General features: G+C 45.1%; 114 protein-coding genes, 1 tRNA gene and 2 pseudogenes (2 of these 117 running past the window's edge). 79 read left to right on the top strand and 38 right to left on the bottom strand.

The features are described 5' to 3' along the window. From rpsA to cysM, 12 genes and pseudogenes are all read left to right on the top strand, one after another. Window positions 1-1,046: the 3' portion of a 30S ribosomal protein S1 gene (rpsA, locus tag AOC21_RS07475; RefSeq protein ID WP_068324328.1), read on the top strand. The gene continues 628 nt to the left of window position 1, outside the view; the window shows 1,046 of its 1,674 coding nt (coding positions 629-1,674); its start codon lies off the left edge, out of view; the stop codon is at window positions 1,044-1,046. A gap of 52 nt (window positions 1,047-1,098) precedes the next feature. Continuing rightward, window positions 1,099-1,437 (top strand): annotated as a pseudogene (locus AOC21_RS07470) (integration host factor subunit beta); the annotation flags it as partial. Between the two features lie 66 nt (window positions 1,438-1,503). Next, window positions 1,504-2,715: a lipopolysaccharide assembly protein LapB gene (lapB, locus tag AOC21_RS07465; RefSeq protein WP_215391379.1), complete on the top strand. Its 1,212-nt coding sequence runs from the start codon at window positions 1,504-1,506 to the stop codon at window positions 2,713-2,715. Between the two features lie 15 nt (window positions 2,716-2,730). Then, window positions 2,731-4,095 carry a UDP-glucose/GDP-mannose dehydrogenase family protein gene (locus tag AOC21_RS07460; protein ID WP_215391378.1) on the top strand — a complete coding sequence of 455 codons (1,365 nt, stop codon included), beginning with the start codon at window positions 2,731-2,733 and terminating at the stop codon, window positions 4,093-4,095. Between the two features lie 11 nt (window positions 4,096-4,106). Continuing rightward, on the top strand, window positions 4,107-5,036 hold the full coding sequence (gene rfaE1, locus AOC21_RS07455) for a D-glycero-beta-D-manno-heptose-7-phosphate kinase (protein WP_215391377.1): 930 nt from the start codon (window positions 4,107-4,109) through the stop codon (window positions 5,034-5,036). Beyond that, window positions 5,033-6,052 (top strand): ADP-glyceromanno-heptose 6-epimerase, encoded by a 1,020-nt coding sequence (rfaD, locus tag AOC21_RS07450; RefSeq protein WP_215391376.1) that lies wholly within the window; start codon window positions 5,033-5,035, stop codon window positions 6,050-6,052. Before rfaE1 ends, rfaD begins: the two co-directional genes overlap by 4 nt. A 111-nt stretch (window positions 6,053-6,163) precedes the next feature. Further along, the gene (locus AOC21_RS07445) at window positions 6,164-9,331 is read left to right on the top strand and encodes a CHAT domain-containing tetratricopeptide repeat protein (RefSeq protein WP_215391375.1); all 3,168 of its coding nucleotides are present in this window, start codon (window positions 6,164-6,166) and stop codon (window positions 9,329-9,331) included. A gap of 44 nt (window positions 9,332-9,375) precedes the next feature. Continuing rightward, window positions 9,376-9,813 (top strand): hypothetical protein, encoded by a 438-nt coding sequence (locus AOC21_RS07440; protein ID WP_215391374.1) that lies wholly within the window; start codon window positions 9,376-9,378, stop codon window positions 9,811-9,813. Window positions 9,814-9,899: 86 nt separating this feature from the next. Continuing rightward, complete coding sequence (locus tag AOC21_RS07435) at window positions 9,900-10,601, top strand: hypothetical protein (protein WP_215391373.1); 702 nt, start codon at window positions 9,900-9,902, stop codon at window positions 10,599-10,601. Window positions 10,602-10,755: 154 nt separating this feature from the next. Then, window positions 10,756-11,334 (top strand): hypothetical protein, encoded by a 579-nt coding sequence (locus tag AOC21_RS07430; protein ID WP_215391372.1) that lies wholly within the window; start codon window positions 10,756-10,758, stop codon window positions 11,332-11,334. A 134-nt stretch (window positions 11,335-11,468) separates the two neighbouring features. Continuing rightward, window positions 11,469-11,897, top strand: coding sequence for a helix-hairpin-helix domain-containing protein (locus AOC21_RS07425; protein ID WP_251371479.1), 429 nt, complete (start codon window positions 11,469-11,471; stop codon window positions 11,895-11,897). A gap of 41 nt (window positions 11,898-11,938) precedes the next feature. Further along, complete coding sequence (gene cysM, locus AOC21_RS07420) at window positions 11,939-12,850, top strand: cysteine synthase CysM (RefSeq protein ID WP_215391371.1); 912 nt, start codon at window positions 11,939-11,941, stop codon at window positions 12,848-12,850. Here cysM and AOC21_RS07415 read toward each other — a convergent pair. Further along, window positions 12,847-14,100: a lytic transglycosylase domain-containing protein gene (locus tag AOC21_RS07415; RefSeq protein ID WP_215391370.1), complete on the bottom strand. Its 1,254-nt coding sequence runs from the start codon at window positions 14,098-14,100 to the stop codon at window positions 12,847-12,849. The two genes, cysM and AOC21_RS07415, sit on opposite strands and share 4 nt — an antisense overlap. 83 nt (window positions 14,101-14,183) lie before the next feature. Here AOC21_RS07415 and AOC21_RS07410 point away from each other — a divergent pair, with 83 nt between their 5' ends. Genes AOC21_RS07410 through AOC21_RS07390 form a run of 5 tightly spaced genes read left to right on the top strand, consistent with a single transcriptional unit; the run spans window position 14,184 to window position 20,388 of the window. Beyond that, on the top strand, window positions 14,184-15,104 hold the full coding sequence (locus tag AOC21_RS07410; protein ID WP_215391369.1) for a histone deacetylase family protein: 921 nt from the start codon (window positions 14,184-14,186) through the stop codon (window positions 15,102-15,104). Between the two features lie 43 nt (window positions 15,105-15,147). Then, window positions 15,148-16,800 carry an acyl-CoA synthetase gene (locus AOC21_RS07405; RefSeq protein ID WP_215391368.1) on the top strand — a complete coding sequence of 551 codons (1,653 nt, stop codon included), beginning with the start codon at window positions 15,148-15,150 and terminating at the stop codon, window positions 16,798-16,800. A gap of 55 nt (window positions 16,801-16,855) precedes the next feature. Then, a complete protein-coding gene (locus AOC21_RS07400; protein WP_215391367.1) occupies window positions 16,856-17,605 on the top strand; it encodes an electron transfer flavoprotein subunit beta/FixA family protein in 750 nt (249 codons plus the stop codon). After that, window positions 17,606-18,541: an electron transfer flavoprotein subunit alpha/FixB family protein gene (locus AOC21_RS07395; RefSeq protein WP_215391366.1), complete on the top strand. Its 936-nt coding sequence runs from the start codon at window positions 17,606-17,608 to the stop codon at window positions 18,539-18,541. A gap of 59 nt (window positions 18,542-18,600) precedes the next feature. After that, window positions 18,601-20,388 carry an acyl-CoA dehydrogenase gene (locus AOC21_RS07390; protein WP_215391365.1) on the top strand — a complete coding sequence of 596 codons (1,788 nt, stop codon included), beginning with the start codon at window positions 18,601-18,603 and terminating at the stop codon, window positions 20,386-20,388. Window positions 20,389-20,454: 66 nt separating this feature from the next. Here the strand turns inward: AOC21_RS07390 and AOC21_RS07385 are convergent, their stop codons facing one another. Together AOC21_RS07385 and AOC21_RS07380 are read right to left on the bottom strand one after the other, a co-directional pair. Further along, complete coding sequence (locus AOC21_RS07385) at window positions 20,455-20,901, bottom strand: hypothetical protein (RefSeq protein WP_215391364.1); 447 nt, start codon at window positions 20,899-20,901, stop codon at window positions 20,455-20,457. Window positions 20,902-20,947: 46 nt separating this feature from the next. Further along, complete coding sequence (locus AOC21_RS07380; protein WP_215391363.1) at window positions 20,948-21,412, bottom strand: META domain-containing protein; 465 nt, start codon at window positions 21,410-21,412, stop codon at window positions 20,948-20,950. A gap of 284 nt (window positions 21,413-21,696) precedes the next feature. Here AOC21_RS07380 and rpsP point away from each other — a divergent pair, with 284 nt between their 5' ends. From rpsP to AOC21_RS07350, 6 genes are all read left to right on the top strand, one after another. Beyond that, complete coding sequence (gene rpsP / locus AOC21_RS07375; protein ID WP_072583652.1) at window positions 21,697-21,942, top strand: 30S ribosomal protein S16; 246 nt, start codon at window positions 21,697-21,699, stop codon at window positions 21,940-21,942. A gap of 92 nt (window positions 21,943-22,034) precedes the next feature. Beyond that, on the top strand, window positions 22,035-22,601 hold the full coding sequence (gene rimM, locus AOC21_RS07370) for a ribosome maturation factor RimM (RefSeq protein WP_215391362.1): 567 nt from the start codon (window positions 22,035-22,037) through the stop codon (window positions 22,599-22,601). A gap of 35 nt (window positions 22,602-22,636) precedes the next feature. After that, the gene (trmD, locus tag AOC21_RS07365) at window positions 22,637-23,383 is read left to right on the top strand and encodes a tRNA (guanosine(37)-N1)-methyltransferase TrmD (RefSeq protein WP_215391361.1); all 747 of its coding nucleotides are present in this window, start codon (window positions 22,637-22,639) and stop codon (window positions 23,381-23,383) included. Window positions 23,384-23,516: 133 nt separating this feature from the next. Next, on the top strand, window positions 23,517-23,912 hold the full coding sequence (rplS, locus tag AOC21_RS07360; RefSeq protein WP_215391360.1) for a 50S ribosomal protein L19: 396 nt from the start codon (window positions 23,517-23,519) through the stop codon (window positions 23,910-23,912). A 62-nt stretch (window positions 23,913-23,974) separates the two neighbouring features. Further along, entirely contained in the window at window positions 23,975-24,712 is a 738-nt protein-coding gene (locus tag AOC21_RS07355; RefSeq protein ID WP_215391359.1) for a CoA pyrophosphatase, read from the top strand. After that, window positions 24,709-25,668 carry a CobD/CbiB family protein gene (locus tag AOC21_RS07350; RefSeq protein WP_215391358.1) on the top strand — a complete coding sequence of 320 codons (960 nt, stop codon included), beginning with the start codon at window positions 24,709-24,711 and terminating at the stop codon, window positions 25,666-25,668. The genes AOC21_RS07355 and AOC21_RS07350 overlap by 4 nt, the downstream gene beginning before the upstream one ends. Here the strand turns inward: AOC21_RS07350 and rsgA are convergent. Together rsgA and AOC21_RS07340 are read right to left on the bottom strand one after the other, a co-directional pair. Beyond that, complete coding sequence (gene rsgA / locus AOC21_RS07345) at window positions 25,613-26,626, bottom strand: ribosome small subunit-dependent GTPase A (protein WP_215391357.1); 1,014 nt, start codon at window positions 26,624-26,626, stop codon at window positions 25,613-25,615. The two genes, AOC21_RS07350 and rsgA, sit on opposite strands and share 56 nt — an antisense overlap. A gap of 2 nt (window positions 26,627-26,628) precedes the next feature. After that, entirely contained in the window at window positions 26,629-27,882 is a 1,254-nt protein-coding gene (locus tag AOC21_RS07340) for a M48 family metallopeptidase (RefSeq protein WP_215391356.1), read from the bottom strand. Between the two features lie 337 nt (window positions 27,883-28,219). Here AOC21_RS07340 and AOC21_RS07335 point away from each other — a divergent pair, with 337 nt between their 5' ends. From AOC21_RS07335 to orn, 4 genes are all read left to right on the top strand, one after another. Beyond that, window positions 28,220-29,671, top strand: coding sequence for an LVIVD repeat-containing protein (locus AOC21_RS07335; protein WP_215391355.1), 1,452 nt, complete (start codon window positions 28,220-28,222; stop codon window positions 29,669-29,671). 164 nt (window positions 29,672-29,835) lie between these two features. Then, window positions 29,836-30,072, top strand: a complete 237-nt coding sequence (locus tag AOC21_RS07330; protein ID WP_215391354.1) for a hypothetical protein — start codon at window positions 29,836-29,838, stop codon at window positions 30,070-30,072. Between the two features lie 5 nt (window positions 30,073-30,077). Further along, the gene (locus tag AOC21_RS07325) at window positions 30,078-31,547 is read left to right on the top strand and encodes a hypothetical protein (RefSeq protein WP_215391353.1); all 1,470 of its coding nucleotides are present in this window, start codon (window positions 30,078-30,080) and stop codon (window positions 31,545-31,547) included. A 78-nt stretch (window positions 31,548-31,625) separates the two neighbouring features. Then, window positions 31,626-32,213 carry an oligoribonuclease gene (gene orn / locus AOC21_RS07320; RefSeq protein ID WP_215391352.1) on the top strand — a complete coding sequence of 196 codons (588 nt, stop codon included), beginning with the start codon at window positions 31,626-31,628 and terminating at the stop codon, window positions 32,211-32,213. A 110-nt stretch (window positions 32,214-32,323) separates the two neighbouring features. Here the strand turns inward: orn and mog are convergent, their stop codons facing one another. Then, window positions 32,324-32,947: a molybdopterin adenylyltransferase gene (gene mog, locus AOC21_RS07315; RefSeq protein WP_215391351.1), complete on the bottom strand. Its 624-nt coding sequence runs from the start codon at window positions 32,945-32,947 to the stop codon at window positions 32,324-32,326. Between the two features lie 26 nt (window positions 32,948-32,973). On the opposite strand from mog, the gene pmbA reads away from it, so the two are divergent. Together pmbA and AOC21_RS07305 are read left to right on the top strand one after the other, a co-directional pair. Continuing rightward, window positions 32,974-34,320 (top strand): metalloprotease PmbA, encoded by a 1,347-nt coding sequence (gene pmbA, locus AOC21_RS07310; protein WP_215391350.1) that lies wholly within the window; start codon window positions 32,974-32,976, stop codon window positions 34,318-34,320. Between the two features lie 56 nt (window positions 34,321-34,376). After that, window positions 34,377-35,459 carry a TRAP transporter substrate-binding protein gene (locus tag AOC21_RS07305; RefSeq protein ID WP_215391349.1) on the top strand — a complete coding sequence of 361 codons (1,083 nt, stop codon included), beginning with the start codon at window positions 34,377-34,379 and terminating at the stop codon, window positions 35,457-35,459. A 46-nt stretch (window positions 35,460-35,505) separates the two neighbouring features. Here AOC21_RS07305 and AOC21_RS07300 read toward each other — a convergent pair whose 3' ends face one another. Beyond that, complete coding sequence (locus tag AOC21_RS07300; RefSeq protein WP_215391348.1) at window positions 35,506-36,171, bottom strand: alpha/beta hydrolase; 666 nt, start codon at window positions 36,169-36,171, stop codon at window positions 35,506-35,508. A 129-nt stretch (window positions 36,172-36,300) separates the two neighbouring features. On the opposite strand from AOC21_RS07300, the gene AOC21_RS07295 reads away from it, so the two are divergent. The 3 genes from AOC21_RS07295 (at window position 36,301) to AOC21_RS07285 (ending at window position 38,213) form a co-directional block, all read left to right on the top strand. Next, on the top strand, window positions 36,301-37,530 hold the full coding sequence (locus AOC21_RS07295) for a dicarboxylate/amino acid:cation symporter (protein ID WP_215391347.1): 1,230 nt from the start codon (window positions 36,301-36,303) through the stop codon (window positions 37,528-37,530). A gap of 78 nt (window positions 37,531-37,608) precedes the next feature. Next, the gene (locus AOC21_RS07290) at window positions 37,609-37,836 is read left to right on the top strand and encodes a hypothetical protein (RefSeq protein WP_215391346.1); all 228 of its coding nucleotides are present in this window, start codon (window positions 37,609-37,611) and stop codon (window positions 37,834-37,836) included. After that, window positions 37,836-38,213 (top strand): hypothetical protein, encoded by a 378-nt coding sequence (locus AOC21_RS07285; RefSeq protein ID WP_215391345.1) that lies wholly within the window; start codon window positions 37,836-37,838, stop codon window positions 38,211-38,213. Before AOC21_RS07290 ends, AOC21_RS07285 begins: the two co-directional genes overlap by 1 nt. A gap of 28 nt (window positions 38,214-38,241) precedes the next feature. Here AOC21_RS07285 and AOC21_RS07280 read toward each other — a convergent pair whose 3' ends face one another. Both AOC21_RS07280 and AOC21_RS07275 read right to left on the bottom strand, forming a co-directional pair. After that, complete coding sequence (locus tag AOC21_RS07280) at window positions 38,242-38,460, bottom strand: hypothetical protein (protein ID WP_215391344.1); 219 nt, start codon at window positions 38,458-38,460, stop codon at window positions 38,242-38,244. Between the two features lie 94 nt (window positions 38,461-38,554). Beyond that, window positions 38,555-38,896, bottom strand: coding sequence for an HNH endonuclease (locus AOC21_RS07275; protein ID WP_215391343.1), 342 nt, complete (start codon window positions 38,894-38,896; stop codon window positions 38,555-38,557). A gap of 41 nt (window positions 38,897-38,937) precedes the next feature. Between AOC21_RS07275 and AOC21_RS07270 the strand changes: the two genes are divergently transcribed. From AOC21_RS07270 to AOC21_RS07250, 5 genes are all read left to right on the top strand, one after another. Then, window positions 38,938-39,207 carry a TIGR03643 family protein gene (locus AOC21_RS07270; RefSeq protein ID WP_215391342.1) on the top strand — a complete coding sequence of 90 codons (270 nt, stop codon included), beginning with the start codon at window positions 38,938-38,940 and terminating at the stop codon, window positions 39,205-39,207. Continuing rightward, window positions 39,204-40,739 (top strand): cryptochrome/photolyase family protein, encoded by a 1,536-nt coding sequence (locus AOC21_RS07265; RefSeq protein WP_215391341.1) that lies wholly within the window; start codon window positions 39,204-39,206, stop codon window positions 40,737-40,739. The genes AOC21_RS07270 and AOC21_RS07265 overlap by 4 nt, the downstream gene beginning before the upstream one ends. 6 nt (window positions 40,740-40,745) lie before the next feature. Then, window positions 40,746-40,901, top strand: a complete 156-nt coding sequence (locus tag AOC21_RS07260) for a DUF2256 domain-containing protein (RefSeq protein WP_215391340.1) — start codon at window positions 40,746-40,748, stop codon at window positions 40,899-40,901. 99 nt (window positions 40,902-41,000) lie between these two features. Further along, window positions 41,001-41,318 carry a hypothetical protein gene (locus AOC21_RS07255; RefSeq protein ID WP_215391339.1) on the top strand — a complete coding sequence of 106 codons (318 nt, stop codon included), beginning with the start codon at window positions 41,001-41,003 and terminating at the stop codon, window positions 41,316-41,318. Window positions 41,319-41,342: 24 nt separating this feature from the next. Beyond that, the gene (locus AOC21_RS07250; RefSeq protein ID WP_215391338.1) at window positions 41,343-41,951 is read left to right on the top strand and encodes a glutathione S-transferase; all 609 of its coding nucleotides are present in this window, start codon (window positions 41,343-41,345) and stop codon (window positions 41,949-41,951) included. 25 nt (window positions 41,952-41,976) lie between these two features. Here the strand turns inward: AOC21_RS07250 and AOC21_RS07245 are convergent, their stop codons facing one another. The 3 genes from AOC21_RS07245 to AOC21_RS07235 all read right to left on the bottom strand — a co-directional run bounded on the left by AOC21_RS07245 (window position 41,977) and on the right by AOC21_RS07235 (window position 44,761). Then, window positions 41,977-42,795, bottom strand: coding sequence for a DUF6671 family protein (locus AOC21_RS07245; RefSeq protein WP_215391337.1), 819 nt, complete (start codon window positions 42,793-42,795; stop codon window positions 41,977-41,979). 53 nt (window positions 42,796-42,848) lie between these two features. Next, window positions 42,849-43,817: a sodium-dependent bicarbonate transport family permease gene (locus AOC21_RS07240; protein WP_215391336.1), complete on the bottom strand. Its 969-nt coding sequence runs from the start codon at window positions 43,815-43,817 to the stop codon at window positions 42,849-42,851. A gap of 65 nt (window positions 43,818-43,882) precedes the next feature. Beyond that, the gene (locus AOC21_RS07235) at window positions 43,883-44,761 is read right to left on the bottom strand and encodes a LysR family transcriptional regulator (protein WP_215391335.1); all 879 of its coding nucleotides are present in this window, start codon (window positions 44,759-44,761) and stop codon (window positions 43,883-43,885) included. Window positions 44,762-44,895: 134 nt separating this feature from the next. Between AOC21_RS07235 and AOC21_RS10150 the strand changes: the two are divergent. From AOC21_RS10150 to AOC21_RS07205, 7 genes and pseudogenes are all read left to right on the top strand, one after another. After that, a pseudogene (locus tag AOC21_RS10150) lies at window positions 44,896-45,558 on the top strand (TerC family protein); the annotation flags it as partial. 6 nt (window positions 45,559-45,564) lie between these two features. Next, complete coding sequence (locus AOC21_RS10145) at window positions 45,565-46,164, top strand: universal stress protein (protein ID WP_371817816.1); 600 nt, start codon at window positions 45,565-45,567, stop codon at window positions 46,162-46,164. 161 nt (window positions 46,165-46,325) lie between these two features. Then, window positions 46,326-46,661 (top strand): hypothetical protein, encoded by a 336-nt coding sequence (locus AOC21_RS07225; protein ID WP_215391333.1) that lies wholly within the window; start codon window positions 46,326-46,328, stop codon window positions 46,659-46,661. Between the two features lie 295 nt (window positions 46,662-46,956). Next, window positions 46,957-48,222 carry a TolC family protein gene (locus AOC21_RS07220; protein ID WP_215391332.1) on the top strand — a complete coding sequence of 422 codons (1,266 nt, stop codon included), beginning with the start codon at window positions 46,957-46,959 and terminating at the stop codon, window positions 48,220-48,222. After that, window positions 48,219-49,565 carry an efflux RND transporter periplasmic adaptor subunit gene (locus AOC21_RS07215; protein WP_215391331.1) on the top strand — a complete coding sequence of 449 codons (1,347 nt, stop codon included), beginning with the start codon at window positions 48,219-48,221 and terminating at the stop codon, window positions 49,563-49,565. Before AOC21_RS07220 ends, AOC21_RS07215 begins: the two co-directional genes overlap by 4 nt. Window positions 49,566-49,581: 16 nt before the next feature. Next, complete coding sequence (locus tag AOC21_RS07210; RefSeq protein WP_215391330.1) at window positions 49,582-52,677, top strand: efflux RND transporter permease subunit; 3,096 nt, start codon at window positions 49,582-49,584, stop codon at window positions 52,675-52,677. Then, the gene (locus AOC21_RS07205; protein WP_215391329.1) at window positions 52,674-52,997 is read left to right on the top strand and encodes a P-II family nitrogen regulator; all 324 of its coding nucleotides are present in this window, start codon (window positions 52,674-52,676) and stop codon (window positions 52,995-52,997) included. The genes AOC21_RS07210 and AOC21_RS07205 overlap by 4 nt, the downstream gene beginning before the upstream one ends. On the opposite strand, the gene AOC21_RS07200 is transcribed toward AOC21_RS07205, so the two are convergent. After that, on the bottom strand, window positions 52,986-53,891 hold the full coding sequence (locus tag AOC21_RS07200) for a LysR family transcriptional regulator (protein ID WP_215391328.1): 906 nt from the start codon (window positions 53,889-53,891) through the stop codon (window positions 52,986-52,988). The two genes, AOC21_RS07205 and AOC21_RS07200, sit on opposite strands and share 12 nt — an antisense overlap. 112 nt (window positions 53,892-54,003) lie before the next feature. Between AOC21_RS07200 and AOC21_RS07195 the strand changes: the two genes are divergently transcribed. The 5 genes from AOC21_RS07195 to AOC21_RS07175 all read left to right on the top strand — a co-directional run bounded on the left by AOC21_RS07195 (window position 54,004) and on the right by AOC21_RS07175 (window position 58,603). Further along, window positions 54,004-55,197: a CaiB/BaiF CoA-transferase family protein gene (locus AOC21_RS07195; protein ID WP_215391327.1), complete on the top strand. Its 1,194-nt coding sequence runs from the start codon at window positions 54,004-54,006 to the stop codon at window positions 55,195-55,197. A 32-nt stretch (window positions 55,198-55,229) separates the two neighbouring features. Then, entirely contained in the window at window positions 55,230-56,165 is a 936-nt protein-coding gene (locus AOC21_RS07190; RefSeq protein ID WP_215391326.1) for a hydroxymethylglutaryl-CoA lyase, read from the top strand. Between the two features lie 12 nt (window positions 56,166-56,177). After that, complete coding sequence (locus tag AOC21_RS07185; protein WP_215391325.1) at window positions 56,178-56,570, top strand: VOC family protein; 393 nt, start codon at window positions 56,178-56,180, stop codon at window positions 56,568-56,570. 28 nt (window positions 56,571-56,598) lie between these two features. Next, complete coding sequence (locus AOC21_RS07180) at window positions 56,599-56,781, top strand: hypothetical protein (protein ID WP_215391324.1); 183 nt, start codon at window positions 56,599-56,601, stop codon at window positions 56,779-56,781. Window positions 56,782-56,914: 133 nt separating this feature from the next. Continuing rightward, window positions 56,915-58,603, top strand: coding sequence for an amidohydrolase (locus AOC21_RS07175; protein WP_215391323.1), 1,689 nt, complete (start codon window positions 56,915-56,917; stop codon window positions 58,601-58,603). Between the two features lie 88 nt (window positions 58,604-58,691). On the opposite strand, the gene AOC21_RS07170 is transcribed toward AOC21_RS07175, so the two are convergent. Then, the gene (locus tag AOC21_RS07170) at window positions 58,692-59,024 is read right to left on the bottom strand and encodes a hypothetical protein (RefSeq protein ID WP_215391322.1); all 333 of its coding nucleotides are present in this window, start codon (window positions 59,022-59,024) and stop codon (window positions 58,692-58,694) included. 157 nt (window positions 59,025-59,181) lie between these two features. Here AOC21_RS07170 and AOC21_RS07165 point away from each other — a divergent pair, with 157 nt between their 5' ends. Both AOC21_RS07165 and AOC21_RS07160 read left to right on the top strand, forming a co-directional pair. Continuing rightward, window positions 59,182-59,433: a hypothetical protein gene (locus AOC21_RS07165; protein ID WP_215391321.1), complete on the top strand. Its 252-nt coding sequence runs from the start codon at window positions 59,182-59,184 to the stop codon at window positions 59,431-59,433. 7 nt (window positions 59,434-59,440) lie between these two features. Continuing rightward, window positions 59,441-61,516, top strand: coding sequence for an autotransporter domain-containing protein (locus tag AOC21_RS07160; protein ID WP_215391320.1), 2,076 nt, complete (start codon window positions 59,441-59,443; stop codon window positions 61,514-61,516). An 87-nt stretch (window positions 61,517-61,603) separates the two neighbouring features. On the opposite strand, the gene maiA is transcribed toward AOC21_RS07160, so the two are convergent. The 4 genes from maiA to AOC21_RS07140 are packed head-to-tail and all read right to left on the bottom strand — an operon-like array spanning window position 61,604 to window position 65,345. Continuing rightward, window positions 61,604-62,257: a maleylacetoacetate isomerase gene (maiA, locus tag AOC21_RS07155; protein WP_215391319.1), complete on the bottom strand. Its 654-nt coding sequence runs from the start codon at window positions 62,255-62,257 to the stop codon at window positions 61,604-61,606. A 35-nt stretch (window positions 62,258-62,292) separates the two neighbouring features. Further along, entirely contained in the window at window positions 62,293-63,078 is a 786-nt protein-coding gene (locus AOC21_RS07150) for an alpha/beta fold hydrolase (protein ID WP_215391318.1), read from the bottom strand. 38 nt (window positions 63,079-63,116) lie between these two features. Further along, window positions 63,117-64,637 carry an aldehyde dehydrogenase gene (locus tag AOC21_RS07145; protein WP_215391317.1) on the bottom strand — a complete coding sequence of 507 codons (1,521 nt, stop codon included), beginning with the start codon at window positions 64,635-64,637 and terminating at the stop codon, window positions 63,117-63,119. Window positions 64,638-64,664: 27 nt separating this feature from the next. Then, on the bottom strand, window positions 64,665-65,345 hold the full coding sequence (locus tag AOC21_RS07140; RefSeq protein WP_215391316.1) for a GntR family transcriptional regulator: 681 nt from the start codon (window positions 65,343-65,345) through the stop codon (window positions 64,665-64,667). A gap of 209 nt (window positions 65,346-65,554) precedes the next feature. Here AOC21_RS07140 and AOC21_RS07135 point away from each other — a divergent pair, with 209 nt between their 5' ends. Genes AOC21_RS07135 through AOC21_RS07110 form a run of 6 tightly spaced genes read left to right on the top strand, consistent with a single transcriptional unit; the run spans window position 65,555 to window position 70,870 of the window. Beyond that, window positions 65,555-66,802, top strand: coding sequence for an ABC transporter substrate-binding protein (locus AOC21_RS07135; RefSeq protein WP_215391315.1), 1,248 nt, complete (start codon window positions 65,555-65,557; stop codon window positions 66,800-66,802). A gap of 10 nt (window positions 66,803-66,812) precedes the next feature. After that, window positions 66,813-67,673 (top strand): branched-chain amino acid ABC transporter permease, encoded by an 861-nt coding sequence (locus tag AOC21_RS07130; RefSeq protein ID WP_215391314.1) that lies wholly within the window; start codon window positions 66,813-66,815, stop codon window positions 67,671-67,673. Then, on the top strand, window positions 67,670-68,605 hold the full coding sequence (locus AOC21_RS07125) for a branched-chain amino acid ABC transporter permease (protein ID WP_215391313.1): 936 nt from the start codon (window positions 67,670-67,672) through the stop codon (window positions 68,603-68,605). The genes AOC21_RS07130 and AOC21_RS07125 overlap by 4 nt, the downstream gene beginning before the upstream one ends. 3 nt (window positions 68,606-68,608) lie before the next feature. Beyond that, entirely contained in the window at window positions 68,609-69,349 is a 741-nt protein-coding gene (locus AOC21_RS07120) for an ABC transporter ATP-binding protein (RefSeq protein WP_215391312.1), read from the top strand. Then, window positions 69,312-70,058 carry an ABC transporter ATP-binding protein gene (locus tag AOC21_RS07115; RefSeq protein WP_215391311.1) on the top strand — a complete coding sequence of 249 codons (747 nt, stop codon included), beginning with the start codon at window positions 69,312-69,314 and terminating at the stop codon, window positions 70,056-70,058. Before AOC21_RS07120 ends, AOC21_RS07115 begins: the two co-directional genes overlap by 38 nt. Before the next feature lie 5 nt (window positions 70,059-70,063). Then, the gene (locus tag AOC21_RS07110; protein ID WP_215391310.1) at window positions 70,064-70,870 is read left to right on the top strand and encodes an alpha/beta fold hydrolase; all 807 of its coding nucleotides are present in this window, start codon (window positions 70,064-70,066) and stop codon (window positions 70,868-70,870) included. A gap of 92 nt (window positions 70,871-70,962) precedes the next feature. On the opposite strand, the gene AOC21_RS07105 is transcribed toward AOC21_RS07110, so the two are convergent. From AOC21_RS07105 to AOC21_RS07080, 6 genes are all read right to left on the bottom strand, one after another. Next, a complete protein-coding gene (locus AOC21_RS07105) occupies window positions 70,963-72,057 on the bottom strand; it encodes an amidohydrolase family protein (RefSeq protein WP_215391309.1) in 1,095 nt (364 codons plus the stop codon). Between the two features lie 21 nt (window positions 72,058-72,078). Beyond that, window positions 72,079-72,831, bottom strand: a complete 753-nt coding sequence (locus AOC21_RS07100) for an extracellular solute-binding protein (protein ID WP_215391308.1) — start codon at window positions 72,829-72,831, stop codon at window positions 72,079-72,081. 14 nt (window positions 72,832-72,845) lie between these two features. Further along, entirely contained in the window at window positions 72,846-73,937 is a 1,092-nt protein-coding gene (locus AOC21_RS07095; protein ID WP_215391307.1) for a two-component regulator propeller domain-containing protein, read from the bottom strand. Window positions 73,938-73,947: 10 nt separating this feature from the next. Next, window positions 73,948-74,556 carry a hypothetical protein gene (locus AOC21_RS07090; RefSeq protein WP_215391306.1) on the bottom strand — a complete coding sequence of 203 codons (609 nt, stop codon included), beginning with the start codon at window positions 74,554-74,556 and terminating at the stop codon, window positions 73,948-73,950. 219 nt (window positions 74,557-74,775) lie between these two features. Further along, the gene (locus AOC21_RS07085; protein ID WP_215391305.1) at window positions 74,776-75,276 is read right to left on the bottom strand and encodes a hypothetical protein; all 501 of its coding nucleotides are present in this window, start codon (window positions 75,274-75,276) and stop codon (window positions 74,776-74,778) included. A 187-nt stretch (window positions 75,277-75,463) separates the two neighbouring features. Then, window positions 75,464-76,192 (bottom strand): GntR family transcriptional regulator, encoded by a 729-nt coding sequence (locus AOC21_RS07080; protein ID WP_215391304.1) that lies wholly within the window; start codon window positions 76,190-76,192, stop codon window positions 75,464-75,466. Between the two features lie 144 nt (window positions 76,193-76,336). On the opposite strand from AOC21_RS07080, the gene AOC21_RS07075 reads away from it, so the two are divergent. From AOC21_RS07075 to infA, 6 genes are all read left to right on the top strand, one after another. Continuing rightward, window positions 76,337-77,284 (top strand): 3-keto-5-aminohexanoate cleavage protein, encoded by a 948-nt coding sequence (locus AOC21_RS07075; protein WP_256437808.1) that lies wholly within the window; start codon window positions 76,337-76,339, stop codon window positions 77,282-77,284. A 33-nt stretch (window positions 77,285-77,317) separates the two neighbouring features. Continuing rightward, window positions 77,318-77,842, top strand: a complete 525-nt coding sequence (locus AOC21_RS07070) for a carboxymuconolactone decarboxylase family protein (RefSeq protein WP_215391303.1) — start codon at window positions 77,318-77,320, stop codon at window positions 77,840-77,842. 9 nt (window positions 77,843-77,851) lie between these two features. Next, complete coding sequence (locus tag AOC21_RS07065) at window positions 77,852-78,829, top strand: tripartite tricarboxylate transporter substrate binding protein (RefSeq protein WP_215391302.1); 978 nt, start codon at window positions 77,852-77,854, stop codon at window positions 78,827-78,829. A gap of 23 nt (window positions 78,830-78,852) precedes the next feature. After that, the gene (locus tag AOC21_RS07060) at window positions 78,853-80,016 is read left to right on the top strand and encodes a hypothetical protein (protein ID WP_215391301.1); all 1,164 of its coding nucleotides are present in this window, start codon (window positions 78,853-78,855) and stop codon (window positions 80,014-80,016) included. Between the two features lie 365 nt (window positions 80,017-80,381). Beyond that, window positions 80,382-80,585: a cold-shock protein gene (locus AOC21_RS07055; protein ID WP_215391300.1), complete on the top strand. Its 204-nt coding sequence runs from the start codon at window positions 80,382-80,384 to the stop codon at window positions 80,583-80,585. An 85-nt stretch (window positions 80,586-80,670) separates the two neighbouring features. Continuing rightward, on the top strand, window positions 80,671-80,931 hold the full coding sequence (gene infA / locus AOC21_RS07050) for a translation initiation factor IF-1 (RefSeq protein ID WP_215391299.1): 261 nt from the start codon (window positions 80,671-80,673) through the stop codon (window positions 80,929-80,931). Between the two features lie 312 nt (window positions 80,932-81,243). Here infA and AOC21_RS07045 read toward each other — a convergent pair whose 3' ends face one another. Then, complete coding sequence (locus AOC21_RS07045; RefSeq protein WP_215391298.1) at window positions 81,244-81,981, bottom strand: GntR family transcriptional regulator; 738 nt, start codon at window positions 81,979-81,981, stop codon at window positions 81,244-81,246. 77 nt (window positions 81,982-82,058) lie between these two features. Here AOC21_RS07045 and AOC21_RS07040 point away from each other — a divergent pair, with 77 nt between their 5' ends. The 5 genes from AOC21_RS07040 to AOC21_RS07020 all read left to right on the top strand — a co-directional run bounded on the left by AOC21_RS07040 (window position 82,059) and on the right by AOC21_RS07020 (window position 88,636). Beyond that, window positions 82,059-83,435 (top strand): adenylosuccinate lyase family protein, encoded by a 1,377-nt coding sequence (locus tag AOC21_RS07040; protein WP_215391297.1) that lies wholly within the window; start codon window positions 82,059-82,061, stop codon window positions 83,433-83,435. Between the two features lie 25 nt (window positions 83,436-83,460). Continuing rightward, on the top strand, window positions 83,461-84,432 hold the full coding sequence (locus AOC21_RS07035) for a tripartite tricarboxylate transporter substrate-binding protein (RefSeq protein ID WP_215391296.1): 972 nt from the start codon (window positions 83,461-83,463) through the stop codon (window positions 84,430-84,432). A 41-nt stretch (window positions 84,433-84,473) separates the two neighbouring features. Then, on the top strand, window positions 84,474-85,976 hold the full coding sequence (locus AOC21_RS07030) for a fumarate hydratase (RefSeq protein ID WP_215391295.1): 1,503 nt from the start codon (window positions 84,474-84,476) through the stop codon (window positions 85,974-85,976). Window positions 85,977-86,260: 284 nt separating this feature from the next. Beyond that, window positions 86,261-87,355, top strand: coding sequence for a hypothetical protein (locus AOC21_RS07025; RefSeq protein ID WP_215391294.1), 1,095 nt, complete (start codon window positions 86,261-86,263; stop codon window positions 87,353-87,355). A 33-nt stretch (window positions 87,356-87,388) separates the two neighbouring features. Then, window positions 87,389-88,636 (top strand): DNA cytosine methyltransferase, encoded by a 1,248-nt coding sequence (locus AOC21_RS07020; protein WP_215391293.1) that lies wholly within the window; start codon window positions 87,389-87,391, stop codon window positions 88,634-88,636. Here the strand turns inward: AOC21_RS07020 and AOC21_RS07015 are convergent, their stop codons facing one another. Then, the gene (locus AOC21_RS07015; protein ID WP_215391292.1) at window positions 88,637-89,749 is read right to left on the bottom strand and encodes a hypothetical protein; all 1,113 of its coding nucleotides are present in this window, start codon (window positions 89,747-89,749) and stop codon (window positions 88,637-88,639) included. Between the two features lie 82 nt (window positions 89,750-89,831). Between AOC21_RS07015 and AOC21_RS07010 the strand changes: the two genes are divergently transcribed. Then, a complete protein-coding gene (locus AOC21_RS07010; RefSeq protein ID WP_215391291.1) occupies window positions 89,832-90,311 on the top strand; it encodes a hypothetical protein in 480 nt (159 codons plus the stop codon). Window positions 90,312-90,313: 2 nt separating this feature from the next. Here the strand turns inward: AOC21_RS07010 and AOC21_RS07005 are convergent, their stop codons facing one another. Continuing rightward, window positions 90,314-90,889, bottom strand: a complete 576-nt coding sequence (locus AOC21_RS07005) for a site-specific integrase (RefSeq protein WP_215391290.1) — start codon at window positions 90,887-90,889, stop codon at window positions 90,314-90,316. 403 nt (window positions 90,890-91,292) lie between these two features. Continuing rightward, window positions 91,293-91,817: a hypothetical protein gene (locus tag AOC21_RS07000; protein ID WP_215391289.1), complete on the bottom strand. Its 525-nt coding sequence runs from the start codon at window positions 91,815-91,817 to the stop codon at window positions 91,293-91,295. Window positions 91,818-91,961: 144 nt separating this feature from the next. Between AOC21_RS07000 and AOC21_RS06995 the strand changes: the two genes are divergently transcribed. Together AOC21_RS06995 and AOC21_RS06990 are read left to right on the top strand one after the other, a co-directional pair. Beyond that, window positions 91,962-92,408: a DUF6641 family protein gene (locus AOC21_RS06995; RefSeq protein WP_215391288.1), complete on the top strand. Its 447-nt coding sequence runs from the start codon at window positions 91,962-91,964 to the stop codon at window positions 92,406-92,408. Next, window positions 92,405-92,554, top strand: a complete 150-nt coding sequence (locus AOC21_RS06990) for a hypothetical protein (protein ID WP_215391287.1) — start codon at window positions 92,405-92,407, stop codon at window positions 92,552-92,554. The genes AOC21_RS06995 and AOC21_RS06990 overlap by 4 nt, the downstream gene beginning before the upstream one ends. Before the next feature lie 382 nt (window positions 92,555-92,936). On the opposite strand, the gene AOC21_RS06985 is transcribed toward AOC21_RS06990, so the two are convergent. From AOC21_RS06985 to tsaE, 4 genes are all read right to left on the bottom strand, one after another. Continuing rightward, window positions 92,937-94,301, bottom strand: coding sequence for a hypothetical protein (locus AOC21_RS06985; RefSeq protein WP_215391286.1), 1,365 nt, complete (start codon window positions 94,299-94,301; stop codon window positions 92,937-92,939). Window positions 94,302-94,398: 97 nt separating this feature from the next. Beyond that, window positions 94,399-94,474, bottom strand: a tRNA-Lys gene (locus AOC21_RS06980). Window positions 94,475-94,561: 87 nt separating this feature from the next. Continuing rightward, entirely contained in the window at window positions 94,562-95,920 is a 1,359-nt protein-coding gene (locus AOC21_RS06975; RefSeq protein ID WP_215391285.1) for an N-acetylmuramoyl-L-alanine amidase, read from the bottom strand. Next, complete coding sequence (gene tsaE / locus AOC21_RS06970; protein ID WP_215391284.1) at window positions 95,920-96,462, bottom strand: tRNA (adenosine(37)-N6)-threonylcarbamoyltransferase complex ATPase subunit type 1 TsaE; 543 nt, start codon at window positions 96,460-96,462, stop codon at window positions 95,920-95,922. Before tsaE ends, AOC21_RS06975 begins: the two co-directional genes overlap by 1 nt. 43 nt (window positions 96,463-96,505) lie before the next feature. Here tsaE and queG point away from each other — a divergent pair, with 43 nt between their 5' ends. Genes queG through AOC21_RS06955 form a run of 3 tightly spaced genes read left to right on the top strand, consistent with a single transcriptional unit; the run spans window position 96,506 to window position 98,772 of the window. Then, window positions 96,506-97,615 (top strand): tRNA epoxyqueuosine(34) reductase QueG, encoded by a 1,110-nt coding sequence (gene queG, locus AOC21_RS06965; RefSeq protein WP_215391283.1) that lies wholly within the window; start codon window positions 96,506-96,508, stop codon window positions 97,613-97,615. A 3-nt stretch (window positions 97,616-97,618) separates the two neighbouring features. Beyond that, window positions 97,619-98,404, top strand: a complete 786-nt coding sequence (locus AOC21_RS06960) for an AzlC family ABC transporter permease (RefSeq protein ID WP_215391282.1) — start codon at window positions 97,619-97,621, stop codon at window positions 98,402-98,404. Next, a complete protein-coding gene (locus AOC21_RS06955; RefSeq protein ID WP_251371477.1) occupies window positions 98,401-98,772 on the top strand; it encodes an AzlD domain-containing protein in 372 nt (123 codons plus the stop codon). Before AOC21_RS06960 ends, AOC21_RS06955 begins: the two co-directional genes overlap by 4 nt. Before the next feature lie 4 nt (window positions 98,773-98,776). On the opposite strand, the gene AOC21_RS06950 is transcribed toward AOC21_RS06955, so the two are convergent. Continuing rightward, window positions 98,777-101,854 (bottom strand): FAD-binding and (Fe-S)-binding domain-containing protein, encoded by a 3,078-nt coding sequence (locus AOC21_RS06950; protein ID WP_215391281.1) that lies wholly within the window; start codon window positions 101,852-101,854, stop codon window positions 98,777-98,779. Beyond that, entirely contained in the window at window positions 101,851-102,537 is a 687-nt protein-coding gene (locus AOC21_RS06945) for a GntR family transcriptional regulator (protein WP_215391280.1), read from the bottom strand. The genes AOC21_RS06950 and AOC21_RS06945 overlap by 4 nt, the downstream gene beginning before the upstream one ends. A gap of 205 nt (window positions 102,538-102,742) precedes the next feature. On the opposite strand from AOC21_RS06945, the gene AOC21_RS06940 reads away from it, so the two are divergent. The 3 genes from AOC21_RS06940 to AOC21_RS06930 all read left to right on the top strand — a co-directional run bounded on the left by AOC21_RS06940 (window position 102,743) and on the right by AOC21_RS06930 (window position 105,962). Next, window positions 102,743-103,927 carry an alanine--glyoxylate aminotransferase family protein gene (locus AOC21_RS06940; RefSeq protein WP_215391279.1) on the top strand — a complete coding sequence of 395 codons (1,185 nt, stop codon included), beginning with the start codon at window positions 102,743-102,745 and terminating at the stop codon, window positions 103,925-103,927. A gap of 145 nt (window positions 103,928-104,072) precedes the next feature. Continuing rightward, window positions 104,073-104,480, top strand: a complete 408-nt coding sequence (locus tag AOC21_RS06935; protein ID WP_215391278.1) for a heme-binding protein — start codon at window positions 104,073-104,075, stop codon at window positions 104,478-104,480. A 6-nt stretch (window positions 104,481-104,486) separates the two neighbouring features. Then, the gene (locus AOC21_RS06930) at window positions 104,487-105,962 is read left to right on the top strand and encodes a DEAD/DEAH box helicase (protein ID WP_371817785.1); all 1,476 of its coding nucleotides are present in this window, start codon (window positions 104,487-104,489) and stop codon (window positions 105,960-105,962) included. Window positions 105,963-106,026: 64 nt separating this feature from the next. Here AOC21_RS06930 and gluQRS read toward each other — a convergent pair whose 3' ends face one another. Then, the gene (gene gluQRS / locus AOC21_RS06925) at window positions 106,027-106,965 is read right to left on the bottom strand and encodes a tRNA glutamyl-Q(34) synthetase GluQRS (RefSeq protein WP_251371476.1); all 939 of its coding nucleotides are present in this window, start codon (window positions 106,963-106,965) and stop codon (window positions 106,027-106,029) included. Between the two features lie 15 nt (window positions 106,966-106,980). On the opposite strand from gluQRS, the gene dnaE reads away from it, so the two are divergent. Then, entirely contained in the window at window positions 106,981-110,598 is a 3,618-nt protein-coding gene (gene dnaE / locus AOC21_RS06920) for a DNA polymerase III subunit alpha (protein WP_215391276.1), read from the top strand. Between the two features lie 14 nt (window positions 110,599-110,612). Here dnaE and AOC21_RS06915 read toward each other — a convergent pair whose 3' ends face one another. Genes AOC21_RS06915 through AOC21_RS06905 form a run of 3 tightly spaced genes read right to left on the bottom strand, consistent with a single transcriptional unit; the run spans window position 110,613 to window position 113,322 of the window. Further along, complete coding sequence (locus tag AOC21_RS06915; RefSeq protein ID WP_215391275.1) at window positions 110,613-111,770, bottom strand: glycosyltransferase family 9 protein; 1,158 nt, start codon at window positions 111,768-111,770, stop codon at window positions 110,613-110,615. A 14-nt stretch (window positions 111,771-111,784) separates the two neighbouring features. Further along, the gene (locus AOC21_RS06910) at window positions 111,785-112,564 is read right to left on the bottom strand and encodes a glycosyltransferase family 2 protein (protein WP_215391274.1); all 780 of its coding nucleotides are present in this window, start codon (window positions 112,562-112,564) and stop codon (window positions 111,785-111,787) included. Beyond that, the gene (locus tag AOC21_RS06905) at window positions 112,561-113,322 is read right to left on the bottom strand and encodes a glycosyltransferase family 2 protein (protein WP_215391273.1); all 762 of its coding nucleotides are present in this window, start codon (window positions 113,320-113,322) and stop codon (window positions 112,561-112,563) included. The genes AOC21_RS06910 and AOC21_RS06905 overlap by 4 nt, the downstream gene beginning before the upstream one ends. Before the next feature lie 10 nt (window positions 113,323-113,332). Between AOC21_RS06905 and msbA the strand changes: the two genes are divergently transcribed. Further along, window positions 113,333-114,158 carry the 5' end (the start) of a lipid A export permease/ATP-binding protein MsbA gene (gene msbA / locus AOC21_RS06900; RefSeq protein ID WP_215391272.1) on the top strand. The gene runs 938 nt beyond the window's last position, so the window shows 826 of its 1,764 coding nt (coding positions 1-826); the start codon lies at window positions 113,333-113,335; the stop codon falls past the right edge of the window.

The following is a 114,158-nucleotide window of genomic DNA, read 5'->3' as shown; positions in this document are numbered from 1 at the left end:
ACCTCGGTGGTATCGATGGCCTCTTGCACATCACTGACTTGGCATGGCGTCGTGTGCGTCACCCAAGCGAGATGTTGACTGTTGGTCAAGAAGTTACCGCTAAGATTTTGAAGTTCGATCAAGAGAAGAACCGTGTTTCACTCGGTGTGAAACAACTTGGTGATGATCCATGGGTTGGTATCGCTCGTCGTTACCCACCAAACACCCGTTTATTCGGTAAGGTAACTAACCTGACTGACTACGGTGCATTCGTTGAAATCGAATCTGGTATCGAAGGTTTGGTACACGTTTCTGAAATGGACTGGACTAACAAGAACGTTGCTCCAAGCAAAGCTACTGCATTAGGAACCGAAGTTGAAGTAATGGTTCTGGATATTGATGAAGACAAGCGTCGTATTAGCTTGGGCATCAAGCAGTGCAAAGCAAATCCATGGGAAGAGTTCTCACGTGCCCAACAAAAAGGCGATAAGTTGACTGGCGCAATCAAGTCTATTACTGACTTTGGTGTGTTCATTGGCTTGCCTGGCGGCATCGATGGCTTAGTTCACCTCTCAGACCTCTCATGGAATGAGCCAGGAGAAGAAGCTGTTAAGAAATACAAAAAAGGTGATGAAGTTGAAGCCACTGTATTGGCAATTGATGTTGAGAAAGAGCGTATCTCTCTCGGTATCAAGCAATTGTCTGGCGACCCATTCAATAACTACACATCTGTCAGCGACAAGGGTAGCCTCGTTACTGGTACTGTGAAAGCTGTTGATGCTAAGGGTGCAACAATTCACTTGGCTGATGAAGTTGAAGCTTACTTACGTGCTTCTGAGATCTCAACAGATCGTGTTGAAGATGCACGCAATGTATTGAAAGAAGGCGACAGCGTTACTGCAATGATCATTAATATTGATCGTAAGTCACGTGTTATCAATCTTTCAATCAAAGCAAAAGACAGTTCTGATCAACAAGATGCAATGAGCAAGCTCCAAGGTGATGCGCAGTCTGGCACTACCAATTTGGGTGCTTTGTTAAAAGCAAAATTGGACAATCAAGGCTAAATCAATTTCGCCGCTTTCCATGAGGAGAGCGGCGATTTTTCATTGATAGATCATGACAGATCAAGAGCAACAAGCAATTACCCGCTCCGAACTAGTGGAGAGCCTCGCGGAACAGTTTCCGCAGCTTTTGCCTAGGGACGTAGAGTTGGCGGTAAAAACTTTGCTGGACACAATGACTCATGCTTTGGCTGAGGGCAAGCGTATTGAACTGCGCGGTGTGGGAAGCTTTGTACTTCACCATCGTCCTGCACGTACAGGTCGCAATCCAAAGTCTGGTGAGAAAGTATTGATTCCAGAAAAACGCGTTCCGCACTTTAAGCCTGGCAAAGAGTTGCGCGAGCGAGTAGATTACAAGCCGTTGAAGCAGGCGGGCCCCAAAGAGGGTTCTGGTGCCTAAGATTCAGGCTAAACCTCAGTGGTCCATTCGGGCCATTTTTTTATTTAAATTCTGTTCAGCATGATTCAGATAGCTACCGCTTGGTTATTGCTACTACCAGTCATGTTTGGCATTGGTTGGTTAGCGGCGCGCTGGGATTTGCGTCTCGAGAATCGCATGGACGAACGGGAGCGCATGCGTCAGCAGCGTTCAACTTTTAAAGGTTTGAGTCTGCTTCTGAATGAGCAGCCAGATCAAGCAATTGAAACACTCGTCAAAATTGCACAACTAGATCCCGAGACAATTGAACTGCATTTCTCACTCGGAAATTTATTCCGTCGTCGTGGCGAGACTGAGCGCGCTATTCGGGTGCATCAGCATTTGGCCAACCGCGATGACTTAAAACCACGTGATCGTGATCATGCCGCCTATGAGTTGGGCCGTGATTTTTTGCGCGCTGGTTTGCTAGATAGAGCAGAAGCCTCACTCAATCGGGTGGGCGATGGTAAGTATGCTGAACCCGCAAAAGAAAGTTTGCTCGAGATGTATCAAATTGAGCATGATTGGAAAAAAGCCATCATTGCTGCAAGTGAGCTTGAGAGTCTGCAAGGTAAATCACACCATACTGAAATCGCACAATTTCATTGTGAGCTTGCTCAAGAGGCGCTACGTCGTAAAGACTTAGTTGAGGCAGAGCAATCAATTCAACGTGCGTTGCAGGCTGTCCCAAATCATGCCCGTGCATTAATTTTGCAAGGGGACTACTTGATAGCAATGGACCGACCTACTCAAGCAATTGAGGCTTGGAGCGTGATCGCTAAATCGCATCCTGCATACATGCATTTATTGGCAGATCGCTGGATGCTCGCGCACGCAGCGATTGGCAAGGAGAGTGAGGGCTTAGATATTCTCTATGAGCTTCTGAAAACTCAAGCTACAGGTGAGTTACTTGATTTTGTTCATAAGCATCTGATGAAAATTCGAGGACCTCAGGCTGCCAATGCCATGCTTTCAGATGTGATGCAGCATTCCCCAACCTTAATTGCTTTATCTAAGTTGGCTGAAACGCGTCTTGCATTAGAAGAGGGTAGCGCTAATCCAGAAAGACTATTGGAGCTGCAGTCGATTTTGACTTTATTGCGTCAGCGTACCACTAGCTTGGCGCGCTACACTTGTGGCAACTGTGGCTTCAGGGCGAGAAGATTTTATTGGCAGTGTCCTGGTTGTAATCATTGGGAGGCATACTCCCCAAGACGAAGTGAAGGTGCTGCACCTAGCGGCCCTTCTATGTAAAAGTTTGGAGAGAAATTGAAAGTCACCATTATCGGTAGCGGTTACGTAGGTCTTGTTACAGGCGCATGCTTAGCAGAGCAAGGCAATAACGTCTTTTGTGTAGATGTTGATCCCAAAAAGATTGAGATTCTCAATTCTGGCGGTGTCCCTATTTATGAGCCAGGCCTCAAAGAAATGATTGAGCGCAATCGTGCTGCTGGACGTTTGCAGTTCTCTACTGATATTGCAGCATCTGTTGCTCATGGCGATATTCAGTTCATTGCAGTTGGCACGCCGCCCGACGAAGATGGCTCAGCAGATCTTCAGTATGTTGTAGCCGCTGCGCGTAATATTGGTCGCCATATGACTACGCCTAAGGTGATCGTCGATAAATCGACCGTGCCAGTTGGCACTGCTGACAGGGTTCAAGCAGCCATTATTGAGGAATTGGAAAAAAGAAATTTATCTCCAGAGCTCTGCTCAGTGGTATCTAACCCAGAGTTCCTTAAAGAAGGCGCTGCCGTGGAAGACTTTATGCGCCCTGATCGTATTGTGATTGGCACCGAAGCCACTCCAGCCGGACTGCGTGCCAAAGAGCAAATGCGCAAGCTCTATGCTCCATTTAATCGTCACCATGAGCGTACTTATTACATGGATGTAAAAAGTGCTGAGCTCACTAAATACGCTGCGAATGCGATGTTAGCAACCCGCATCTCTTTTATGAACGAGTTGGCCAACTTGGCTGACTTAGTGGGCGCTGATATTGAAGCAGTGCGCCAAGGTATCGGCTCAGACTCTCGTATTGGCTATGGCTTTTTATACTCCGGCACTGGTTATGGTGGCTCATGCTTTCCTAAAGACGTTTCTGCTTTATCCAAGACCGCTAAAGAGCATGGTCGTGATCTGAAGATCCTTGACGCTGTCGAAGCAGTGAATGAATTGCAAAAGTACATCCTGGTCGAAAAGATCGAAAAGCGTTTTGGCAAAGATCTCAAAGGCATGAAGTTTGCTCTGTGGGGTTTAGCTTTTAAACCCAATACCGACGATATGCGTGAAGCGCCAAGTCGCGTCATCATTCAAGAGCTCGTTAAACGTGGAGCTTCCGTAGTGGCTCATGATCCAGTTTCAATGCCAGAAGCCAAGCACTGCCTAGACTTAGATTTTAAAGACAATCCAGCAGGGCTTAAACAAGTCTCGATGGTGGATGACCCCATGAGTGCCCTAGATGATGCTGATGCTCTAGTGATTGTGACTGAGTGGAAAGCCTTTAGAAGCCCAGACTTTGATCAAGTGCTACAAAAGCTCAAGCGCCCAGTGATTTTTGATGGTCGTAACCTGTATGAGCCTGCTTCTATGCAAGAATTAGGCATTGAGTACCATGGCATTGGTAGACATAATTAAAGTAGATATAAATGGAAAAAGCCAATCGAGAACAGTTCTCTAAAGCCCGCCTGCTGGTAGTGGGTGATGTCATGCTGGATCGTTATTGGTTCGGCGACACCAATCGCATTTCTCCAGAAGCACCTGTGCCTGTTGTGCAGGTTGCCAAGATTGACGAGCGCCTTGGCGGTGCCGCTAACGTAGCCCGTAACGTCGCTGCACTCGATGCGAAAGCAACGATCCTTGGAATCGTAGGTAACGACGAGCCCGGTAAGCGTGTAGTGGAATTGTTAAAAGCAGGTGGTGTCGATAGCCAATTAGAGATTGATGGTGATGTTCCAACGATTGTGAAGTTGCGCGTCATTGCTCGCCAGCAACAATTGATACGCCTAGATTTTGAAGAAACCCCGAGTGCAAAAGCACTCGCCCATAAGTTAGAGCGTTTTGAAAAGCTCGTTGGCGATGCTGATGTCGTGATTCTGTCGGATTACGGTAAAGGTGCCTTAGGGCAAGTAGCGCATATGATTGAGCAAGCGAGAGCTCAAAATAAAATGATCTTGGTTGACCCCAAGGGTGAAGATTATGAGAAGTATCGTGGTGCTACTGTCTTAACACCTAACCGCAGCGAGTTACGCCAAGTGGTAGGGCAGTGGACCAGCGAAGAGGATTTAACCAAGAAAGCTCAAGACCTGAGAAAGTCCCTGGATCTTCAGGCGCTGCTCTTAACGCGCTCTGAGGATGGCATGAGTCTCTATACGGAATCCGGTGTGAGTCATGTCAAAGCCCAAGCGCGTGAAGTATTTGATGTCTCAGGTGCTGGTGATACTGTTATTGCAACACTAGCTGTTGCCTTGGCTGCAAAGTGGCCTTTAGAAAAAGCGATGGCACTTGCGAATCGTGCGGGCGGCATCGTCGTTGGTAAGTTGGGAACTGCAACCGTTACTTCAGAGGAATTACAGTGACTATTATCGTAACTGGCGCAGCTGGATTTATTGGTGCCAATATTGTTCAGGCGCTTAATGCCCGTGGCGAGAAAAATATCATCGCAGTGGATGATCTTCGTCCTGCGGATAAGTATCGCAACCTCGCCGATTTAGACATCATTGATTACCTTGATAAAGACGAGTTTCTAGAAGCTTTTAGAAGTGGTCGTTTTGGCAAAGTTAAAGCAGTCTTTCATGAGGGTGCCTGTTCCGATACGATGGAAACCGATGGTATTTTCATGATGGCGAACAACTATCGCTACACCATGGATTTGCTAGATATCTGTACCGTTAAAAAAGTACAACTACTTTACGCTTCTTCCGCTGCCACCTACGGTGGTTCAGACGTATTTGTAGAAAGCCGAGAGCATGAGAAGCCACTCAATATTTACGGCTACTCCAAGTTCTTATTTGATCAAGTGATGCGTAAGCGTTTTGCTGAGAAAGCCAACACAGCGCAGGTTGTTGGCTTTCGTTACTTCAATGTCTATGGTCCTCGTGAATCACACAAGGGTCGCATGGCCTCCGTTGCTTTTCATCAATACCATCAATACAAAGCTAATGGCCATGTAAAGCTCTTTGGTGAGTACGGTGGTTATGGTCCCGGCGAACAAAGCCGTGACTTTGTCTCGGTTGAAGACGTAGTGAAGGTAAACCTCTTTTTCCTGGATCATCCAGAAATCAGCGGCATTTTTAATTTAGGTAGCGGTCGTGCGCAACCCTTTAATGATGTCGCTCATGCAGTTGCAAATGCAATGCGCAAGCTAGATAAAGCAGCACCTGCATCACTCCAAGAATTGGTCAAAGAAAAGGCTATTGAGTACATCTCATTTCCGGATGCGCTCAAGGGTAAATATCAATGCTTTACCCAGGCTGATTTAACCAAGCTGAGAGCTGCCGGCTACACAGAGCCCTTTCTGAATGTAGAGCAGGGTGTCAGTCGCTATATTGAGTGGCTAGAGGCTAATTCAGGATTTTTAGCTAATCCCCTTTAAGGCATAAACTGGCGTTTTTTAGCGCCAGATCCCTTTACCTAGGTAGTCCTACCTAGAAAACCCTTCACATTGGTGGGTTACTATATTGCTTATAAAAACTAGGAGATTCCTGTGCGTAAGCATTCCCTTATTTCATCAATATTGCTGTGCTGCACCATGGTGCTGCTACCGATCTATTCATTTGCAGCTCCGACTAAAGATGAGGTAGATGTTGAGAGTGTGAAGGCACCCCCAAGGGATGTAAAAGATATCCTGAGGCTGATTGAGCAAACCAAGCCAGACTTAGCTATCGTAGAGCGCGCACAAAAAGTAGTGGCAATGCCCTTGCCTGCTAAACAAGATAGTGAGGTCTTGAACCACTATTACACCAGGCGTTCAGCTGCCTATGAGGATCTCGGCAATACAGTTGAGGCCTTGAAAAATTTAGAGATTGCAGTCAATCAATATCCTTCTACGAATCCGCAGCTTCATCTAAATGATCTGGTGAATTTGAGTGTGCTGGAAAGTTCTGCCGGGAAACAATCTACAGCGATTGCTCTTATTCAAAAAGCCCAGGCCTATCAATTAGCGGCGTTGCCTCGCTTAACTGGTTTTCAAATATCAATGGGCAGGTTGCTGATTACCTATTATGTAAATTCTGGAAATTTCGATGCAGCAAAAAAAGAGCTCGATATCTTGGAGGGTAAGTTAAATGTACTAAGGTCATCCCGTGGTTATATAGAGTACGGCCCTATATGGGAGTCCGGGTATGAGAGTTCTCGCGGAATCTATTTCTCTGGCCAAGGACAGTGGATTGAGAGCGAGCGAGCTCTGAGAAAAACACTTTATTTGCTTGAAGCTCAGTATCAAAGAGTTAAAAATAGTGCGAGTAAGATTGATGTCGTAGGGGATGATGTGAGAGTCGCTAACGACGCTTCAAATAATCCTCGCATATACGTTACGCAAATTGCGAATCGCGAATTAAATTTATCCAATGTATTGCTCAGGCAGAGAAAATTAATTGATGCTGAGTACTATGCTCGTAAATCAATTACCCTCTCTCTATTAAATTTCGGATCAAACTCAATTGAAGTGGCGCGCGGTCTAAGAAGTCTTGCTACTGTTGTGAATGAGCAGGGGAGATATGCCGAGGCTGTTCTTTTGTCGAGACTGGCCGTTAGTACGATGAAAGCTTCCGGGGCAACGGGAGCCAACAACACATTAGCCCTAGCCCAACGCTCCTTGGGTTCTGCACTTGTGTCTGATGGAAAATATGCAGAAGCTAATAAATCTTTTGAAGAGATGGCTGCGGGCATTAAAACTGATCCAGAAATTGCCAGTAGCTATCAGTTTGGCGATCTTGATTGGGTCTTAGCTATGCTAAAGACTGGTAAAGCTAGTCAAGCAAACGAAATGGTAGGTGCTATGCTGAAGCGGACGGAGTCTTCCGCAGATAAAAACTCCCCCCGAGTGGCAATGGTTAGGGCTTTTGATGCAGCTAGCTTGCAGGCGGAGAATAAGTGGTCTGAGGCAGATGCCGCATACAAGTTATCAATGCCTGTATTGATTGATCAAACGCGGAACGATGCGGAAAATGACACTAGTAGCATCAAGCAACAACAACGCATGACTTTTTTATTCGAAAGTTATTTAGCTTCATTAGCGTACACAGCGAAAAATGATCCTAGTCAGGCTACAGCTGCTGCGGCACAGGCTTTTCAGGTAGCTGATATCGCAAGAGGCAGTGGAGTACAGAGAGCTCTGACTGCAAGTGCTGCCCGAGCAAGTATTAAAGATCCGCAACTTGCTGAACTAGCGAGACAGGAGCAGGATTTACAGAGAAGAATTAATACACTCTCAGAATTGCTCACTGGTTTGCGTTCAGCACCGCCAGATCAGCAATTGCCTGGAGTTCAGTCCAAAATTCAAGCTGATATTGGCGTGTTTAAATCGCAGCGTGAAGCGTTAAAAAAAGAGATTGAGCGTAAGTTTCCTGACTATGCCGAATTGGTCGAGCCAAAGCCTGCTTCGATTGAGCGCACCCAAAGAGCGCTGAAGCCGGATGAAGTATTGGTCTCCTGGTACTTCGCTGATAACGTTGGTTATGTTTGGGCAATTACAAAAGATAGGCCAGCACAGTTTGTTCAATTGTCAGTTGGTCGATCACAAATAGCTAAAGAAGTAGCGCAACTACGTAAATCTTTGGATCCGGGTGTTGCAACCATCGATGAGATACCGCCTTACGATGTCGCTTTGGCAAATCAGATCTATCAGCAAGTATTGGCGCCGGTACAAAGCGCCTTTGCAGGTAAAAAAGTAATGCTCACCGTACCGCATGCTGAGCTGGGCCAACTTCCCTTATCACTTCTTGTTACAAAACCAACTGCTCAGCCAGCTAAAGGCGGTGCAGTTCCATTTAGTGGCTATAAAACTGTACCTTGGTTAACCAGAGATATTGCGGTTGCTCAGGTGCCGTCTGTTACCGCTTTAACTGCATTGCGGGCTTTGCCTGTTGGCAACCCTAACCGTAAAAACTTTATTGGTTTTGGTGACCCTTACTTTAGTAGTGATCAGGAAAAGACGGCGCAAAAACAAGCAAAAGCTACGCAATTGGCGACACGCGGAATTCCACTATCTTTGCGGAGTGCGCCAAAGACTTCAGGTGTTAGCTCTGCTGAATTAGCGCTCTTACCTCGCTTGCCCGACACCAGTCTTGAGTTGGAAGAGATTGGCAAAGCAATTGGGGCGGGGGATGGAGATATCTTCTTGCATCAACAGGCATCTGTGAAGCAAGTAATGTCAACGGACTTATCGAATCGCAAGGTGGTGATGTTTGCTACTCATGGTCTTGTTCCTGGCGAATTGAATGGCTTAACCCAGCCAGCACTTGCTTTGTCATCTCCTGATGTAACTGGTGATAAAGATGACGGCTTGCTCACGATGGATAAGGTTATTACTTTGAAATTAGATGCAGACTGGGTGGTGCTATCCGCTTGTAATACTGCTGCCGGTGAAGGGGCTGGCTCTGAGGCGGTATCCGGTTTGGGTAGGGCATTCTTCTTTGCAGGCGCCAAAGCGCTTCTAGTTTCTAACTGGCCGGTAGATTCGGTGGCTTCCAGAACAATGATGACCGACCTATTTAGAAGTCAACAAAAAGCCCAAGGCACCAGTAAAGCCGAGCTTTTGAGACAGGCTATGCTGAACCAGATTGATCAAGGTGGCATGAAGGAGGGCAGCAATATGAAGTACGCCTATGCCCACCCCTTGTTCTGGGCTCCGTTTGTAGTGGTTGGGGATTGATTTAAGATCTACCTATTGAGTAACTTTAATTATTGAAGGCTTTTATGAAATTCACCAAAGTACTGTTTGCCTCACTCGCATTGACCGTTTCTCAGCTGGCGATCTCCGCGCCTTTGATCAGTGCAAAAGAAGCTGCCTTGCCACCGGCTGCGGGATCATTGGCAACACGTGGCATTTCTCGTGGACCGGCGATTAAATTAGCATCACCTGAAGCCGATACCCCAGTGGCAGCACCATTTGATTTCAAAGTGAATTTTGAAGCGCGTGGCGATGCAAAGATAGATCCAAGTTCCGTTAAGGTGGTTTATATGAAATCACCCTTCGTAGATTTGACTCCACGTCTTAAGAATGCAATCTCCGCTAATGGTATTGATTTTGCAAAAGCAGATGTGCCACCTGGTACTCATACTATTCGCGTCACCGTTAAAGACTCAGAAGGTCGTGAAACAAATTCAGTATTAAATTTAGTAGTTAATAAATAATGAATTGTCCATATTGCCTTTCGGAAGTATCTGAGGAGGCTTACGTCTGCAAAACTTGTAGCCGTGATCTCTACTTGCTCAAGCCTATGATGTCTAAGGTGGCGGCACTGGAAGAGAAATTAGCTACCATTCCAAGCCCAGAGCTCTATGAGCTCAGAATTGCTGAGCTTGAGAATATGGTGGAAGAGCAGCATCAAAAGATATTAAAAAGATCTCCGATCAGTTGGATTTTGGATATTGCTCTGTATCTGGTAGTACCTCTGCTGCTCTTGTTGTTGGCTCATTGGTTGATTGCGGTGGTATATGACACCAAGATGATTTATTTGCGGATCATCTCCATGGTATTGCCTCTACCATTTGCTTATGCTCTTTTTAATAAACATGCGCACAAAGTAATGCCCTGGTTTATCGGGGTGATCTTTTTGGCGATTGCCTCAGTGATTGGCATGAGTTGGATTACGAGCTTGGTCGATAACTCACCTGTATGGCCACAAAACTTGTTTGAGTGGAAAGAAGTCTTGGAGTATTCCGCCAGTATTGCGTTTAGTTTCTTAACCGGTATGTTGCTTGGTGGCGTTGCTTATGCAGCAAAGCAAAGAGCACGTAGAGCTGGCTTGGCAAGCTCGATGATGAAGGTTGCCGCCCTGAATTTTCAGGATGGTGGCGCCTCTCTTAAAAATGTTCATGGCTTAATGAAGACGCTACAGGAATATGGTGGCACGATTGTGGCCTTAGGAACTACTGCAGTATCTATTTATACCGGTCTAAAGGGCATCATTGGTAGTTAAGTCTTTATGGGCGCTCTGCTTTTGTTTTGTGACTGCTACTGCGCAGTCACAAATTTTTGATATTCCTCATCAGCAGGAATCACCCACAAGAACTCTGCTTATCCCTACACCAAATGCGAAAGCATTAGTGCTGTTGTTTCCTGGGGGTGGGGGTATGATGCGCCTCACAGATGATGGCGTAACTAAAAACCGACATACATTTATTCGATCGGCAAACCTGTGGTCTCAATATCAGATTGATGCAGTATTAGTAGACACCCCTTATGATTTAGGCGATGTAAGGCGGGGAGACCTTCGGGGGCGAGGGGATCACCTAGCAAGAGTTGGCGAAGTGGTTCGTTATTACAAAAAGAAAACAAAGCTACCTATTTGGATTTTCGGGCACAGCATGGGCACCTCAACTGCGACTAATTTTGTCAATCAGCTCAACGATGAATCTAAATTACTCTCAGGCGTCATCATTGCTGGTACCGTTAGAACAGCCACTCTTAGCGATGATGTAGATTTGCCTATTGAGGCAATTCATCATGCTCGAGACGAATGTTTGGTTACTCCGATATCCGCATCGCAACGCATCATTTCGGGCAGACCTAAAAACTTTGTGTCACAAATGGAATTTATCGACGGCGGTATCAGTGAAGGTAATGTTTGTGATTCTTTTGCTTATCACGGCTTTAACCAGACTGAGCCTGAGTTTGTTAAGCGTGCAGCCCAATTTATTTTGAGTCATTAGATGGGAGATTTATCAGTAAGTACTGATTGGTGTGTCCCTTCAAAAAACTAGTCAACCTCAACCCGCTTTATTCGTTGTAAACGATCCACGCGCACTTTGTGCCTGTGGATTTTTTATTTATTACGGGAGAAAAAATGACTCAATATTTCAATGTAGAGAAAATACGCAGCTTCATTGGGGTTGCTGCAGTAGCTGTCGCTGTTTTGGTGTCAGGATCTGGTGCGGTATATGCCTCACCCATTAACGTCAATACTGCCACCCAAACCGAACTAGAGAGTATCAAAGGGATTGGCCCCGCTAAAGCAAAGACGATTATTGCTGAGCGTTTAGATGGCGGGCATTTTCAGGACGCCAATGACTTGCAAAAGCGGGTGCGTGGAATTGGCATGAAATCGGTAGAAAAAATGGTGGATAACGGTTTAACAATCGAGGCCCCAAGTTCCTTTCGAGAGCCCAACGGCCGCACCCAAAAGGAGGGCGGCGCCTCTGGTCGACGCAATTCTCGTAATCAAGTTCATTCTCGCAATCAGCAGGAGCGTTCGGGGGCAGGGCGCCGAAATTAAGCCCTTTCGTGTGTAGGCTTGCTTATGGCTAAAATGGCTTCATGAGCAAACCTTCTTACCTCACTATTTCGCAGACCGTTGGCAATACGCCTTCGGTTCGTTTGCAGCGTATTCCTGGCTTGGAAAACGAGAATCGCAATAATGTGATCTTGGGTAAGTTGGAAGGAAATAATCCAGCCGGGTCGGTGAAGGACCGACCTGCGCTGTCGATGATCGCGCGCGCACAAGAGCGCGGTGAAATTAAACCTGGCGATACACTAATTGAAGCAACTAGCGGTAATACAGGTATTGCTTTGGCAATGACTGCAGCGATGCTTGGTTACAAAATGATTTTGGTGATGCCAGAAAATCAAAGTATTGAACGTCGTCAAAGCATGGCGGCCTATGGTGCTGAACTGATTTTGACCGCAGCCTCTGGTGGCATGGAATTTGCTAGAGATTACGCTTTGCAATTGCAAAGAGAGGGTCGTGGTCGATTGCTTGATCAATTTGCTAATCCAGACAATCCCAGGGCGCACATTGAGACTACCGGCCCTGAAATCTGGCGCGATACAGATGGGCAGGTTACCCATTTTGTTTCTGCCATGGGTACTACTGGAACCATTACCGGAGTATCGACTTATCTCAAGTCTATGAATCCCGCGATTCAGATTATTGGTGCACAGCCCGAAGAGGGCTCTCAAATTCCGGGTATTCGCAAATGGGCCCCTGAGTATTTGCCGAAGATTTACCAAGGTGATCGCGTTGATGCGATCGAGTTTGTATCTCAAGCAGATGCTGAAGAGATGGCGCGTCGCCTGGCTGCAGAAGAGGGTATATTTTGTGGCATTTCCGCTGGAGGTGCTTTGGTGGTGGCTTTGCGGATTGCGCGTCAGGTTGAAAATGCCACGATCGTCTTTATTGTTTGCGACCGTGGTGATCGTTACTTATCTACTGGCGTCTTTCCTGCTTAAGTAGATTTCACCTTTTTCTTTGAGACCGATTTCTTAGATTTAGATTTTTCGCCAGAGGCTTTGGAGCCACTATTTTTAGTTGCGCTCTCTACTGGTACCACGCTCTGATTTTTATAACCCAAAGCCTCGGCAAACTCAGCAACACTTTGAGCATAGAAATAACTTCGGTTGTACTGAACTATCGTCAGAAAGTTATTTAAGCCAACAAAATACTGCACTTGGTCTGAGCCATCTTTATCGGGGTAAGGTAAATCTACAATGAAAGCCTTATTTTGCGGCTCTACACCACCACTTTGCAGGTCGCCCTGTTGTTTGGTGAGAACACCTTTATCAATGAGTTCTTGAACGGTAAATTTCAGCTGAGGCTCGCCATCAGCCAACTCTTTGGCTGCAGCGAGGCCATTGGCTTGAACTGGAAAAGAAATCGGCATACCGGTTTGCCAGCCATGCTTTTTCATGAAATTACCAACGCTGGCAATCGCATCCTTCGGACTTTGCTTGAGATCGATTTGGCCGTCCCCATCTCCGTCGACTGCAAAGCTACGAATACTACTAGGCATGAACTGCGGTAGACCAATAGCGCCAGCGTAAGAGCTGTTCTGATTTAAGCAGGCGCTAAAACGTGCGCCGTTAATACCTTGACTGCTATTTTTGGAGGGTAGCTTGCCGCCCGCTTCCGTCCAGCATAGGAGAATGAGCTCTTTGAGTTGGTCTTTGAAGAGTTGCTCGCGGGCTGGTTTATTGGGCGTATCAGGGTAGCTAAAGGCCAGAGTTGAAAGAACATCCTTCACCCTGAAATTGCCGGTTTGGCGACCATAAATGGTTTCAATGCCAATAATGGCCACAATAATCTCGGCCGGCACCCCTGAATCTTGCTCAACTTGGCTCAAAAAGGCCTGATTTTGCTCCCAGAACGCTCTGCCGGCCTTGAGGCGAACGGGTTCAATAAAGCGTTTGCGGTAAGCCAGCCAATTTTTCTTAAAAGAGCCCGATGGGGGTAATACCAATTTGCGGATTGATGGAATCGTTTTAGCATCTAGGAAGCCCATTTCTAGGGCTGGTAGCGGGATTTCTTGGGCTTGGGAGACTTGTCCTAGTAGTTCGTTGAGGTTTTGGCTAAAACGCGCCTCTGTGACCGCATCATCAGTCTGGTTTACGATGGACTGTTGCGATTGGGTTGGCTGTGTTGGGGTGCTAGAGCATCCTGTCAGCGCAAGAGCTAAGAGTAAGTAGGCGATGCGAAAGTTCATGCAGTGGGCCTTGGATTTTTGAATATTGAGCACGTTTTATTAGATTATAAAAATTACAAATTTGCTATTGAGGATTTTGAGTAATGACAACAGGATACATAACTCATCCGGACTTTCTGAAACATGAGATGGGAAGCCATCATCCAGAGTGTCCAGAACGAATTCAGGCGATCAATGATCAGCTGATTCGCAGTGGTATTGATACCCTCCTGCATCATCTAGATGCACCCTTGGCAACCGAAGATCAGTTGGAGTTGGTGCATAGCCCAGATCACGTGTCTTTTGTGCGCGATCGCGCTCCTGAGAGTGGATATTTCATGCTAGATGGCGATACCATCATGAATCCCCATACCTATAGAGTAGCGCTTAGAGCTGCTGGTGCAGCTATTGCTGGCGTCGATGCTGTGATGAAAGGCGAAGTGGAGAATGTCTTTTGTGCAGTAAGACCACCAGGACATCATGCAGAGCCAACCCGCTCTATGGGATTTTGTTTATTTGATAACGTAGCCATTGCAGCGCGTTATGCGATGGAAACCTATGGCATTGAGCGTGTGGCCATTATTGATTTTGACGTTCATCATGGCAATGGCACTGAAGCAGCGTTCTTCAATGACCCTAATGTCTTGATGTGCAGTTTCTTTCAACATCCTTTTTATCCCTACAGCGGCCTTGATCACGCCAATAACATGGTCAATGTGCCGTTGCCAGCCGCTACTCGCGGTGATGTAGTGCGCTCGATCGTAGAGGAGCAATGGTTGCCTGCTTTGCGTAATTTTGAGCCTGAACTCATCATGATTTCAGCGGGTTTTGATGCCCATCGCGAAGATGATCTAGGGCAAATGGGTTTAGTAGAGGATGACTACGCTTGGATTACGAAGCGCTTAAAAGAAATTGCTAATGACTATGCACAAGGGCGAATAGTGAGTTGCTTGGAAGGGGGTTACAACCTCTCAGCTTTAGGCCGTAGTGTAGTAGCCCATGTAAAGGCATTGGCAGATATTTAATATAGTAAATGTGATTTAGTAAAACTGAAATCGAAAGCTGATGATGGCAAATATTTATGAACAGGGCTTGGATCGTAATCCAGCTAATTACACCCCCATTACCCCTCTGCTTTTTTTAGAGCGTTCTGCACAAATTTATCCCAATAAGACGGCCGTTGTTCATGGAAAATTGCGTCAGACCTGGGCGCAAACCTATGAGCGTTGCCGTCGCTTGGCAAGCGCCTTGCAAAAACACGGTATTGGCTTAGGTGACACGGTAGCGGTGATGTTGCCAAATACACCGCCAATGGTGGAGGCGCACTTTGGCATTCCAATGTCAGGCGCAGTCTTGAATGCCCTAAATACCCGCTTGGATGCAGAGTCGGTCGCGTTTATGCTCAATCATGGTGAGGCAAAAGTCGTCATCGTAGATCCAGAGTTTTCAGTAGTCATGAAAAAAGCACTCGAGATCGCCAAAAAAGAATCTGGCCGTGAATTCTTGGTGGTAGATGTTGAAGAAAAAGAATTTGATGTTCCTGGCGAGAAGCTGGGCAAACTTACTTATGAGCAATTGCTTTCTGAGGGTGATCCTCACTTTGCATGGCAAGTGCCTGCTGATGAGTGGCAAGCTATTTGCTTGAATTACACCTCGGGTACTACGGGCAATCCTAAAGGCGTCGTGTATCACCACCGCGGCGCTGCAATCAATGCAGTGTCGAATGTGTTGGACTGGGATATGAATAAGCACCCTGTTTATCTCTGGACTCTGCCAATGTTTCATTGCAATGGCTGGTGCTTCCCGTGGACGATTGCTGCACGTGCTGGAGTAAATGTGTGCTTACGTCGGGTTGATGCGCAGCATATTTTTGCAGCGATTAAAGAACATGGTGTGACCCACTATTGCGCGGCACCGATTGTGCATAACTTATTGGTTAATGCACCTGATGAGTTGAAGGCTGGCGTGCCAGCAGGTGTCAAGGGCTTGATTGCTGGTGCTGCGCCACCCGCATCGATTATTGAAGGCATGGAAAAGTTGGGCTTTGACTTAACGCACGTTTATGGCTTAACTGAGGTGTATGGCCCAGCGTCTGTATGTGTCAAACAAGATGAATGGAATGATTTGGATATTGGTGAGCGCGCTCGTTTGAATGCGCGTCAAGGTGTGCGCTATCACATGCAGCAAGCAATTGCAGTTCTGGATCCCGAAACAATGCAGCCGGTTCCAGCGGATGGTGAAACCATGGGCGAGATTATGTTCAAGGGTAATATCGCCATGAAGGGCTATTTGAAGAATGAAAAAGCAACTCAAGAAGCCTTTGAGGGTGGCTGGTTTCACTCGGGCGATTTAGCTGTCATGAACCCTGATGGCTATGTGAAGATGAAGGACCGTAGTAAGGACATCATTATTTCTGGAGGAGAAAACATCTCCTCCGTAGAAGTTGAGGATGTGCTTTATCGCCACCCCGCAATTAATGCTGCCGCTGTAGTTGCCAAACCGGATCCAAAGTGGGGTGAAACCCCTTGTGCCTTCCTGGAAATTAAGCCCGGTGCAGAGGTGACCGCCGAGGAAATCATTGCCCATTGCAAACAGCATTTGGCTGGCTTTAAGGTTCCTAGGGCGATTGTGTTCTGTGAGCTACCAAAGACCTCTACTGGCAAGATTCAGAAGTTTGAGTTGCGCAAGCAGGCTGGATCAGCCGCTGCTATTGATGTCTAGAGTAAGGCCTTGAGGGCGGATAAAATAGATCGTTAACCATTATTGAGAATTCCAAATGAAAATCTTAGTAGCTGTAAAACGCGTTGTTGATTACAACGTCAAAATTCGGGTGAAATCAGATAACTCTGGCGTGGATTTAGCCAACGTCAAAATGAGTATGAATCCTTTTGATGAAATCGCTGTTGAAGAAGCGGTGCGTTTAAAAGAAGCGGGCGTAGCAACCGAAGTGCTTGTGGTGTCTGCCGGCGCGACTCAATGCCAAGAAACTCTTCGTACTGCATTAGCTATTGGTGCTGACCGTGCAATCCTTGTTGAAACAGATGCAGAATTACAGCCTTTAGCAGTAGCCAAGATCCTCAAAGCACTCTCCGATAAAGAGCAGGCACAAATCATCATTCTCGGTAAGCAAGCAATTGATGACGATAGCAATCAAACGGGTCAGATGTTAGCCAGTCTGTTAGATATCCCACAGGCAACCTTTGCTTCTAAAGTGGTAGTTGCAGATGGCAAAGCTACTGTTACTCGCGAAGTTGACGGCGGTCTAGAAACTATTGCACTTACATTGCCTGCAGTGATCACTACTGACTTACGTTTGAACGAGCCACGCTATGTGACTTTACCGAACATCATGAAGGCGAAGAAGAAAACGATTGATATCGTGAAGCCTGAAGACTTGGGTGTAGATATTGCCCCACGCCTCAAAACAATCAAAGTAGAAGAGCCACCTAAGCGTAGTGCAGGTGTGATGGTTGCTGATGTAGCAGCCCTTGTAGAAAAACTCAAAAATGAAGCGAAGGTGATCTAAATGGCCGCACTTGTAATTGCCGAACACGATAATCAATCTCTCAAAGCAGCAACCTTGAATGCGGTAGCGGCTGCTTTGCAGTGCTCACCAGAAGTGGATGTGCTCGTTGCTGGAAGTGGTGCTGATGCGGCTGCAGCTGCGGCAGCCCAAATTACTGGCGTACGTAAAGTTATTCAAATGGATGCAGCCAATCTAGCGGATCAATTAGCTGAACCCTTAGCGGCGCAGATCCTCTCCATTGCGAATGGCTATAGCCATATCTTGGCACCTGCAACCGCAAACGGCAAGAATGTATTGCCACGCGTTGCTGCACAGTTAGATGTAGCCCAGTTATCTGACGTCACTAAAGTCATCTCTGCAGATACTTTCGAGCGTCCAATTTATGCAGGCAATGCGATTGCGACCGTGCAAAGTGCCGACCCAATCAAAGTGATTACCGTCCGTACTACTGGTTTTGATCCTGTAGCTGCTACTGGTGGTTCAGCTGCTGTAGAAAAAGCTGCCGCCGCTGACAGCAAGGCACAGTCATCTTTTGTTGGTCGCGAGTTAACTAAATCGGATCGTCCAGAATTGACCGCTGCCAAAATTATTGTTTCTGGTGGTCGTGGTTTGGGCTCTGGTGAAAAGTATCAGGAGTTGATTGCACCTCTGGCTGATAAGCTCGGGGCTGCCTTAGGAGCATCGCGTGCTGCTGTAGATGCCGGTTACGTTCCGAATGATTACCAAGTGGGTCAGACTGGCAAGATTGTCGCCCCTCAGCTTTACATCGCAGTTGGTATCTCCGGTGCTATTCAGCATTTGGCAGGTATGAAAGACTCCAAAGTGATCGTAGCCATCAATAAAGATCCAGAGGCGCCAATATTTGGTGTTGCTGACTATGGCCTGGTGGCAGATTTAAATACTGCTGTGCCTGAATTAACCAAAGCACTTAGCTGACACTTAGTTGATCACTTAGTTGATGTATTGAGTATCAAACCGAATAAAGAGGAGTTGTAATGCCATACGTAGCCCCAGTGAAAGATATGTTGTTTGTGATGAATGAACTGGCTGGGCTATCGGATGTTGTTGCCTATCCTTCTTATGCAGAGGCAGGCGCAGACGTAGATTTAGCACCTGCTATTTTGGAAGAATCCGCCAAATTCAATCAAGACGTTGTTGCACCACTCAATTGGGCTGGTGATCAAAACCCAAGCTCATTAAAAGATGGGGTAGTTACTACTACTCCTGGTTTCAAGGATGCCTTTGAGCAATACGCTGCTGCAGGATGGCAGGGTGTGATTCATCCAGCAGAGTTTGGTGGCCAAGGCTTGCCAAAGTTGATCTCTACCGCTTGTTTAGAAATGGTGAATGCAGCCAACCTTTCTTTTGCACTCTGTCCATTGCTGACCGACGGTGCTATTGAGGCGCTATTAACTGCTGCTAGCCCAGAACTTCAGGAGCAATATGTTCCAAAGATGATCTCTGGTGAGTGGACTGGAACGATGAACTTGACTGAACCACAAGCTGGCTCTGATCTTGCGATGGTTCGTTCACGCGCCGTTCCTGAAGGTGATGGTACTTACAAGATTTTTGGCACTAAAATTTATATCACCTATGGTGAGCACGATATGGCTAAGAACATTATCCATTTAGTGCTTGCAAGAACACCTGATGCGCCAGAAGGTGTGAAAGGTATTTCTTTATTCGTAGTACCGAAGTTTATGGTAAATAAAGATGGTTCATTGGGCGAACGTAATGATGTGCATTGCGTTTCGATCGAACATAAGCTTGGTATTAAAGCGAGTCCAACAGCGGTTCTGCAGTTTGGAGATCATGGCGGCGCAGTCGGCTACCTAGTGGGCGAGGAAAATCGCGGACTGGAATACATGTTCGTGATGATGAATGCAGCTCGCTTTGCAGTAGGCATGCAAGGAATTGCAGTTGCAGAGCGCGCATATCAAAAGGCAGTTCAATATGCAAAAGATCGTGTTCAAAGTCGTGACTTAGCGGGTTCAGCTGGTCCAGTTGCAATTATTCATCAGCCGGATGTGAAGCGGATGCTCATGACTATGCGAGCTTATACAGAAGCATCGCGTGCTTTGGCATACTACGCTGCCTCTGCATACGACGCGCAGCATGCCGCTCCTGATGAGGCAATTCGCAAAGCCAATCAAGCGATTTATGAGTTCTTAGTGCCAATCGTTAAGGGCTTCTCTACAGAGATGTCGATCGAGGTGGCCAGCTTAGGCGTTCAAGTGCATGGCGGTATGGGCTTTATTGAAGAAACTGGCGCTGCACAGTATTACCGTGATGCTCGTATCTTGACGATTTACGAGGGCACTACCGCGATTCAGGCAAATGACCTGGTTGGTAGAAAAACAGTGCGTGATGGTGGTGCTATTGCGAAAGAGTTATCTCAGAGAATTGCTGCTACTGAAAAAGATTTGGCTGCAAGTGGTAGTGATGACGCTAAAGCAGTACTCAAACAGCTTACATTGGCGCGTGCTGCATTTGAGCAAGCAGTGACTTATATTGTTGCAAATGCAAAGACCGATATCAAAGCTGTATATGCAGGCAGTTTTGCTTATCTGCGTTTGTCAGGTCTCGTATTGGGTGGTTGGCAAATGGCTAGAGCACTTTTAGCTGCAGAACGTATGCGTGATGGCGATCCAAAGTTCTATGATGCAAAGATTGCTACAGCACGTTTTTTTGCTGAGAACCTCATGCCTCAAGCGCAAGCCTTGGCTACATCGATTGTTGAGAGTGGCCACTCCACAAACGCATTAGAAGTAGAGCAGTTCTAAAAGGGCTTACAGAGAATAAAAAACCGCTCCAAAGAGCGGCTCTTGCAAAAGAAAAGCTATCTGCAATTACTGGGATAGCTTTTTTGCTTCATGGATTTGAGAAATAAAGAATTGCTCGAACGAGACTGCTAAAAAGGTCATCATGACGCCAGCACCAAAGACTAAAGAGAAAATTACGGTCAGGATGACTAGCCAGCCAGAGCGGCTGCGTCGGTGTTCTTCAATGCCGGGATTAAATTGCGCATCCCACTTTTCATCAAGACGAAGACCGTAGGCAATGGTGGTTAACCAGCTTGCTTCAATCGCAATAAAACCAAAGGTAATTAGCACCCAGCCTGGGGCTGAATGAAAGTGTGCGTCTTTCAAAATGACCCAGCCTGCTGCGCCACCAATTAAGGCAAATAATTGCACCCACGCCCAAAAGGATTTCAGTCCCTGGAGGTAAAAGCAATTGAGTCCACTGCCAGGGAAAACGAATCCGAGTGCGCAAAAAACAAGTTTGGATTTTTTCATGAGAATTTTTGTAGAGTTACCGATGCCTATTTAAACTTAGTGATGTTTATTTGTTCTGTTTTTGTGTAAAGCTGAGCACTTCCCGATCAGTGCCGATCATCAGTAGTTGATCGCCATTGCGCACGATACTGCGATAGTCGTTTAGCTCATAGAGGAAGTCATTCTCTAATTCCATGCGCTGCGGGCTACAAGCCATCTTGGTAGTAGCAATTTGTTTGAGTGAAAAACCACGAGCATCTTCATCCAGTGTTGCAGTAAAGCGATTGCATCCTGTTGACCCACTGAGACGCTGCCCGTTCGCATCAAAAATGATTTGAATAGGGTTGCTAGCATCGCCCTGGGGGGTCTGTCTGGTACGTACCTCGCCGTTGCTATTGGGGGGTAGGTTCCAGCGGGTGAGCTCCCACTTGGTATTTTTGAGTTCACTGCTTGGAGGGCTGATTTTGGCACCGCAAGGGGGAATTACATTGGCGCAACCAGTTAAAAATCCAAGACATAGGCAAGAAAGCACCAGAAAAAGCCTGTTTATGGGGCTTCTAGCATGGCTAGAAAGACTGGATTTAGCGGTCATATTTTTCTAAGTTATTGTTTTTAATGTGTTTTTTACCAATGTCTACATTCTATTCTACTGTCTTGTCTGCTTAAATAGGTGGAAGAAGTAGGGGTTTTCGTCTAGAATATGAGGTTTTCCGCTCTACCGTATCTTTATTTGGTGAGCTGGAGCCCAAAGTTTTTTGTAGAAATTTCATTGGGTTGTAATCAACCTGTTTTCATTTTAGATTTTAAGGAATAAGTATGGTCGTCATTCGACTGGCACGCGGCGGTTCTAAGAAGCGCCCTTTTTACAGCATCGTTGCTACTGATAAGCGCAACCGTCGTGACTCGAACTTTATCGAGCGTATTGGTTATTTCAATCCACAAGCAGCGGCAACTGAGCAAGCAATGCGCATTGCTCAAGATCGTTTGACTTACTGGACTGGTGTTGGTGCGCAGGTTTCCCCAACAGTAGTTCGTTTGATCAAAAACAATCCAGCTGTTTAATATTCGATTGCTAAATACTTCATCGATGTGATGAGGTATTTAGTAGCAGAATTTTTAGTAGTTCTATCTTGGGAAAATAAGGTGTCTTGCAAATGAGTACGCCTTCCCTCGACGAATTGATTGAACTTGGCGCCATATCTGAGGCACAAGGATTGCAGGGGCAGGTGAAAGTTAGACCTCACTCGTCAGAGCCTGTAGCACTTCTCTCTTCTAAATCCGTTTGGTTATCTCTGATCCCGCGTAGGGATGCAGGCGTTTCTGCGTCTATAGAGCAGGCCTCATTGACGCAATACAAGGTGAAGAGTTCTAAGGTGCACAGCGGCAATGTCGTGATGGCGCTTGAGGGTGTCAGCGATCGTGATCAGGCGCTTGCCTTGAAAGGCGCCAGGATATTAGTGGCGCGCGATGCATTTCCGAAAGCGGAAAGCGACTCTTACTACTGGGTTGACCTCATTGGATGCAAGGCAATGAATTTGCAAGACGAGTCCCTTGGTGAAGTCGTTGATATCACTGAGAATGGCGCGCATGGTGTGATTGCCATCGGCGATCCGCAAACAAAGACAATCAAGTACTTAGTTCCTTTTGTAAAGGAAGTGGTACAAAACGTCGACCTGCCAAATAAAACCATTACTCTAGATTGGCAGTCTGACTGGCAATAAGTATTCATTGATTCAATTCAAAAATAGTTACGAATATGCGCTTTGACGTTGTGACCTTGTTTCCAGAAATGTTCTCTGCTTTAACGCAGTGGGGAATTACTGGTCGCGCGTGTGAGCAATCTTTGGCTAGTGTCCATCTGTGGAATCCTCGGGATTTTTGCTCGGATCCTCGTAAAACGGTAGATGATCGCGCTTATGGCGGCGGCCCAGGAATGGTCATGATGGCTAAACCTCTGGAGGATACGGTTGCTGGAATTAAGGCAGTCCATCAGGCGGCCGGGATTAAAAGTGGCCCCATTTGTCTATTGGCACCCCAGGGTGAGCGTTTTTCTCAGAAGATAGCAGCGGATATTCTCAATTACGGCAATTTAAGCTTTATTTGCGGGCGATATGAGGCCATAGATCAGCGTTTTGTCGACCGAAATGTCGATTTACAGCTCTCTATTGGAGATTTTGTGCTTTCTGGGGGCGAAATCCCTGCTATGGCGATGATGGATGCGGTCATTAGACTGATCCCTGGGGCGCTTGGAGATGGCGAATCAGCCACCCAGGACAGCTTTATGAACGGTCTTTTGGACTATCCACACTACACCCGCCCCGAAATATATGAAAATTTATCCGTTCCGGACGTGCTTTTAGGCGGACATCACGCTAAAATAGCGGATTGGCGTCGGCAGAAGTCTTTAGAGCTGACGTTCAGGTTAAGGCCGGACTTAATTGAATCGGCCAGAGCCAAAGGGTTGCTAACCCGAGAAGATGAACAATTTCTTCGCTCTCTGTGAATACTTTTAGTGTGCAGTAGTGAATAGGTGGTTTAGTTTTTGGTTTAGTGAAATTGTTTTAACTGCATCCTCTATTGGGTCCGTTGATTTAGGTCTCGGGATTAAACGCCAATACGATGTTTAAGGATTAAAAATGAATTTAATTGAAAAAATTGAGCAAGAAGAAATTGCTCGCTTAAGTGCTAACAAAGTATTGCCAAGCTTTGCTCCTGGCGACACAGTAGTAGTTAGCGTTAACGTTGTTGAAGGTACACGTAAGCGTGCCCAGGCCTTTGAAGGCGTTGTGATTGCTAAACGTAATCGCGGACTCAATTCCAGCTTTATCGTTCGCAAGATTTCATCTGGCGAAGGTGTAGAGCGTACATTCCAAACTTACTCACCATTGATCGCTGGTATTGAAGTCAAGCGTCGCGGTGATGTACGTCGTGCTAAGTTGTATTACTTGCGTGATCGTTCAGGTAAGTCTGCACGTATTAAAGAGAAGCTTCCTGCGCGTAAGGCAGCAGTGGCAGCTCCAGCCGCAGAGTAAATATCGGCTTGAATTAAAAAAGGCGGCCTAGGTCGCCTTTTTTGTTGCCTTAGAATATGAATATGCCCAAGACGCCAAGCCCTGAAGACTATGCAATCAATATTGCTGCGCCTCCTGGGTTTGATGCGCAAGCGGTTCCCATTCAACAGGTATGCGCTCATGAAAAGAAAGTCTCTCAAGAATTCCTGGAGCCAGTCGGTTTAAAAGCCCGCCTGCAATCGCCACCACAATGGCAACCTGAGATCACTGATGAGAGTCGCCATGTGATTGCAGCAGACATTATTGCCAAACGTGAGGCTGTAGGAAAAGTTACCAAAGCAGCTGTACTTATTCCTCTGGTATTAAAAGAAGATGGCTTATCTGTCTTGTTAACACAAAGGACTAATCATTTGCGTGATCATGCGGGGCAAATTAGTTTCCCAGGCGGCCGTATGGATCCTGAAGATCAAGGTCCCAATGACACCGCTTTACGTGAGAGCCAAGAAGAAATCGGACTTGATCCTAAGCGGGTTGAGATTATTGGTCATCTGCCACAGTATTTAACGGTTTCTGGCTATAGCGTCACTCCAGTAGTAGGATTAGTCCAAGCTCAGGCAGAATATGTCTTAGATGCATTTGAGGTGGCTGATGTATTTGAAGTGCCCTTGAGCTTTTTGCTTGATCCTGCCAATCATCAGGTTAGACTGTGGCAAAGTGAGCAGGGCGGACGTCGTTTTTATGCAATGCCTTATGAAAACCGCTTTATTTGGGGCGCCACTGCGGGCATGTTACGTAACCTTTATCATTTATTAAAAGTATGACTTTCTTCTCTATTCTCTTCGCCCTCATTGCTGAGCAATATCGCCCAGTAACTTCAAGCCATTGGATTGCGCGCATATGTGCCCGCTGGTTGGATTGGGTCGCTGCTGAGTTCGGCGGTAAGTCTGAAGAAGGTGCGAGTCCGGTTGGTGCGCGCATGGCTTGTTTGGTTGCTTTTGTACTGCCAACCTTTTTGGTGTTTATGGTCTATGTCACTTGTATGGTGACATATCCCATCCTCGGTTTCCTGTGGAATATCGTCATCGCCTATTTGTTTTTTGGCTTCCGTCAATTTAGCCATTCCTTTACGGCAGTGCATGAGGCGATTGAAGCGCATGACTTGCCAGCAGCTCGCGCTGCCTTGGGCGAGTGGTATGGTCCAGAGTTAGACACTTCCAATCTCACCGAAACAGAAGTGATTTCTTTAGCGTTGGAGCGCGCCATTATTGGCTCACACCACCATGTCTTTGGCGTGTTGTTCTGGTTCATGATGCCAATGGGTCCTGCAGGTGTGGTCTTATATCGCTTGGCTGATATTGCTGCCAAGCGTTGGTCTGAGCGCGGTGACTATAACTTAAGTGAATCTTCACGACACTTTTTCTACGTGTTAGATTGGGTTCCTGCACGCATTACTGCAATGGGCTTTGCAATTGTTGGTAACTTTGAAGGCGCAGTCTATGGCTGGCGTTATCTGACGCAAAAATGGTCAGACTCTTTATCTGCTGTAATTTTGGCTGCAGGTAGTGGTGCACTTGGTGTGCGCTTGGGTGAGCCGATGAGTGAGCCTGACAGTGATGAAGCTTTACGTATGGCTGAGGCTGGAGAGCCAGTAGTCTATGAAGTAGGTCTTGAGCCTACTGAGAGAACCATGCGCTCTGCAGTGGGTTTGGTATGGCGCTTAGTTATCGCTTGGATGGCTTTGTTGCTAATGCTGACCATCGCTCTTTGGCTTGGCTAATACCCTGAATTTGTACATCCGCTGTTTTCGAATCCGAATGCAGTTGTCTAAATAGCGTCAGTCTTTCTGGCGCTATTTCATTTCTGTCTACTGCTTCACGTACTGCGCAATCGGGCTCTGACAAATGCGCGCAATTATGAAAACGGCACTTTCCAAGTAGATCTTTAAATTCTCTAAAGGCATGCTGCAATTCACTTACAGACATATGTGCCAAACCAAACTCTTGAAATCCCGGTGAATCAATCAGAGCTCCAAGCTTGCCCGTCGCATCCCTCCCCCAAGCCTCAGGCAATTCAAAGTAACGACAAGCAGTAGTGGTGTGTTTGCCGGTATCTAAACGGACAGAATATTCTTGGGTCAATGCTGCCGCATTGGGTATCCATGCATTTAAGAGGCTGGACTTGCCCATGCCGGATTGACCTACAAAGACTGAGATTCTGCCTTGTAGTGCAGCCTGTAATGCATCAATGGAAGCGGAATCAAACTTGGCGGAGACTTCGCTTACTTGATAACCCATGCGTGCGTAGGGCGCGATGATTTTACGAGCGTGCTCTAGATTATCTTTAAGGTCGCACTTATTTAGCAAAATATGAAGACCAATTTGATTGGCTTCAGCGGCAACGACGGCTCTACCCAGTAGGTCTGGCGAGAAAGCGGGTTGTGTTGCCAGCACTACTAAGATTTGGTCAACATTGGACGCAATCAATTTACTTTTAAATGCATCTGAGCGATAGAGAAGATTTTCTCGAGGCTCTATATGAATGATGCGCGCTTGATCGGCGGAAGTCATTTCAAGCAACATCCGATCACCTACGGCACCGATATGTTGCTTGGCTGGTGTGCTGACTTGAATCAGTGGGCCATCGGGAGATTCCTGCCCACCTGCATTAGCAACCAAACGCTGCGCTAAATAGTGTCTGCCATACGAGGCAATCAGCAGCGCATGAAACTGTTCCATCGTTATGAGCTAAACCGTTGTAAGTTAGCAATGCGTAATGGGGCAGGTGGATGCGAGCTATAGAAAGCGGTATAGATCGGATCAGGCGTTAGTGTTGAAGCATTATCTTGATATAACTTCACTAGAGCAGTGATTAAATCTTTTGCTGAAGACTTTTCAGCAGCAAAGCCATCAGCTTCATACTCATGCTTGCGTGATGCCAGGCTAGAGAGTGGCGTGAAGAAAAAGCTAAACACTGGCGAGACCAGCATAAAGAGAGCTAATGCGAGACCACCGTTATAACCATTGAGGTTAGGCATTACGCCTAAGTCAGCATAGAACCATACCTTGGTGCTGACCCAGCCTAAGAGTGCAAACATAGCAAAGCTTAAGGCAAAGGAAACTAATAAACGTTTACGAATATGGTTGCGTTTGTAATGGCCAAGCTCATGCGCCAATACGGCTTCTACTTCGCCAGGATTGAGCTTTTCAATTAAGGTGTCAAAAAATACAATACGTTTAGCCTTACCCATGCCAGCAAAGAATGCATTGCCATGAGCGCTACGTTTACTGCCATCCATCACAAACAGACCTTGGCTTGCAAAGTCACAGCGTTGGAGAAGTGCTTCAATTTGTGTTTTCAATGGCCCATCTTCTAAGGTTTGAAACTTATTAAAGAGTGGTGCGATAAAAGTTGGGAAGATCCACTGCATCAGCAAACTAAAGACGGTTAAGACAGCCCACGCCCATAGCCACCAAAAATCTCCCGCTTTTGCCATCAAAGTCAAAATGACCCAGAGTAGTGGGATGCCAATAGCGCCACCAACAGACATGCCTTTAAACATATCCGAGAAGAATAGTTTTTTAGTCATGCGATTAAAGCCAAAACGCTCTTCTAGGTAAAACTGCTTGTACCAAGAAAATGGGATGTCTAGTATTCCGGAGATGATCACAATGGATACCAGTAGAGCGATTTGCTGGGCAATACCCTCACCTAGAAGTTGCAGTAATGCCATATTGAGAATCTGTAAGCCACCCAATAAAGTGAAGCCAATTAAGATAATGGCGCTGACCCCATTTTCTAGGATGCCAAGACGTAATTTAGCGATGGTGTAGTCAGCCGCCTTTTGATGTTCGGCCAAGGTCACTTTTTCAGCGAAATCGGCGGGGACTGCATTGCGATGTGCTGCCACATAGCGAATTTGACGTTGGGACAGCCAGTGGCGCAAGCCAAAACTAGCAATAAAGGCGATTAGAAAAACAATTGTGAATGTCATGCCCCATTATATTTACTCTGCTCTTTTGGGGTTGAATTAGCTCGATTTCTTGGTAAATGGCTCCATTTAGGACTTATTTTTCTAGGATCCGAAGTATTCATCTCAACCATCCTGGTTTCGATTCTTTTGGGAAGCCCTCTGGCTTGGTAAAGCTTGAAACTTATCCGTACTAATTCAATATTTTTTGGTGTCATTTAGGGCATACCCGTAAGGCATTTATAAAAATATTTCTTAGGAGTTGTGTAAAGTAAGTTGATCGTTGGATTCAGAATTTATAAATTGAGACAGTCTTTTTACCTAGTAAAAAGACAATAAAAAAACCAAGTAGGGAGTCAACATGATTACCAGTAAATCTATATTTCTTTTGGCTGGCGTAACGGCAATCGCCATCACTTCGTCAGTTGGTGCGCAGGGTGTTGAGTCATCAAAGAATATGACGCTAGAAGGATATAACGACTTACAGGCACGAACCGCCTATCAGCCAACTATTCAAAAGCAAGGTAATCGATGGATTGCTTACATTGGCCACCATGGCGACAACAAGTTAAATCCATTAACCGGCAAGATGGAAGACAATGGCACATCCATTATTGATGTCACTGATGTAAAAAAACCAAAATACTTACACCATGTTCCCGGAGAAGAGGGGCTCGCTGAGCAAGGCGGGAGTCAGATGGTTCGAGTTTGTAGCGGAGCTACCTTACCAAAGGCAGATAAAAGTAAGTTTTATATGTTGAGGGTTTATGGAAATCAGGCTCATGAAATTTGGGATGTGACTACCCCTGAAAGTCCTGTCTTATTAACTACTATTACCAAAGGCCTCAAAGGTACCCATAAGAATTTCTGGGAATGCGATACGGGCATTGCTTATCTTGTTTCAGGTAATCCGCAATGGCGAACAAATCGGATGACCCAGGTTTACGACTTATCCGATCCAGCTAAACCGGTCTTCATTAGAGATTTTGGTCTAGTGGGTCAGCAGCCTGGTGCCTCAGGTGATGTGCCCGTTCAATTACACGGCGTGATGTCTACTGGACCTAAGGGTAATCGGGTGTATTTTGGCTACGGCACCAACACGAACGGCGTAATACAAATTGTAGACCGGGATAAGCTGATCAATGGCCCTAAGGACCCGACGCCAGAAAACTTGCTGTATCCGCAAGTATCTCGAATTGATATGCCAACTATGCATGGTGCTCATACAACCTTTCCAATGATGGGCGTTAAGGTCCCGGAGTTCTCTAAGAACTTGCTGGGGGCTAGTCGAGATTTTATTGTTGTAACAAACGAGGCTATCCAGAAGGAGTGTCTTGAAGGGCGCCAAATGGTATGGGTGGTAGACGCCACTAATGAGAAGCGTGCATTTGGGGTGGCCAATTGGGGCGTGCCAGAAAAGACTGGTAACTACTGTTCAAAAGGAGGGCGATTTGGAACGCACTCCTCTAATGAAAACATGACGGATATTTATTACAACAAACTCATGTTCTTTTCTTACTTCAATGCTGGAGTTCGCGCTGTAGATATGCGGGATCCGTTTGCGCCTAAAGAAGTAGGCTTTTTTATTCCCGCAATGAATAAAAATACTGTAGTTCTAGAGACTCCCATTACTCAACGTGGAAAACTTCCATTCACGGCTGCATCTGAACGCAAGGTCATTCAGACTAATAACGTAGAGGTTGATGACCGTGGCTATATTTACATCGTAGATAGAGCAAATACAGGTATGCATATTTTGTCGTTAACTGGCCCAGCGCGATCTATTGCTAACTGGAATGCCGCTGTTAAGTGATTAATGGACAAGCATCTATGAACTTATGTCGTGTATTTCATAGATGCCTTTTCTTGCCTGTCTTAGCTATTGTCTTGGCTATTTTTGCTACGCAGGTTAACGCTGAGGATCGACTCTTTAATATCAATATTAAAGAAGGAAAAATTCCCGCATCAGAAAGAGTTATGCGGGTAAAAAAGGGTGACAGCGTAACTTGGAAGGTGCGCAGTGATACCGAGGGTGAGCTGCATATTCATGCCTATCAAATTGATTTGACAATTAAACCGGGCTTGGAAAAACGTCACACCTTTACTGCATTTGCTACTGGAAGATTTAGAGTGGAATGGCACCCAGAGGCCGAGCGAGGCAAAGGAATCCTGCACCAAGAAAGCCTAGCCCTGTTTGAAGTATTTCCAAATTAAGCTTCATGCGTAAATATTTTGTTACGCTTCTGACGCTGCTTCTAAGCGAGTTTGCACATGCCCATGGCTTTGATGAGCGATATGACCTACCAATCCCCTTAGAGTTCTTTTTGGTAGGTGGCGGCTTAGTTATTGCCGCTTCATTTTTGCTAATAATCATCGCCTCTACATGCTGGCCAAATCTGAAGTTAGCAATTAGCTATCGAATATTTTCTATTGCCCCAAAGTTGGCCGCCACCATCTTTTTTATTGGTCGCCTAGTGGGTGTAGCTTCTTTTATCTTGGTGATTGCGGCTGGATTTTGGGGGCCGGATAATCCACTCTTAAATCTTGCCCCAAATTTCATTTGGATTACTTGGTGGCTTGGATTTTCTCTGGGCATTGCTCTACTGGGAAATTTTTGGCCGCTCTTTAATCCATGGACAGGCTTATTTGATGGCTGCATTTGGGCTGCTCGGATATGCGGACTAAAGATATCTGAAGAAAAGGGTCAGTTTCCTTTTCCAAAATGGTTGGGACTTTATTTGGCGACTGGCTTCTTACTTGCTTGGAGTTGGATGGAGGTAGTCTATCCCATTGCATTTGTACCAGCTAAAGTTGCGAGCATTGCCTTGGTCTGGACTGTCATGAACTTAACCGGTATGTACTTATTTGGTAGGGATGCGTGGCAAGTGCGAGGTGACGTGTTTTCGGTCTACTTCGCTACATTAGGACAGTTTGGAATTTTTTCTTTCAAGAGGGTTGATTGCGGTCTGGATGTGCGTTTGCCTGGAGGAGGAATTCTCGCTAACGCAGAAGCGTGGCGTAATATGCCTGGCGCATCAGCTTTCATCATCGCGATGTTGGGGATTGTTCTATTCGATGGTTTGCATGGGAGCCAAGCCTGGGGGCCTTTCGTAGCGCTAGTACAGGCCTTAGGTCTAACGCAACTTAGTTTAAGTAGTTACGGGATGGGAACATTGGGTCTATTGCTGGTCTGGCTCATTTTTATGGGATTGTTTTATCTCTCTTGCTGGCTCTCCAGTCAATTGATACATGATTCTGCGACTCAGTTATGCAATTATTTTGCTGCCACTTTAATTCCGATTGCAGTCGCCTATTTGATTGCGCACAATTTTTCTAGTTTGGTCATTCAGGGCCAAAGCATTATTTTCTTAGTCTCCGACCCCTTGGGCTCTGGTTGGGACATCTTCTCTACTGCAAACTTTCGCCCAAATATTGGTCTGATTGATGCAAAAATGACTTGGTATTTAGCTGTCTTTTCAATTGTGGCGGGTCATATGATTGCCCTTATCCTGAATCACTGCTTGGCTCTACGTTTGGTCTCCTCAACCCAAAAAGCAGCCTTACTTACCCTTCCTCAGGCAGTGCTGATGATTCTATTTACTATGTTGAGCCTTATCATTATTGCGGAGCCGATGACGACTTCTGAGTTTTCCATAGTTGATATCTGCTTTTCAAAAGAAGCTCCCTAAATCTCTCGCAGCATCGCAATTTCCTGTTGAGTTAGATTGGGCTCGCGTTAACCTTAAATGCGAATTAAAATGCCAAGCATGAGTGAGAATATCAGCAGCCAATCAATGAAGTCAGCACCCCCTAATGAGCACCTGATCTGGGTGGATATGGAGATGTCAGGGCTAAACCCAGAAACCGAGCGTATTTTGGAGATTGCCATCATCGTGACGGACGCCCACCTCAATACCATCGCCACAGCCCCAGTTTGGGTAGTGCATCAAGATGATGCAGTGTTGGATGCAATGGATGCCTGGAATAAAGGCACCCATGGCCGCTCTGGTTTGATCGACAAGGTGAAAGCATCCACTTTAGATGAGGCAACTGTTGAAGCTGAATGCATCGCCTTTCTGAAAAAATATATTAAGGCAGGCATTGCGCCAATGTGCGGCAATACGATTGGGCAAGATAGACGCTTTATGGCGAAGTACATGCCAAAGTTAGAAGCGTACTTTCATTATCGAAACATTGATGTGTCTACCTTAAAAGAATTATGTAAGCGTTGGCATCCTGAGTTGGTTAAAGGATTTACCAAGAATCAAGCGCATACAGCCCTAGCGGATATTGAAGAGTCCATTGAGGAACTCAAGTATTACCGTGAGAAATTTATCGTGCCCTTGCCGCAGTAAGTGGAGAGAATGTACTGGACTGTTAAGGCAGGCTCCAGTGGTAACAATAGAAAAGGTCCGCAATGCGGACCTTTTGTTTGCCTATTTTGTTGATCTACCGAAGTGCCCAATCATTTTTTGATAGCGCTCTTTGGTCTAAAGGCTTTAATAACCGTTTCATTGGTTTCGATATAGGGGCCGCCGATCAAATCGATGCAGTAAGGTACAGCAGCAAAGATGCCGGGAACAATCGATTTGCCACTTTCGTCTTTCAGGCCTTCTAGTGTTTCTGCAATCGCCTTGGGTTGTCCGGGCAGATTGATTACTAAAGCAGCATGGTCATCAAGCTCTCTCAAGACTGCGGTCTGTCGGGAGAGAATTGCGGTGGGAACAAACTTCAGGCTAATTTGGCGCATCTGTTCGCCAAAACCGGGCATCTCACGGGTTCCTGCATCGCGAGTGGCCTCAGGGGTGACATCTCTTCTAGAGGGGCCTGTTCCGCCTGTGGTGAGGACTAAGTCGCAGCCTAGCTCATCGACTAGCTCTACGATCGTCTCCGTAATGATTTCAGACTCGTCGGCAATTAAGCGCTCATGGAAAACGCAGGGATTGCTAATAGCCTTCATGAGCCAGGTTTGCAGGGCTGGAATGCCTTCATCCTGATAAACGCCCTTACTGGCGCGATCCGAGATGGAAATCAGGCCAATTTTGACCTCATTTGGGCTATTTCTTTTTAGGGCTTCTGTATGCTTCATATTTCTATTCTAGCTATTATTAGGACATGTTTACATACACATCCAACCAGTTTCAAGAAATCATCGATTTCATGCTTAGAGAGGCCAAAAGAAGGGGCGCCTCAGATGCCGTGGCAGAAGTTTCTGAGGGGCAGGGCCTTTCCGTTACCGTTCGCAAAGGCGAGGTTGAGACGATTGAGCAAAGTCTAGACAAACAGGTCGGTGTTACGCTGTTTTTGGGTCACCATCGCGGCAATGCTAGTACAAGTGATTTCTCTAAAGAGTCCTTGAAGGCTACGGTTGATGCTGCTTATCACATTGCACAGCACACGGCAGAAGATCTTTGTGCGGGCCCCGCTGAAGCTGAGCTCTTAGAAAAAAATCCCTTGGACCTTGATTTATTTCATCCTTGGAATCTAGATGCTGCCCGCGCTATAGAGATTGCACGTACCGCTGAGGGCGCAGCATTTTCCGTGAGCAAACAAATTCAGAATAGTGATGGCGCATCTGTGTCAGCACATCATGCGCATTTCATGATGGGTACCTCTCATGGCTTCATGGGCGGCTATCCATTTTCTCGCCACTATATTTCTTGTGCACCCATTGCAAATGAGGGTGGTAAGAAAGCACATATGCAGCGGGATGACTGGTATTCCAGTTCACGCATTCCTGAAGAGTTAGCCGATCCTGCGGCAATCGGAATATACGCAGCTCAGCGAGCATTGTCACGACTAAAAGCAAGGTCTTTAACGACCCGCCGTTGCCCGGTAATCTTTGAAGCGCCCTTAGCTGCGGGCTTAATAGGTGGCTTGGTACAAGCAGTTTCTGGTGGCGCCTTATATCGTCGATCCAGCTTTCTGCTCGATAGCTTAGGCAAGCAGGTTCTACCCAAGCACATCAGCTTATTTGAAGACCCCCATCTAAAGTCCATGACTGGCAGCGCGCCATTTGATGAAGAGGGTGTCAAGACATCTGCCCGTACAGTGGTGGATAAGGGAATTCTGGAAGGCTATTTTTTATCAACCTATTCCGCTCGCAAACTGGGCATGCAAACTACTGGTAATGCTGGTGGTTCGCACCACCTCACACTGAAGAGTAAGAAAACCCCTAAAGGTGGTTTGCCTGCACTGCTAAAAGAAATGGGTACAGGCCTGTTGGTAACTGAGTTAATGGGGCAGGGTGTCAATTACGTGACAGGTGATTATTCTCGCGGAGCATTTGGCTACTGGGTTGAGAACGGCGAAATTCAGTATCCCGTTGAAGAGGTCACGATCGCTGGAAATTTACGCGATATGCTGATGGATATCCAACTCATCGGTAGCGATACACTAATTCGTGGCACCAAAGAAACGGGCTCGATTTTGCTTGGCTCAATGACGGTTGGCGGAAAGTAAAAACAGCAATAAAAACAGAAGAAAAAACAGACTTCATTTTTAAAGGAGTGACGGTAATGCAAAGACGTTCATTTTTAAAGAAAGCTACTATCGGTGCAGGCGCGGCAGCCTTGGCTACACCATCTATTGCCCAGGGCCTACCAACCCTAAACTGGCGCCTGGTATCAAGCTTTCCTAAATCATTGGATACCTTATTCGGCACTCCTGAGGTGTTTGCGAAGGCATTGAGTAAAGCAACTGATGGCAAATTTAATGTCAAAGTATTTGCTGCAGGGGAAGTGGTTCCAGCACTGCAAGTGTTGGATGCGGTGCAAAACGGCACGGTAGAGTGCGGACATACTGCCAGTTATTACTACTTAGGTAAAAACAGCGCATTCATTTTTGATACTGCTGCGCCGTTTGGCATGACCGCTCGCCAGCAATCCGCATGGATGCTGCACGGTAATGGCATGAAGTTGATGCGTGAGCTCTATGCCAGCTACAACATTGTTAATTTCTTGGGCGGGCAAACCGGTACACAAATGGGTGGTTGGTTTCGCAAAGAAATTAAATCACCAGAGGATCTCAAGGGTCTGAAATTCCGTATCGCAGGATTTGCGGGGCAAGTACTCGCAAAGCTCGGCGTAGTTCCCCAGCAGTTACCTGCTGGTGAGATCTACTCCGCATTAGAAAAAGGTACGATTGATGCGGCTGAGTTTGTTGGTCCATATGACGATGAGAAATTGGGCTTAGCTAAAGTAGCAAAAAATTACTACTACCCTGCTTTCTGGGAGGGGGCAGCCGGACTTTCTTTCTTGGTAAACAAGAAGCAGTGGGATGCTTTGCCGCCGTCTTATCAGGCAGCGTGGGAAGCCGCTTGTTTTGAGGCGCATCTAGATATGTGCGCTAAATATGACGCCCTTAATCCACCTGCACTACAACGCCTCCTTCAAAATGGGGCTGTATTGCGTAAGTTCAACACATCGGTCTTGGATGCTTGTTTTAAGGCAAGTCAAGATACTTATGTAGAAGAGTCTGCTAAGAATCCGCAGTTCAAAAAGATTTTTGATGACTACCGCGCTTTTAGAAACATGGAAGCGCAGTGGTTTAATGTGGCCGAACAGGCATTTGCTCAATACAGCTTTAATAAAAAACTTTGAGAGTAAAGTCATTAATCAAAGGGCTCCTAGTGAGCCCTTTTTCTTTTTATTTGCCCGCCAATACCTCTTGTAAGAAACGCGAGATATCCATAAGCTCTTCATGATTCACTGAATGTTCCATGGGATATTCATTCCAATCGACTTGGTAACCCATTTTTTCTAGCATGGCATATGAGGCTTGGGCGCGATCTAGGGTTACTACAGGATCGTAAGTACCATGGGCCATAAAGATTGGCGTGTTGGCGTTGGCGGAATGCTTTTCGATATTGGCAGTCATTGCCAGTGGTAAGTAGCCAGACAGAGCCATGATGCCAGCAAGCTGATGTGGAAAGCGTAGCCCGATATGTAGAGCCATTGCACACCCTTGCGAAAATCCTGCCAAGACAATCTTGTCATACGCAATGCCGCGGTTAGCCTCTTTTTCAATTAACTCAACAATGGAGGCCGCAGATTTTTGAATACCTGCAACATCTTCTTGGTCCATGAGATTTCTGCCGATAATGTCATACCAGGCTGGCATGACATACCCACCATTGACGGTAACGGGCATGCTTGGTGCACTAGGAAAGACAAAGCGAATGCCAGGACATCCTGTCAGCTTTAATTCAGGAACAATCGGTACAAAGTCATTGCCGTCAGCGCCAAGCCCGTGCAGCCAGATAACGGCAGCTGTTGGATTCGGGGCGGTTTCTAGTTCAATGCAAGGGAGCATATTGATTCTCTCTGAGTATGTCGTTTCAGTATTATCGACTGTTCCACGCTTCCCAGAAGCGGGATCATGACTAAATGGTTCTAAAGATGGTTAGAATCTTAATACACACCCCATTTATATAGGCCATACATGAACTCTAAAAAGCTAACCAACTTCATTCTGGGTGCAATGGTCTTGGGTATCCTGACTGGTTATCTTGTTCATCTATATGGCGCTGGATCTACTTTACCCGGTCAGTACGTTCGCTATATTTCAATCCTGACTGACGTGTTTTTGCGTTTGATCAAAATGATCATTGCCCCCTTGGTCTTTTCAACCCTGGTTGTAGGTATCGCCAAAATGGGTGATACCTCAACAATTGGTCGAGTTGGTCTGAAAACCTTTGCATGGTTTATCTCTATGTCTTTGGTATCGTTATTGCTTGGCCTGGTCATGGTGAACCTCTTGCAACCAGGAATTGGCGTTGAGTTAACTTTGCCAGAGATTGCGGCTAGTTCTGGCTTAAATAAAAGTAGCCTGAATCTTCCAGAGTTTGTGCGCCATATTTTCCCGGTCAGCATCTTTGATGCAATGGCCAAAAATGAGATTTTACAAATTGTAGTGTTTGCTGTTTTCTTTGGTATTGGTGCAGCAGGTATGGGCTCACGCGCTGATGAGTTCGTTCGTAATCTCGACATGCTTTCACACATCATGCTCAAGATAACGACAGCCGTGATGAAATTTGCTCCTGTGGCCGTGTTCTCTGCCGTTTCCTGTGTGATCGCCGAGAATGGTGTGAGTATTCTGATGACCTATGGAAAATTTATGCTCTGCTTTTATGCATCTATTTTTACGCTCTGGATCGTCATTATTTTGATCAGCTCACTGGTATTAAAAAAACGAACCTTGCATTTGGTAAATATGCTGCGTGAGCCAGCATTGCTCGCGTTTACTACTGCCAGTTCTGAGGCTGCTTATCCAATGACTCTCGAAAGAGTTGAGCGCTTTGGTTGTAAAAATAAAATTGCTTCTTTTGTATTGCCAGTAGGTTACTCATTTAACCTGGACGGCTCAATGATGTATTGCACTTTTGCTGCAGTCTTTATTGCGCAGGTATACGGAATTGAGATGGAGTTAAGCCAGCAGCTGCTCATGTTGTTGGTACTCATGATTACCTCCAAGGGTATAGCGGGTGTGCCACGCGCTTCATTGGTAGTAATCGCCGCAACCTTATCGCAATTTAATCTTCCTGAGGCAGGCGTTCTATTAATTCTGGGGGTAGATCACTTCTTGGATATGGCGCGTTCCGCTACCAATGTATTGGGCAATGGCTTGGCGACAGCCGTTATCTCTAAATGGGAAGGCGAGCTAGAGGGCTAGCTCTTAAATGATTACCACTTCGGCTAGGCTCAGGTGTAAGATGTTTTTACAAACTTAGTCTGGAAGGAGTGGGTTGCAATGAAGCCTTTTTATATCGACTACCCTCAAGAGAAAATTGAAGAGCATCAGCATGCTTATCGATGCCTTCATTGCAAAATTCCAACGACGATTATTTTCGGCTTGTTAGAAAATCACGCTGAAAATTGTGAATACAGAATCCATCAAAGTAAATGGACTCAGTTAGAAGCAAAGCGCAGACCTCATAAAGAACACTTTGATGAACCCCACGTTGACGAGGTAGATTAATGAAAACATACCCAATTGCCCTGGAGTTGACTGTTTGGGAAGATCTTGGCCTCAATCAGTATGAGGTCACAATCGACGAAGCCTCAAAGATTTCCATTAAACGAACCGATGATGTGCTGCGTACGCGTGAGCTCACTGGCAATGAGGTAAGCACAATGATCGCTGCCATTGAATCATTGAAGGTGCCTGTCAGCGAAGAATCTAAAGGGGGTGAGAGCATTAAACCCTCATCAAGTTACGAGTTAATCGTAGAGTCCGCCCATTTCTCACTAGAGTTCAATTGGGAAGATGTAGATACCAGTGGTGTCAATGCAAAAGCATTTGATTCTGTTGCAGCATTGGCAGCGGTAGTAGTGAGTCTAGATTTAGCTCACTAACAGCAATTAACTTTGCTAAAAGGCCGAGCTAAGCCTCCATCACGATAAATTCTCCAAGCGATATTCTTTCTCTAAATTGGGAGAAGGAAAACAGCGCCTTTATTTTCCGGGTATTGATTACTTCAATCTTGCCATCAGGCGTGAGATTAGCAAGATAGTCCCCTTCCGGAAATAGGGCTTCAGGAACACTTTCGGTCTCGAGAATTTGAGCTGGTAATACCAGGCTCTTTGTAATTTTGATGCGCATGACCTATCTTAAGTTTTAAGAATTAGAACGAAATTTAGCTATGCACAATATCTAAAAGGTATGCACCTAAAAAGTGCAGGAAGGCCTTATAAGCTTACTTAAGCCGTGCGCTTTTGCGTGTCTTCTCATAAAACGCATCTGGTTTTGAAGATACCCATTGAATAAACTTCTTCATTTCTGGATGTTCTCTTAAGATCTGGGCGTGATGGTATTGCTGTGCCAATTCTGTTTCAGTAAAGAGGGCATGTATTTGTTTGTGGCAAATGCGGTGAAGGTGGTCAGTGATTTTTCCACCCTTGGACTTGGGGATAAGATGATGGGCATCTTTCTGTGAATCCGGAATGGCTCGATCACATATTGGGCAAATAATTACCTCAGTCGGTTTTACGACTGGCTTATCCAAAGCAATCAGTTTTTGACGAATTTTTCCAATCATGGGCTCAAGCTAGTTTATTGAATAAGTCTTAAACTTGCAGGGTGCCAAAACTAGCTCCCAAGACCCTTGCAGAACCCGATTTATCTCGCCTAATTGAAATGGCTTGGGAAGATCGAACACCTTTTGATGCGATTGAGAAAACCTTCGGTTTGGGTGAGCCCCAAGTCATTGCCATTATGCGCAAAGAATTGAAACGTAGCTCTTTTGAGCTCTGGCGAAAGAGGGTTACTGGACGTGCTACAAAACACAGCGCCTTACGTAGTGATGACGTTACCCGCGCCTACTGTCCAACACAATATAAAAATAAATGAAGCAGTCTGATCGACTTATCCTGATACTTGGTGATCAGCTTGACTTGAAGAGCTCTGGTTTGCGAGACTTTAATCCCAAAGCGGATGAAGTCATCATGATTGAGTCTGCTAATGAGGCGCAATATGTTTGGACTCATAAAGCCAAGATCGCTTTATTTCTTTCTGCGATGCGCCACTTCGCAGTAGAGCTGGAAAAGCTAAATTACCCGCTGACTTATATTAAAAATTCTCCACTACCGCTTGTTGAGACTCTTAAGGCGCAAATTCTGCAAAAGAAAGTTAAGCACTTGGTTTGTATCGAGCCAGGAGAGTGGCGCCTCAAGCAGGCGATTGAGGGGATGGCAAAAGAGCTCAATATTGAGCTAGAGATGCGTGAGGATGATCATTTTTATTGCACCCGCCAAGAGTTTGTTGAGTGGACCGCCAATAAGAAAGAACTGCGCCTAGAGTATTTCTACCGCTTAATGCGTAAGCGACACAATATCTTGGTGGATCGCGAGGGCAATCCCGATGGTGGCCAATGGAACTTTGATCAAGATAACCGTAAACCCTATCCGAAAAAAGGTCCTGGCCTCATTGATGCCCCTGCTTCATTTGAAGTGGACGCGATTACACAAGAGGTAATAGACTTTGTTAAGAAGGCTTACCCAGACCATCCTGGGTCCTTGGAATCATTTAATTGGCCAGTCACTAGAGAGCAGGCAGTCCAAGCACTTGAATATTTTGTTGAGTATCGCTTAAGAAACTTTGGCGTTTATCAAGATGCGATGTGGACCGACACTCCATTTGGATGGCACTCCATTCTTTCTAGTTCTCTTAACCTCAAATTACTCAATCCCCGTGAAGTTATCAATGCAGTCGTTGTTGCTTGGAAGAAAGATTCTCTAGATCTTTCCACAATCGAGGGCTTCATTCGTCAGATCTTAGGATGGCGTGAATTCGTAAGAGGTATGTATTACCTCGATATGCCTCAGATGGCGAAAGACAACTATTACGAGCACCAGAATTCATTGCCCAAATGGTATTGGACTGGGCAGACCCAAATGGCTTGTATGAAGGATGCGATTGGTCAAACACTGCAATATGGCTATGCCCATCATATCCAGCGCTTAATGGTGACGGGTAACTTTGCGCTTCTAGCAGAAATTCTGCCGCAGGAAGTATGTGAGTGGTATTTGGCAATCTATGTAGATGCGATTGAGTGGGTTGAGTTGCCAAACACGGCCGGTATGGCTTTATTTGCGAATGGCGGTAGATTTACTAGTAAGCCCTATATCGCCAGCGGCGCCTATATCAAGCGCATGAGTAACTATTGTGGCTCTTGCAAATACAAGCCTGAGGTACGTTTTGGGGATGAGGCTTGTCCTATGACGACTTTGTATTGGAATTTCTTAATCAAGCATCGCGATCAATTCGAAGCCAGCCCAAGAACTCGCTTGATGACTGCTAACCTCAAAAGAATCAGTGATGACGATCAAAAAGAAATTACATTGCATGCTAAACATCTTTTAAGTCACCTCGATACGCTTTAAGTAATTATGACGAAGACATCTTTTAAGGGTAATAAAAGTTTTCTGCCAAGTAAGATCTGCGTGGTCTGTAAAAAAGAAATGACCTGGAGAAAGTCCTGGGCAAAAAACTGGGAATCAATCAAATATTGCTCAGACGCGTGTAGAAGCAAAAAGACACCCTAAGGTATAGCTCAAAAGTATTTAATTAAAGGTGTCAACTCGCCATAAACCTAACCCGTTGTGTAAGAAAGGACGCAGTTCCTTAATGACTGGGAGGTCTATATGAAGAAGGTTCTGGTTTGCCTGCTTACAGGGGTAATACTTGCTGGTCTGGCTACATCAGCTAATGCCCATGGTTGGAGAGGCGGTTATTACGGTGGTCATGGTGGTGGCTGGCGCGGAGGCTGGGCACCATTCGCAGTCGGTGCCGTTGCAGGAGTGGCTGTGGCACATGCGTATTACAGGCCGGCCCCAGTTTATTATGGCCCTCAATATGTTTATCCTCCACAACCTCAAACAGCAGCATATTGCCCCGAGAATGGACTTTACTATCCGCAAACACAAGCTTGCCCTAGTGGCTGGCAAAGAGTGAATTATTAGTTTTCATTAAGGATAAGCAATCAGTTGAAGCCGATTTTGTTTTCTTATCGCCGGTGCCCCTATGCAATGAGGGCTCGTATGGCCCTGAAGTATGCCGGCATTGACGTTGAGCATCGCGAGATTGAGTTACGTAATAAGCCTAAATCAATGCTAGCGGTGTCGCCCAAGGGAACCGTCCCCGTTCTTTGTATAGGGAGTACAGTCCTTGATCAAAGCCTAGACATTATGCGTTGGGCAATAGAGCAATCTGATCCGAACGGTTGGAAAAATGTGGATGATGCTATTGCCCAGGCTTGGATTGATAAAAATGATGGCCCATTTAAACTTCTGCTGGATCAATATAAATATCCCAATCGTTTTCCAGGGTTGGATCAAGAAGCAGCTCTTCATGAAGCCATGGAATGGATGTTGTTGCCGATGGAAGCGGCCCTGCAAAGCTCTCAATACTTAATGGGTAATCAGATGTCTTGGATAGATATTGCCATCTTTCCATTTATTAGGCAGTTTTCAATGGTAGATCTCCAAAAGTTTGATCAGCTACCCATACCCGCAGTTAAAGCTTGGCTCACTCAACATCTTGAATCTGATTTATTTAATTCAGTGATGCAAAAGCATCCAGTTTGGCTGGATTAGCCTGATAGAAGCTGCGCAGTAAGCTCTAGGGATTGCAGTGATGGCACTTTGATGGATCTGCAAGCTTGAATACTTTCATTCCTTCGGTCAGCTCATGATTGCATTTGAGGCAGCCCCAGATCTTGGCGATCTCTTGATCGGTTGCTAGCCCACAGGCGTTGCAGGGTAAGCCACGCTTCACACCTTTAATCCAAAAGCCAGGTGTTTGGCATTGAGGGCATACAGAATTCATCTTGTTGGCAAGATCAATCGCAGCTTTGCGGATATTCTCCATTCTGGTTGGATTGGCAAATGCCCGTAAATCATTTTCTGTATAAACAATGCCTTTTGAAGATAGGCCTTTAGCCCATTCAAATGCTTCTTTTAGTTCAGGGAGATCTTTAATACCTTTTTTAGACTGCGGGTGATACTCATCCGTAGGTTTAATCACCAAATAGTGCGATGGAAAGAGTGCGCTATCAGCAAATTTCCTTAACTCTTCCCAGTGACTAAGGTATGCGTTATCGTTTTGTGCTGGGGTACTAGAAAATCCGGCAATTTCTAGTTGATGTTTTTGATCTATTAAGACTAGTAATTCATTGTTCCAGGGAATCATTCCGGAATAAGGATCATTTATAAACGCTCCTTCGCTGGCAAGCCCCAAGTCAAGCTTCAGAAGGTCTATTCCAATCAACGCTTTCTTGCGTACGGCATCTAATTGAGTGCCATACCTCGGGGTCTCTTGCGTAAAGGTGCCTAACAGATCGGTATCGTATGCATCTGTTTGTTGCAATCGACATCCAACTTGTGCATTTAGCACTTCAGCAATGACTTTCTCTTTCCCATGCTTGGTTAACAAGCTCACAGATCGATTGGAGAAGATACCCATTTTCTTGAGAATTGATGAATAGTGAATTTCTACAGAAATTGTTTTGCTATTAAGGTGTACAGCGGAATGCCTAAGATGATATTGAACGGGAATGTGATTCCCAGAGACATTCCCATGTATAGAGCGGGATTTACTTCTGGTAGCGCATGACGCAATACGGCCGGGACTGCAATATAAGATGCGCTAGAGGCAAGTACCATCAGTAAAATGGTGTTGCCTAGAGGTAGACCAATCAATTTGCAGAGTAGCAGCGCTAATAGTGCATGTGATAGCGGTGATCCAATAGCGTATAGCAAAGTAATCGGCGGCTTACCTTTTAAACCTTTGAAGTTTCTTGCTGCCATCAACCCCATATCTAGTAGGAAAAAGGCCAGCATCCCTTTAAATAAATCAATGGAAAAGGGCGCCATGAGTTTTTGCCCCGAGTCGCCGCTAATGAGTGCGACTGCCATAGATCCCAGTAATAAAAGTTGTGCTCCGTCGGTGAATGACTCATGCAGTATCTTGGCAATGCCTGCTGGCTCTTGCTTAGAGGCTGGGTTCGGCGCCATGGATGCCCTTGCTTTATTAGCAAGCACGATTGCCAGAATGATTGCGGGCGACTCCATGAGCGCCATTGCAGCTGCCATGTGACCACCATAGCCAATATTGAATTGATCTAAGTATTGTGTGGCGGTAATAAAGGTAACAGCGCTCACTGAACCATAGGTTGCTGCAATTGCTGCGGCATCAAAAGCACTCAATTTTCTTCGTAGAATCCAGTACCCAATAATGGGAATGATGGTAGCAAGAAATACTGCCAATCCTAGAGAGAACGCAATTTCACTTGTGAATCCGGACTTATGCAGTGCAAACCCACCCTTCAGTCCTAAAGCCATTAACAAATAGAGCGATAGAAACCGAGAAATTTGCGGAGGAATTTCTAAGTTAGATTTAACTGATCCTGCAAATACCCCAAAGATAAAAAACAGTATGGCAGGGTCAAGAAAATTGGTCATAAGTGCATTCTATGTCTTGCTAAGGATTAATTCTTATCCCCAGACTTTATGGGTATATAGATTCTCTATTGCTTAATAATTGCCTGCACAAGTGGGTGCTGTATTTTCTTCTCTGAACGTATCGCATAGAAGTATTCATATATTTCATTGCAAACCCCTAGCAGCTCAATGCCATAGGTGTCTTTCAAATCTTGTTCTATTAACTTGCCGGCAGGAAAGATTCCCAAGCCACTAGCGGCAAATGTTTTGAGTAAGGCGCTATCTTCAAACTCCCCAACAATATTGGGGATAATGTCATTCTTTCTAAGCCACTGGTCTATTAAAGGGCGCACGGTGGAGTGTGAGGTAGGAAGCAGAATAGGGATATCTTTGATGCATTCTGGGAACTTCCCCTTTACTTTCTTTAAGAGTTGCTTTGGCGCGTACCATGCGATCTCAGTTTTGGTTAACTCTTCGCTATACACATTGAGATTTTTATTGCTGGGTGCAGGGCGGTCAGCCAATACGATATCTAGGCGATGCAAAGCGAGGTCTGCCAATAAATCATCGAACTCACCTTCGTGGGCAATCAATTGGACATCTTTATGTTTTATGACGGGCTCTAGTAATTGCCTAGTCACGAGTTTAGGAAGACCATCAGAAACGCCTATAGTAATTTTGGTTTTAGGAGACTTCGCAGCATCACGTACAGCTTCTGGAAGTTTCTCTCCAATAGAGAAAATTTGATCGGCAATCTCTAGAGCTGCAAAACCAGATTCAGTGAGGGCAATCCCTCTTCCGGCGGGTTTAAAAAGCAGGTATCCAAGTGATTTTTCTAATTCATGCACTTGGGCGCTAATGGTTTGAATAGCCATATCTAGGCGTTCTGCCGCTTTAGACATGCTGCCCTCCTTGGCTACAACCCAGAAGTAATAGAGATGGCGATAGTTATAGGTATTGGTCATATTCAGCTTTTTACGAAATTATTATCAATATATATCTGCTTTTAGCTAAACACAAATCCGCCTAAATTAACCCCATAGAAAGCCATGGCATTCATGTGCTTCAGGTTTAATTTTTATAGATAGAGGTTATTCAATTGGAACTATTTAGTCCTGAGTTTTTTTCGGCACTACTTGCGATTGTGGTGATTGATTTGGTTTTGGCTGGCGATAACGCCATTGTTATTGCAATGGCAGCCAGAAATTTACCGGCGCATCTTCAAAAGAAAGCAATTGTCTGGGGTGCAGTAGGAGCGATTGCGGTAAGAAGCGCAATGACACTGGTAGTAGTGTATTTGCTAAAGGTCCCAGGTTTGATGTTAATCGGTGGACTACTCCTGGTATGGATTGCATACAAATTACTAGCACCTGCCAAAGATGAGGATGGCAGTCATTCCAGCGCATCTACTAGTTTCTGGGGCGCAATGAAGACTATCGTGATTGCAGATGCAGTCATGGGTTTAGATAATGTTTTGGCAGTGGCTGGCGCCTCGCACGGAAGCTACGTCCTGGTAGTTATGGGTCTACTCGTTAGTATTCCTGTCGTGATTTGGGGCTCAACTCAAATTCTGAAATTAGTTGAGCGCTACCCATCCATTACTTACTTAGGCGCAGGCGTGCTGGCTTGGACGGCTGCCAAGATGATGGTCTCTGAGCCCTTTATCCGTGAGATCCCAGTGTTTCAGAATCCTATTGTTGACTACGCAATTCAAGCGCTCGTCATTCTCGGTGTTTTGTTTGGTGGTTTTATCAGAAGCAGGCTGGCAATGGAGGAGACAATTTTGCCGGCTGAAGTAGAGCCTGTTGTATCTCAAGTGCTGCCGAAAGAGCAGTCTCATATCCTAGGAGGTGAAGTCATGAATACAGTTCTTATTCCAGTTGATGATTCAAGTAATGCTTTGTTGGCCTTGAAACATGCGGTCAATGTGTATGGCAAAGACCGTCATTCACATTTTCATTTATGTAATGTACAGCCCACTTTGTACAGACATATAAGAAAATTTTTAAACAAGCAAACTATTAATGAGTGGCAAGCAGAGCGTGCAAAGCTAGCTGCTCAGTCAGCATCCCAGTTTTTAGAGAGGGCGGGCGTGAGTTTTTCCTTCTCCTATGTGACGGGCGATAAGGGTGAGGCGTTACGCGAAGAGGCTCAGCGTTTAGGTTGTAATCGGATCGTGATTGGAACTGCTAAGAAAAATACCTTGAGTCGTCTATTTGAAAATTCAACGACAGCCAAGTTACTTGAAACAAGTGATATTCCTGTTGAGGTGGTCACTGGGCGCTCATTATCAACATTGGAGCGTTGGGGCATACCGGCCTTGGGTGCTGGAGCAGCCACCGCTCTAATGGCAGCTGTGATTGATTAGTGTTTGTTTTGCATCCTGCGGCAGTCTTTTGCCCTCAGTACGAGGGCATTTTTTTGTTCTATTACTCAGCAATTTACAGAATTATTATCAATAAATATCTGCTTTATTCAGAATAAATTGTGCTCTATATTGAATTTGTAGTTTTCTAAATCAGGAGATGCATGATGGATGTCATATTGGAAGCAAAAGAGCAAATTGAACCGGAATTTAAAACATTTACAGAGAACCGCGTGAAGTTTTCTCTAAAGAAACTTTTTTGGTTGGTGCGCAAAATTAAAGTGAAGTATTCCGTAGTGGCACAGGCAAAAAATAGCTGCAATCAAAATTGCATCATTGAGTTACAAACCTTTGATAATCGGCAGATCGAGGTGAGCATTACTGCCAGAGACCGGCGTACTGCTTTGGAGATGGGCTTAAAGAAGGCCTGCAAACTCATGCAGAAAGCATTTCATAAGGCCCAGAAGTACGGACGCCTATCTAGACAGGTATATGTTTGAAATCATACGTAATTTTGTAACTTATCTGTGATCTAATAAGACTAATAAACGGGGAGTAGCCTGCCCAGCAATGGGTCTCACATATCGTCATTACGGTCTTTAAACCCGGTATGTGGGTAATTTCTAAGGCAAGACCATTTACTTTTTACTAAATGGCTGAATATTGACTTCCTTTATCAAAAACATGCCTTCTAATCCTGAACTGGGCCTTAATGCCCCAAATCAGGGACGATTTCTTGCTCTTCTGACCAGGTGGTTGGATAATTTACTTTTAGACACCTCTCAAGTTGGGCGTATGTCGTTGTACCGCTTATTAGCAATTGCTTTTATCGGCGCCTTCTTTATGGCGGATGTGAGTGCACAGGCTAAAACAGCATTCACGATTAATGACCTAATCACCATTTCTTTAGAGTCCAGCCCTCAAGTCTTAGCTGCGCGAGATCAGTCAAAGGCAATTAAAGGACAGCTATCTACAGCAAGGGCAATTCCAAACCCTGAGTTCGAGGTCAGCACCGGTCAGCAACGATCTGTTACCGGCCCCCTAACAGTGGGTAATGTGTCTTCATGGTCTGTTACTCAGCCATTAGATATGCCATACACCCGCTTCCCTAGAGTCAATGCTGCGGAAGCCAATTTGCGTGCAGCTGAGGCAACACGCATTGCCTTCGAGGTTGAAACGATTTCTAGAGTGCAGCAACGCTATTACGAGTTGATGCGCCGTGAAGCAGAGCAAAAAGCAGCTGAAGAAGATATGAGTTTGACTAAGCAGATTCGTGATCGTATGCAAATTCGTTATGACGTTGGCGAAACAGCGCGCTTCGAACTCATTCGTGTGCAAACAGAGTTTCTGAATGCGCAGATTGCTTCAGAATCTAGTAAGTTACGCGTTGAGCAAGCACGCAGTCAATTGCGACAAGTTGTCGGCCATCAATTGCCGGCTGACTTCACGGTGGTGGCAGAGCAACCTAAAGTAGAGGTCTTGCCTTCATTGCAAGTGCTGCTAAATGAGGTTCAGTCCCAAAGCCCAGAGCTCCAAAAGGCAAAAGCGGAGGTAGAGGCTACTGAATCTAAGCTCAGCTTTGAAAAAAATTCACGTTTACCGCGCTTAGCATTTAAAGCCTCGCAATATAACGATCCAAACTTCACTGATCGTCTTTATGGCTTACAGGTGAGCATTCCGATTTGGGATTTTAGAGGTGGCCAAGTAGCTGAGGCAGAAGCAAATGCATCTAAAGCTAAGAATCAATTCAATGCGCAAAGTCAAACCCTGGATCAGCAGATAGAAACAGCTTATAAGCTTTATCAAATGACGAGCTATCAAGTAAAAGTACTAAGCCAGGAGGTGGTGCAATTGGCGGCTAGTGCGCAGCGGATTGCAGAAGTATCTTATCGCTACGGTGAGCGCGGCATGCTGGAGTACTTAGATGCACAAAGAACTTTCCGAGCCGCTCGAAATGATTTAATTAGAGCGAGATTTGATTTGGCTTCTGTGGTGACTGAGATTCAAAGATTGAGAGCGAGCCCTGAATGGCTTGCGAAGATAGAAAGTGGAATGCAATGAACCAAGAATTAACTAAACTTCTGAAAAAGGTAAAAGTCTGGAAAACCTTTTTGGTTCGAAAGATCAGATTCCATAAAAAGGAATTAGTAGGCCAAGTTTTTCAAACTCAAACTCAGCTATATGAACAGGCTCATCAATGGGTTGCTGGGCATGCGCCTGTAGTAACGACCAACTATGACAAAACGCCTCCTTGGTTTAAGAAGGGCGCGTTCTATCTGCCTTGGTTCTGCGCCTTCATCATTATTCTGAATTACTTCAATGTGTTTGATAGAAGCCCCACCATAAAATCCGTACAAGATCCCAATGTGGTCGTGGTGAATGAAGATTTGCATAAGATGATTGCTGATGGCAAAGCGCAAGTCTCTCCATTTGTGGAGGAGCTTCGTGCTTCAGGCCGAATTGATTTCAATGAGCTTTATTTATCTCGTATTGGCGCTAATGTGACTGGACGCGTATCGGATATTTTGGCTGTGCCTGGTCAGATGGTGAAGCAGGGCGATGTATTGGCCAAGATTACCTCTACTGAATTAACCCAATCACAGTTAGCTTATTTAAAAGCCAAGAGTGCAAGTCAGTTGGCCGATCAAGCCGCTAATCGCGCGAAGATTCTATATAAAGAGGATGTGATTGCTTTAGCAGAATTACAAAGACGTGAAGCTGAGGCAAGTAGCGCTAAAGCAGAGTTTCGTGCTGCGAACGATCAACTCCGAGTGCAGGGCATGGATCAGACTAGTATCGACCGCCTTGCCAAGTCTGGCGTGATTGAATCTATTAACAATGTGATTGCCACCATTCCTGGTGAAATTGTCGAGCGCAAGATTAACAAGGGCCAGGTGGTTCAGCCTGCTGATGCATTGTTTACGGTGGCAGACCTCAGTACGCTTTGGGCAATCTCAGAAGTTCCGGAAAGTAATTCTTATCTGATGCATAAGGGGCAAAAAGCTTCACTCATCATTCCCGCTCTACGAAATCAAGAAATAGAAGGCGTGGTTGCTCATGTAGATTCGATTGTGAATCCACAGACCCGTACTGTAGTAGTGCGTATGGAGTTGGCTAATAAAGAGGGTGAAATTAAACCGGGCATGTTGGCAACCATGCTAATCGAGAGTCAGCCAGTGGATAAATTAGTAGTACCACTTGGCGCCATTGTGCGAGAGGACAATCATGATCACGTCTTCATTCGATTAGATGACGATACGTATCGCATGGTGCCAGTCAAGCTGGGTCCAGAAGGTAAAGGCTTCCGTCCCGTGATATCAGGCCTAAAAGAGGGGCAAGAGATTGCTACTGAAGGCGCATATCACTTAAATACTGAACGTAAGCGTCAGTTAAGTGGCGGATAAGTGGTGAATAAGCCAAATGATTGAAAGAATCGTCCGCCTCTCGCTGCAGCAACGCCTATTGGTGGTCATTATTGCCATCGTATTGCTCGTTGCTGGACTATTAGCTACCAAACGATTATCTGTTGATGCGTTTCCGGATGTCACCAACGTACAAGTGCAGGTTGCTGCAGAAGCTCCTGGTAAGTCTCCCGAAGAGGTTGAGCGTTTTGTCACTATCCCAATTGAGCTGGGGATGACAGGCTTGCCGGGTTTAACCGAGATGCGCTCGCTAAACCGCAATGGCATCTCAGTGATTACTTTGGTATTTACCGAGAAAACCGATATTTACTTTGCGCGCCAATTGGTGACAGAAAGGCTGATTGAAGTTGCCTCGAAGATGCCGGTAGGTATCACCCCAGTATTAGCCCCGCCATCTACAGGCTTAGGTGAGGTGTATCAATATACGCTTGACCACCCATCTGATCGTCATCGCGAGCTCACTGTTGATGAGCTTTCTGATCGCCGCGCAGTACAAGATTGGATTGTGCGCCCGATGTTACGCTCTATCCCCGGTGTTGCTGAAATTAATACACAAGGTGGCTATGCAAGGGAGTATCAAGTTTTAGTGAACCCCGAGCGTTTGCGCCATTATCAAATTAGCTTGCATGAAGTCTATCAAGCGCTAGCCAGAAATAATGCCAACTCTGGAGGCGGACAACTACCAACCTATTCAGAGCGCTATCTGATTCGTGGTTTGGGTTTAATTACTAAGCCAGAAGACATTGGCAAGATCATCCTAAAAGAAGTGAAGGGTATTCCGGTATATGTGAAGAACGTAGCCGAGGTCACGATGGGTAGCGAGATTCGTCAGGGCGCCGCTATTAAGAATGGCTATACAGAAAGTGTGGCCGGCATCATTCAGATGATTCGTGGTGGTAATGCACGTGAAGTAGTCAACCGCATCAAGCTCAAGGTTGCAGAAATTAATGAAGGCAAGCTACTGCCTGATGGTTTACAGATTGTGCCTTTCTATGACCGTACTGATTTAGTCAATGCTGCAATGTTTAATGTGGCGAAGGTGCTGATCGAAGGTGTCATTCTCGTCATTATTTTGCTCTTCCTCTTCTTGGGGGATGTACGCTCATCCCTGATTGTGGTTGCTACGCTGCTCCTCACGCCGTTGCTTACTTTCTTGGTCATGAATCGCTATGGCATTTCAGCAAACCTCATGTCCCTGGGCGGTCTTGCGATTGCGATCGGGATTATGGTGGATGGTTCTGTAGTGGTAGTGGAGAACACCTTTGCTAAATTGGGCGAACGGCTCAAATCTGGCGAGTCTAAAAATAGGATCATCTTAGAAGCCGCATCTGAAGTCGGTAAGCCAGTGCTTTTTGGTGTGGGCATCATCATTTTGGTCTTCATGCCACTACTCTCATTGGAAGGCATGGAGGGCAAGATGTTTGCGCCGATGGCAATTACGATTGCTATTGCCTTAACCATCTCATTGATTCTGTCATTTACCTTGTCACCAGTCTTATGCTCATACATCCTCAAGGGTGGCGGCGAGGATGACACCAAGATAGTCAAAAAAATGCGTGCTCCCTACGAGCGCTGGTTGCATTGGAGCTTGGCCAATCCTAAATTGGTAGTCAAGCGCGCCATCATTGCCTTGGGTATTAGCTTGATTGGCTTTGTGTTGCTAGGCAAGGCATTTATTCCGGTGATGCAAGAAGGATCCATCACTCCAGTGATTGTGCGTGCCCCTAATATTTCTCTAGATGAATCTATCAAACTGGAGTTTGAAGCGATTAAGCGGATCATGACTATTCCGGGTGTGGAGATGGCAGTCTCCCGTCTGGGTAAAGGTGAATCACCAGCAGATCCAGGGCAGCCAAATGAGTCAGATCCGATTGTGACACTGAAGCCTTTGGGCGATAGAAGTCTGAGTCAGGAAGAGATTGCGCAACAGATCCGTGAAAAGCTCAAAACCTTACCTGGAATTGAACTGGCAATCTCGCAGCCGATTGCCGCTAGGGTGGATGAGATGGTTTCTGGTGTGCGCTCACAAGTGGCAGTCAAAATCTTTGGCGATGATCTGGCTATGCTGCAAAAGCTCGGCTCCCAAATTGGTCAGATTTTGACCAAGATGAAAGGTAGCAATGATTTGCGTATTGAGCAGGCCTCTGGTCAGAACTATCTGAATATCAAAATCGATCGTGATGCGATTGCCCGCTATGGCATCAATGTTTCTGATGTCAATGAAGTTATTGAAACTGCTATCGGTGGTAAACAAGCCAGCACCATCTATGAGGGAGAGCGCCGCTTCCCGTTGGTGCTTCGTTATCCAAGCCCCTACAGAAACAATATCGATGCTATTGAAAATATTATTCTGCACTCACCAGATGGTGCCCAAGTGCTCATGCGTGACTTGGCTGAAATTTCTTTAGTAGAAGGTCCTGCGCAAATCTCAAGAGAGTCTGGTAAGCGTCGCTTAGTCGTTGGCGTAAACGTAGAAGGACGCGACCTGGGTGGTTTTGTAAAAGAAGCCCAAGAGCTGATTGCCAAGAATGTGGAATTACCCCAAGGCTATACCTTGCAGTGGGGCGGTCAGTTTGAAAATATGCAAAGAGCGATGGCACGCTTGATGATCATCATTCCATTGACTGTTCTGGCGATATTCTTCCTGTTGTTTATGTTGTTCAAGTCAATCCGCTTAGCAGGCCTCATTATTTTGGTTCTGCCATTTGCTTCGATTGGTGGAGTGTTTGGTTTGTTCATCACTGGCGAGTACTTGTCGGTACCAGCGGCAGTAGGATTTATTAACTTGTGGGGTATCGCTGTGCTCAATGGAGTGGTGTTGATCTCCTTCATTAAGCAATTACGTGAAGATGGCTACAGCATGGAAGATGCCTTGCTGAATGGCTGCCATCATCGATTTAGGCCTGTGATGATGACGGCATCCGTAGCGATGCTGGCACTCGTTCCGATGTTGTTCTCTGGTGGTCCGGGATCTGAAGTGACTCGCCCATTAGCAGCTGTAGTGATTGCAGGCTTGATTACCTCAACAGCACTCACTTTATTAGTGTTACCCGTTCTATATAGATGGTTTGAAGACAAAGAGGTGGAAGCATGATGGAAGTGAAGGCAGTGATACGCCCCAATAAATTACCCGCTCTGCGAACAGCCTTAATGGAGACTCCAGGATTTCCGGGGATGACCGTAGCTAAGGTGGAGGGCTGTAGCGCTCCATCTAAAACGAGCAAAGCTAATATCAAAGATGAGCTTACGGACTACTCGTCAAAAGTAAGGGTGGAGATCGTTTGCAATGATGAAATTGCTGAAGTCCTGATGGATAGAATCGTCACCGTATGTCAGACAGGGCAAATGGGTGATGGGGTGGTGTGGTGTACTGAAGTACCTAAAGCATTTTTTATTGCTAAATCATCTGGCTAATAAATGTTGACTAAGAAGAGTGCTGGCTGGGGAGTGATTGATTCCCGCCTTAGTTGCTACTAGTAGATTGCGCTTTGTCCAGGCATCTTCGAGTGCAATCGCTTTTAATCCCAGCGCCTTAATTTGTGCGGCACAAGCTTGAATAGGCAAGACGCCAACACCTAAATTCACAGCAATCATCTGGCACATCGCATCGTAGCTTCGCACCTGAATGCGTAAACTCATTGGCTTGCCGAGTTTCTCAGCGCTGCGTGAGGTGAGTTCGAGAAGAGAGCTTCCTCTATTGAGTCCCACAAAATCATATTGAAGACATTCTTCAAATGAAATACTTTTTCTCTTGCTTAAAGGATGATCTTTGCTACAAGCAATCACTAACTGATCTCTGCCCATAATGCGTGTATCTAGGCCGGTGGTAATAGGGCCTTCGGCAAACACGCCAATATCAGCAATGCCATCCATAAGTGCTCTCACGATATCGCCACTAAGCTGCTCCTCTACTTCAACCTGTATTTCTGGATAGCTCATTAAAAAACTGGCTAATGCTGATGGTAGAAATTCTGTTAAAGCTGACATATTGGCCCAGAGTCTTACATGACCTTTGACCCCCTTGGAGTACTCACTTAATTCGTTGCTGAGTTGTTCAAAGCCCTGAAACAAACGGAGAGCATGTTGCATGACTGCGTGACCAGCGTGGGTTAGCGTGACGCCTTTAACAGAGCGGTCGAGGAGCGCCATACCCACGGTTTCCTCAAACTCAGAAATTCGCCTACTGGCAGCCGATAGGGCTAGGTTGCACTCATTTGCACCCTTGGTAATGCTGCCCGATTGGACAATGGCGCAAAATAGCTTGAGAGTAACAAAGTCAACTCTGGCGGGGTTTAGCGGGGATTTCATGGGGTCATTCTACCCACACCTTCGCAAAATGAGAAGGATAGCCCTCGAAATAGCAATTTTCAGACCTGATCAAGAAGGGTAATTTGATGAAAAACCGATTTCAAAGGATGCAATGGAGCCGTTATCAAAGTTAAAAGTCGTGGAAATGGGGCAACTCATTGCTGGGCCATTTGCCGCTAAAACATTGGCAGACTTTGGAGCCGATGTCATTAAGATCGAGCCGCCTAAAGTTGGCGATGCTTTACGTAAGTGGCGACTCTTAAAAGACGGCACTTCTATTTGGTGGCAAGTACAGTCCCGTAATAAACGTTCACTCTCTTTGGATTTAAAAAATCCTGAGGCTCAGGAGATTGTTAGGACTCTGGTTAAGGAGGCTGACGTATTAATAGAAAATTTTCGTCCTGGCACATTAGAGGGATGGGGCCTTGATCCAGAAAAATTACTTGAGCTCAATCCTAGATTAATTGTTTTGCGTATCAGTGGATATGGTCAGACTGGCCCTTACAGGGATAAGCCTGGATTTGGTGTGGTTGCTGAGGCTATGGGTGGTTTACGTCATCTCACTGCAGAGCCTGGCAGAGTGCCGGTACGCGTGGGCATCAGTATTGGCGACACCTTAGCATCTTTGCATGGGGTGATCGGGATTTTGTTGGCACTACAAGAGCGACATAACAGCGGTAAAGGTCAGATCATTGATATTGCTCTGTATGAGGCGGTATTCAATTGCATGGAAAGCCTACTCCCTGAATACAGTGCATTTGGTGAAGTGCGCCAAGCGGCCGGCAGTGCCTTGCCTGGCATTGCGCCAACCAATGCCTATCAGTGCGCCGATGGTGGTTATGTATTGGTTGCAGGTAATGGGGATAGCATTTTCAAACGCTTGATGACTGTCATCGGGCGCGATGACTTAGGTAGTGATCCCCAACTAGAAAATAACGATGGTCGCGTGAAGCGAGTTACTGAACTGGATCAAGCGATTGGCGAGTGGACTAAAACAGTTAGCACAAGCAAAGCTTTGGAAGTATTGGACTCAGTAGCCGTGCCAGCAGGCCGTATTTATACCGTTGCTGATATCGCTAGCGATCCTCACTACAAGGCTAGAGAAAATATTCAGACCATTCAAATGAAAGATGGGGGCAAGGTGGATGTGCCTGGTGTAATTCCAAAGCTATCTCGCACGCCAGGATCTATTAAGACGCTTGCCCCAGATATAGGGCAGAACACGGATGAGATCTTGAAGAGCATTGGCTTAAGTGATGAGCAAGTCGCATCCTTAAAAGAGCGCGGGATTGCGTTTACTAAATAAATATAGAAGCAAAGAAAAAAGAAGAGAACCCCATGACCAGAATTTATTTCAACGACGTAGTAACTAGAGATGGCTTTCAGATCGAGCCGAACTTTATTCCGACCGATGACAAAGTTAAATTGGTCGATGAGCTTAGTGAATGTGGCTTTGCCAAGATCGAGGTGACCTCCTTTACTTCGCCTAAATCGATCCCCATGCTGCGAGATGCTGAAGAGGTAATGGGTAGGATTAAACGTGTGCCTGGGGTGGAGTACACCGTACTGGTCCCTAATTTAAGAGGCGCAGAGCGCGCATTCGAATCGAAGGCGGATGAATTTAATCTCGTGATGTCGACATCAGAGACGCATAACTTAGCTAACTTGCGAATGGGTAGAGAGAAGAGCTTTGCCGGATTGGCTGAAGTAATTAAGTTTGTTGATGGTAGAACACCAATCAATGTTTCGCTCTCCACCTGCTTCGGTTGTCCAATGGAGGGTGAAGTTCCCCAAACGGTTGTAGAAAGCTTTGCGCAACGCTTTGCTGATTTAGGTGTGAGAGGTCTCACCATTTGCGATACAACAGGTATGGCTAATCCAGATCAAGTTAAAAAGATGTCTGAGTCTTTGCAAAAACGCCTCCCTAACCTGCAGTTGACATTGCACTTTCATAACACGAGAGGGATGGGCTTGGCGAATGTGCTGGCCGCTGTGCAATCGGGCATCGTTCGCTTTGATGGCTCTCTAGGCGGTCTAGGGGGATGTCCATACGCACCTGGAGCAAGTGGCAATATCTCTAGTGAAGATGCTATTCATATGCTTGATGCTATGGGTTACGACACCGGCATGAATATTCCCAAGTTATTGCAACTTGCCAAAGAATTGCCACAGATCGTAGGTCATGAAGTCCCCGGTCAAGTTGCTAAGGCTGGTAGTACTTACACATTGCACCCTGAGCCAAGTTACGTAGATGAATTACGTCGCGCTCAATAACAAGGATCCATCATGATTGACCATTTAGATCATTTAGTTCTCACAACCGCAAAAGAAGGGGAGTGTGTTGATTTCTATACGCGCGTACTCGGCATGAAGTTGGAATCGTTTATTGGTGGTACGCCGCCAGTTGAGCGCAAGGCTTTTAAGTTCGGCAATCAAAAGATCAACTTACACATCAAAGGCAAAGAGTTTGAGCCTAAGGCGGATATTCCGACTCCGGGATCGCTGGATCTTTGCTTTATTGCTGATCACCCCTTGGAGCAAGTAATTGAAAAGCTGAAAGCAGAAAATTGGCCAATAATTGAAGGTCCAGTCATTCGTACTGGTGCTACACAAAAGATTAACTCGGTGTATGTCCGGGATCCAGATCAGAACTTGATTGAAATCTCTGAATTAATTTGACAACTCGTTCAATGTTGCATCATTTCATATGACCAATCAATTCAATACAGAGCCTGATAACAAAGAAGGACTTCAGGACGTAGCAAAAGAAGCCCCCTCTGATGAAGAGATTGAAAATAAACAGGACTCTAGTCATCCCAGAAGGGCTGGTCGCAGTAAGCGAGAAATCATGGAAGAGTTATCGCGCGCTAGATTTCCTTGGGATGAGTAATTATCACCACTGGATTGCCTAAATCAAAAGCCACCTCAGGGTGGCTTTTGTACTAATGAGGCAGGTTTATATCGTTTGGTATGATCGATTTATCACCCAATCTGGTGCCCCATCCTTTAAAAGCAACTCATATATGAAAATCTTAAAAAATATATTTGCCGCATCCTTTCTTTTGCTTGCTACCCAAGCATTTGCAGATACTGCAAGCGTCTATTTCAATGGCGACATACTGACCATGGAAGGTGATAAGCCTCAGTATGTTGAGGCTGTCGTGGTGAAGGGCAAGAAGATTGCTTACGCTGGCAATATGAAAGAGGCTTTAAATGAGGCTGGCGCCAATGCGGTGATGAATGACTTAAAAGGTCAAACCTTATTGCCAGGCTTTATCGATGCCTGGGGGCACTTTACTTTGATTGCTCAGAATACCCTCAGCGTGAATCTAGGTTATTTTTCAAACAAGCCACCCCATACAACCCAGGAGCTCATCAGCCGCTTGAAGAATGAGGCTCGTCCATTTAATGGTTGGATTATTGGATCAGAGTATGCAGACGCTTTTCTGACGGATGGACCTTTAACCATTGCGCAGTTAGATGCAGCCTTTCCGAATCAGCCAGTATTTATTAATAACATTTCTACTTTGACGGGGATTGTGAATACTGCGGGCCTAAAGAAGCTGGGGATCACAAAAGATACCAAGGTGACGCAAGGCATGCTGCCTGTGGATCCAAAAACTGGAAAGCTTACCGGCGAACTCATTGGTAATCCCAATATAGATGCAACAGCGAAGGTATTTGGTAAGTATTCTCGCGACTTAACGATGGAAACGTATCGCAAGGCTGAAAAGATCTACGCCTCCAATGGTTACACCACTGCGCAAAGCTACGAATCTACGGTTCAAGATATAAGCAATATGCGCCAAGCAGTTGATCGTAATGTGATCAGCTTAGACCTGATTGCATTACCTACCAATGATGTGGTTGATCAATTGCTCGCGACTAACCAAAACTACCCATTTGGCATTTACACCAAAGGCGATGGTGGTTTTAAGGTTGCTGGTGTACTGGTCTCAACAGATGGTGCGCCGCAATTGCGTTTGGCCTATTTCACTAAACCTTATAGCGATACAACAGGGTTCCCAAAAGATTGGCGCGGCATGGCTGTTGCCTCGCAGGCCTTGGTGGATAAATATGCCAAGTTAGCTTATGAAAAAAATATCCAGTACTTCGGCTACTCCAATGGAGACGCCGGTATTGATATGACGCTCTCTGGAATTGCCAAAGCAATCCAAGAAACAGGCGTTACTGAGGACCGTAGATCAGTAATTTCACATTCATTCTTTGTTCGTGATGATCAGCTAGATCAATACAAGACCAATAAGATTCTTCCTCAATTTATGGCTAATCACATTTGGATGTATGGCGATGTGTATCGACAGATTCTCGGGGATGAGAGGGCCAGCAATATGGTTCCGCTCAATTTAGCTAAAACAAAAGGCATGCAATTTGGTCTGCATAACGACACACCATCTTCTGGCCCGAGTGCATTGTTTACCGTGTGGACTTCCGTTAATCGCAAAACCTATGGAGGAAGTACTTTAGGCCCTGATCAGCGTATTGATCCATACACAGCTCTGCGAGGCTTTACCTCTGTTACCGCCTATCAGTACAAAGAAGAGGCTTCAAAGGGCAGTCTTACTGCTGGCAAGTTGGCTGATATGGTGCAGCTCGATCGCAATCCATTGAAAGTCGACCCAATGGAAATTAAAGACATTCAAGTTGTGAAGACTGTTAAGAATGGCAAAGATCTATACGTTCGCCCATAGCAGCTCAACTACTCAAAATAGTCGACAGTGATTAAAAGAAAAGCCACCCTCGGGTGGCTTTTTGTATCAGCAGTAATTTTTTAATTGCTTAATTACATTTAGTGTACTTGCGCTTCTTGGCATCCACAAGATAAGTATCAAATATTAAAAGTGGATCAAACTGTTTTTCACCCAGAATGGCGAACTGAAATTTCTTCGGGGTAGGTTGGTTTGAGCCAAACCAAGAATAAGAGGTCATGTAGCGAGAGGTCTTGCCGTTTACAGTTAGATCAACATCGGACGCGGTGCCATTTTGCCCGGGATTGACTAGTCGATATTCAACAACAGTCTTGCCATGGCAATAAACCGCACCTTCAGGCTTCTCAACAGCACTAACAGGCATGGAAATGTACAAAAATAGGGCGATAAGGGCTTTAAGCATATAAAATACCAATACTTTCAATAATGATTTCTGTATGAATTTTAAGTCACTTCTCCTATCTGTATCTGCAATTCTCTGTATCAGCTCTTGCACCACTTACCGATATGAATACATTGCACCGCCCACTGAAAGCGGAAAAACTTGCGCCGTTCATTGCATGAGCACTAAGAATGTTTGTTACAACGGCGCCCAGGCTCAAGCACAGACAAATATGAATTCTTGCCATCAGCAGAATAGTTACAGCTATCAAGCCTGCGTCAATCGTGCGCAAAGCCACGATGATGTCAAGAAGTGCAACCCAAATCCGCAGTACTGCTCGGCAAATCCAAATTACTGGAACTGCGATGAATCCTATAGGCAGTGTTTTGCTGCTTGTGGCGGAACGGTTAATGTATATAAAAATGAATGATTGATTTATGAAAAAACTAAAACAAAAAAATATTATTTTTAATCTTGCCATATTGGCTTTGGGTACTGCTGCAGCCAATTCAAGTTTCGCCGCCTGCGCACCCAATACCAGTCCCAGCGCAAGTTGCGACGGCCTCGTTGTTGATGCATCAGTTCCGTCCCTTACTGTCAATGGTGGCGTTACCGTTAGAAATGATCCATCGTCGGGAATAGCGGTAGATATTCAGTCTCCTAGTGGAGTAGTAACGAATTTTCTGAACAGGGGCTATATCGGCACATCTGCTAGCCTAACTTTTGGCGTCAATATCGGTGGCAATATTGGAACATTCACCAATAATGGCGTTATTCAAAGCTATTTCACTGTGATCCAACAGGCTGGCTCTACTGGAAGTATTGGATCCCTTATAAACAATAATCGTATTGAGAGTAATGACGTTGCTATACAAACTGCATCTACAGGGAGTATTGGGTTAATTAATAACGCTGGAACCATCGTATCGTTGAGTGCTAGTAACGGAACTATCGATAATGCTGGGGCCATCAATGTGATCACTAATACGGGTGTGATTACCAATGGATCTGGCCCATCGATCAAAAACTCCGGCACCATAACTACCTTAAATAATGCTCAAAGTGGATTAACGTATAGCGGCAATTTACCGACAAACTACAACATCATTATTAGAAGTGCTAGCAATTACGGTTCTACTACCTTTTCAAATGTGGCTGGTAGTCCAACGACCTTTGGCTTTGGTTCTGGATCGGCGATCAGTCGATCTGGTACTTATGCCGATGTATTGAGTGGAGTGACGTCTTCTAACTTGGCCAATACATCCGGATCTATTGGCGGCGGCGTTGTACTAACGCAGTGGAACTTAACAAATACATCGGGCACAGATTGGAGCTTAACGACAACGCCTAGCGCTCCTGTGGCACCTAAAGTTACTTATAGTTTGGCAGCAACGTCGCTAGCTGCAAGCTTAACTACGGCATATTCCATTGCTGCTGCTGGAGGTTCTAATCCAGTGCTAGCAAATGGAGTAACTTTGGGTAGCGCAGTTCAGGATTTAACAACCAGTCAGGTTAATCAACTGATTAACGTTCATGCTGAGGGTTACTCCTCCAATATGACTATTGGTCTAGAGCAAATGGCACACATCACCAATACCGTGATGGATCGCATTCATGCGCCGATGAGCGCATCCCCATCTACCAAGGTTTATCAGGACGATGAGGGTCGCTATATTTGGGCTGATGCAGCTGCAGTCAAAGGCACTGTTAATAATTACAATAACCTCGCAGGATTTGGATACAACTTGTACGACCTGATTATTGGTGGGGATATCAAGCGCTCTAAAGAGGGCGGCTATGGTGTATTCGCGGGTACGGGCTCTACATCAATGACTGAGAGTCAGCAAGTTACACAAAACTTCAACACTACCAACTTCTACGCTGGCTTATATGGTGCTCGTAATTTCGATGCGCAGGTTAAGCTCTCTGGTGCATTGGGTTATATGTACGGAAACACCAATGCCAATCGAAATACTCCAAATGTTGGCTTATTTACCGGCGGCAATGCAACAAGCTCCTATAAAACGAATGGTGTATATGCGGCGGCAAAATTAGCCAAGGCCTATCAAGCTGAAAGCTTTACGGTTTCTCCATTTGTTGGAGCGTCTTATTCTCAGCTGTGGATGGGTGGTGCAAGTGAGCAGGGCGGAAATGATTTTAACTTCGCTATCAGCTCTGCAACAGCCTATACAGCAGTGACTTTTGCGGGATTGGATTTTGTCTATCCATTACTTAAAGGTACGAATGATCCATTGTCATTAATTGGTTTCTATAAGTTCGGTTACGACTGGTATGCCAATAGCAATTCAGCGCACTCCATTACTGCCACAAGCCCAACTTACGGATCTTTCACACAAGTTGGCGCCAATATGGGTCCTGTATCCAATATGGTGGGTTTAGGTATTCAGGGTGGAATTACCAAAGAAGTATCTGCTCGTATTGGTGCAGTTGCTTCCTATAACACCTATGGTCATGAATACGGTGGCGGTGCTGAACTCAGATTTAAGTTTTAAATGTTTGCCATACTCGCCTAGCGAGTTAGGGACAAAAAAAGCCACCTGAGGGTGGCTTTTGAATTACTCGGATATATCTTGATTAACCTAACTTGTTTTGGGTGCACCCGGTTGCTTCAGAGGATGCGCATCTGCAAAGCTAGGAAGCTTCATGCAATTTGTAAAAATGCTATTGAGAGTGGGGGCGGTGCTCATATCCACATTAAATAGTTTTGCGCCAACCACATGTGAGGCTAATGCAATATCAGCAATCGTTACTTCATCACCAAATGAATAAGTCTTAGACTTACCTAGCTTGATGAGTGTGTTTTCAATTGCTTCATTGCCTTTGGTGAACCAATGTTGTGCCCATTTGGTTTGCGCTGCTTCATCTAGTCCCCATTCTTTGTTCAAAAAGTTTCTCACTCTCGGAACAATTAAGGGGTGGGTATCGGCGATAGTGATTAATGCAAGAGCCTTGACTTCTGCTTTATCAAGCGGGGCGCTAGGAATGAGCTTTGGGTTAGGCCAAATATCTTCGATGTATTCCAGAATGGCGAGGGATTGAACTACTTCATTGCCGTCATGCTTGAGCAAAGGCACTACGTGTTGTGGATTCAGGGCGCTATAGGCTTCGCCGAACTGCTCGCCACCGGCTAAGTTAACCGAGATCTCTTCAAAGGGAATGCCCTTGAGGTTGAGGGCGACCCTAACGCGATAAGCTGCTAGGGATCGCCAGAATCCGTAAAGGGTAACGCTCACGGGGTAATACTCATAAATTGATCCGCTACTGAGTCTTAGGCGTTAATGAAGTTGCGAATAGCATCCATAAAGACCGCCGGAGCTTGCAACTGAGGAACGTGGGCCAATCCAGGCAAGATATTCAAGGTTGCATTTGGCAAGCCGGCATGAAGTTCTACCGACATTGCTGAAGGAGTGGCTTCATCAAGTTCTCCAACCAGCACTAATGCTGGCTGAGTTACTTTGGATAGTTGATCACGAATATCTAGGCCAGCTAGAGCAGCACATGCGCCATGGAATGTTTCGGTATCGAGCGCTAAGAAACGTTTCTTTCTTTCGGCAACGAGGGTTGGGTTTTGCTCTTGGAACTCAGGAGCAAACAATCTACGCATTGCTACATCTGCAATAGCCTCTAAGCCCTTTTCTTTGGCGGCACCAGACATGCCGCGGAAAGCCGCACGACCAGGTTCGGAGAACATTGCGCCACAATCTGCCAACACCAAGCGTGAGGCAAGTTGTGGGTGACGAATGCTGGTGATCAAAGCGATGAAGCCGCCATAACCATTACCCAAGAAGATGGGTTTTTCAGAAAGGTGCAGAGATTCGATGCCTTTGGCAATATGGTCTGCAATCGTATTCAGATCGCCGCCCACAAAGTCAGAGCCCTCAAATCCAGGCAGATTGAGTGAGATCACTTCATGGGTCTTGACTAAGTCCGCTGCCAGTGGCGCAAATGAGCTGCTGTCAGCCAATAGAGAGTGAAATAACACAATCGGCTTACCTGAGCCTGAAACATCCAAACTCAATTTTTTGTTATCAATGGTTAATGTTTTATTTGCCATGTGAATTTTTTCCTTACTCTCTATTGGAAGACGGGTGATTAGTTAAGACGTGGTTGGCTGGCGGTATCTTTGTACCAGTCAAACGGTGCATCATCCAAACGAATCATGACGCTCTTAGTCTCAAAGTGTTGATCAAACGATTCTGTACCGCACTCGCGACCAATACCGGAGTCCTTAATGCCGCCCCATGGTGATGCTGGGTCTAAACGGTGGTGATCATTTACCCAAACAATACCGCATTTGAGTTTGGCAGCAACACGGTGCGCTCTAGTCACGTCGTTTGTGCGAATGGCACCTGCAAGACCAAATGGAGAATCATTAGCCAACTCAAGGCCTTCTTCTTCAGTCGTGAATTTAGTCACAGATACGAATGGACCAAATACTTCCTCTTGGAAGATGCGCATGTTTCTAGTGACGTCAGCAAAAACGGTTGGCTCAACAAAGAAGCCGTTTTGAAGAGTTGGGTCAGCAGGCGCTTTTCCGCCAGCAACCAAACGGGCTTTGTCTTCGTTCAATCCAATGTCAATGTACTTCAGAACGCGCTGCTGTTGACGTGCGGAAACGACAGGTCCTAGTTGCACAGAGGCATCAATTGGATTACCAATGCGAATGGATTTTGCTTTGGCTGCGAGCTTTTCTACAAACTCATCATAAATTTTTGCCTGAACAATTTGACGGCTTCCGCAAATACAAGTTTGTCCTGCGCCAATGAAGGCGCCAAATGCCGCGTAGTTCACTGCTTGGTCTACGTTGAAGTCATCAAATACGAGCACTGGTGTTTTGCCACCGAGTTCTAAAGTTTGGTGTGCGAAGTTGCTGCCAGCTAATGCACCAGTAATACGTCCAGCTTCTGTGCCACCAGTCAGAACCCACTTAGCCAAACCAGGGTGCTCTGCAAGTGCTTTACCAGTTGAAGGTCCAAGGCCAGTAATGACGTTGAATACTCCTGGAGGTAAACCAGCATCAACAAACAGTTGAGCAAGACGTAATGTTGTTAAAGGAGTGTATTCAGAAGGCTTAACAACTGTGGTGCAGCCTGATGCGAGAGTCGGGGCCAAGCTCTTCACCATAATCATCAACGGGTGATTAAATGGTGTGGAGTTACCAACTACGCCAATTGGTGTGCGTAGTGTGTAGTTCAAATAGTTGCCATCCACTGGAATCACTGAATCGCGACGTGCAATCGCAAGACCTGCGTTGTAGCGGAAGAAATCTGGCAAGCGGGAAACTTGAGCACGAGTCTCATTTAATGAGCGGCCGTTGTTGGCTGTCTCTAATGTGTAGATTTCTTCTAGGTTGGCTTCGAATACATCTGCAAGCTTGTTAATGAGTTTTGCTCTTGTACGGTTTGACATCGCACTCCATTCGGAGCTTGCAAATGCCTTAGCAGAACTCTTCACAGCCTTATCAACGTCTGCGTCAGTGGCGTGTGAGATTTGTGCAAGCATCTCACCTGTTGCTGGATTGAGTACATCTAGCAACTCTGGTTGTGATGCCGGCACTTCCTTGCCATCGATGAATAATCCACGAATGGGTACTTGCTTATTAGAGGTTGACATGGTGGTCCTTTTAGAAAATAAATTGAATTAGTTAACAATCATTCCGCGTGAAACTGCATTACTTACGCGCTTGCCGGCAGCAAGCACATGCTGCTCAGCTAAACGCTGGGCAGCCTTAATTGATCTGGCTTGCACGATATCGATGATCTCGCGATGCTCCTCTACAAGCGCTTCAGGTTTGCCGTGATTCATATTGCTGACGCTGATCTGAACCGCTCTCTCCATTAAATCAATGAGGTCTATGAGTTGATCGCGCATACGTGGATTGCCACCGAGTTCGGCCATCTTGCGGTGGAAGGATTTGTTGTATCCAACAAATCCATCTGGCCACTGGTGAGCGTGAAAGCTTTTGAATTGATCTAATGCCTGCAACTGTTCATCGCTTGCATGGCGAATGACTCGCTCAATATTCGCGCGCTCAAGTGCTGCTCGCAGATGAAACATATCCAACATATCTGAAATTGAGACTGGCGCCACTCTATAGCCTTGGCGTGGAATCGTAATGACCAAGCCTTCGCGTTCTAGGCTAATCAAGGCATCACGAACAGGCGATTTGCTCACTTCAAAGCGGGCCGCTAATTCAGCCTCCCGAATCTCAGCACCAGGCATGAGTTCACACGTCAAAATATCGTGACGCAGTTGCTCATAGACTCTCTCGCGGAGTAATCGACCGTCTGTTTCTACGGGTTCGGTGGTGATAGATGTCATGGTTTCAGAGATATTAGGTTCTCTATAAATGATGATCGTAATATATCACAAGGAACTTATTGGATGCCATAGAAATTATTAAGTCTATGATTTATATAGATAAATAATAATTTAAGAAAAATATTGCTTAAATTAAAATTTATTGTAGTATATCAACTAAGACATTAAAAATAGAATTAAAAGACAAAAAACACCGTGAGGAGACAGCTATGTTGAAGAAGATCCACCTAAAGGCAGTAGCACTAGCAGTAACGGGTGCGCTTTTGACTCCCGCAGCTTTTGCGGCCGATAAAGCGCCAATTCGGGTTGGCTTTCTGACCATCAAATCTGGCGCATTGGCTGCCGGTGGAAAGCAGATGGAAGAGGCAATTAACCTCTTCATGAAGGAGCGCAACAATACGATTGCCGGTAGAAAGGTAGAGCTCTTTGTAGCTGATACTTCTGGCCAACCAGCTGTTACTAAAACTAAAACACAAGAGCTGGTGGAAAAAGATAAGGTTCAAGTCATTATTGGACCTTTGGCAGCCTTTGAGGCAATTGCAGTAGATGACTACATCAAAAAAGTCGGCGTGCCTGTTATCTCACCATCCGCTGGCGCAGAAGATTTGACACAACGCAAACCGAATCCTTGGTTTGTTCGTGGTGTAGGTAGTTCAGCACAACCAAGTCATGCATTAGGTGAGTACGCTGCTAAAGACCTGAAGTACAAGCGCATCGCCATCATTGCCGATGACTTTGCTTTTGGCCATGAGATTGCAGCTGGTTTCCAAAGAACATTTGAAGAAAACGGCGGCAAGGTAGTGCAAAAGCTGTGGACTCCTTTGAACGTAGCGGACTACGGAACTTATATCGGCCAGATTAAGCCAAACGTTGACGCTGTATTTGCAGCCTTCGCTGGTGGTAATGGCGTGAAGTTTGTAAAGCAATATAGTGAGTACGGCTTAAAAGGAAAAATTCCTTTGCTTGGCGCTATGACTACGGTCGATGAAGGTATCTTGCCTTTCATGGGTGATGATGCTCTGGGTGTGATTTCTACTGGTTGGTATTCAGCAAACCTGAATAACGCTGCGAACGCGAAGTTTGTAAAAGACTTCAATACAGCCTATAAAAAGGATCCTGGTTACTATTCCATGGGTGCTTACGGTGCTGCATTGATGCTTGAACAAGCATTGAAAGATGTCAAAGGCAATATTGAAGATAAGAATGCCTTCATGGCTGCATTGCGTGCCGTGCAGTTGCCAAATGACCCAAGAGGCAAGGTGACATTAGACGCATTGGGTAACCCAATTATGGATATCTACATCCGTAAGGTGGAGAAAAAAGACGGCAAGTTGTCTAACGTAGTGATCAAAACTTACCCAGCGGTTAGCCAGTTCTGGACTTATAAAACTAAGGACTTCTTGTCTAACCCTGTTTACTCTAGAGACTACCCACCTGCGAACAATTTAGAAAACTGATTCGCTGCACATGTCTTTTTGGTTAATTCAGAGTCTTAATAGCCTTGCCCTAGGGGGAGTTCTTTTCACCCTGGCGGCGGGCTTTTCATTAATTTTCGGATTAATGCGCATTGCCAATCTTTCTCACGGCGCTTACTTTATGTTGGGTGCTTATGTTGGTTTAAGTGTGATTGAAGCAGGGCACTCTTTCTTCTTAGCAATTCTTGCTGCCGCAGTGGCAATAGGTTTATTAGGTTGCGTTGTCGAAAGAGTGATCTTGCGTCGCTTAGCGGGCAATAGCCTATCTCAAGTCTTGGCAACCTTAGGTGTTGCCTTTGTCATTGCTGATTGCAGCCTTTGGTTTTGGGGTGGGGATCCTCGTCCTGTTGCGGCGCCAAGCTTTCTTGCTGGCGGTGTTCAGATCCTTGGCCAAACCTTTCCTCTCTACCGTATTGCTTTAGTTATCTTTAGTATTTTTGTAGCACTTGGCTTATGGCTTTTGCTGGATAAAACAAAACTGGGTGTCATGATTCGCGCTAGCGTTGATGATCGCCAAATGGCTCAAGGGATTGGTGTACCTGCGACTAAATTGTTCTCCATTGTGTTTTGCTTGGGCGCGGCTTTGGCGGGAGTAGGTGGTATTGCTGCTGCTCCGATTTTGTCGGTATACCCAGGCCTAGATGCAGACATGCTGCCAATTGCATTGGTAGTGGTGATTCTGGGTGGCTTAGGTAGTTTATTGGGCGCATTCATCGGCAGCTTTTTGATTGGCTTTATCTACAGCTTTGGTCAAGCTCTGTTCCCTGATTTGGCATACATCATTTTGTTTTTACCGATGCTGATTATTTTGGCTGTTCGCCCACGTGGCTTGTTTGGAAAGATTAGCGCTTGAACCGCATTTTCTATATTGTCATTCTGGCTGTATTGCTTGCGCTCCCAATCATCATTGGGGGTACGTACTACACCAACCTTGCAAGCCAAGTTCTGATTGCGGGCATCTTCGCAATGAGTCTCAACTTACTTGTCGGTTATGCCGGTCTTACTTCACTGGGTCATGCAGGCTACTTGGGCTTAGCGGCATACATCAGTAGTTGGTTGACGGTAAAGCTAGGTTGGAGTCATGCAAGTACTGCAGCGATTGCAATCGTGAGCACTACCGCCATCGCCGGCATCTTTGGTCTTATCGCCTTGCGCGCTACAGGTATTAGCTTCTTGATGATCACATTGGCCTTTGGGCAAATTCTTTGGGGTTTAGCGTATCGTTGGGCTAGTGTGACTGGTGGTGATAACGGAATCTCCGGCATCACTAGACCACATATGTTTGGACTTGATTTAGGGGAGGCGAATTATTTTTACTACTTCACCCTTTTTGTATTTTTATTAGTGTGGATTGCAATTGCGATTATGGTTCGCTCTCCATTTGGTGCGACTATTCGTGGGACTAAAGATCAACCACGTCGGATGAGTGCGCTGGGCTTTAATGTCTGGCTCATTCGTTGGGTTACCTTTACTGCTTGTGGCTTCTTTGGCTCTATTGGTGGAATTATGTATGTCTACTATCACCAATTTATTAGCCCGCACAGTCTTTCCTTGGCAAACTCTGCTGAGATGCTCTTGATGGTGATTGCCGGCGGTGCTGGCACCTTGATGGGCCCAGTCATTGGCGCTGCTTTAGTGATGTTGCTGAAGAACGTAGCGAGCCAGTATGTCGATCACTGGGTAACCTTATTGGGCTTGGTCTTTATTTTCATTGTGATGTTCATTCCAGGTGGAATTGTTGCTGGATTTGATCGTATTAAAAATGCACTCAACTCAAACAAGTAAAAGATGAGTCCCATTCTTCAAGTTTCCGATTTAAGTAAATCCTTTGGTGGTCTGAAAGTGACCAAGGGCGTTAATTTGACTGTGAACGCCGGAGAGAGGCATCTCTTGATCGGACCCAATGGTGCGGGCAAGACAACCTTATTCAATCTGATCTCTGGTGACCTGGCTTCAGACTCCGGAACCATCACGCTTGCTGGAAAAAATGTTACTAAATTGCCAACGGCTAAGCGTGCACAGCTGGATTTAGCAAGAACCTATCAAATTCTGACGCTATTTGGTAAAGACAATTTAATTTCTAATGTGAAGTTGGCGCTATTGGGAAAAATGTCCTTACGTTGGAAATGCTGGGGATCTTTCTTAACCGAATCAGATCTAGATCAGAAAGCATTAGCAGTGTTGGAGAAGGTAGGGCTTGGTGCTAAAGCTTATCTGCCCTTAGAGCAGACCTCTTATGGAGAGAAGCGTCGCCTAGAGATTGCGATGGCCTTAGCGCAGAACCCGCAAATCTTATTGCTCGATGAGCCTTTAGCAGGCTTATCTACCGAAGAACGTGAAACCATTACTGAATTGCTCCAGCAAATTGATCGCAATATTACTATTTTGATGATTGAGCATGATATGGCTGTGGCCTTAGCCTTTGCTGATCGAGTAACGCTTTTGCATTACGGTGAAGTGATTACGAGTGGCACGCGTCAAGAAGTTGTCAATGATCCGCGTACCAAGGAGATTTATCTTGGCCACTAATGCCATCTTAAAGATTGAAGGCTTAAATGCCTTTTATGGCGACAGTCATATTCTGTATGACGTGTCATTTGAGTTAAAGAAAGATACTGTTCTCGCTTTATTGGGCAGAAATGGTGCGGGTAAGACTACTTGCATTAGCTCCATCATTGGTTTCTTGTCTGGCAGAACTGGATTAATTGAGTTGGATGGCGTGCAGCTACAAAACCTATCGCCTGAGAAAATTTGTCAGGCAGGCATCGGTATTGTTCCCCAGGGTCGTCGCATTTTTCCTAGCTTGACAGTCAAAGAGAATCTAGACGTGGCATATCAAGCTCCCCGTGCTGGCAGCTCACGCCAGTGGTCTCTTGAAGATGTGTTTCAGTTCTTCCCGCGTTTAAATGAGCGCAAGAATCAGATTGCGGGCAGCTTATCCGGTGGTGAGCAGCAAATGCTAGCGATTGGCAGGGCCTTGATGACCAATCCTAAGGTCTTACTATTGGATGAGCCATCAGAAGGTTTGGCGCCACAAATTGTCAAAGAGGTGGGCAATATTATTGCCACCCTCAAGCCATTCATTTCTATTGTGCTGGTTGAGCAAAATCTCAACCTGGCTTTAAGTGTTGCAGATGATGTTGTGCTTTTGAACGGCGGTAAGGTTGTCTTTAGCGGTAGCAAAGCACTGTTTACTGAAAAGCAGCAAGAGCTACAAGCTCACCTGAGTGTGGAATAAACAATATGCAGGATTTATTAAAGACGGCGAAGATCGGCAAGTACGACATTCAATATCTCGATGTTGGTCAAGGCGTACCGGTAGTCTTAATTCATGGTTTAGCAGGTGACTATAGCGCCTGGACCTCGCAGATACAGCTTCTAAAGGATCACTATAGAGTGATTGCCTTTGACAATCGTGGGGCGGGTAAGAGCACTCAGGTTGATGAACCTATCAGCACCCAAGATCTTGCGAAAGATACTTTGGGATTAATGGATTTTCTGAATATTCCATCAGCACATATTGTTGGCAGATCTATGGGTGGAGCGGTTGCTCAGCACATGGCTTTAATGTCGCCAGAGCGAGTGAAATCCTTAGTGCTGTGCGCATCATTTGCTGTACTAGACCCACTGGGTCGTAGAGTGCTATTGAATATGCGGGAAGCGCTAGAGTGGCGTATGAGCTGGGCTGACCATGCGCGACACTCCATACAAAACTTTGTCTCCTATGAATTTTTTAACAATAAACAAGAGCAAGTTAAAAAAATTGAGGCACTGATTGGTGGTGAAACTCGATTACCTGCGTGCTATAGCCGTCAGAATGAGGCCTGCCAGAATCATGACACTGAAGATCAATTGGCTTTCATCAAGCAGCCAACACTGATCATGGCTGGAAAAAATGATCCGATTTGCTCTTTGACTGCTACAGAGATTATGAGCAAAGGTATTGCCGGCTCAGAAACTATTCTATTTGATAATGCCAGCCATTTTTTCTTAATGGAGCAGCCTGAGAAATTTAATCGAAGTCTCAAAGAGTGGCTCGATACACATTAAGTAAGATCTAGAGCAATAGTAGGTAAAGAAAAAGCCCTTGAGTGAATATTCAAGGGCTTTTGTATAACAAGCTTGCTGTATGAAGCTTGAGCTTAAGTTGGTTTTAAGTTGAGCAGGCGTTCTGCATTGCCGCCAAGAATGGCAATCCGATCTGTATTGCTTAGCCCCGGAGTGGCCATGACATGCTCCACCGGAAATTCTTCCCAAGGAATTGGGTGATCTGTACCAATCACTACTTGGCTAACACCTACTTGTGACACCAGGTACTGCAATGCCTCTGGTGTAAATACAAGTGAATCAAAGTACAGTTGCTTCAGATACTCAGAGGGCTTCTTCTTCAAAACAATATTGGGATCACAGTTTTTGGGTGACACAAAACAGCTATGGTCCATACGGGGAGCATAGGAGCCTAAAAATCCGCCTCCATGGGCTGCCAGCACTTTGAGTTGTGGATATTTATCTAGGACTCCCTCATAAATGAGGTGCTGTAAAGCGATCGTAGTATCCAGCGGATTACCAATCACATTCGACATCCAGCCGTTTCCCTTGAAGCGCTGAGCAAGCTGTGGGGTACTTTGTGGGTGAATGAATAGAGCGACATTCAGCTCCTGCGCTTTCGCGAGTACGGGATGATATTTGGGATCTGAAAAATCTTGCCCTAATACGCTACCGCCAATCGCAGCGCCACGTAAACCCTGTTTTTTAACTGCGTACTCGAGTTGCTCTACTGCTAGATCAGGATATTGCATGGTCAGTGATGCAAAAGCAGCAAACTTATCGGGTCTGAGGTTGCAGAGTTCTGCTAGATGTAAATTGTTGAGTCGGCAGATCTCGACAGCAGTCTCTTTATCTTTGCGATACCAGTAAGGATTGACGCTGAGAACTTGCATGTCAATACCTTGAGCATCCATCGCCTTAATGCGCTCATTAATTTTGATGAAATGTTCTGGAATGCCTTTGGTTGGCGGTGGAACTGAGGCAGCATCTTCACCCATTAAGTCAATGGCATCCTGGAACATGCAGTGTGCATGTACGTCGATCGTTTTGATGCGTTTACCATTGATAAAAACGGGGGTAATACGTTTAGGCTTTGCTGTATCGGCAGCATGTGATAATCCGCAGCCGCAAAAAAATAAGCCACCCAGGGCTTTGCCAGAGGTCTTCAAAAAAGATCGGCGGTTGTTCATAAAGACACTTTCTATTGTGAGTTAGCGCACTAAATTCATGCCGCTATTTTTAATGGGTACAGCCGCGCTTGGTGAGCTTAAATATTCAATCAGCTTTTTAGCCGCCTGTTGATTTGGCGAATTCTGAATAATGGCCGCACTAAAAGTTTGAATAAGTTGAACGTCACTAGGAAGGGCGCCGACGTAGTCAATGCCGGGAATGTTAACTAATTCACTGCTGGGCTGAACGGCAATATTCGCCTTGTGGGCAGCCAGGATGGCGGTAGATTCTGAACCCCTTTCGGTTACTTGAACCTCAATTTGATTGCTGATCCCTAGACGTGGAAATAATTCAGTTTTTAAGTAGATGCCACTGGTACTGCCTGGCACGACAATTTTTTTAGCCTTCACTAATGCATCTGCAAAAGCCTTAGTGGTTGATATATCTGGTTTTGGGTTCCCGGTAGGCACGGCCAGTCCCAAAGGGGCTTGCGCTAAATCCACATCTGAATTTGGAGCTATTTTGTTTTGAGCCATTAGTTCGGCAAGACCTTCTCGAGAGAGTATGACAACGTCTGCCGTAACGCCCGCATTCAGCTGTGCTTTGATAGTTTTAGGTCCAGAACCTTGCGATGCGCCTGACTTAGTAACAACTTTAATGCCAGTTTTCTGTTCAAAGCCAGGCAGCATTTGGTTGTAGGGTCCAGAAAAACCGCCCGAGATAATCACTTCAAGTTGTGCCATGGCTTGGGTACTTAGTAGTAGTGAGAGTAAGAATACAAAAAGAAATTTCAAATGGTTCTCCAAATTTATTTAGCCCGAATAAACTTCTGGGCGCGCTTGCCTGTATCAACCTCAGTGGTATAGACGCTACCCTCAGAATCAACAGCAATATTATGTACCCAGTGGAAGTCACCAGCATTTCTCCCGCTCCTGCCAAATGAGCTGAGTTTGCGTCCAGAATCCCGCTCCATTACCGTAACTTCATTGTTAGTTCCGTCGGCAATCAAGATGTACTTTTGAGTCCCATCTGCTGGTATTAGATCCCATACCGAGCCAGAACCCCTTGTGTCAGTTTCAAATGCCATTTCTCGAATAAATTTTCCGCTTTTCTCAAATACTTGGATTCTATTATTTGCTCTATCGCAGACAAATAATGTGTTGTCTTTCATTAAGCGAACACAATGGACTGGATTGGCGAACTGCGGTGATGTCGGGTTGAACGTAGGTATTTTTTCATCGCTGGGAGTGTTTCCATAGGCGCCCCAATGACGTTTGTATGCTCCGGTATTGGAGTCAAAAACAATAACCCGTTTATTGAGATACCCATCTGCAATGTAGACCTCATTTGCTACGGGGTCTACATTCATATGGGCAGGGCGGCCAAGCTGGTTTTGATCATTGCTGCCTAGACTTGTGCCGGGCGAGCCAATCTGCAGAAGAAATTTTCCTTGTGGTGTGAATTTCAAAATCATATGGTCAGCTTGATCATTGCCGCCTACCCAAACATTTCCATTGGGATCGACATAAATTCCATGTTCATTTTTTGGCCAGTTGTAACCAATGCCAGGCCCACCCCATGCCTGCAATAAATTACCTTTTTTATCAAACTCAAGAACTGGTGGTGCTGGTACGCAGCACTTTGATCGTTTGGGGTTTAGTGTTGCCCCTTTTTCATCATCTGTAATGGTGAGTGGGCGATGAATGATCCAGATATGATCATTTTTATCAGTAGCGACGCCTGCTACCTGACCTAATATCCAGTTATTAGGTAATGTTTTTGGCCAAGATGCATCAACTTTGTAATCAAGGGCCTTACTGGAATTTTGGTTTTGCGACAATGCGCTAAAACTTGCGGCGACTAATAGAATGAAAAGTCCGCGACGAATCATTGCCTTCATGGATATCTCCTTAGCGGCTTGCTGGTTTAGAAAGATAATTCAGTGACTGAGCTTCGCTTTTTAATGGCGTTACCTTGTCCGGATCAAATCGGATCATTAAGTAGTTAATATGGTCTGGAATTTCGGTAAACCAATGCCCTGTGCCTGCGGGTATGACTACAACGTCACCTGGCTGAAGTTTGCGTGAGGTGCCGTTCAGAATTTCACTGCCATTGTTTCCTGGGCCGTTGAATTCAACCACGGTCTTTTGGGTCGCTGGTCTACGTTGGCGATTGGTAATGTCTGGACCAAGCACTAAGGTTCCGGAGCCAGAAATAATGTGATAAACCTCGCTAATCTGATCATGCTCTGCTACTGAGTCTGGATTTGGCGCATCCAGCTTGCCGCGGTACACCATGCCAATTCCTACTCGGGCTTTTCCAATATCAATATCGCGTACCTGCTGGTCAATATGCCGCTCTTGGATTGCTTTCTTTGTATAGGCATTCAGTTCGTCTACAGGAATAAATGTACCTGGACACATATAGCAAGTTGGCTGGGGATCTGTAGGATTTACTTTGGGTTGTGCAGCAACTGTGGTGCAAATTAACAATGCGGCAATGGCATATAGGTATTTCATTTTGTCTCCATATTTTTTAACTGCTATTTTCTGAAGAGCTTACCCTGAATTACCCCATCTGTAGTCTGTTATATGGGTTATCCCTTAGGGTATTTCTAGGTTCGGTCTACGCATAGATAGTGTGAATACCTCGAAAAAGAAAAAGCCACCCGAAGGTAGCTTTTGTATAACTGGTAAGTCTGGCGAGATTCGCGCTCGCGACCAATGAAGAGTTGAAGATTAATCGGCTGATTTCATAGTGAACTCGCCGTTATCACTGCTCACACTAGTTTTATTGAGCTCGTAGTATGCAACATCAGCCAATCCTGCGGAGCTCATGAAGTTTGTAACCATTTCAGATTTATTGGGCGAAATAACAAAACGATAAGTCTTGCCACTATCAAATTGATAGGTTTGGGAAAATACGCCGAGAATACCGGACAATGTACTGTCTACCTTAAGAGCATGCTTTCCTGAGGGTATGTTTACTATGCAATTACCTGAATCAGGGATTACGCAGACCTTAAGGTTATCCACATAAACTTGGGCGCTTTTCACAAGTCCAAACCAAGCCGTATTTGTCCGACTAAAGATAAGCGTGACATCTCCACCGGGATTGACAGGAGCAGCACCTTCTTGATACCCCATGCTCTGACATCCTGCCAGGAGGGTGAACAAAGCAATGCTCAGCAATTTCTTGAATGGCACTATTGCGTCTCCAAAGTAAGTCACTCTAAGCATACATTACCCCAAATTAATCTCAGTACTTCAAGTGTCTGGGTTCCAATGGAAAAGTCACCCAAGGGCGGCCTTGCATCACTGGTGGGTCGGGTGAAATAGGCGTATCGACGCTTCATTTTCAAACTCCCAACCGCAAGTTCGCTGCGCAACTGTAGTCACGGAGAAAGCCCAATCAGATGAGGTTGTTTTAACCATTTCTTTTGAAGTTAAAAGAGTAGGTGTATCTTTCCGACGGGTGAACCCCAATACCCACTTCAAAAATCTTACCGGCAGCATTTGCATATCTTCGATATACAGTTAATGCGGATGAATTTTTCTTAACCTTCAATAGGGCAGCAGTTTTGGGGTCAACATTACTTGCCACAATATCAATCTGAGTGGACTCAGCCAATTCACCATACATTTCAAGAATCTGATCAGCTATGGGTATTTGTTCATGCTTTTTATGTTTGATCACCCCTGAAAATTGTGGAAGAACATAAATATCTGTTTTACACAAAGGTATTTTTGATCCCTTGGGGATGCGAATTGATTCAATATGAAACCAACTATCGCCAGGAGCGCATTTTAGGATTGCAGCTAATTCATGATCCGCTGTAATGAATTCGGAACGCAGCACTTCGCGAATGGTTTCGCTGGGGTAGTTTAATAATTGCTGTATTGAACCAACCGACTGAATTAGCTGACTGATTCTTGTAGTGGAGATGACAAAAGAGCCAGCACGTTTATGTCTGGAAATTAGCCCAGCCTCAACCAAAGATCCTAGGGCTTGTCTCACAGAGTATCGACTAGCCACAAATGAAGTGCATAGCTCTTCTTCGGTTGGAAGCTTTGCGCCTATGGGGTATTCACCGGACTTAATGCCTTCTTCAAGTCTTTGACAGATTTCAGCTTCTTTGGATATTTTTTTGGACATAGGGGAATTCGGCTTGACTTTAATTGTTCGAATAATTAAACTATCTTAAACCTTATAAATGTTGATTTAAACAGCTATTTTATAACTTTAATATCAATTGTTCGAAAATAATAGAATAAATGATCTACTACAGTGGACCTCAATGTGAATGCTAAAAAAGAGCAATTGACCGATAAAGTCATCATTACTTGTGCTGTTACGGGGGCAATTCATACCCCGTCAATGTCGCCGTACCTACCCATCACCCCCGAAGAGATTACTGAGGCTGCCGTTGGGGCTGCCGAGGCAGGGGCTGCCATTATTCATTTGCATGCAAGAGACCCTGTAACTGGCAGGCCTGATCAAAGTCCGGAAGCATTTGGTAAATTTTTACCGCAAATTAAAAGTAGGACAAATGCAGTCCTAAATTTAACGAGTGGCGGCTCACCATTTATGAAGATTGATGAACGAATTCAACCTTCAATGAAGTTTGCACCAGAAGTAGCCTCTCTCAATATGGGCTCTTTAAATTTTGGTTTATTCCCAATGCTCTCTCGATTTAAGGAATTTAAACATGATTGGGAGAGAAAGCATTTGGAGGATAGCAATGATTTGATTTTCCGCAATACCTTTAAAGATATTGAATTTGCTCTAAAGGCAGTTGCCGATCATCAAATTCGTTTTGAATTCGAGTGTTATGACATAGGCCATCTCTACAACTTGGCACATTTTGTGGAGCGAGGATTGATCAAGCCACCATTCTTTGTGCAATCCGTTTTTGGAATACTAGGGGGCATTGGCGCCCACTATGAGGATGTGGTTCATATGAAGCGTACGGCAGATCGTTTATTTGGTAAAGATTACCAATGGTCTGTCTTAGGTGCCGGTCGCAATCAACTCAAAATTGCTGCCATGAGTGCAGGCATGGGTGGAAACATTCGAGTTGGTCTTGAGGACAACCTTTGGCTTGGCAAGGGCACTTTAGCGAAATCGAATGCGGAGCAAGTGATCAAGGCGCGTCAAATTGTTGAAAGTCTTGGTCTAGAAGTGGCCAGTCCAGATGATGCAAGAGAGATGCTGCAGTTAAAGGGCGCCGACAAAGTGAATTTTTAATTCGTATTAGCAAGTATTTATAAGGAGACAGTGGTGGCAAGAATTTCATATCCAGATTTAGAGTCAAGCCCAGAACTAAAAGCGTTAACCACGCAAATCATTTCAGAAAGAGGAAAGCTGCACAATCTATATAAGATGCTGCTGAACAGCCCTCCCATTGCTGAAGGCTGGCTTAACTTATTAACGGCTGTTCGTCAGAAAAGTCTTTTAAGTGGCAGAGTGCGTGAGTTGGTCATCATGCGCATTGCGGTGATCAATAAGGCTGAATATGAATTCATCAGCCATACACCATTTGCTTTAAAAGAGGGCATTACTCAGGCGCAGATTGATGAAATACCTCATTGGGAAAAATCCAGCTTATTTGATCCAATTGATCGGGCTGTAATGGGGTATACCGATTCAATGACTCGAGACGTGCATGTCCCAAAGGCGATATTTGATGAGGTTAATCAACATTTTGATGCTAGAGGTATGACAGAGCTAACAGCAACGATCGCCGCTTACAACTTAGTTTCTAGGTTCTTAGAAGCCTTAGAAATAGATCCAGAACCCAAATAAGGAGTTGATATGAATTCTCAATTGTTACGAATCTTATTACTCGCGCTTACCTTATTCTGCGCACAGAATATTTCTGCACAAGGCGCATATCCAGATAAAACCATTCGCATGATTGTTCCGCAAGCTGCGGGCGGTCCATCTGATGTCCTGGGCAGATTGATTGCTCAGAAACTCTCAGACTCTTTAGGTAAGAGTGTGATTGTGGATAACAAGGCTGGGGCAGGCGGCAATATCGGTGCTGATCTTGTTGCAAAATCAAAGCCTGATGGGTATACAGCCTTGATTACGATTGTTGGCACGCTAGCTATTAATGAGTCTTTATATAAGAACCTACCTTTTGACGTGCCAAAAGATTTTGATGGTGTCAGTAAGGTTGCCTCATCGCCTATGGTCTTGGTTGCGAATCCTGCGTTTGAGCCGAATACGATTGCTGAGTTAATTGCTTTAGTCAAATCAAAACCAGCATTAAGCATTCCATACGGCTCAGCCGGTAATGGTTCACCGCAGCATATTGGTGGCGAGTTACTCAATTCTAAGGCGGGTATTAAGTTAAGCCACATACCTTATAAAGGTGCTGCTCCCGCTTTGACGGACCTATTAGGCGGTCAAGTGCCCCTAGCGATTGTTGGTTTGCCTGCCGCCTTGCCGTACATCAAGGCTGGAAAGTTAAAAGCAATTGCAGTCTTTAGCAAAACGCGCTCTAAGTTAGCTAGCAATATTCCAACATTTGTAGAGTCTGGTTATCCAGAGATTGAGGCTGACTTGGTCTATGGCGTATTTGTTCCTGCCGGCACTCCCAAGCCCATTATCACTAGCTTGAATCAAAAAATTGTCGAATCCATTAATACAAAAGAAGTTAAAGAAAAATTACTCAATGATGGCTTTGATGTAGTTGTGAGTACCCCAGCTGAATTGAATGAATACCTCAAAAATGAAGTGCAAAAATGGCGTCCCATTGTGCGTGACTCTGGCGCTATTGCAGACTAGTTGATCAATATTTAGGATAGAAAATGACCAAAAAAATGAAGGCCGTTAAGCGTGTAGTAACTGGTAATGATGCGCAAGGAAAATCGATTGTGTGCTGGGATGGAGATGCCCCTGCACGCCACGAATCCGCTGTTCCAGGTAGAGGCGTAACAGATTATTGGGTATGGAGACAAACACCACAACCAATCAATAGCACAGAAGATGCTAGTTTATGGCCAGATGAATTTCCTGGCCCAAGCGGTGGTGGACATTTAAGAACCGTTCATTGGATAGCTAATCACGATGTAGAAGGTGAGATTCCACCATTGGTTACTCCTCATGCACCGCATATCAGTGCAGATGGACGATCATGGGACCGTGGAGGAGGCAATAATGTCACCGTTTCAGATATGCATAAAACAGAGTCAGTCGATTTTGGAATTGTGCTTGAGGGTGAAAGAGAGTTGGTGCTAGATGACTATAAAACAGTCATTAAGCCAGGAGATATTGTGATTCAGGTTGGTGCATGGCACTTATGGGATAGCTCCAGAATCGGCTGCTTGATGGGTTTCGACATGATTTCTGCTAAGTTTGATGAGCAGGGTCTGGGTTTGCAAGAGGTCGATGTACCAGTCATGCTGGCAAAAAAAGATCAGACTTTGCCTAATGGGATAAAACCCCAAAGACGCATTATTACGATTGATAAAGAACCTGGAAAATCTTCCTTGGTCGCTGATTCATTTTCACCAGTAGTAATCCTTGATCCTGCTAGACCAGGTTACGCACTACAACGCATGTGGGTTATCGATAGTCATCCTGCGAAGATTGTTCCCGAAACACTGCAGTTACCGCATGTACTAGTCCCACCTAAAACTGGCACAGTGCTGAATGTGCATAACTTTCCACCCGATACCAACTGGAAAGGGAGTGCTAGCATTGCTAGTGCACAAGAATTCTATAAGGGAGTTGATGCATCTCAAATTTGTACTGCAGGAAGCATTCCCAACTATCCTTATTCGCACAAAACCAGCACTGTTGATTTTTGCTTAGTAACTGAGGGTGAGATATGTTTGATTCTCGATACTAAGGAAATTGTATTGAAGGCAGGAGAGATTGCAGTGATTAGAGGTAGCAATCATGCCTGGAGCAATCGCACTAATGCCCCGGCAATTGTTGCTATCTCGAGTCATGATGCAGTTTCTCAATAAGACTTTTGCAATGATGGCTTGAATGAAGTCCCTAGAGCCACCTATTTTTGCTGGTTCAAAAGAAGAAGCCACCTGAGGGTGGCTTTTTTATAACCAGTGGGGCATTGAACTTGCAGCCAACCCATTGCCAAGGTGCTTTTACCTGTGCTTATTGCTATTTAAAGGGTGATTTGTGGGTAAGTAATCTTTTTATGACCAAAGTAGAGTAAAATACTTACTGCGATTTTCAAGCTAATAGTGTTGTTGTACTAGTAATTAATACCGCAGTTCTGCGATAGTTCTTCTTAGCATCTCCCCCGCCATTCTTGACTTTCGCCTCATTCGGGGCATTGCCCCTTTTATATTTTTTTAAGGAATAGTCAGATATGGCAAACGGAACTGTAAAGTGGTTTAACGACGCTAAAGGCTTCGGCTTTATTACCCCTGAACTCGGCGGCGAAGATTTATTTGCCCATTTTTCAGCAATTAATAGCAGCGGATTTAAGTCATTAGCTGAAGGTCAAAAGGTAACTTTTGATATTACTACTGGCCCTAAAGGCAAGTTAGCATCCAATATTCAACCTGTTTAAATCAGAAGCACATGCCAGGCGGAAATTATTTGCCTGGTCCAAAGCCCAGCATGTCTGGGCTTTTTATTTTTATGAAGGATGTTAAATGGCAAAAGAAGCCTTGCTTGAAATGGATGGTCTTGTTGATGAAATTCTGCCGGATTCTCGTTATCGGGTAACTCTAGACAATGGCCACAAGCTGATTGCCTATACAGCGGGAAGAATGAAAAAAAATCACATCCGTATATTGGCGGGAGATAAGGTTTCTTTGGAAGTCTCTCCCTATGACTTGAGCAAAGGCCGCATCACATTTAGACATCTTGAGAAGAAGCAATCTTTTACTAGCGCGCCATATAGGCGACATTGATGGCTTTGAGGTTTAAAACCGCAAGTTAAATTAAGATTTGTAAAGAATCTCAGGCCCTAGCTGATTTCGTACCTGGCAAACAAGAAATACTAAAGCCACCTTCGGGTGGTTTTTCTTTGGTCGTCTGCTTAAGCTCTATAGCAGGCTTTCCTAAATTTCAATATTGCAATGTCAAAGGTAGCTTTTGTAAAGCTGCTGAGTCTAGCGAGATCCGACCTTGCGACCAGCGAATGAAAAGACCTAGTTAGGCGCTTACAGACTCACAGTGATACGGAAATAATTAACAAATTATTTATTAATTTGAGCGCTCATTTATGAAATTACTGTATCGCGCCTCAATTTTGTTACAAATGTATAACGGTCAGCTGGATGGGTTGTAATCGTTATCTCAAATACTTCATTTGCTGTATCAAGATAGCTTCGAATAATCTTTAAAGCTGGCACACCCTCTATTGAATTGAGTTTTCTTGCCTGCTCTTTAGATAGAAGAACTGGAATGATCTCTTGTTTGATCTCTGAGATCGCTTTGCCGTATCTTTCTTCAATGATGTTACTAATTAATTGCCCAGGATTTTTTTGAGCAATTTTTTCCACGTCGACAAATTTACTATCGATGTAAATTTCTGTAAGACCCATAGGTAATTCAGTGCCAGCATCGTTATAACGAACGCTCGTTAACTTCAGCCATTCCTTCCCAGCACTGCAACCAAGTTCTTCCGCTAGTTTCTTGCCGCAGATTACTTTTTCACCTGGCTGGAGTTTTCGAGCATGACTTGCACCAAATGCGGTGAGGTCTTCTATAGATCCTACTGTCTGTTTATAGGCGCTAGATGAGGTCGCTGACTCTACTTTGGTTCCAGACTTCTTCTTTCGTGAGACCAATCCCATGGCTTGTAATTCTGAAATTGCAGCCCTTACGGTATATCGACTAGCCGAGTAGGTTTCAGCAAGCTCCATTTCAGTTGGAAGATGAGCGCCTACAGGAATCTTCCCGGAGGTGATTTCAGCTTTCAAATCCTTCGCCAGCTTTAGGTAGAGGGGAGTTTTCATCTATTTCTTGACATTATGTACGGACATGATACACAATTAATATGTCCGTACATAATAATTAATCAATCAGGTGAGATATGAGTATTAACAATAGTTTTTCAGCAAGTACCGTGATCGATTCCATCCTTTTTAGGGATGCATTTGGTACTGCGGCTATGCGTGAGATTTTTTCAGATAAAGCATTGGTACAGCGCTATATCGATATAGAAATTGCACTAGCAGTGGCTGAGGCAAAGTGTGGAGTGATACCAAAAGAGGCGGCAGATGAGATCGCTAAAAAATCTACTATCGAATCGATTGATTTTGACTTACTTAGAAATGAGACCGATATTGTTGGTTACCCAATTCTTCCGCTGGTGCATCAGCTAGTGAAGATGTGCGGTAAAGCAGGAAAGTTCGTACATTGGGGTGCTACCACTCAAGACATTATGGATACTGCAGTAGTAATGCAGGTTCGCTCTGGGCTTGAGATTGTTAAAAATGATATTAATGAACTACGTAAGATTCTGGCATCTATGTCGGAAAAATATCGTAATACTGCTATGGCAGGACGAACCCATCTTCAGCAAGCGTTGCCTATTACCTTTGGATATAAATCAGCAATCTGGCTAGCCATGATGGATCGTCATGCAGAGCGCCTCCAGCAGTTAGAGCCACGTGTATTAGTGGGTGAATTTGCCGGCGCTGCAGGAACGATTGCTTCGTTAGGCGATAAGGGTCTGGTTGTTCAAGAAGCATTAATGAAAGAGCTTAATCTTGGAGTGCCTGTTACTACATGGCACGTAGCACGTGATGGTTTAGCAGAAACAATTAACTTTTTGGCTCTGGTCACCGGATCACTTGGCAAGATTGCTTACGACATCATGCTGATGGCCTCCACAGAGTTTGCTGAAGTGTATGAACCATTTGTAAAGGGTCGTGGCGCTAGTAGCACAATGCCGCAAAAACGTAACCCAATTAGTAGTGAGTTAATGTTGGCCGCCTCTAAAGGCGTGCGCCAGCATTCGGGCTTGATGTTAGATGCTATGGTTCAAGATTTTGAAAGAGCAACCGGTCCCTGGCATGCGGAATGGATGGCAATACCAGAGAGTTTTGTATTGACTGCTGGCGCCTTGCATCAAGCGAAGTTTATGCTCTCAGGCTTGATTGTTGACGAGAAAAAGATGCTCGAGAATCTAAATCTCACCAAAGGACTTATTGTTGCTGAAGCGGTGATGATGGGAATGGCGCCATTTATTGGTCGTCAAGAGGCTCATGATGTTGTTTATGATGCATGTCGCGAAGTAAACGAAAAGGGCGGCACATTAGCCGAGGCCCTTCAGAAGATTCCGGAAGTCACCAAAAACTTCACCAAAGAGAAGATTGAGGAGTTAACTAATCCGATTAATTACCTTGGTATGGCGCCACAAATGGTGGATAAGGCTGTAGCCCATTCCAGATCCTTAAAGCTTTAACAAATTCAGAATTTAGGAGATAAAAATGTTGAAAAAATTATCAGTACTAACTCTCGCATTACTTTCATCCCTGGCGATTGCCCAGTCAGATTATCCAAATCGTCCCGTTACTTGGGTGGTTCCATTTGCCGCCGGTGGCCCAACAGATGCCTTGGCACGCAGTATCGCTGATGTAACTAGTAAACAGCTCGGCCAATCTATCATTATTGATAACGTACCTGGTGCTGGCGGAACAATTGGTGCAACCAAAGTTGCTAGAGCAACACCAGATGGTTACACGTTCTTGGTTGGGCATATGGGCTATATGGGCGCTGCTCCTGCTTTGTATAAAAAGTTAAGCTATGACCCCGTTGCTGATTTTGAAGCAGTCTTTCGTTTTCCTGATACCCCATTGGTCTTGATGGTGAGAAATGACCACCCCTCAAGGAATGTCAAAGAGTTATATGAGTATGCAAAAAAGAATCCCGATCAAGTATTTTTAGGTAATGCAGGTCTTGGTTCTAGCTCTCATCTAATTGCTGCTCTGGTAGCTAACGCAGCGGGAGCTGATGTAAAGCATGTGCCATATAAGGGTGCTGGCCCAGCATTAATTGATGTGGTGGGTGGTCAGACTGATGGAATGTACGATCAAACAAATACTGCTTTCCCACAGATTACGGAAAAGCGAGTGCGTGCCTTGGCTGTAACCTCTAAGACCCGTTTACCACAATTAAAAGATGTTCCAACGTTGAGCGAAACCATTCTTCCTGGCTTTGAGGCGAGCACTTGGTATGGTATCTATGCACCTAAGGGCACTCCAAAGGTTGCAGTGGAGAAAATGCAAAATGCATTCCTAAAGGCTATGAAAGATAAGGCTTATACCGATAAGCTACAGGCTCAAGCAATCCAATTATTGCCTGAGCAGCAGTACTTGGGAGCATCTTTGGCTAAGCATACTGAGGCAGAAGTTGTTCGCTGGAAAGCAGTTGCCGCAAAATCTAGTATTGCAATGGATTAATCAAATACGCATGGAATGCATTTAAGGGCTATCCTTTACTGATGAGAAAGATAGCCCAAGAAGACTTAGTGACCAGCATTGCGGATGCACTGCAGTTTATTAGCTACACGCATCCAGTGGGTTTTGTGCAAGCATTAAGACGTGCGTACGAAGCAGAAGTAAATACTGCAGCAAAGTCTGCAATGCTTCAGCTTTTGGTAAATAGTCGAATGAGTGTTTTGGGTCATCGACCAATTTGCCAAGATACTGGAACAGCTCAAATCTTTATAAAGCTCGGCATAGAAGTCCAGTTTTATCGTATCGATCAAAAGCCTTTGGAGTCTCTCCAGGCTTTAATCAATGAAGCTACTAGGCGCGCTTATACAAATTCCTCAAACCCTTTGCGAGCGACGACCATTGCCGATCCCTTGGGGGGCAGAGAGAATACAAAAGACAATACTCCGGGTCAATTGTTTTGCGAAATATCCGAAGGTGATCTCCTGGAGATTTTGGTTGTCGCCAAAGGTGGGGGAGGTGATGTGAAGGCAAGATTTGCAACGCTCAATCCTAGTGATAACGTTGCTGATTGGGTGATCAAACAATTGCCTGGAATGGGCGCAGGCTGGTGCCCGCCCGGAGTTCTGGGAGTTGGTATTGGCGCTAGTCCAGAGCAGGCAACATTGCTTGCAAAGAAATCTTTATTTGAGCCTATAGATATAGACCTTTTGCGCGCGCGAGGTGCCAAAACATCAGAAGAGAAATTACGTATAGAGCTATATGATCGTATTAATGCATTGCAGATTGGCGCTCAGGGTCTGGGTGGTCTTGCTACCGTATTAGATGTAAAAGTTTCCACCTTGCCATGTCATGCGGCCACGATTCCAGTTGCGATTGTTCCAAACTGCGCTGCCACTCGTTATATCCGATTTAATCTAGACGGGGCTGGTCCAGCAAGATTCGAGCAACCCTCTTTAGATGCTTGGGAAGGAATTCCTGATAATTTTTATTTAGAAACAGCCATGAGGGTGAATGTAGACTCCCTCAGTAAAAATGAGATAAAAGACTGGAAGGTAGGTCAGACGCTATTGCTCTCAGGAAAAATCCTGACTGCTAGAGATGCTGCCCATAAGCGATTAGTTGATTTATTGGCCAAAGGTAAAGCGTTGCCAGTTTCCCTCGAAGGGCGATTTATTTACTACGTAGGGCCAGTAGATGCAATTCATGGTGAGGCCGTGGGTCCGGCGGGACCTACGACCTCTACCCGTATGGATAAATTTGTTGAAACTCTACTTTCTCAAACGGGTCTTCTTGGAATGATTGGTAAAGCAGAGCGCGGACCTGAGACTATTGCTTCCATTCAAAAACATCAATCGGTTTATTTAGCGGCCGTAGGTGGAGCGGCCTATATGCTTTCTAAAGCAATTACACATTCAGAGGTCATTGCATTTGAAGATCTGGGAATGGAAGCTATTCATGAGTTTGAGCTAAAAGACTTCCCAGTCATCGTCGCTGTTGATTCGCGAGGAAATTCGATTCATAAAGCATTTAAGATTCATCCCGACTAATCCGCTAGACAGGGTTGGGTAATCTAAAAGAAAAAGCCACCCGAAGGTGGCTTTTGTATAACTGGTGGGTCGGGCGAGATTCGAACTCGCGACCAACGGATTAAAAGTAAAGAACTCTATTTTATTTCTTTTAAAAACAATAACTTAATTTTGGTGCGCGCTAAAGTGTGTATTTGAGTTCTTCTTTTATTTGGTTGCTAAAGTGTTACTTGCGTAATACTTTAAGTCTTATCTTAACCACTTATATTCATAATTGTACTAACAGTCAAAAAATAGGGTGTTTTATGGTGGTAGCAAAAAAGAAAACAATACGCAAAGCTGTTGTTAAAAAAGATGTGGCAGTTAAAAAAACCAATCCGCCTAAAGCTACAAAAGCTAAGTCAGCAAAAACTAAAAAGCAAATTACAGCACTTACACGGCAAAGTGAAGATGTGCGTCAGCAAAAGTTAGCCGTCTATAAAGAAACAGAAAAAGCTAATGATTTAGCAATGAACGATTGGGGAAGTAGATTAAAGACAACAAAAGTAAGGATGGAGAAGTTAAACAAAAAGTATGAAGAGTTACTTCTTGTCCTACTTAATGAAGCATATAGCGTTTACAGAGAAGTTGTTAAAAGTGATTTAGCAGATGACTTTTTTAGTGCGCTATGGAATGAACTGTACAAAGAGGGAATAAAAGTACAAAGCAATACCCCTAACGCTTCACTTGTTATCCGCTACATCTGCGGTGCCAGCATAAGTACTAAGACAGTTAGTAACTACGCAAAAGTATTGGAAGGTGCGGACTACAACAACATAAAACAAGAACAGTTCATTGCTTGGGTACAGCACAAGACAATGACAAAAGTGATTGAGGATCAGCGCAATATTGAAAACAATACGGAGACAAGGGCAGAAAAAATGGCACGTGCCCGCGCCGTTGTAATGCGTTTAATAGAGGCAAGAGAGACAAAACCAGAACACAGTTGGAAAACTACAGCGTGGCAAGCTGAAAAACAAATCAGCAAACAAGGGTTATGGGTTGGGATTGGTAACGCACACAGAATATTGGATGGTGGAAGTAACTTCAACGCAAGCATGAACTTAGTAATGATGTTGCCGCTTAACGCTGAAATGGAAAAGCACATCCTCAATATATACGCAAGAACAATAGTAGATGGTATTGACTACTATGAAAAACAAATGAATGAATTGGAAGAAAAGCTGTGGGTTGATGACTTATGGGAAAAACTCGTTAGCGCTGGATATGAAGAAAGTGTTAAGCAGGATGAATACTGGAGTAACAGACAGCAAGCCGCTATGTATGAGGATCAGCAGGAGTTTATTGAGAAGGTAATTAAACCCAAGCAAACAAAGAAAAAAAGCAAAAAGAGTGCTTAAGAATATAAAATAGCACTTTAAGTGAAAGAAGAAATGAACAAGCGTAAAGTAGCATCCCTGTTTTCTGGTTGCGGCGGTATGGATATTGGCTTTGAAGGTGACTTTGAGGTTCATAAGTCTTGCCTGACGCCTGCTGAACAGCACTTGGTAAAAAAAGCTAATAAAAATGGATTTGTAAATTTAGATAGCTTGGGATTTGAAACTGTATTTGCCTGTGATGTAAATCTCAAAGCAAAAGAAGCGTGGAATTCATACTTTAGTAAAAAGAGAGATGTGACTGGAGTGTATGAAGCAGAAAGTATTGTTGATATTGTTAAAAGTATAAAAGCTGGTACTAGAAAAAACTTATCAGACATTGATATTGTTACTGGTGGTTTCCCGTGTAATGACTTTAGCGTTGCTGGAAAAAGATTAGGATTTAATTCAGATAAAAGCCACTTGGGTAATAGAAAGCTGTTACAAGACAATGAAGATCCTACTGCTGAAAATCGTGGAATGCTTTATTACTGGATGCGTGAGTATGTTGCGCAAGTAAAACCAAAAATCTTTTATGCGGAGAATGTAAAAGGTTTGGTGTCACTGGGTGACGCAAAGGCTGTAATTGAAAAAGATTTTTCATCCATTGACGGAAGTTCATACTTAGTTGTCCCAGTTAAGGTTCTAAATGCTACGCATTACGGAATCCCGCAAACTCGCGAAAGAGTTATTTTTATTGGGATAAACAAGCAAAAGTTAAAAGCTGATGTAATTAGATACATTGAAAAACACGGCGCACTCCCCGCTGAACTTGACCCTTACCCACTACAAACACACGGCAATCAAACAAATGATGGTAGAAAAATATTACCCATAACAACCACTAAATCAGCATTTGCTGGACTTAAAGAACCTGAATTAAGCACAGACTTGTCTCAGCAAGCGTATTCAAAAGCAAAATATATTGGTAAGAAATTACAAGGACAGGCGGAAGTTAATTTCTATGGTCCTGGTCCTACCATTCGCGCAGAACATCACGGTAATATTGAATTCAGAAGACTAAATGAAGAGAACGGCGGTAAAAACATTGAAGAATTAAGTAAAGGTTTGCCACAGCGCAGACTTACTGTAAGAGAGTGCGCAAGAATTCAAACATTCCCAAATGATTATGAATTTGTAATTCCTAATAAGTTATCAGCATCAGATGGCTACAGATTGATTGGCAACGCAGTACCGCCGCTATTGGCTTACAGGTTAGCGCAAAGAATTGATGAGATATGGGACGAATTGTTTAGGAAGAGATGATTAAACAATCAAGGTATCAAGATCAATTTGAGAAATCAGATAGTTAGCAAGTAGCAAAGCAAATTCATTGCTACCAATATTTCCTGTATCGCTATCTTTTACATCTTCATATATATGTTTGAGATGGTTTTTCAAAGCTGACTTGTAATCATCCAAAAATGATTGAGTGTTACTGTATTTTTTTATATCTGAATTGTTTAGTTCATTGATATAAATCTTGCTACCATCCCCAAGTGCCTCAGTAGCCACCTGAATTACTTGTGGTACTAAAACTGGGGAGTGTGAGAAGGGGGGAAGGACAATCTCTATCTTGCCACCCGCAGAATAATCATCCCTTGTTGTGTAGACTGATTTCTTTTGTATAGCCCATTCAAACAATCCGTTGTACTTAGTGGGTGATGTTTTATCAAATACTTTTGGAAATGCTAAGAATGCTTCTTTTAAAAAGTTATTTCTCTTGTCAGCACTAAGGTTTGAAAATTTACTCAATCCAGTTGAACCAACAGGCACGGAATCATCCGTAGCAATCCACCAAGGTGACTCACCTTTGGACTTAGCTTTATTTGCCATCCATTGAATAATTTTTTCAGAATCAATACTATTACCACTAAAAATAATGTCTTCAACTAAACCTACTTTATCAGCGCCACTGCCAAACATAGATTTACTTGGTTCTAAATCAATATCTAATTGAAAGCGTGGTGAATGCGTAACAACTGGTGTAGCAACGCACTCAAAGTAGTCACGATAACCAACCTCTTTATCATCACCAATCCAATACATTAAAAAAACTTTCTTTAAACCAGTTTTCATCGTGCTGGCAATAACGCTGTTGCCATTAAAGGATCTATGCGCCTTAGCCCCTTTAATTTCAATGCCGTAATGAGTGTTGCGCAAAGTAACATCTGGAAACGAATGTCCGCCGTGATGTGAAATTAAAGTTCTATCTAACCCTAATGTAGTACAAGCATCTTGTAATAAAGAAACTAAGAAGTTTTCACAAACAAGAGAATCTCCGTACGTGGGAGCCTTGTCTGTTTGTAAAATTTGATTGCCTTTCTGTACTGCTAAAGAAAGAATCTGATGTACTTTTTCTAAATCAATGGATGACATATTGCTTTACAAGGAATATTGATATTGTTTATCTTATTCTATATTTGGCAATATTGATAAATTTATTACTTTTAGGATGACTATGTATAAAGCTACAAGAGAATTTATTAAAGCAAGGCAACCTCACACAAAGCTAGAACTTCAAGTTGTAAGCGTTAAACAATTAGGTGGCGGAATAGCTAACAACTGTAGTGATAATGCTATAGATAATGCTGAGAATATGGATGGGGTTAGAAGTGTGACTGGATGGTTAGTACATCCGTTTAATCCACTAACTAATACAACGGAAATAATCCAACACTGGTGGAATATAGATGAGGATAGAAATTACTTTGATACTTCCCCTGATGCTTTAGGTGTTAAGTGTGACTATGTATTAGATTTTGATTTATATCGCTATGCTTATGACAACTATGATGATATTGAAAGCATTGTTGCTTGTTCACTTTTGCTAAAGGATGGTGCTTATACTGCCGCTTTAGCAGACTTAGATAACATACATAATGTTAGATATAAAGCAATCAACTCCTTAGATACGCAAACACTCTTTACTTTCTTTTGATATCAAACTAACTCTACTGCTTTACGCTTCATATCATCATTCACATCAATGTATTTTTGAACTACACCAAGATTTTTATGTCCACTCAAACCCATTATTACTCTTACACCAACACCTTTGCTTGCTAAGTTGGTAATAAAGGTTCTGCGCCCACTGTGGCTACTTGCCCCATATATGCCTGCCCTTTTATATAGGTAGTGGAAGAACTGTGTAAGTGTATTAGCGTTGTAACCGTTGCTATTTCGCTTTTGACTGTAGAAGAACTTAAGCTGTGTATTAGTTGGTTTATATGAGTTTACGTATTGCTGTAGTTCTTTTTTTAGTTTAGCGTTAACAAAAACAACCCTTGCTTCCTTGGTTTTGGTATTTTCAGCTTTGAGTCTAATCTCATCGCGCACCTTACCTTCATCATCTACAACATCAATGTAAGTTAAGCTACTTAACTCACCAACTCTACAGCCGCTATAAAAAGACATAAGCACCAAAGCACGATTACGTATGCTGTGCTTACGTGTAGCTGTGTAATCTAAAACTCTGCGTAATTCTTCTGCTGTAAGTGTTTTTGCTTGCTTTGACATAGTTTCCACCTCAAATGTAATGTTTTGTATGTCATTAGTATGTTTTCTTAGTTTCAAAATTCCTACCTCTTTTAAGTGTTACTTAAGTAATACTTTTTCTTTCCATAAATCAAGTGGTTACGGCATATGGATGCGTAAATGTAAGGTTTTACTTAAATCCTTACATATAGCTATTTAAGTATCTGTAGTCAAAGTGCCACAGTTTTGTAAGACTTGCGTACAAGCCCTATGCGCTGATTTATTGCGCTTCTGCTGTATTGCTACTCACTTTTCTGTTTTAAGTGCTTGTAGCGTTGATTTACTGCTTTAAGTATTACTTAAGTAAGACTTTCATTATTTGAAACCATAGTCATATAACTAAGCATTGCGTCCAATGCTTAGCTAACAACCACCTAACGCAACTTTAGTCAGCGTTTAGTGCGCTGTAAGGTATTTGAGTATTTTCAAAATCCCAACAACTTAGATTTCCAAACTGTGTTTCTTTAGTGCCGTAATGTATTAGTTGTGATTGAGTGTTAGCTAACGGTTCTGTAATGTATATGTCGTTCTTTTGCTGTGCCTTATCAACCCAGCAATATGTCCATAATGTTTTTATATCTTCTGTTGTTAGTATTTTTGGTAAGTTGCCTAAGTAAATGTTGTAGTGAATGGTTAGTTGTGGATTTGCTGTATTTGTAGTGCCTTCTATTGTGGGTATTAGTAATGGTTGTAGTAGTTGTGGTTTGCGTCTTGCGCCGTTGCCAAATAATTCTTTGTTGAAACAGTTTCTTGCGTGCCTTAAGTCTTTGCGTAAGTTGAATGTCATTCTCTCTATATCTTTAGCATCTTTGTGATAGGCAGAGTAGTTGCTATGTGCTACCAAGTAGTGCGTTATATGCTGTGCTTGCTTATCCAAAAAGTCTCTTATGTCTTGTGCTGTTGCTTTCATAAAAGTATTTAGCAGAACCAAATGAAAGAGTGACTATTTGTGGATTTATTACATTCTGATGGGAAATGACTGGAAAATTCAGGTTGTCCAACCAGCTTTGATGAAAATAAAGTTAGTACTCAAACAACATAAAAGGAGTATTAAATGAGTACGTTAAGTAACTTGAAGTTAGTAGTAGGTAAGCGTCATCTAACAGTAAGTCCAGTTGTACACAGACGTAATAAGTTGGTTGCTAAGCTACATGAACAAATTGAGTTATGTGAAGCAAGGAAGGCTGGTAATACCTATGCGCCTAAACGCTTAAAGTCTTATACAAATAAGCAAACGGGTGAACGCATGACTGTTGAAGCAGTAAAGCGTGTAAAAGAGTGGTTTTGGATTAGTGATAGCGGGAAAATCAATCTAGCTATTAAGTACGGCGCTAAAACTCTCACGCTAAACAAGAAGACAAAAGCCAACTGTATTGAACTTACCAATGGTGATGAACTGATTAGCACGTTAAAAGCATTAAAGACTGAAGTATTGAATGGTGCGCTTGATGAAGCTATAGAAGAGGTAAGTAAAGCTACAAGGGAAGGGTTTGGTAAATGAGGAAGTACAGACTATGGGTGCGTATAAATGCTTTACAAACAGCTAACACCTTTATCTATGCTGAGAATGCTTTATTAGCTAAACAGTTAGGGGAAGCACAGTATGGTGTTGGTAGTGTGCTGAACTACACAGAAGTAGATGAATGAAGGTAAGGGGGGTTAAATACTTGTATGCGCTTCTATGAAATACAAACTATTAAACCCCTTAAACCTATGAACCCACAGCAGTACCGCCTGTACAGTCTGAAGCGCAATAAAGACAATGCTAAGCAAGCATACAAAGCTGAGAAGGACAGGCAGAAGATAACCAAAGCACAGCAACAAATTTTTAATGCTACCCACAAAAAACCGTAGCGCAGTTTTCAAACACACCGCAAAACCTTACCCCCACCACTTTTAATCTAACCCCCTCATACTTTGCTTGATAAATGAAATATGCGTTTTGACGCAAAATCGTATGGTATTTGGCGGTTTCAATGTGTATTTTTATTTTTATGAAGATAGTGATGAGAGGTATAGCTAGAATGGTTTATTGACTTTTTGCTTTATTTCTTCTTGTCTCACCTGATTTCTTCCCACCCAAGCTACGCTTAGCTTTTAGTTCTGCTTTTACTTCCGCATCTGATTTGGGGTTGTACGTAGGATTGCTTCTTGCTTTCTTGTTTAGCAACCCTCTTGTTGTTTCCCCTTTTAATTGAGGTAGTGCTTCTTTCACTTTTAAGTGTCCGTAGTGCTTTTCAATCATAGCTACGCTTGTACCCATATGTTCAGCAAGCGTATAAACGGGGGTTTTGTCATACGTTAACTTAAAGGTAGCATAGGTATGACGCAGGCTGTAGAAGACGCGCTTCTGTTCTGTGTTGGGATCTATGAGTAGATTGTGCTGTCTAAGGAATGTTTCAAATAGCTTTTGAAAAGACTGAGGTTCTTTTCCATCTTTCATTCTAAATACGTAACCGTTGTGATTGCTTTCAGTCACTTCCTCTATACCGCCTAAACCTTGTACTTTAAGTAATCTTTTAAGTACGTCAATGGTGTCATCCCAACCAATAATCTTTCTCTTACCAGTCTTACCATTCACGTTCATCTCAACGTGACTACCACTGTCATTAGTATGTGTATAGCGTACCTGTTTCCAGCGCAAATTTAATAGTTCCTTACCAGGACGTGCGCCTGTATCAAGCAATACGTATACATACTCTCTTAGTAATATTCTTAAATTTTTACTTACCTTGTTTTCAGCACGTTCAATCCAATTATTGAAGTGTTCCTTTAGCGCACGGATTTCATCCAATTCAAATGCTGGACGGCGTTCACTTACTTTTCCTTTAGCAATTAGCTTGGGACGGTCAAGTTCCGTCATAAATCGCTGTAGTACAGCCTCATCAAATATTAAGTTGAGTACAGCGTTATGCGTTAGCTGTGTGCTGTAGGTAGCTGGTTTACCCATCTTCTTTGTACGCTTAGTCTCATACTCATCCAATGCTTCACGCTTAATGTTGTTGACATTGAACTTACCCAGTATTGGAATGACATAAGTCTTAAGAACGGAGACATAGTCTTTGTAGACGGGTTTTGCTGTTCCTTCCTCAATGTCAGCTTCCAGTTGCTTAAGGACTGTATTAGCAACATCCTTCAGCTTGCGTGTGACAGGGGAGATATTCAGTTCTTTTTTGACGTTTGCTTTAATGAGGATGTCATGCGCGGCTTTTTTAGCTTTTGCTAAATCCCGTTCATTGGTGCTTGTGCGGTTCCAGCGTCCGTCTACATTGAACGCAACCTGCCACACAGCACTACGTTCACGCTGGTAAATGCGTAGTTCCCGTTCTATCAAAATGTGAGTGGTAGCGTTTTTTTCTCTCATACCCAAATAACCAGCAAGTCCATACAGCATAAGCGTTTGCTGGGAATAGGACAAGTAGCAATTTTTGGTGTGTATTTGGTGTGTACCAAAAGAAAAAGCGCACTTTCGTGCGCTTCGCCTTATGCTATGGTGGGTCGGGCGAGATTCGAACTCGCGACCAACGGATTAAAAGTCCGCTGCTCTACCGACTGAGCTACCGACCCAGTTAAGCCATAAATTATAGCAAGAAGTTTGCAGGTCTTCCCTGGGTTTGTGGGGTCCACCTCTCAGCCCTTGTAGTTACAAGTGGCTTATGAATTTACCCGTCTGGCAACTGGCGGATTTTTAGAAAAATAGTCCTTAATTCCCCTCAAAATCGCCTCTGCAATACGATCCTGGTAGCCATCATCGTTTAACCTGGCCTCTTCCTGTGGATTGCTAATAAAAGCGGTCTCAACCAGGATTGAGGGGATATCTGGGGCCTTCAAAACTGCAAAACTGGCTTGCTCAACCTTGGGCTTGTGTAAGGGCGCAAATCCACCAATTTGCTTCAAGATGGAGTTTCCTACCTGCAGTGAGTCTTTAATCTGAGCAGTCGTCGACATATCCAATAGTAAGTTAGCAACCTGCCTGTCTTGCGTCTTGATATTGATGCCGCCAATGAGGTCTGAAGCATTTTCTTTATTGGCCATCCATCTGGCAGTAGTACTACTGGCTCCCATTTGAGATAGTGCAAACACTGATGCACCTTTGGCATTTCTTTCAATAAAGGCGTCTGCATGAATGGATACAAATAGATCAGCCTCAACACGCCGTGCTTTTTGTACCCTGACGTGTAGTGGCACAAAGTAATCACCATCTCTCGTCAAGAAAGGGCGCATATACGCTTCGCCTTCAATCTTATCTTTGAGTCGCTTGGCAATCGCGAGCACGACATTCTTTTCTCTTGAGCCTGCAGCGCCAATGGCCCCTGGATCTTCACCACCATGGCCGGGATCAATCGCAATGGTGATCAAGCGCTTATATTTGGCTGAGGCTGGCAACTCCTTGGGATCTGGAATGGCCTGTGCAACTGGTGCCGCTGGAACTTTAGCGAGCTCTTTTTCTTTCTTGGTAGCGAACTGCGCAATGAGGTCCACCTCTTCGTTGGATTTCTCGAGAGCACTTTCTTTTTTAGCGCTGCTTCTCACTAAAGCCATCAATGGATCTGGTGGTGTAGTGGGGTACAAGTCAAACACCATACGGTAGTTGTACTCACCAATAGGATCGAGCGTAAAGAGCTGCGGCTTAATCGGTTCTTTTAGATCAAATACCAAGCGCACAACGCCTGGCTGAAATTGCCCAACCCGAACCTGAGAGATATACGGATCATTTGGCTTTACTTTGGCTACTAAATCTTTGAGGGTGGGATTAAGTTCCAATCCTTGCACATCCACTACCAAGCGATCTGGATTAGTTAGGATCTGCTGTGTAATTGGTAGCGGAGTATCGGATTCCAGTGTGACGCGGGTGTAGTCCTCAGAAGGCCAGACACGTACACCCAATATCTTGGCACCCCAAGCAATATCAACCTCTGTCAGCAATAAAGCAAAACTCAAAAACTTCGCTGAAGTCTTAAGTGTTTGTCTTTTTGAGAGGTTGATCTTTGGCTTGATCTTGTTAGTGCTCATTACTGATTGGATCGAATATCTTCTAATGCGCTATTACCCTGATGAGATAAGGCAATAATTTTGATGCTGCGTTCATTCTCATCGGGACCAGCGTTCAACTGAATCTGAATATCAAAAGCAGGTAAAGTGCCTTCCGCTTTCTCTGGCCATTCAATCAGGCAAATTCCAGGCACATCAAAGTGTTCTGCAAACCCAGCCTCTTGCCATTCCAATGGATCACGCATGCGATATAAATCAAAATGGTGAACCGTGATTGCTTGATCTTTTAATTGCAGCGGGTAGGGTTCACACAAAGTATAGGTAGGACTCTTTACTTTGCCCTCATGTCCCAGTGCTTGAATGAGGTATCTCGCAAACGTCGTTTTGCCAGCACCCAGATCACCCTCTAAAGAGATATTGAGATGTGAGCCTGATTGCTGAGTCAGAAATTTCTCAAAACTGGCCGCCAGCTGTTTGGCAAGGGATGCGGTATCGGCCTCCTGCCTACAATAGAGATCTATTGCAGTGAGCGGGGTTGCTGAAGTTGCCTGTGTTTGAGCCATTCCCCTAGTTTATTCAATAATTGCGCTACATTCTGTATTCCATATGCCTTTATCTACTAGCCCTCAATCCCTAGATGAGGCCAATCTGCGAGATTGGCTCAATACCCAAGCTATAGCGCTCGGGTTTGACGGCTTGCGGATTACTGATACCCATTTAGGCTTGGCAACTGAGCGACTAAAAGAGTGGCTTGAGCAGGGTCGGCACGGCCAAATGGAATACATGCAGCGCCATGCAGAATTACGCTCCAATCCCGAGCTTTTAGTTCCTGGCACCGTACGCGTCATCTGCGTTTCCATGAACTATCTACCGCCTGAAACGGATTTCGATGCTGAGTGGCAAAGACTTGAAGATCCTACTCAAGGGGTAGTTTCCATGTATGCCAGAGGGCGCGACTATCACAAGGTACTTCGTAATCGTCTACAAGAGTTTGCCCAGCTCATCGAAGAACGTATCGGAAAATTAGGCTATCGCGTATTTACGGATTCAGCACCATTGATGGAAGTGGAGCTTGCACGTAAGGCGGGCTTGGGTTGGCGCGGTAAACACACGCTCTTGCTCAATCGAGAATCTGGCTCCACGTTTTTCTTGGGTGAGATCTTGGTAGATGTACCACTCCCGATTGATGGGGAGACGGAAGAGCATTGTGGCACCTGTACCTCTTGTATTGATGTCTGTCCTACACAAGCCATCACTGCACCATATCAATTGGATGCACGTCGCTGCATCTCTTATCTCACTATCGAAAATCCTGATTCCATTCCGGTTGAGTTCAGAAGCGCCATGGGCAATCGTGTTTATGGCTGTGATGATTGCCAGCTTATTTGCCCGTGGAATAAGTTTGCTCAGCGTACTGAGTTACCAGACTTTGCAAGACGTCACGGCTTAGGGCAGGCGACGCTATTGCAATTGTGGTCTTGGACTGAGGTAGAGTTTGAGCAACGCCATGAAGGCAGCGCTATTCGCAGAATTGGCTATAGCCGCTGGCGCCGCAATTTGGCAGTGGCTATGGGTAATGCACTTGCGAGTCCAGAAATATCAGGTGTTGATAGGCAAGCAATACGCTCCGCATTAAATGATGCTTTTGCTGGTGCAGACGCTTTGGTAGCGGAGCATATTGAATGGGCCTTAAATGAATACAAGGCTTACAATTAATCTATGTCATCTGCAGACCAGCCCTATATTGATCCTAGCGAAATCGCGCTAGAAGAACCTGCGGCAGAACGCTTTAAGAGTACAGGCGATGCTTTTTGGTCTGGCATTCGGGATGCAGCAGGCGCTCCTGCGATGGTGCTCTTTGCCGGCATGGTGGGCTTTGGAGCCATGGCCAAAACCAATGGCTTTGACGTTTGGTTTACGACCTTTACCTCCTTCTTTATGTTTGCATTACCAGGGCAGGTAGTCTTACTCGAGATGGCGATTACTGGCTCATCTGTTTTAGCGATTGCCTTAGCAGTCACGTTGACCTCAACACGCTTTATCACTATGACAGTAACGCTCTTTCCACAGTTTCACCAACGAGATCGCAATCGTAGCTTGTATGCCTCAGTACATTTATTGGCAATGACGGCATGGGCTATCTCGATGCGTGAGTTTCATTCAATTGAGGTGAAGCATCGCCTCAATTATTTTGTTGGCTTGGGATTATTGTGTTGGTTAATCTCCGTTCCGGGAACTATTTTGGGTTTTTATTTGGCTGGCAGAGTGCCGCCTGCCGTGACTCTGGGGTTGGTCTTTATTAACCCGCTATTTTTCTTGCTGACGTTTACTGAAGTAAAGCCTTGGATCAATCGCATTGCGATTTTCTTGGGTTGTGTCTTTGGCCCCATCTTCTTTGTAATAGACCGTGATACCAGTTTATTAACAGCAGGCTTGTTTGCAGGTACCTTGGCTTACTTTATTGATCGCAAGTTCTTGCGCAATAAAGCTGGGGTAGTTGGATGAACGGGGCGATTGATGCTTTCAATCACATGGGTGATGCACTCACGGGTTGGGGTCTCTGGATTGCTTTGGTCGGCGCCTGCTTAGGCACATACTTTTGTCGCGCAATTGGCGTATTTCTATCGCAAAGTATTAATCAGGATAGTGAAGTCTTCCGCTGGTTGGCTGCTGTGACCTATGCGATGGCTGCCGCTTTAACCGTGCGCTTGATTCTGATGCCGCTTGGCCTCATGGCAACGGTCCCTCTATGGATACGTATCCTGATTTGCGCCTTGGCTGTAAGTGTGATGATCTCTAAGCGAACTCGTCGCCTGGTTCCAGCCTTATTGACCGGAACCTTATTGATGGTTGGCTACGGCCTCATACATTAATTCGCTATAGATGTGCTGCCAGTATTCTGGCGATATGTACAGCCTCCCTTTGCGTGCCATCGGCAATTTGATGACGACAACTCGTACCATCAGCGACCACCCAGCTATCTGGCGACTTGCGAATACTTGGCAATAGACTGGCTTCAGCCATTTGCTTAGATACTTCAATGTGCTCAGCTTCATAACCAAAGCTACCAGCCATACCACAGCAAGAAGATTCAATCAGCTTAGGTTCTGCATTGGGAATAAGTTTGAGTAGCTCCATTGCTGGAGTTACTGCAGCAAATGCTTTCTGATGACAGTGACCATGAAATAACACTGACTTATCAGCAGCTTTGAGATTGAGTTTGAGCTTGCCCGCTTTTACTTCGCTAGCCAAGAACTCTTCCAGCAATTGCGCTTGCTTAGAAACGCTGACAGCGCGCTCACCAAAACCCATCACCAAGGCTTCGTCCTTCAGCGTAAAGAGGCAAGAAGGCTCTAAACCAATAATCGGAATGTTCTTGTCTGCGTAGGGCGCGAGGTGATCAACCAATTCACCAAGAGTGGCTTTGGCTTTATCAACCATGCCAGCTGCAAGATAGGTTCTGCCGCAACAAAACTCTTTGGAGCAGCCGCTTTGTGCTTTATCTGTTGAGTTTGCCGCCTTGCTTTGACTTTTATTGGGGATATGCACGCGATAACCTGCTGCATTAAGTACTTTTAATGCTGCCTGGAGGTTTTCATCTTCAAAGAAGGCGTTAAAGGTATCTGCCAGGAGAACAACACCCTTGCCATCAGTATTGCTGGCTAGTTGCTCCGGTGTGTATTGATAAGCATTGGCTGTTCTCTGATTCCAAAATGTTTTTGCTTTCCAGATTGGCAAACTTCTTTGTGCAGAAATACCCATGATCCATTCCTGTAACTTAGCAATCGGGGTAATGTGATTACGTAAGTTGAGGATTGCTGGCAAGAGGGGGATATTGCTAATCGTGCTGGCATATTTAGGGAGGTAAGCAACCGCTAAATCTCTGAGTGAGTGACCTACACGCTTCTTATAAGCAGATAAGAACTCAATCTTCATCTTGGCCATATCTACACCGGTAGGGCACTCGCGACGGCAAGCCTTGCAGCTCACGCAAAGCTCCATCACTTCTTTAATGGCATCACTTCCTAGAGGTGAGGATTCATCTTTGATGTAGAGCTGATTTGACAGTGCCAGACGTAAAGTGTTTGCTCTACCGCGAGTGAGGTGTTTCTCATCTCTGGTAACGCGATAGCTAGGGCACATGACTTCAGCATCAAACTTGCGGCAGTGACCATTGTTGTTGCACATTTCAACGGCTTTAGCCAAGCCCATGGCAGGATCACCGCCTGTACCAGGCGCAGTTGTTTCTTCTGTGACGGGATCATTTTGGACGTTCCAAGCAGACCAATCGAGCGCTGGTTGCAATGGAATGACTTTGTAGCTAGGTGAAAATCTAAAGTTGATGGAGTCATCCATCTTTGGTGGATTGACGATCTTGCCGGGATTAAACAATCCCTTCGGATCAAATGCGTGTTTAATTTCTGCAAGGGCTTCTGTGATCTTTGGGCCAAACTGCCAAGAGATCCATTCGCCTCGGCAAAGGCCGTCGCCATGCTCACCGCTATATGCACCTTTGTACTTGCGCACCAAGGCAGATGCTTCTTCAGCAACAGCACGCATCTTTTGTGCGCCATCTCTGCGCATATCCAGAATAGGGCGTACATGCAATGTGCCTACAGAGGCATGGGCATACCAAGTGCCCCGTGAACCGTATTTAGAAAATACATCCGTTAAAGCTTGGGTATATTCCGCCAAACTCTCGAGCGGTACTGCGCAGTCTTCAATAAAGCTCACTGGCTTGCCATCACCTTTAAGGCTCATCATGATGTTCAGGCCCGCTTTACGCACTTCCCATAAATTTTTCTGTGGCGATGCATCTGGCATCGGTACAACAGATCCAGGCAAACCTAAATCACTCATGAGCTCTTGCAATGCTTTGAGTTTCTCAAGCAATGGTGCATGAGACTCTCCAGAAAACTCCACCAATAAGATTGCCTCAGGGGTCTGCGCTGTGTGATCTATTAAAGCGGTCTCAATGGTTTTCTTAAAGCTAGGGTTGCTGCGTGCCAGATCAATCATGGTGCGATCGACTAGCTCAACCGCAGTAGGGCCCAGCCTCACAATATGCTGCGCGCTATCCATTGCTTTATAAAAGCTGGCGAAGTTCACAATACCCAACACCTTGTGCTGCGGTAAAGGCGCAAGCTTAAGCTTGAGTGACTTGAAGTACCCAAGGGTGCCTTCACTGCCAACTAATAAATGGGAGAGGTTAACGCTGCCATCTTGGGTATAGGGCAACTCACTTTGGGGATTGAAGATGTCGAGGTTATATCCCGCAACCCTTCTCAATACTTTCGGAAAATGCGCCTCGATTTCTGGTTGGAGGGTGTTAGCTAGGTTTTTTACAAAGTCACCCAACTGCTTTGCGGCTCCGGTACTACTTGCGTAATCACTAAAGTTGGAAATTCTGCCATCCGCTAACCATGCATCAATACCTAAAACGTTGTGCACCATATTGCCATAAGCAATTGAGCGGCTGCCACAAGAGTTATTCCCTGCCATACCGCCAATCGTTGCTTGCCCTGCAGTAGAAACATCCACCGGATACCAAAGACCATGTTGCTTGAGTGTGCCATTAAGGTGATCGAGAACAATACCAGGCTCAACCTCAACATAGCCTTTATCCAGATTGAGATCTAAAACATTTCTGAAATATTTGGTGTTATCGATGACAAGTGCTGCACCAGTAGTTTGGCCGCATTGACTTGTGCCTCCACCACGTGGCAACACGGGTACTCCGAGTTCGGCGGCAATCTGAATAGCGCTCGCAATATCTTGTGCAGTCTTTGGTGCAAACACTGCAACTGGCATGGCTTGATAAATGGAGGCATCAGTTGCATAGCGGCCACGACTGGCGCTATCAGTCATGACTTCGCCTGAAGTCTCCTGACGCAAGCGTTTAGCTAGTTCAGCTTGATCCACCATGAGTTCTTTGAGGTCTAGGGGCTTATTCATGATTTGACAGTTTCTAACTGAGATTCTGATTGGAGTAATTGAGCAACCACATCACGTTTATTTCTGACGTGTTGAATCATAATTTTGCGCATACGTACGCTATCCCGTGCCTTGAGGGCATCAAGCATTTCTTGGTGCTCCTCCACAGCCTTTTCCCACTTAACACCATCTTGATTGGAGCGAAAGCGCAAGGCCTCAATACGCGCATTGACTTGAGTAAAGAGCTTGGATAACACGGGATTGTTTGCTGCCTGATTAATCAGATGGTGAATGCGTAAATTAAGTTTGTAATAACTCGATAAATCACGACGCGCATATGAGGCCATCATTTCATATTGAAGGGCCTCTAATTCAGAGAGGGTGGCATCGCTAATATTGTTCGCTGCCAGTTCTCCAGAAAATCCCTCTAGGTCTGCAATCACATCAAATGTATTTAATACATCTTCAAGACTGAGTTCCACGGCGATCGCGCCACGGTTGGCAATTAACTCCACTAAACCTTCAGCGGCCAAACGGCGAATAGCTTCCCGAATAGGGGTGCGGGAAACATTGAGACTCTCAGCGAGTTCACGTTCATTGAGTTTGCTGCCAGGGGCAATCTTGCCCTCTACGAGGAGGGACCTCAGCTTCTCGAAAGTAGCTTCATGTAAATTTTGTGAATTTGGCTGCTCTAGTGCTGTCATGGATCAACCTCTGGCCTGAATAATTTGTATACAAAATAAGAATAAACGATCTTAAGGCATAAATATAGCCTTTAAATGCTTAAATTAGGCTTTATTCTGATGTCTATTTAAAATAATTTGTATACAAAATGGAAATTTCTCAAAAATTGTCATACACTAGAAGCAGAAATAACTACCTATAAACACTTTAAAAGTGAGACACAGCATGTTGAAACTTGATAACCACGCATCAGGACGCCATTTTTTACATATTCCCGGCCCAAGTCCTGTTCCGCCACGCGTACTGCGCGCCATTAGCTATCAAACGATTGACCATCGTGGTCCAGAGTTTGGTGCGTTTGGTTTGAAGGTATTAGATGGCATCAAAAAGATTTTTAAAACTGAGCAGCCCGTCATTATTTATTCCGCATCTGGAACGGGTGCTTGGGAAGGTGCATTAGTGAACGTTCTTAATCCTGGCGACAAAGTGCTGTTCTATGAAACTGGTCAGTTCGCTAACTTGTGGCGTGCTCTTGGCAAGCGTCTTGGTTTAGATGTGGAAGTGGTTGGTAAGGCTGGACAAGATTCTTGGCGTTGGGGTATTGATGCCGCCGTGATTGAAGAGCGTTTGCGCAAAGACACTGGTCATGAGATCAAAGCAGTTTGTGTTGTACATAACGAAACTTCTACTGGCGTGACATCCAATATTGCTGCCGTTCGTAAGGCGATTGACTCCTTAAAGCATCCAGCCTTATTGCTTGTAGATAGCGTATCTGGCTTGGGTTCAGCGGACTATGAGCATGACAAGTGGGGTGCAGACGTCACGATCTCTGGCTCACAAAAAGGTTTGATGTTGCCGCCTGGTATTGGCTTTAATGCCTTGTCACCACGCGCAATTGAGGTCAGTCAAAATAATAAAATCCATAAATCGTATTGGGCTTGGGACGAGATCCTAGAGTCAAATAAAAATGGTTACTGGCCAACAACCCCCAGCACCAATTTGATGTACGGTTTGCATGAAGCCATGGACATGATGTTGGCTGAAGGATTGGATACGATCTTTGCGCGTCACCAACGTTTGGCAGCTGCTTGCCGTGAAGCAGTCAATGCTTGGGGTCTTGAGATTCAGTGTCAAGATGAAGATTGCTATTCACCAGTACTGACTTGCATTGCTACTCCAGAAGGCATGGATGCCGATGTATTGCGTAAGCATGCTTTAGAGAAATTCAATCTCTCTTTAGGAACTGGCTTAGGCAAAATCAAAGGCAAGGCATTCCGTATTGGCCATTTGGGTGACTGTAATGAATTGAGCCTGATGGCTGCCCTGAGCGGGGTAGAGATGAGCCTAGGTTCTATGGGTTACAAACCCAAGGCCAGCGGAGTCGTTGCAGCCCAAGAGTTCCTTAAATAAGAAGGACTTAGCGCAACACAGAAGCGCATTAATTGGGGTGAAGCCTGATTCTGTATGAAGAATCGCGCTACACCCCTTATAATTCAAGTACTTATATAGAAGTGCATGCACCAAATACACCATATTCGAGACAGAAAGATTAAACATGTTGGCTACTAAACCTTACTTAACTCAAGCTGATGTTCAAAAGATTTTGGACGCAGCAGACAAGCATGCCGCTAAAAATAACTGGGCAGTGACTATTGCCGTTTGTGATGATGGCGGTCATGTATTAGGTTTAACTCGCCGCGATGGTTGTGCTCCAGTATCTGCTTACATTGCTCAAGAGAAGGCACGCACAGCTGCAATGGGTAAACGCGAGAGTCGTGTGTACGAAGAAATTATTAATAACGGCCGCATTTCTTTCTTATCTGCCCCACATATTTCGGGCATGTTGGAGGGTGGGGTCAATATCGAGGTAAACGGGTTTACCATCGGCGCAGTCGGCGTTTCCGGCGTTAAATCGACCGAGGATGCTGAAACCGCTAAGGCCGGCATTGCGGCCATCCTGTAAGTTACCTTGACAAATACTGCTACTGAAATAAATTCATCTACAGGGGTTAGCGAAGCCGCTACCCCTAGTGTTGCTAACACTGACACTGCTGCCGCTGCTGCTACCGCACCATCCCTGGCAACAATCACTTTTGCTGACTTTGGTTTAGACCCGAAGATTCAAAAAGCGGTTCTAGAGCAGGGTTACACCATTCCTACCCCGATTCAAGCGCAATCAATACCGCACGTATTGGCTGGTAGCGACTTGATGGGTGCAGCACAAACCGGTACTGGTAAAACAGCTGCCTTTGTATTGCCTATCATTCAAAAGATTTTGCGTCATGCTAGTAGTAGCGCTTCACCAGCACGTCATCCGATTCGCGCATTGGTTCTGACTCCAACTCGCGAGTTAGCGGTGCAAGTGTCTGAAAATGCCGCTAGTTACTCTAAACATACTGATTTACGCGCTGCCGTTGTGTATGGTGGCGTGGATATGAAAGAGCAAGTAGCCATATTGCGCAATGGCGTAGAGATTTTGATTGCTACACCAGGACGTTTGCTCGATCACATTGGTTCTAAAGTTGCCAATCTCTCTCAAGTAGAGATTTTGGTATTAGACGAAGCCGATCGCATGCTCGATATGGGTTTCTTGCCCGACTTGCAACGCATCATTGATTTGATTCCTGCGCAAAGACAAACATTATTGTTCTCTGCTACTTTCTCACCAGAAATCAAAAAGTTGGCACAAAGCTATTTGCGTACCCCAGTAACGGTTGAGGTAGCTCGTCAAAACGCCGCCGCTGATACGGTGAAGCAGGTGGTCCATATGGTGTCTTCTGCGGATAAGCAGCGCGCCATTGTCAAAGTATTGGAAGCACGTACACGCGCTGGTTTATCCCGTCAATGCATCATCTTTACTAACAGCCGTTTAGGTTGCGCAAAGTTATCTCGTGCACTCGAGCGCGATGGTATCAAAGCGGGCGCGATTCATGGCGACAAGAGTCAAGGCGAACGCACTTTAACTTTGGATGCATTCAAATCTGGCGCAATTGAAGCCTTAGTAGCAACCGATGTGGCTGCACGCGGCCTAGATATTCCGGATATGCCTTGCGTGATTAATCACGAGTTACCTTACAACGCAGAAGACTTTATTCACCGCATTGGCCGTACTGGTCGCGCTGGAAGTAAGGGCGATGCGATTGCTTTGGTCGATGCTAGCGAGAAGCGCTTGCTCGACGATATTGAAAAGCTCATGAAGCGCAAGTTGGATGTACAGCCTTTGCCAGAAGGTGCGCCTTCACAAAGCCGTCCATCATCTGGTGGCTCCAGAAGCTCATATAGCGCACCAGCCAAAATGTCAGACCCTTTCTTCTACAAGCCTTACGAGCCGTCAACAGCTCCAGCATCTGCTTCAGATGCTGCTAAGCCAGAGGAGAAAAAAGTTGGCATTACCCCTGCAAAGCCGGCTGTTGGTGCTTTGCTTGGCGGCTTTAAAAAGAAATAAATAACCCAAGAAGTAAGAAGTAAGAAGTAAGAAGTAAAAAAGAAAAAAAGAAAGGCTAAGTGATTTAGCTTTTCCATGCATGAGTGGCTGCCAAGAGCCACTCTGCAATAGAGACATTCTCGCCATCAGGCAAGTTCTTCAAACCCAAATGCATTCCCGCTTTACGTAACTCTATCAGTGAGTGTTTGTCATCTTGTGTATTGATTTGCGTTGCTAGAGTTTGCTTGCTGAGTTTTTCACCATGCGCATCTAGTACTAGTGGTAGATGAAGATATTCTGGTTTCTGGTATCCCAGTACATCTTGTAGATAAATTTGCCTTGCCGTATTACTTAATAAATCTTGGCCTCGAACAATACGAGTGATGCCTTGTTCGGCATCATCCACTACAACAGCTAGTTGGTAAGTAAATAGTCCATCGCTTCTACGTAAGACAAAATCACCCACTTCCGCATTAAGATTCTGACTTTGTGGACCCAGCGCTAAATCCTTAAATTCAATAAGGCAATTTTGGGGAAGGGCAATGCGCCATGCCTTTTTTAAATCTTGGACGGTATCCCAGGGATTGCTCATTAATGAGGCAGGTCGGCAGGTGCCGGGATAGACCATTTCTTGATTGCGGGGGCTCTCAATGCTGAGCTTGGCTAAGGCGGTGGCTATTGTTTGTCTTGAGCAGGTGCAGGAATATAGGCATTTGAGCTCATTGAAACGCTTTAAAGCGTCCTGGTAAGCCTTTTGGCGCTGGGATTGGTAGATGATCTCCTCATCCCAAGAAAGTCCGCAGGCGAGCAATTGGGCCTGGATTTGTTGGGTAACCTCTGGGATGCAGCGCGGGGTATCTAAATCCTCAATTCTGAGCAGCCATTTACCCTCATTTTTACGGGCATCTAGCCAACTTCCGAGGGCGGCAACCAGGGATCCGGCATGCAGCGGTCCGGTAGGGGAGGGGGCAAATCGCCCGCGATAGCCGCCGGCTGGGGATGGAAGGTTTTTGGGTGTCGACACAGCTAAAATCATCTCATGGCTTCACCCCGTTTTGTTCATCTCCGCGTCCATTCCGAGTTTTCGATTACGGATGGCGTCGTTCGCATTGACGATGCGGTCGCGGCAGCCGTCAAAGACGAGATGGGTGCATTGGCCATTACCGATTTAAGTAATTTATTTGGTTTAGTGCGTTTTTACACCGCTGCCCGTTCTAGCGGTATTAAGCCAATTGCCGGTGCTGATGTTTGGGTCAGCAACCCCCAAGACCCAGACCAACCCCATCGTTTATTGCTCTTGGTGCAAAACCATTCGGGCTATCTCAATTTGTGTGAGCTGCTCAGCAGAGCATCTTTAGATAACCAATCCCGTGGTCGTGCTGAAGTAGATTCAGCATGGTTTAGTGAGCCAGCTGCTAAAGCAGAAGATAAAGCAGCTAAGCGCACCCTGACTTATGGTTTGATTGCGCTCTCAGGCGCACGCATGGGTGAGGTTGGTACAGCGCTTTTAGGTGGCCAAGAAGATCAAGCCAAGATTGTTGCTAGGCGCTATGAAAAACTTTTTCCGCAGTCCTTCTATATCGAAGTCCAGCGTGGCGGCAATCCTCAAGATGAAAAACAACTGCAACTTGCCTGTCATCTAGCTAGTGAGTTGGATTTGCCAGTAGTCGCAACGCACCCAGTGCAGTTCATGCAGAAGAGCGACTTTACTGCGCATGAGGCCCGTGTTTGTATTGCTGAAGGCGAGTTGCTCGGCAATCCACGCCGAACCAAAAAGTTTAATGATGAGCAGTACTTCCTGACCCAAGAGGAAATGGAAAAACGTTTTGCTGATTTGCCGGCCGCATTGGCGAACTCGGTTGAAATTGCAAAGCGTTGCAACCTCTCCCTGGTCTTAGGTCAGCCACGCTTGCCAGATTTTCCGACGCCTCCAGGTATCACGCTCGATGATTATCTATTGCAGCAATCGGAGATTGGCTTAAAGCGCCACATGGAGCGCAACTTTCCAGATGCACAAGAGCGCGAAAAAGAAATGGTGCGCTATCACGAGCGCTTGGTCTTTGAAGTCAAGACGATTGCGCAAATGGGCTTTCCAGGCTACTTCTTGATCGTTGCTGACTTTATTAACTGGGCAAAAAATAATGGTGTGCCAGTAGGCCCTGGTCGTGGATCTGGTGCAGGCTCATTGGTAGCTTACTCATTGGGTATTACCGATCTAGATCCACTGCGTTACAACTTGCTCTTTGAGCGCTTCTTAAATCCAGAGCGGGTATCCATGCCCGACTTTGATATCGACTTCTGCCAGCACGGTCGCGACCGTGTGATTCAGTACGTGAAAGACAAGTACGGCAAAGATGCGGTCAGTCAGATTGCCACTTTTGGAACCATGGCCGCCAGAGCGGCGATTCGTGACGTGGGACGTGTGCTGGAGCAGGGCTATAACTTCGTTGACGGTATCGCTAAGCTCGTACCCAATAAGCCAGGTCAGTACATGACTATTGAAATGGCAAAGAAGGAAGAAAAGCAATTAGCTGAACGCGAGAAGAATGAAGATGAGGTGCGCCAGTTACTCTCTTTGGCACAGCAGTTAGAAGGTATGACTCGTAACGTCGGTATGCATGCGGGTGGTGTGTTGATTGCTCCGGGCCGTCTCACCGATTTTTGTCCACTCTACACTCAAGAAAGTAAAGACCAAGACAGTAGCTCCGTCATCAGTCAATTCGACAAGGATGACGTAGAGGCGATTGGCTTGGTAAAGTTCGACTTCTTAGGTTTGACTACCCTTACTATCTTGGCTGCAGCAGAGCGTTGGATTAAAGCGTTACATGCGGATCGCAGAGACTGGAATATTGGCGAGATTGCACTCGATGATGAGAAAGCCTTTGACGTTCTCAAGCGTGCCAATACCGTTGCCGTGTTTCAGCTAGAAAGCCGCGGCATGCAAGGCATGCTACGTGAAGCAAAGCCAGACCGCTTTGAAGATATTATTGCTTTGGTGGCTTTGTATCGTCCGGGTCCAATGGATTTGATTCCGGACTTTATTGAGCGTAAGCACGGTCGTCAAAAAGTAGAGTATCCCGATCCCCGTATTGAGCCTGTTCTACGTGAGACCTACGGCATCATGGTCTATCAAGAGCAGGTGATGCAGATGGCGCAGATGATTGGCGGCTACTCATTGGGTGGCGCTGACATGTTGCGTCGTGCGATGGGCAAGAAAAAGCCAGAAGAAATGGCGCAGCATCGCAAGATTTTTAGTGATGGCGCCAAAGCGGGCGGTATTACCGAGTCAAAAGCCAATGAGATCTATGACTTGATGGAGCGTTTTGCAGGCTATGGATTTAATAAGTCGCACGCCGCTGCATACGCACTCTTGGCTTATCAAACCGCTTGGCTCAAAGCGTATTACCCAGCCGAATTTATGGCGGCCAACTTATCGCTCGCAATGGATGACACCGATAAGGTGAAGATTCTGTATGACGATTGTTTGGTAAATAACATTCGCGTGTTCTCACCGGATATCAATACCGGTGTTTATGAGTTCACGCCATTGCGCGCTCCCGATGCGGCGCCGGACTCCCCAATCAGTCATATTCGTTATGGTTTAGGTGCAGTCCGCGGTACTGGCGAGGCTGCCATTGAATCTATTGTCAAAGCGCGTGAGACTGGTGGACCATTCAAGGACTTGTTTGATTTCTGCGCACGGGTAGATCGTCGCCAGGTAAATCGTCGCGCTATTGAAGCGCTAATGCGTGCTGGAGCATTTGATAGCTTGTATCGTGACACCATTCCTGCGGACGGAAACCTGTATGACATTCGCTCAACCTTACTAGCCTCTTTAGCCAGAGCCATTGAGGCTGCCGAGCAAGCAGAAGCATCGATTCATCAAGTCAGTTTGTTTGAAGTGGCTGGTGAAGAGAACCGCCATCTGCCAGAGTTAGTGCGAGAGCCTGTCTGGTCTGAGAAAAAACGCTTGCAAGAAGAAAAGACTGCTTTAGGCCTTTGCTTAACAGGACATATGTTTGATGCTTATCGTGATGAGACTTCGCACTTCATTCGTCAGTCATTATCAAAAGTCACTGAGGGCAAGGATCAATTGATTGCGGGCATCATTACTTCGGCAAGGATGTTGACCGGTCAACGTGGTCGCATGATGATTGCAACGATTGATGATGGTACTGCTGCCCTCGAAGTCACCTTGTATAGCGAAGTCTATGAACCAAACCGTTCATGGCTCAAAGAAGATGAACTCTTGGTTGCTAAAGTAAATGTGACGCCAGATAAGTTCTCCGGCGGAATGCGCATTGTGTCTGAGGCGGTCATGGATATCACAGGCGCACGCATGCGTTTTGCTCGTAACGTGCACGTATGTATTGATAATGCAATCGATATCAAGATGCTCCGCAGCCAAATCAATCCTTATCTCATGGCAAATCGCGTGCGTGATCCTAGGTTAGGTGTCTCTGCGCCTGCTGGGCCGGGGTCGAATGAGGGTATGAAGGGGCTAATGCTCACTGCTGCTGTCACTACCAGTGGCGGCGCTTGCTTAATGCAGTTCCCAGAAGAGCTGCGTATTTATCCAGATGATGCTTGCTTACACGGCCTCAATCAGATTTTGGCTTCAAAGCAAAAAGATCCTGTACAAATTCAGTATCACTGATCGTACTAGTTGATCTAGCTCGGCAACGCTTTCTGAATAGCCTCGATGACTTGCGCAGGCTCTAGTAAATCCAAGCACTCGCTATAACTATCTGCTTTGTCTAAGCAGCCGGCCTTGCGGCAAGGCACACATTCACCAGGACCTTGCAGAATGGAGACGTTGCCCACAGTTTGCGTACGGGCGCGCAATTGGTAAGGTTGCTCACCAATAAAACCATTGGGCCATGGACCAAAGTTCGTTGGCGGTGTAGCGCCAAAGAGGGCAATCGTTGGGGTGTTGCATGCCGCGGCTAAATGGGTAATCGAGGTATCCACTCCAATGTACAAAGCGGCGCCACGAATTAGAGTGCCCGCCTGTGGGATGGATAACTTACCAGCAGCATTGATGACTTGTTTTTTACTTTCATCATCCAGTAAAGAGATGATGTCGTGATTCAGTTGCATATCTTGCTTAGCAGGCGATGCACTGAGCACCACTTGATAACCTTGCTTCACCAAGTATGTAATGAGTTCTTGCCAGTAAGCTAGCGGCCAACGTTTGTAGGCGGTAAGTGGCCCTGGATGCACTACGACATAGGGTTGCTTCAGTTCGCCGGCAATGATGGGAGTTAAGGGCTCTCCAGCTGGCGGGGTCACTGAGATCGCTTTGGCAAATAGATCAGCAGGATTTTTAAAAAAAGTTTCTAGTAGACGCAACTTTTCTGTAATGACATGCTGTTTAAAGTAATCAACATCGACGGTGTGCATGCAGATAAATTTCTTCCAAGCGTTTTGCTTCTCGCTTTTACTGCGTTTCTGCTGATCTTCGGCATCTTTGCCCTGAGGGTGACCTCCAAGCACACCGACTCTTCTAAAAGCCGCCACCAAGCCATACAGGTAGGCGCGATCACTTGGTTGCGTTACTACCGCTAAGTCATAGCGCTGGAAGAGGCGATTAAAGAGCGAAAGGTATTCACCAAAACCAGGTCGGTCAGAAGTTTCTATGACTTCGGCGATGTCCGGATTACCGTGCAGCATCTCTAGCTTGCCGCGATATCCCAGGAAATGAAACTCCGCATCTGGCCAGAGCTCTCTCGCCTTGCTGATCAGTGGAGTTGTGACTAAAACGTCACCAATTTGCCGCGTGGCAATGAACAATACTTTTTTAGGTTTGAGCTTGGAGTAAGTAGTCATAGCAGTAAAAATGCTTATAGCGCCTTAGCCAAAATCTTTTCACGCACGCGTCGTGCATTCTCATTAGCGTTGCTTTGATCATGAATTTGATGAAAGAGGTGCAAGACTTCGGTAGACCACGACCCAGATTTACGACGAATACCATGGTGTTGTAGACGGAAGATAAAGTCTGCATCTTCGTGGCCCCAGCCAGTCATGGTTTCATCAAAGCCATTAATGACTTCAGCATCAGCCTTCCAGCAGGCCATATTGCAACCCTTAATACGGCGCCAAACAAACTTGTTGTAATCCCGCCAAGTGCCATTGCCCAATTTAATCTTGAGAGGCCAGTATTTATTGATACCACCACTAATTCTTTTTCCCAGCAAGCCTGAGCAAAACTGCTGAAAGTTCCAGTGCGCCCAAGAAAGCAGTTCTTGAGTGAGGCTTTCATTCAGTAAGATTCTGCTGCCGGTGACGAGATAGCCTTTTTGAGCCAACTGACGATGACGAGCTATAAAGTCTGGCTGGACAATGCAATCACCATCTAAAAAAACCAGGTAGTCACCATGGGCTGCAGCAATGGCTTGGTTCAAAATTTTGGTTTTCCGAAAACCTTGATCCTCTTGCCAAAGATGTTTGATGGAAGCGGAGTGTGAGTCTTGAAATGAGTCAATAACTTGCTTTGTACTTGCGGTAGAGCCATCATCCGCGATGATGATTTCAAAGTTCTGATCGGTTTGGGTGGCCAGAGATTCTAGGCATAGCTTGAGCGCTTGAGGCCAGTTGTAAGTGGCCAATAAAACGGAAATCATTTATTGGCTTCCTGATTCAGATGCCACAGCTTGATATATCGGTAATAAGTGCCTTGGCCATTAGATGCCGCCAAGGCAAATCCTTGCGGACCATCTAAAAATCCCGCGCGCAGAATGTATGTTCGGAAAAATGCCCAAGCCCCATGAAGCACTGCTTTGAGGGGGCTGCTTGTTTTACCTTTAGCAAATGCTTGCTCGGCTGATGCAGTGGAATATCGATCTAGCTTTTGCAGAACTTGGGAATAGTTCATGAAGCTGTAATGCAACATTGGATTTTCTAGTTTGGCGACTTGGCCATTAGGGACAAGTCGTTCATGAACGAGGTCATCCGAGAAGTGGGCGGTCCCCCGTTTAAATAAGCGATCAACATAATCCGGGCTCCAGCCAGAGTGGCGGATGAATCGTCCGCAATACCAAGATAGCCGAGGAATGGCAAAACAATTCACATGGGCGCTATGGTGAATGGCCGTCAGGATTTCAGATTTAAGGGCGGGAGTCAGTCTTTCGTCAGCATCCAAAGAGAGTACCCACTCGCCAGTAGCCAGGTCTAAAGCACGGTTCTTTTGGGGACCAAAACCAGGCCAATCAGAGGGCTGGGATATGGTTGCCCCATGCTTTTTGGCTATTTCTAGGGTGCCGTCAGAGCTATTGGTATCAACCACCACAATCTGCTGGGCGATGCCCTCCAGAGAGGCTAGACAATCGTCCAAATTGGCCTCTTCATTGCGGGTGATGAGTATGACTGATAAGGTGGGCATAATTCATTATATGAATGCTCAAGACCGAATTGCCTTAAATCGCTTAATTACCTACCTCAAGCCCCATTACGGCTTGATTATTGGGTCACTTTTGGCCATGGCACTAGTGGCCGGAGCGGAAACCTCGATTCCAGCCTTAATGAAGCCCCTGTTAGACCGGGGATTTACTGGGCAGCTCAATAGCAAGCTTTGGCAGGTACCTGTATTTCTGGTTGGCTTGGCCTTGGTGCGCAGCTTGGCTCAATTTCTATCGAACTATCTGTTAACGCGCGTTATTAACGCAGTGTTATTGAAATTGCGCGAGCAAATGTTTCAAACGCTCTTACATGCCAGCACAACCTTTTTCCAGAAGAACTCTGCATCGAGCTTAATCAATGCCGTGGTATTTGAGGTGAATAATGTTCTGTCTGTAATGGGTGGGATGTTAATTAGCTTAGTGCGCGACTCACTTACCGTCATTGGTTTAATGGGTTATTTGATTTACTTGAATTGGCAATTGACATTAGTAGTTTTGGTGATATTTCCCATTATCGCTTTTGTCATGAGCAAAATTAATCGCCGCCTAAGATCGATTAATCGTGCGCAACAAACACTTACGAGTGATTTGGCCTACATTGTTGAAGAGGCTGCAGCAGGTTACAAAATAGTTAAAGTACATGGTGCCCAAGAATATGAGTTAGAGCGCTTTCGAGAGAAGGCCGAGCGATTGCGTCAATTTAGTCTTAAATCCGCTGTAGCGGGCGGCCTAAATCAACCTATTACTCAGTTAATTGCCTCAATGGCCCTGTCTGTAGTGCTGGTGATTGCGTTGATGCAATCAGCCACTGAAGGTACTA

Origin of the sequence: Polynucleobacter sp. VK25, assembly GCF_018687355.1 — a bacterium.
Lineage (GTDB): Bacteria > Pseudomonadota > Gammaproteobacteria > Burkholderiales > Burkholderiaceae > Polynucleobacter.
Note: the sequence above shows the minus strand (reverse complement) of the source record. Positions and strands in the feature narration are given on the sequence as shown.

Excerpts from the sequence above, each read along its gene's own strand:
- AOC21_RS07145 (WP_215391317.1), bottom strand. The coding sequence starts at position 64,637 with ATGTCAACCTCTAATAAGCAAGTACCCATTCGTGGATTATTCATCGAT.
- AOC21_RS07275 (WP_215391343.1), bottom strand. The coding sequence starts at position 38,896 with ATGATTGGAAAAATTCGTCAAAAACTGATTGCTTTGGATAAGCCAGTC.
- rplS (WP_215391360.1), top strand. The coding sequence starts at position 23,517 with ATGAATTTAATTGAAAAAATTGAGCAAGAAGAAATTGCTCGCTTAAGT.
- AOC21_RS07435 (WP_215391373.1), top strand. The coding sequence starts at position 9,900 with ATGATGTCTAAGGTGGCGGCACTGGAAGAGAAATTAGCTACCATTCCA.
- AOC21_RS06935 (WP_215391278.1), top strand. The coding sequence starts at position 104,073 with ATGTTGGCTACTAAACCTTACTTAACTCAAGCTGATGTTCAAAAGATT.
- AOC21_RS07400 (WP_215391367.1), top strand. The coding sequence starts at position 16,856 with ATGAAAATCTTAGTAGCTGTAAAACGCGTTGTTGATTACAACGTCAAA.
- AOC21_RS07150 (WP_215391318.1), bottom strand. The coding sequence starts at position 63,078 with ATGGCAAATAAAACATTAACCATTGATAACAAAAAATTGAGTTTGGAT.
- AOC21_RS07285 (WP_215391345.1), top strand. The coding sequence starts at position 37,836 with ATGAAAACATACCCAATTGCCCTGGAGTTGACTGTTTGGGAAGATCTT.
- trmD (WP_215391361.1), top strand. The coding sequence starts at position 22,637 with ATGCGCTTTGACGTTGTGACCTTGTTTCCAGAAATGTTCTCTGCTTTA.
- AOC21_RS07290 (WP_215391346.1), top strand. The coding sequence starts at position 37,609 with ATGAAGCCTTTTTATATCGACTACCCTCAAGAGAAAATTGAAGAGCAT.
- AOC21_RS06915 (WP_215391275.1), bottom strand. The coding sequence starts at position 111,770 with ATGACTACTTACTCCAAGCTCAAACCTAAAAAAGTATTGTTCATTGCC.
- AOC21_RS06985 (WP_215391286.1), bottom strand. The coding sequence starts at position 94,301 with ATGCTGTATGGACTTGCTGGTTATTTGGGTATGAGAGAAAAAAACGCT.
- AOC21_RS06910 (WP_215391274.1), bottom strand. The coding sequence starts at position 112,564 with ATGATTTCCGTTTTATTGGCCACTTACAACTGGCCTCAAGCGCTCAAG.
- AOC21_RS07440 (WP_215391374.1), top strand. The coding sequence starts at position 9,376 with ATGAAATTCACCAAAGTACTGTTTGCCTCACTCGCATTGACCGTTTCT.
- AOC21_RS07115 (WP_215391311.1), top strand. The coding sequence starts at position 69,312 with ATGATCCGCGTACCAAGGAGATTTATCTTGGCCACTAATGCCATCTTA.
- AOC21_RS07110 (WP_215391310.1), top strand. The coding sequence starts at position 70,064 with ATGCAGGATTTATTAAAGACGGCGAAGATCGGCAAGTACGACATTCAA.
- pmbA (WP_215391350.1), top strand. The coding sequence starts at position 32,974 with ATGTTTACATACACATCCAACCAGTTTCAAGAAATCATCGATTTCATG.
- AOC21_RS07335 (WP_215391355.1), top strand. The coding sequence starts at position 28,220 with ATGATTACCAGTAAATCTATATTTCTTTTGGCTGGCGTAACGGCAATC.
- dnaE (WP_215391276.1), top strand. The coding sequence starts at position 106,981 with ATGGCTTCACCCCGTTTTGTTCATCTCCGCGTCCATTCCGAGTTTTCG.
- mog (WP_215391351.1), bottom strand. The coding sequence starts at position 32,947 with ATGAAGCATACAGAAGCCCTAAAAAGAAATAGCCCAAATGAGGTCAAA.
- AOC21_RS07425 (WP_251371479.1), top strand. The coding sequence starts at position 11,469 with ATGACTCAATATTTCAATGTAGAGAAAATACGCAGCTTCATTGGGGTT.
- AOC21_RS07105 (WP_215391309.1), bottom strand. The coding sequence starts at position 72,057 with ATGAACAACCGCCGATCTTTTTTGAAGACCTCTGGCAAAGCCCTGGGT.
- AOC21_RS07215 (WP_215391331.1), top strand. The coding sequence starts at position 48,219 with ATGAACCAAGAATTAACTAAACTTCTGAAAAAGGTAAAAGTCTGGAAA.
- AOC21_RS07405 (WP_215391368.1), top strand. The coding sequence starts at position 15,148 with ATGGCAAATATTTATGAACAGGGCTTGGATCGTAATCCAGCTAATTAC.
- AOC21_RS07395 (WP_215391366.1), top strand. The coding sequence starts at position 17,606 with ATGGCCGCACTTGTAATTGCCGAACACGATAATCAATCTCTCAAAGCA.
- AOC21_RS07010 (WP_215391291.1), top strand. The coding sequence starts at position 89,832 with ATGTATAAAGCTACAAGAGAATTTATTAAAGCAAGGCAACCTCACACA.
- rfaE1 (WP_215391377.1), top strand. The coding sequence starts at position 4,107 with ATGGAAAAAGCCAATCGAGAACAGTTCTCTAAAGCCCGCCTGCTGGTA.
- AOC21_RS07305 (WP_215391349.1), top strand. The coding sequence starts at position 34,377 with ATGCAAAGACGTTCATTTTTAAAGAAAGCTACTATCGGTGCAGGCGCG.
- AOC21_RS07390 (WP_215391365.1), top strand. The coding sequence starts at position 18,601 with ATGCCATACGTAGCCCCAGTGAAAGATATGTTGTTTGTGATGAATGAA.
- AOC21_RS07205 (WP_215391329.1), top strand. The coding sequence starts at position 52,674 with ATGATGGAAGTGAAGGCAGTGATACGCCCCAATAAATTACCCGCTCTG.
- AOC21_RS07185 (WP_215391325.1), top strand. The coding sequence starts at position 56,178 with ATGATTGACCATTTAGATCATTTAGTTCTCACAACCGCAAAAGAAGGG.
- AOC21_RS07090 (WP_215391306.1), bottom strand. The coding sequence starts at position 74,556 with ATGAAATACCTATATGCCATTGCCGCATTGTTAATTTGCACCACAGTT.
- AOC21_RS07030 (WP_215391295.1), top strand. The coding sequence starts at position 84,474 with ATGAGAAAGATAGCCCAAGAAGACTTAGTGACCAGCATTGCGGATGCA.
- AOC21_RS07055 (WP_215391300.1), top strand. The coding sequence starts at position 80,382 with ATGGCAAACGGAACTGTAAAGTGGTTTAACGACGCTAAAGGCTTCGGC.
- AOC21_RS07165 (WP_215391321.1), top strand. The coding sequence starts at position 59,182 with ATGAGCACTAAGAATGTTTGTTACAACGGCGCCCAGGCTCAAGCACAG.
- AOC21_RS07135 (WP_215391315.1), top strand. The coding sequence starts at position 65,555 with ATGTTGAAGAAGATCCACCTAAAGGCAGTAGCACTAGCAGTAACGGGT.
- AOC21_RS07080 (WP_215391304.1), bottom strand. The coding sequence starts at position 76,192 with ATGTCCAAAAAAATATCCAAAGAAGCTGAAATCTGTCAAAGACTTGAA.
- queG (WP_215391283.1), top strand. The coding sequence starts at position 96,506 with ATGCCTTTATCTACTAGCCCTCAATCCCTAGATGAGGCCAATCTGCGA.
- AOC21_RS07240 (WP_215391336.1), bottom strand. The coding sequence starts at position 43,817 with ATGACCAATTTTCTTGACCCTGCCATACTGTTTTTTATCTTTGGGGTA.
- AOC21_RS06945 (WP_215391280.1), bottom strand. The coding sequence starts at position 102,537 with ATGACAGCACTAGAGCAGCCAAATTCACAAAATTTACATGAAGCTACT.
- AOC21_RS07255 (WP_215391339.1), top strand. The coding sequence starts at position 41,001 with ATGAAGAAGGTTCTGGTTTGCCTGCTTACAGGGGTAATACTTGCTGGT.
- AOC21_RS07180 (WP_215391324.1), top strand. The coding sequence starts at position 56,599 with ATGACCAATCAATTCAATACAGAGCCTGATAACAAAGAAGGACTTCAG.
- AOC21_RS07025 (WP_215391294.1), top strand. The coding sequence starts at position 86,261 with ATGGTGGTAGCAAAAAAGAAAACAATACGCAAAGCTGTTGTTAAAAAA.
- tsaE (WP_215391284.1), bottom strand. The coding sequence starts at position 96,462 with ATGGCTCAAACACAGGCAACTTCAGCAACCCCGCTCACTGCAATAGAT.
- AOC21_RS07295 (WP_215391347.1), top strand. The coding sequence starts at position 36,301 with ATGAACTCTAAAAAGCTAACCAACTTCATTCTGGGTGCAATGGTCTTG.
- AOC21_RS07005 (WP_215391290.1), bottom strand. The coding sequence starts at position 90,889 with ATGTCAAAGCAAGCAAAAACACTTACAGCAGAAGAATTACGCAGAGTT.
- AOC21_RS07175 (WP_215391323.1), top strand. The coding sequence starts at position 56,915 with ATGAAAATCTTAAAAAATATATTTGCCGCATCCTTTCTTTTGCTTGCT.
- cysM (WP_215391371.1), top strand. The coding sequence starts at position 11,939 with ATGAGCAAACCTTCTTACCTCACTATTTCGCAGACCGTTGGCAATACG.
- AOC21_RS07040 (WP_215391297.1), top strand. The coding sequence starts at position 82,059 with ATGAGTATTAACAATAGTTTTTCAGCAAGTACCGTGATCGATTCCATC.
- AOC21_RS07385 (WP_215391364.1), bottom strand. The coding sequence starts at position 20,901 with ATGAAAAAATCCAAACTTGTTTTTTGCGCACTCGGATTCGTTTTCCCT.
- AOC21_RS06975 (WP_215391285.1), bottom strand. The coding sequence starts at position 95,920 with ATGAGCACTAACAAGATCAAGCCAAAGATCAACCTCTCAAAAAGACAA.
- orn (WP_215391352.1), top strand. The coding sequence starts at position 31,626 with ATGAGTGAGAATATCAGCAGCCAATCAATGAAGTCAGCACCCCCTAAT.
- AOC21_RS07000 (WP_215391289.1), bottom strand. The coding sequence starts at position 91,817 with ATGAAAGCAACAGCACAAGACATAAGAGACTTTTTGGATAAGCAAGCA.
- AOC21_RS07300 (WP_215391348.1), bottom strand. The coding sequence starts at position 36,171 with ATGCTCCCTTGCATTGAACTAGAAACCGCCCCGAATCCAACAGCTGCC.
- rsgA (WP_215391357.1), bottom strand. The coding sequence starts at position 26,626 with ATGGAACAGTTTCATGCGCTGCTGATTGCCTCGTATGGCAGACACTAT.
- AOC21_RS07160 (WP_215391320.1), top strand. The coding sequence starts at position 59,441 with ATGAAAAAACTAAAACAAAAAAATATTATTTTTAATCTTGCCATATTG.
- AOC21_RS07340 (WP_215391356.1), bottom strand. The coding sequence starts at position 27,882 with ATGACATTCACAATTGTTTTTCTAATCGCCTTTATTGCTAGTTTTGGC.
- AOC21_RS07325 (WP_215391353.1), top strand. The coding sequence starts at position 30,078 with ATGCGTAAATATTTTGTTACGCTTCTGACGCTGCTTCTAAGCGAGTTT.
- AOC21_RS06905 (WP_215391273.1), bottom strand. The coding sequence starts at position 113,322 with ATGCCCACCTTATCAGTCATACTCATCACCCGCAATGAAGAGGCCAAT.
- AOC21_RS07265 (WP_215391341.1), top strand. The coding sequence starts at position 39,204 with ATGAAGCAGTCTGATCGACTTATCCTGATACTTGGTGATCAGCTTGAC.
- AOC21_RS07225 (WP_215391333.1), top strand. The coding sequence starts at position 46,326 with ATGATGGATGTCATATTGGAAGCAAAAGAGCAAATTGAACCGGAATTT.
- AOC21_RS07020 (WP_215391293.1), top strand. The coding sequence starts at position 87,389 with ATGAACAAGCGTAAAGTAGCATCCCTGTTTTCTGGTTGCGGCGGTATG.
- AOC21_RS07130 (WP_215391314.1), top strand. The coding sequence starts at position 66,813 with ATGTCTTTTTGGTTAATTCAGAGTCTTAATAGCCTTGCCCTAGGGGGA.
- rimM (WP_215391362.1), top strand. The coding sequence starts at position 22,035 with ATGAGTACGCCTTCCCTCGACGAATTGATTGAACTTGGCGCCATATCT.
- AOC21_RS07015 (WP_215391292.1), bottom strand. The coding sequence starts at position 89,749 with ATGTCATCCATTGATTTAGAAAAAGTACATCAGATTCTTTCTTTAGCA.
- AOC21_RS07065 (WP_215391302.1), top strand. The coding sequence starts at position 77,852 with ATGAATTCTCAATTGTTACGAATCTTATTACTCGCGCTTACCTTATTC.
- AOC21_RS07120 (WP_215391312.1), top strand. The coding sequence starts at position 68,609 with ATGAGTCCCATTCTTCAAGTTTCCGATTTAAGTAAATCCTTTGGTGGT.
- AOC21_RS07200 (WP_215391328.1), bottom strand. The coding sequence starts at position 53,891 with ATGAAATCCCCGCTAAACCCCGCCAGAGTTGACTTTGTTACTCTCAAG.
- AOC21_RS06995 (WP_215391288.1), top strand. The coding sequence starts at position 91,962 with ATGAGTACGTTAAGTAACTTGAAGTTAGTAGTAGGTAAGCGTCATCTA.
- AOC21_RS07330 (WP_215391354.1), top strand. The coding sequence starts at position 29,836 with ATGCGGGTAAAAAAGGGTGACAGCGTAACTTGGAAGGTGCGCAGTGAT.
- AOC21_RS07140 (WP_215391316.1), bottom strand. The coding sequence starts at position 65,345 with ATGACATCTATCACCACCGAACCCGTAGAAACAGACGGTCGATTACTC.
- AOC21_RS07350 (WP_215391358.1), top strand. The coding sequence starts at position 24,709 with ATGACTTTCTTCTCTATTCTCTTCGCCCTCATTGCTGAGCAATATCGC.
- AOC21_RS07060 (WP_215391301.1), top strand. The coding sequence starts at position 78,853 with ATGACCAAAAAAATGAAGGCCGTTAAGCGTGTAGTAACTGGTAATGAT.
- AOC21_RS07045 (WP_215391298.1), bottom strand. The coding sequence starts at position 81,981 with ATGAAAACTCCCCTCTACCTAAAGCTGGCGAAGGATTTGAAAGCTGAA.
- rpsP (WP_072583652.1), top strand. The coding sequence starts at position 21,697 with ATGGTCGTCATTCGACTGGCACGCGGCGGTTCTAAGAAGCGCCCTTTT.
- AOC21_RS07210 (WP_215391330.1), top strand. The coding sequence starts at position 49,582 with ATGATTGAAAGAATCGTCCGCCTCTCGCTGCAGCAACGCCTATTGGTG.
- AOC21_RS07430 (WP_215391372.1), top strand. The coding sequence starts at position 10,756 with ATGATGCGCCTCACAGATGATGGCGTAACTAAAAACCGACATACATTT.
- AOC21_RS07035 (WP_215391296.1), top strand. The coding sequence starts at position 83,461 with ATGTTGAAAAAATTATCAGTACTAACTCTCGCATTACTTTCATCCCTG.
- AOC21_RS06950 (WP_215391281.1), bottom strand. The coding sequence starts at position 101,854 with ATGAATAAGCCCCTAGACCTCAAAGAACTCATGGTGGATCAAGCTGAA.
- AOC21_RS07190 (WP_215391326.1), top strand. The coding sequence starts at position 55,230 with ATGACCAGAATTTATTTCAACGACGTAGTAACTAGAGATGGCTTTCAG.
- AOC21_RS07235 (WP_215391335.1), bottom strand. The coding sequence starts at position 44,761 with ATGACCAATACCTATAACTATCGCCATCTCTATTACTTCTGGGTTGTA.
- AOC21_RS07410 (WP_215391369.1), top strand. The coding sequence starts at position 14,184 with ATGACAACAGGATACATAACTCATCCGGACTTTCTGAAACATGAGATG.
- AOC21_RS07355 (WP_215391359.1), top strand. The coding sequence starts at position 23,975 with ATGCCCAAGACGCCAAGCCCTGAAGACTATGCAATCAATATTGCTGCG.
- AOC21_RS06955 (WP_251371477.1), top strand. The coding sequence starts at position 98,401 with ATGAACGGGGCGATTGATGCTTTCAATCACATGGGTGATGCACTCACG.
- AOC21_RS07260 (WP_215391340.1), top strand. The coding sequence starts at position 40,746 with ATGACGAAGACATCTTTTAAGGGTAATAAAAGTTTTCTGCCAAGTAAG.
- AOC21_RS07280 (WP_215391344.1), bottom strand. The coding sequence starts at position 38,460 with ATGCGCATCAAAATTACAAAGAGCCTGGTATTACCAGCTCAAATTCTC.
- AOC21_RS07095 (WP_215391307.1), bottom strand. The coding sequence starts at position 73,937 with ATGAAGGCAATGATTCGTCGCGGACTTTTCATTCTATTAGTCGCCGCA.
- AOC21_RS07170 (WP_215391322.1), bottom strand. The coding sequence starts at position 59,024 with ATGCTTAAAGCCCTTATCGCCCTATTTTTGTACATTTCCATGCCTGTT.
- lapB (WP_215391379.1), top strand. The coding sequence starts at position 1,504 with ATGATTCAGATAGCTACCGCTTGGTTATTGCTACTACCAGTCATGTTT.
- AOC21_RS07195 (WP_215391327.1), top strand. The coding sequence starts at position 54,004 with ATGGAGCCGTTATCAAAGTTAAAAGTCGTGGAAATGGGGCAACTCATT.
- AOC21_RS07085 (WP_215391305.1), bottom strand. The coding sequence starts at position 75,276 with ATGCTTAGAGTGACTTACTTTGGAGACGCAATAGTGCCATTCAAGAAA.
- infA (WP_215391299.1), top strand. The coding sequence starts at position 80,671 with ATGGCAAAAGAAGCCTTGCTTGAAATGGATGGTCTTGTTGATGAAATT.
- AOC21_RS06940 (WP_215391279.1), top strand. The coding sequence starts at position 102,743 with ATGTTGAAACTTGATAACCACGCATCAGGACGCCATTTTTTACATATT.
- AOC21_RS06960 (WP_215391282.1), top strand. The coding sequence starts at position 97,619 with ATGTCATCTGCAGACCAGCCCTATATTGATCCTAGCGAAATCGCGCTA.
- AOC21_RS07415 (WP_215391370.1), bottom strand. The coding sequence starts at position 14,100 with ATGAACTTTCGCATCGCCTACTTACTCTTAGCTCTTGCGCTGACAGGA.
- AOC21_RS07220 (WP_215391332.1), top strand. The coding sequence starts at position 46,957 with ATGTCGTTGTACCGCTTATTAGCAATTGCTTTTATCGGCGCCTTCTTT.
- AOC21_RS06990 (WP_215391287.1), top strand. The coding sequence starts at position 92,405 with ATGAGGAAGTACAGACTATGGGTGCGTATAAATGCTTTACAAACAGCT.
- AOC21_RS10145 (WP_371817816.1), top strand. The coding sequence starts at position 45,565 with ATGGAGGAGACAATTTTGCCGGCTGAAGTAGAGCCTGTTGTATCTCAA.